At 65.8% G+C, this 112,669-nt stretch carries 102 protein-coding genes, 1 tRNA gene and 1 pseudogene (1 of these 104 cut by a window edge); 56 read left to right on the top strand and 48 right to left on the bottom strand.

The features are described 5' to 3' along the window. Positions 1-515: the 3' end of a DNA repair protein RecN gene (gene recN, locus AC1DVR_RS13990; protein ID WP_478001198.1), read on the top strand. The gene continues 1,129 nt to the left of window position 1, outside the view; the window shows 515 of its 1,644 coding nt (coding positions 1,130-1,644); its start codon lies off the left edge, out of view; it ends in the stop codon at positions 513-515. Here recN and AC1DVR_RS13985 read toward each other — a convergent pair. The 3 genes from AC1DVR_RS13985 to AC1DVR_RS13975 form a co-directional block, all read right to left on the bottom strand. Continuing rightward, positions 501-896 carry a DUF4440 domain-containing protein gene (locus tag AC1DVR_RS13985; RefSeq protein WP_478001197.1) on the bottom strand — a complete coding sequence of 132 codons (396 nt, stop codon included), beginning with the start codon at positions 894-896 and terminating at the stop codon, positions 501-503. The two genes, recN and AC1DVR_RS13985, sit on opposite strands and share 15 nt — an antisense overlap. Beyond that, complete coding sequence (locus AC1DVR_RS13980; RefSeq protein ID WP_478001196.1) at positions 893-1,564, bottom strand: DUF1638 domain-containing protein; 672 nt, start codon at positions 1,562-1,564, stop codon at positions 893-895. Before AC1DVR_RS13980 ends, AC1DVR_RS13985 begins: the two co-directional genes overlap by 4 nt. 105 nt (positions 1,565-1,669) lie before the next feature. Next, positions 1,670-2,368 carry a corrinoid protein gene (locus AC1DVR_RS13975; protein WP_478001195.1) on the bottom strand — a complete coding sequence of 233 codons (699 nt, stop codon included), beginning with the start codon at positions 2,366-2,368 and terminating at the stop codon, positions 1,670-1,672. Positions 2,369-2,560: 192 nt separating this feature from the next. On the opposite strand from AC1DVR_RS13975, the gene AC1DVR_RS13970 reads away from it, so the two are divergent. Together AC1DVR_RS13970 and AC1DVR_RS13965 are read left to right on the top strand one after the other, a co-directional pair. Then, a complete protein-coding gene (locus AC1DVR_RS13970; RefSeq protein WP_478001194.1) occupies positions 2,561-3,094 on the top strand; it encodes a hypothetical protein in 534 nt (177 codons plus the stop codon). A 40-nt stretch (positions 3,095-3,134) separates the two neighbouring features. Continuing rightward, entirely contained in the window at positions 3,135-4,238 is a 1,104-nt protein-coding gene (locus AC1DVR_RS13965) for a PA0069 family radical SAM protein (RefSeq protein WP_478001193.1), read from the top strand. A gap of 84 nt (positions 4,239-4,322) precedes the next feature. Here the strand turns inward: AC1DVR_RS13965 and bmt are convergent, their stop codons facing one another. Beyond that, complete coding sequence (gene bmt, locus AC1DVR_RS13960; protein ID WP_478001192.1) at positions 4,323-5,339, bottom strand: betaine--homocysteine S-methyltransferase; 1,017 nt, start codon at positions 5,337-5,339, stop codon at positions 4,323-4,325. Between the two features lie 47 nt (positions 5,340-5,386). Beyond that, entirely contained in the window at positions 5,387-5,701 is a 315-nt protein-coding gene (locus AC1DVR_RS13955; RefSeq protein WP_478001191.1) for a DUF1476 domain-containing protein, read from the bottom strand. A 250-nt stretch (positions 5,702-5,951) separates the two neighbouring features. Here AC1DVR_RS13955 and AC1DVR_RS13950 point away from each other — a divergent pair, with 250 nt between their 5' ends. The 4 genes from AC1DVR_RS13950 to AC1DVR_RS13935 all read left to right on the top strand — a co-directional run bounded on the left by AC1DVR_RS13950 (position 5,952) and on the right by AC1DVR_RS13935 (position 8,587). Continuing rightward, on the top strand, positions 5,952-6,713 hold the full coding sequence (locus AC1DVR_RS13950; RefSeq protein ID WP_478001190.1) for a phosphoribosylaminoimidazolesuccinocarboxamide synthase: 762 nt from the start codon (positions 5,952-5,954) through the stop codon (positions 6,711-6,713). A 26-nt stretch (positions 6,714-6,739) separates the two neighbouring features. Then, positions 6,740-7,150: a hypothetical protein gene (locus tag AC1DVR_RS13945; protein ID WP_478001189.1), complete on the top strand. Its 411-nt coding sequence runs from the start codon at positions 6,740-6,742 to the stop codon at positions 7,148-7,150. Positions 7,151-7,230: 80 nt separating this feature from the next. Then, complete coding sequence (gene purS / locus AC1DVR_RS13940) at positions 7,231-7,470, top strand: phosphoribosylformylglycinamidine synthase subunit PurS (RefSeq protein ID WP_478001188.1); 240 nt, start codon at positions 7,231-7,233, stop codon at positions 7,468-7,470. A gap of 79 nt (positions 7,471-7,549) precedes the next feature. Beyond that, entirely contained in the window at positions 7,550-8,587 is a 1,038-nt protein-coding gene (locus tag AC1DVR_RS13935; RefSeq protein WP_478001187.1) for a zinc-dependent alcohol dehydrogenase family protein, read from the top strand. A gap of 177 nt (positions 8,588-8,764) precedes the next feature. On the opposite strand, the gene AC1DVR_RS13930 is transcribed toward AC1DVR_RS13935, so the two are convergent. From AC1DVR_RS13930 to AC1DVR_RS13900, 7 genes are all read right to left on the bottom strand, one after another. After that, positions 8,765-10,402 carry a CRTAC1 family protein gene (locus AC1DVR_RS13930; RefSeq protein ID WP_478001186.1) on the bottom strand — a complete coding sequence of 546 codons (1,638 nt, stop codon included), beginning with the start codon at positions 10,400-10,402 and terminating at the stop codon, positions 8,765-8,767. Between the two features lie 2 nt (positions 10,403-10,404). After that, the gene (locus AC1DVR_RS13925; protein WP_478001185.1) at positions 10,405-11,727 is read right to left on the bottom strand and encodes a vanadium-dependent haloperoxidase; all 1,323 of its coding nucleotides are present in this window, start codon (positions 11,725-11,727) and stop codon (positions 10,405-10,407) included. 103 nt (positions 11,728-11,830) lie between these two features. Next, on the bottom strand, positions 11,831-13,132 hold the full coding sequence (gene xylA / locus AC1DVR_RS13920; RefSeq protein ID WP_478001184.1) for a xylose isomerase: 1,302 nt from the start codon (positions 13,130-13,132) through the stop codon (positions 11,831-11,833). A gap of 7 nt (positions 13,133-13,139) precedes the next feature. After that, complete coding sequence (gene xylB / locus AC1DVR_RS13915; protein WP_478001263.1) at positions 13,140-14,579, bottom strand: xylulokinase; 1,440 nt, start codon at positions 14,577-14,579, stop codon at positions 13,140-13,142. Further along, a complete protein-coding gene (locus AC1DVR_RS13910; RefSeq protein WP_478001183.1) occupies positions 14,579-15,343 on the bottom strand; it encodes an ATP-binding cassette domain-containing protein in 765 nt (254 codons plus the stop codon). Before AC1DVR_RS13910 ends, xylB begins: the two co-directional genes overlap by 1 nt. A gap of 10 nt (positions 15,344-15,353) precedes the next feature. Continuing rightward, the gene (locus tag AC1DVR_RS13905; RefSeq protein WP_478001182.1) at positions 15,354-16,682 is read right to left on the bottom strand and encodes a sugar ABC transporter permease; all 1,329 of its coding nucleotides are present in this window, start codon (positions 16,680-16,682) and stop codon (positions 15,354-15,356) included. A 175-nt stretch (positions 16,683-16,857) separates the two neighbouring features. Then, positions 16,858-17,883, bottom strand: coding sequence for a substrate-binding domain-containing protein (locus AC1DVR_RS13900; RefSeq protein ID WP_478001181.1), 1,026 nt, complete (start codon positions 17,881-17,883; stop codon positions 16,858-16,860). A gap of 213 nt (positions 17,884-18,096) precedes the next feature. On the opposite strand from AC1DVR_RS13900, the gene AC1DVR_RS13895 reads away from it, so the two are divergent. Next, on the top strand, positions 18,097-19,374 hold the full coding sequence (locus AC1DVR_RS13895; RefSeq protein ID WP_478001180.1) for an ROK family protein: 1,278 nt from the start codon (positions 18,097-18,099) through the stop codon (positions 19,372-19,374). Between the two features lie 86 nt (positions 19,375-19,460). On the opposite strand, the gene iolE is transcribed toward AC1DVR_RS13895, so the two are convergent. Next, the gene (gene iolE / locus AC1DVR_RS13890; protein WP_478001179.1) at positions 19,461-20,360 is read right to left on the bottom strand and encodes a myo-inosose-2 dehydratase; all 900 of its coding nucleotides are present in this window, start codon (positions 20,358-20,360) and stop codon (positions 19,461-19,463) included. Positions 20,361-20,562: 202 nt separating this feature from the next. On the opposite strand from iolE, the gene AC1DVR_RS13885 reads away from it, so the two are divergent. Next, positions 20,563-22,872, top strand: coding sequence for a Tex family protein (locus tag AC1DVR_RS13885; protein WP_478001178.1), 2,310 nt, complete (start codon positions 20,563-20,565; stop codon positions 22,870-22,872). Between the two features lie 141 nt (positions 22,873-23,013). Here AC1DVR_RS13885 and AC1DVR_RS13880 read toward each other — a convergent pair whose 3' ends face one another. The 4 genes from AC1DVR_RS13880 to AC1DVR_RS13865 all read right to left on the bottom strand — a co-directional run bounded on the left by AC1DVR_RS13880 (position 23,014) and on the right by AC1DVR_RS13865 (position 26,234). Next, positions 23,014-23,472 (bottom strand): hypothetical protein, encoded by a 459-nt coding sequence (locus tag AC1DVR_RS13880; RefSeq protein ID WP_478001177.1) that lies wholly within the window; start codon positions 23,470-23,472, stop codon positions 23,014-23,016. Further along, positions 23,465-23,788, bottom strand: coding sequence for a hypothetical protein (locus AC1DVR_RS13875; protein WP_478001176.1), 324 nt, complete (start codon positions 23,786-23,788; stop codon positions 23,465-23,467). Before AC1DVR_RS13875 ends, AC1DVR_RS13880 begins: the two co-directional genes overlap by 8 nt. A gap of 97 nt (positions 23,789-23,885) precedes the next feature. Further along, positions 23,886-25,307, bottom strand: a complete 1,422-nt coding sequence (gene tldD, locus AC1DVR_RS13870; RefSeq protein ID WP_478001175.1) for a metalloprotease TldD — start codon at positions 25,305-25,307, stop codon at positions 23,886-23,888. 102 nt (positions 25,308-25,409) lie between these two features. Next, entirely contained in the window at positions 25,410-26,234 is an 825-nt protein-coding gene (locus AC1DVR_RS13865; protein ID WP_478001174.1) for an alpha/beta hydrolase, read from the bottom strand. A 197-nt stretch (positions 26,235-26,431) separates the two neighbouring features. On the opposite strand from AC1DVR_RS13865, the gene coxB reads away from it, so the two are divergent. The 12 genes from coxB to AC1DVR_RS13805 all read left to right on the top strand — a co-directional run bounded on the left by coxB (position 26,432) and on the right by AC1DVR_RS13805 (position 36,976). Further along, positions 26,432-27,286: a cytochrome c oxidase subunit II gene (gene coxB / locus AC1DVR_RS13860; RefSeq protein WP_478001173.1), complete on the top strand. Its 855-nt coding sequence runs from the start codon at positions 26,432-26,434 to the stop codon at positions 27,284-27,286. Positions 27,287-27,377: 91 nt separating this feature from the next. After that, the gene (gene cyoE / locus AC1DVR_RS13855) at positions 27,378-28,340 is read left to right on the top strand and encodes a heme o synthase (RefSeq protein WP_478001172.1); all 963 of its coding nucleotides are present in this window, start codon (positions 27,378-27,380) and stop codon (positions 28,338-28,340) included. Continuing rightward, positions 28,340-28,558: a hypothetical protein gene (locus AC1DVR_RS13850; RefSeq protein ID WP_478001171.1), complete on the top strand. Its 219-nt coding sequence runs from the start codon at positions 28,340-28,342 to the stop codon at positions 28,556-28,558. The genes cyoE and AC1DVR_RS13850 overlap by 1 nt, the downstream gene beginning before the upstream one ends. Continuing rightward, positions 28,558-29,136, top strand: coding sequence for a cytochrome c oxidase assembly protein (locus AC1DVR_RS13845; protein ID WP_478001170.1), 579 nt, complete (start codon positions 28,558-28,560; stop codon positions 29,134-29,136). Before AC1DVR_RS13850 ends, AC1DVR_RS13845 begins: the two co-directional genes overlap by 1 nt. A gap of 27 nt (positions 29,137-29,163) precedes the next feature. Beyond that, positions 29,164-30,027 carry a cytochrome c oxidase subunit 3 gene (locus AC1DVR_RS13840; protein WP_478001169.1) on the top strand — a complete coding sequence of 288 codons (864 nt, stop codon included), beginning with the start codon at positions 29,164-29,166 and terminating at the stop codon, positions 30,025-30,027. A 135-nt stretch (positions 30,028-30,162) separates the two neighbouring features. Further along, complete coding sequence (locus tag AC1DVR_RS13835) at positions 30,163-30,831, top strand: SURF1 family protein (RefSeq protein ID WP_478001168.1); 669 nt, start codon at positions 30,163-30,165, stop codon at positions 30,829-30,831. Next, the gene (gene thrC, locus AC1DVR_RS13830) at positions 30,831-32,216 is read left to right on the top strand and encodes a threonine synthase (RefSeq protein ID WP_478001167.1); all 1,386 of its coding nucleotides are present in this window, start codon (positions 30,831-30,833) and stop codon (positions 32,214-32,216) included. The genes AC1DVR_RS13835 and thrC overlap by 1 nt, the downstream gene beginning before the upstream one ends. Beyond that, positions 32,213-33,472, top strand: a complete 1,260-nt coding sequence (locus AC1DVR_RS13825; RefSeq protein ID WP_478001166.1) for a M16 family metallopeptidase — start codon at positions 32,213-32,215, stop codon at positions 33,470-33,472. The genes thrC and AC1DVR_RS13825 overlap by 4 nt, the downstream gene beginning before the upstream one ends. Continuing rightward, on the top strand, positions 33,472-34,056 hold the full coding sequence (locus AC1DVR_RS13820; protein ID WP_478001165.1) for a GNAT family N-acetyltransferase: 585 nt from the start codon (positions 33,472-33,474) through the stop codon (positions 34,054-34,056). The genes AC1DVR_RS13825 and AC1DVR_RS13820 overlap by 1 nt, the downstream gene beginning before the upstream one ends. A gap of 58 nt (positions 34,057-34,114) precedes the next feature. Beyond that, complete coding sequence (locus tag AC1DVR_RS13815) at positions 34,115-34,672, top strand: DUF1697 domain-containing protein (RefSeq protein ID WP_478001164.1); 558 nt, start codon at positions 34,115-34,117, stop codon at positions 34,670-34,672. A 35-nt stretch (positions 34,673-34,707) separates the two neighbouring features. Continuing rightward, positions 34,708-35,508: an MBL fold metallo-hydrolase gene (locus tag AC1DVR_RS13810; RefSeq protein WP_478001163.1), complete on the top strand. Its 801-nt coding sequence runs from the start codon at positions 34,708-34,710 to the stop codon at positions 35,506-35,508. Between the two features lie 61 nt (positions 35,509-35,569). Beyond that, positions 35,570-36,976, top strand: a complete 1,407-nt coding sequence (locus AC1DVR_RS13805; protein WP_478001162.1) for an FAD-binding oxidoreductase — start codon at positions 35,570-35,572, stop codon at positions 36,974-36,976. Between the two features lie 294 nt (positions 36,977-37,270). Here AC1DVR_RS13805 and AC1DVR_RS13800 read toward each other — a convergent pair whose 3' ends face one another. The 5 genes from AC1DVR_RS13800 to AC1DVR_RS13780 all read right to left on the bottom strand — a co-directional run bounded on the left by AC1DVR_RS13800 (position 37,271) and on the right by AC1DVR_RS13780 (position 40,876). After that, complete coding sequence (locus AC1DVR_RS13800; protein WP_478001161.1) at positions 37,271-37,645, bottom strand: DoxX family protein; 375 nt, start codon at positions 37,643-37,645, stop codon at positions 37,271-37,273. Between the two features lie 84 nt (positions 37,646-37,729). Further along, the gene (locus tag AC1DVR_RS13795) at positions 37,730-38,278 is read right to left on the bottom strand and encodes an adenine phosphoribosyltransferase (protein WP_478001160.1); all 549 of its coding nucleotides are present in this window, start codon (positions 38,276-38,278) and stop codon (positions 37,730-37,732) included. A gap of 9 nt (positions 38,279-38,287) precedes the next feature. Beyond that, positions 38,288-38,758 (bottom strand): DUF2269 family protein, encoded by a 471-nt coding sequence (locus AC1DVR_RS13790; RefSeq protein WP_478001159.1) that lies wholly within the window; start codon positions 38,756-38,758, stop codon positions 38,288-38,290. After that, positions 38,758-39,996: an SDR family oxidoreductase gene (locus AC1DVR_RS13785; protein ID WP_478001158.1), complete on the bottom strand. Its 1,239-nt coding sequence runs from the start codon at positions 39,994-39,996 to the stop codon at positions 38,758-38,760. Before AC1DVR_RS13785 ends, AC1DVR_RS13790 begins: the two co-directional genes overlap by 1 nt. Before the next feature lies 1 nt (position 39,997). Next, on the bottom strand, positions 39,998-40,876 hold the full coding sequence (locus AC1DVR_RS13780) for an S-methyl-5'-thioadenosine phosphorylase (protein ID WP_478001157.1): 879 nt from the start codon (positions 40,874-40,876) through the stop codon (positions 39,998-40,000). A gap of 352 nt (positions 40,877-41,228) precedes the next feature. Here AC1DVR_RS13780 and AC1DVR_RS13775 point away from each other — a divergent pair, with 352 nt between their 5' ends. Both AC1DVR_RS13775 and AC1DVR_RS13770 read left to right on the top strand, forming a co-directional pair. Next, positions 41,229-41,399, top strand: a complete 171-nt coding sequence (locus tag AC1DVR_RS13775) for a hypothetical protein (protein WP_478001156.1) — start codon at positions 41,229-41,231, stop codon at positions 41,397-41,399. Between the two features lie 155 nt (positions 41,400-41,554). Further along, positions 41,555-42,136 (top strand): dimethylsulfonioproprionate lyase family protein, encoded by a 582-nt coding sequence (locus tag AC1DVR_RS13770; RefSeq protein ID WP_478001155.1) that lies wholly within the window; start codon positions 41,555-41,557, stop codon positions 42,134-42,136. 39 nt (positions 42,137-42,175) lie between these two features. Here the strand turns inward: AC1DVR_RS13770 and AC1DVR_RS13765 are convergent, their stop codons facing one another. Both AC1DVR_RS13765 and AC1DVR_RS13760 read right to left on the bottom strand, forming a co-directional pair. Then, positions 42,176-43,069: a calcium-binding protein gene (locus tag AC1DVR_RS13765; protein WP_478001154.1), complete on the bottom strand. Its 894-nt coding sequence runs from the start codon at positions 43,067-43,069 to the stop codon at positions 42,176-42,178. Between the two features lie 108 nt (positions 43,070-43,177). Further along, positions 43,178-43,753: a flavin reductase family protein gene (locus tag AC1DVR_RS13760; RefSeq protein WP_478001153.1), complete on the bottom strand. Its 576-nt coding sequence runs from the start codon at positions 43,751-43,753 to the stop codon at positions 43,178-43,180. 154 nt (positions 43,754-43,907) lie between these two features. Between AC1DVR_RS13760 and AC1DVR_RS13755 the strand changes: the two genes are divergently transcribed. The 7 genes from AC1DVR_RS13755 (at position 43,908) to AC1DVR_RS13725 (ending at position 50,529) form a co-directional block, all read left to right on the top strand. After that, positions 43,908-44,396, top strand: coding sequence for a GNAT family N-acetyltransferase (locus AC1DVR_RS13755; protein WP_478001152.1), 489 nt, complete (start codon positions 43,908-43,910; stop codon positions 44,394-44,396). Between the two features lie 299 nt (positions 44,397-44,695). Further along, positions 44,696-45,439, top strand: coding sequence for an EcsC family protein (locus tag AC1DVR_RS13750; RefSeq protein WP_478001151.1), 744 nt, complete (start codon positions 44,696-44,698; stop codon positions 45,437-45,439). A gap of 148 nt (positions 45,440-45,587) precedes the next feature. Next, positions 45,588-45,935 (top strand): ArsR/SmtB family transcription factor, encoded by a 348-nt coding sequence (locus tag AC1DVR_RS13745; RefSeq protein WP_478001150.1) that lies wholly within the window; start codon positions 45,588-45,590, stop codon positions 45,933-45,935. Beyond that, a complete protein-coding gene (locus tag AC1DVR_RS13740; protein WP_478001149.1) occupies positions 45,925-46,401 on the top strand; it encodes an SRPBCC domain-containing protein in 477 nt (158 codons plus the stop codon). Before AC1DVR_RS13745 ends, AC1DVR_RS13740 begins: the two co-directional genes overlap by 11 nt. Positions 46,402-46,434: 33 nt before the next feature. After that, positions 46,435-47,337, top strand: coding sequence for an SRPBCC domain-containing protein (locus AC1DVR_RS13735; protein ID WP_478001148.1), 903 nt, complete (start codon positions 46,435-46,437; stop codon positions 47,335-47,337). Between the two features lie 54 nt (positions 47,338-47,391). Next, on the top strand, positions 47,392-49,935 hold the full coding sequence (pepN, locus tag AC1DVR_RS13730) for an aminopeptidase N (protein ID WP_478001147.1): 2,544 nt from the start codon (positions 47,392-47,394) through the stop codon (positions 49,933-49,935). Positions 49,936-49,998: 63 nt separating this feature from the next. Further along, positions 49,999-50,529, top strand: coding sequence for a hypothetical protein (locus tag AC1DVR_RS13725; protein ID WP_478001146.1), 531 nt, complete (start codon positions 49,999-50,001; stop codon positions 50,527-50,529). Positions 50,530-50,559: 30 nt separating this feature from the next. Here the strand turns inward: AC1DVR_RS13725 and AC1DVR_RS13720 are convergent, their stop codons facing one another. Next, positions 50,560-51,150: a transglycosylase SLT domain-containing protein gene (locus AC1DVR_RS13720; RefSeq protein WP_478001145.1), complete on the bottom strand. Its 591-nt coding sequence runs from the start codon at positions 51,148-51,150 to the stop codon at positions 50,560-50,562. 187 nt (positions 51,151-51,337) lie between these two features. Here AC1DVR_RS13720 and gatB point away from each other — a divergent pair, with 187 nt between their 5' ends. After that, positions 51,338-52,849 (top strand): Asp-tRNA(Asn)/Glu-tRNA(Gln) amidotransferase subunit GatB, encoded by a 1,512-nt coding sequence (gatB, locus tag AC1DVR_RS13715; RefSeq protein ID WP_478001144.1) that lies wholly within the window; start codon positions 51,338-51,340, stop codon positions 52,847-52,849. Positions 52,850-52,884: 35 nt separating this feature from the next. On the opposite strand, the gene AC1DVR_RS13710 is transcribed toward gatB, so the two are convergent. From AC1DVR_RS13710 to AC1DVR_RS13700, 3 genes are all read right to left on the bottom strand, one after another. Next, positions 52,885-54,135 carry a calcium-binding protein gene (locus AC1DVR_RS13710; protein ID WP_478001143.1) on the bottom strand — a complete coding sequence of 417 codons (1,251 nt, stop codon included), beginning with the start codon at positions 54,133-54,135 and terminating at the stop codon, positions 52,885-52,887. Positions 54,136-54,218: 83 nt separating this feature from the next. Then, positions 54,219-55,094 carry an EamA family transporter RarD gene (gene rarD, locus AC1DVR_RS13705; RefSeq protein ID WP_478001142.1) on the bottom strand — a complete coding sequence of 292 codons (876 nt, stop codon included), beginning with the start codon at positions 55,092-55,094 and terminating at the stop codon, positions 54,219-54,221. A 61-nt stretch (positions 55,095-55,155) separates the two neighbouring features. After that, positions 55,156-56,046: a fatty acid desaturase gene (locus AC1DVR_RS13700; RefSeq protein WP_478001141.1), complete on the bottom strand. Its 891-nt coding sequence runs from the start codon at positions 56,044-56,046 to the stop codon at positions 55,156-55,158. Positions 56,047-56,212: 166 nt separating this feature from the next. Between AC1DVR_RS13700 and AC1DVR_RS13695 the strand changes: the two genes are divergently transcribed. Beyond that, positions 56,213-57,301 carry an NAD(P)/FAD-dependent oxidoreductase gene (locus AC1DVR_RS13695; protein ID WP_478001140.1) on the top strand — a complete coding sequence of 363 codons (1,089 nt, stop codon included), beginning with the start codon at positions 56,213-56,215 and terminating at the stop codon, positions 57,299-57,301. 213 nt (positions 57,302-57,514) lie between these two features. On the opposite strand, the gene eno is transcribed toward AC1DVR_RS13695, so the two are convergent. The 3 genes from eno to AC1DVR_RS13680 form a co-directional block, all read right to left on the bottom strand. After that, the gene (eno, locus tag AC1DVR_RS13690; protein WP_478001139.1) at positions 57,515-58,792 is read right to left on the bottom strand and encodes a phosphopyruvate hydratase; all 1,278 of its coding nucleotides are present in this window, start codon (positions 58,790-58,792) and stop codon (positions 57,515-57,517) included. 79 nt (positions 58,793-58,871) lie between these two features. Beyond that, positions 58,872-59,786, bottom strand: coding sequence for a DMT family transporter (locus AC1DVR_RS13685; RefSeq protein ID WP_478001138.1), 915 nt, complete (start codon positions 59,784-59,786; stop codon positions 58,872-58,874). Next, positions 59,783-60,205 (bottom strand): Fur family transcriptional regulator, encoded by a 423-nt coding sequence (locus AC1DVR_RS13680; protein ID WP_478001137.1) that lies wholly within the window; start codon positions 60,203-60,205, stop codon positions 59,783-59,785. The genes AC1DVR_RS13685 and AC1DVR_RS13680 overlap by 4 nt, the downstream gene beginning before the upstream one ends. A gap of 173 nt (positions 60,206-60,378) precedes the next feature. Between AC1DVR_RS13680 and AC1DVR_RS13675 the strand changes: the two genes are divergently transcribed. Together AC1DVR_RS13675 and AC1DVR_RS13670 are read left to right on the top strand one after the other, a co-directional pair. Further along, entirely contained in the window at positions 60,379-61,266 is an 888-nt protein-coding gene (locus tag AC1DVR_RS13675) for a DMT family transporter (RefSeq protein WP_478001136.1), read from the top strand. A 406-nt stretch (positions 61,267-61,672) separates the two neighbouring features. After that, complete coding sequence (locus AC1DVR_RS13670; protein WP_478001135.1) at positions 61,673-65,380, top strand: vitamin B12-dependent ribonucleotide reductase; 3,708 nt, start codon at positions 61,673-61,675, stop codon at positions 65,378-65,380. 100 nt (positions 65,381-65,480) lie between these two features. On the opposite strand, the gene AC1DVR_RS13665 is transcribed toward AC1DVR_RS13670, so the two are convergent. From AC1DVR_RS13665 to katG, 3 genes are all read right to left on the bottom strand, one after another. Further along, positions 65,481-68,012: an HWE histidine kinase domain-containing protein gene (locus AC1DVR_RS13665; RefSeq protein ID WP_478001134.1), complete on the bottom strand. Its 2,532-nt coding sequence runs from the start codon at positions 68,010-68,012 to the stop codon at positions 65,481-65,483. Further along, on the bottom strand, positions 67,993-68,544 hold the full coding sequence (locus AC1DVR_RS13660; RefSeq protein ID WP_478001133.1) for a biliverdin-producing heme oxygenase: 552 nt from the start codon (positions 68,542-68,544) through the stop codon (positions 67,993-67,995). The genes AC1DVR_RS13665 and AC1DVR_RS13660 overlap by 20 nt, the downstream gene beginning before the upstream one ends. Before the next feature lie 362 nt (positions 68,545-68,906). Next, positions 68,907-71,126, bottom strand: a complete 2,220-nt coding sequence (gene katG, locus AC1DVR_RS13655; RefSeq protein ID WP_478001132.1) for a catalase/peroxidase HPI — start codon at positions 71,124-71,126, stop codon at positions 68,907-68,909. A 202-nt stretch (positions 71,127-71,328) separates the two neighbouring features. On the opposite strand from katG, the gene AC1DVR_RS13650 reads away from it, so the two are divergent. The 4 genes from AC1DVR_RS13650 to AC1DVR_RS13635 all read left to right on the top strand — a co-directional run bounded on the left by AC1DVR_RS13650 (position 71,329) and on the right by AC1DVR_RS13635 (position 78,141). After that, on the top strand, positions 71,329-72,240 hold the full coding sequence (locus AC1DVR_RS13650; RefSeq protein ID WP_478001131.1) for a hydrogen peroxide-inducible genes activator: 912 nt from the start codon (positions 71,329-71,331) through the stop codon (positions 72,238-72,240). Positions 72,241-72,456: 216 nt separating this feature from the next. Then, positions 72,457-73,695 (top strand): efflux RND transporter periplasmic adaptor subunit, encoded by a 1,239-nt coding sequence (locus AC1DVR_RS13645; RefSeq protein WP_478001130.1) that lies wholly within the window; start codon positions 72,457-72,459, stop codon positions 73,693-73,695. 4 nt (positions 73,696-73,699) lie between these two features. Then, positions 73,700-76,804: an efflux RND transporter permease subunit gene (locus AC1DVR_RS13640; RefSeq protein ID WP_478001129.1), complete on the top strand. Its 3,105-nt coding sequence runs from the start codon at positions 73,700-73,702 to the stop codon at positions 76,802-76,804. After that, positions 76,801-78,141, top strand: a complete 1,341-nt coding sequence (locus tag AC1DVR_RS13635) for an efflux transporter outer membrane subunit (protein WP_478001128.1) — start codon at positions 76,801-76,803, stop codon at positions 78,139-78,141. Before AC1DVR_RS13640 ends, AC1DVR_RS13635 begins: the two co-directional genes overlap by 4 nt. 45 nt (positions 78,142-78,186) lie before the next feature. On the opposite strand, the gene AC1DVR_RS13630 is transcribed toward AC1DVR_RS13635, so the two are convergent. From AC1DVR_RS13630 to AC1DVR_RS13600, 7 genes are all read right to left on the bottom strand, one after another. Further along, positions 78,187-79,029 (bottom strand): NAD-dependent epimerase/dehydratase family protein, encoded by an 843-nt coding sequence (locus tag AC1DVR_RS13630; protein WP_478001127.1) that lies wholly within the window; start codon positions 79,027-79,029, stop codon positions 78,187-78,189. Beyond that, positions 79,026-80,222 carry a pyridoxal phosphate-dependent aminotransferase gene (locus tag AC1DVR_RS13625; RefSeq protein ID WP_478001126.1) on the bottom strand — a complete coding sequence of 399 codons (1,197 nt, stop codon included), beginning with the start codon at positions 80,220-80,222 and terminating at the stop codon, positions 79,026-79,028. The genes AC1DVR_RS13630 and AC1DVR_RS13625 overlap by 4 nt, the downstream gene beginning before the upstream one ends. Position 80,223: 1 nt before the next feature. After that, positions 80,224-80,988 (bottom strand): HpcH/HpaI aldolase family protein, encoded by a 765-nt coding sequence (locus tag AC1DVR_RS13620; protein ID WP_478001125.1) that lies wholly within the window; start codon positions 80,986-80,988, stop codon positions 80,224-80,226. Continuing rightward, positions 80,985-82,187, bottom strand: a complete 1,203-nt coding sequence (locus AC1DVR_RS13615; protein ID WP_478001124.1) for an NAD(P)/FAD-dependent oxidoreductase — start codon at positions 82,185-82,187, stop codon at positions 80,985-80,987. The genes AC1DVR_RS13620 and AC1DVR_RS13615 overlap by 4 nt, the downstream gene beginning before the upstream one ends. Then, positions 82,188-83,891, bottom strand: coding sequence for a hydantoinase B/oxoprolinase family protein (locus tag AC1DVR_RS13610; RefSeq protein ID WP_478001123.1), 1,704 nt, complete (start codon positions 83,889-83,891; stop codon positions 82,188-82,190). Position 83,892: 1 nt separating this feature from the next. Beyond that, the gene (locus AC1DVR_RS13605; protein WP_478001122.1) at positions 83,893-85,971 is read right to left on the bottom strand and encodes a hydantoinase/oxoprolinase family protein; all 2,079 of its coding nucleotides are present in this window, start codon (positions 85,969-85,971) and stop codon (positions 83,893-83,895) included. Positions 85,972-86,046: 75 nt separating this feature from the next. Continuing rightward, positions 86,047-86,943 (bottom strand): LysR family transcriptional regulator, encoded by an 897-nt coding sequence (locus AC1DVR_RS13600; RefSeq protein WP_478001121.1) that lies wholly within the window; start codon positions 86,941-86,943, stop codon positions 86,047-86,049. Between the two features lie 186 nt (positions 86,944-87,129). Here AC1DVR_RS13600 and AC1DVR_RS13595 point away from each other — a divergent pair, with 186 nt between their 5' ends. The 5 genes from AC1DVR_RS13595 to AC1DVR_RS13575 all read left to right on the top strand — a co-directional run bounded on the left by AC1DVR_RS13595 (position 87,130) and on the right by AC1DVR_RS13575 (position 95,760). Continuing rightward, positions 87,130-88,047 carry a DMT family transporter gene (locus AC1DVR_RS13595; protein WP_478001120.1) on the top strand — a complete coding sequence of 306 codons (918 nt, stop codon included), beginning with the start codon at positions 87,130-87,132 and terminating at the stop codon, positions 88,045-88,047. Positions 88,048-88,207: 160 nt separating this feature from the next. Next, complete coding sequence (locus AC1DVR_RS13590) at positions 88,208-91,546, top strand: transglutaminase family protein (protein ID WP_478001119.1); 3,339 nt, start codon at positions 88,208-88,210, stop codon at positions 91,544-91,546. Positions 91,547-91,996: 450 nt separating this feature from the next. Further along, complete coding sequence (locus AC1DVR_RS13585; RefSeq protein WP_478001262.1) at positions 91,997-94,306, top strand: circularly permuted type 2 ATP-grasp protein; 2,310 nt, start codon at positions 91,997-91,999, stop codon at positions 94,304-94,306. Then, complete coding sequence (locus AC1DVR_RS13580; protein WP_478001118.1) at positions 94,306-95,202, top strand: transglutaminase family protein; 897 nt, start codon at positions 94,306-94,308, stop codon at positions 95,200-95,202. The genes AC1DVR_RS13585 and AC1DVR_RS13580 overlap by 1 nt, the downstream gene beginning before the upstream one ends. A gap of 153 nt (positions 95,203-95,355) precedes the next feature. Continuing rightward, entirely contained in the window at positions 95,356-95,760 is a 405-nt protein-coding gene (locus AC1DVR_RS13575) for a DUF4177 domain-containing protein (protein ID WP_478001117.1), read from the top strand. Positions 95,761-95,767: 7 nt separating this feature from the next. On the opposite strand, the gene AC1DVR_RS13570 is transcribed toward AC1DVR_RS13575, so the two are convergent. Genes AC1DVR_RS13570 through fabI form a run of 5 tightly spaced genes read right to left on the bottom strand, consistent with a single transcriptional unit; the run spans position 95,768 to position 99,453 of the window. Next, complete coding sequence (locus AC1DVR_RS13570; protein WP_478001116.1) at positions 95,768-96,877, bottom strand: pyridoxal phosphate-dependent aminotransferase; 1,110 nt, start codon at positions 96,875-96,877, stop codon at positions 95,768-95,770. A gap of 40 nt (positions 96,878-96,917) precedes the next feature. Next, a complete protein-coding gene (locus tag AC1DVR_RS13565) occupies positions 96,918-97,424 on the bottom strand; it encodes a DUF2127 domain-containing protein (RefSeq protein ID WP_478001115.1) in 507 nt (168 codons plus the stop codon). Positions 97,425-97,431: 7 nt separating this feature from the next. Then, positions 97,432-97,950 (bottom strand): xanthine phosphoribosyltransferase, encoded by a 519-nt coding sequence (gene gpt, locus AC1DVR_RS13560; RefSeq protein ID WP_478001114.1) that lies wholly within the window; start codon positions 97,948-97,950, stop codon positions 97,432-97,434. Between the two features lie 24 nt (positions 97,951-97,974). Continuing rightward, positions 97,975-98,589, bottom strand: a complete 615-nt coding sequence (locus AC1DVR_RS13555) for a LysE family translocator (protein ID WP_478001113.1) — start codon at positions 98,587-98,589, stop codon at positions 97,975-97,977. 42 nt (positions 98,590-98,631) lie between these two features. Further along, the gene (fabI, locus tag AC1DVR_RS13550) at positions 98,632-99,453 is read right to left on the bottom strand and encodes an enoyl-ACP reductase FabI (protein WP_478001112.1); all 822 of its coding nucleotides are present in this window, start codon (positions 99,451-99,453) and stop codon (positions 98,632-98,634) included. Positions 99,454-99,547: 94 nt separating this feature from the next. Here fabI and pdxH point away from each other — a divergent pair, with 94 nt between their 5' ends. From pdxH to tdh, 8 genes are all read left to right on the top strand, one after another. Then, positions 99,548-100,150, top strand: coding sequence for a pyridoxamine 5'-phosphate oxidase (gene pdxH, locus AC1DVR_RS13545; RefSeq protein ID WP_478001111.1), 603 nt, complete (start codon positions 99,548-99,550; stop codon positions 100,148-100,150). A 134-nt stretch (positions 100,151-100,284) separates the two neighbouring features. Then, a complete protein-coding gene (locus AC1DVR_RS13540) occupies positions 100,285-100,812 on the top strand; it encodes a cold-shock protein (protein WP_478001110.1) in 528 nt (175 codons plus the stop codon). A gap of 2 nt (positions 100,813-100,814) precedes the next feature. Continuing rightward, positions 100,815-101,291, top strand: a complete 477-nt coding sequence (locus AC1DVR_RS13535) for a DUF192 domain-containing protein (protein ID WP_478001109.1) — start codon at positions 100,815-100,817, stop codon at positions 101,289-101,291. Positions 101,292-101,352: 61 nt separating this feature from the next. Next, positions 101,353-101,429, top strand: a tRNA-Pro gene (locus AC1DVR_RS13530). 201 nt (positions 101,430-101,630) lie between these two features. Continuing rightward, a complete protein-coding gene (locus AC1DVR_RS13525; RefSeq protein ID WP_478001108.1) occupies positions 101,631-103,058 on the top strand; it encodes a protein adenylyltransferase SelO in 1,428 nt (475 codons plus the stop codon). A 93-nt stretch (positions 103,059-103,151) separates the two neighbouring features. Then, the gene (locus AC1DVR_RS13520) at positions 103,152-103,712 is read left to right on the top strand and encodes a helix-turn-helix domain-containing protein (protein WP_478001107.1); all 561 of its coding nucleotides are present in this window, start codon (positions 103,152-103,154) and stop codon (positions 103,710-103,712) included. Between the two features lie 151 nt (positions 103,713-103,863). After that, positions 103,864-105,048: a glycine C-acetyltransferase gene (locus AC1DVR_RS13515; RefSeq protein WP_478001106.1), complete on the top strand. Its 1,185-nt coding sequence runs from the start codon at positions 103,864-103,866 to the stop codon at positions 105,046-105,048. Continuing rightward, the gene (tdh, locus tag AC1DVR_RS13510; protein ID WP_478001105.1) at positions 105,048-106,073 is read left to right on the top strand and encodes an L-threonine 3-dehydrogenase; all 1,026 of its coding nucleotides are present in this window, start codon (positions 105,048-105,050) and stop codon (positions 106,071-106,073) included. Before AC1DVR_RS13515 ends, tdh begins: the two co-directional genes overlap by 1 nt. A gap of 211 nt (positions 106,074-106,284) precedes the next feature. Here the strand turns inward: tdh and serS are convergent, their stop codons facing one another. Then, a complete protein-coding gene (serS, locus tag AC1DVR_RS13505; protein ID WP_478001104.1) occupies positions 106,285-107,577 on the bottom strand; it encodes a serine--tRNA ligase in 1,293 nt (430 codons plus the stop codon). Between the two features lie 249 nt (positions 107,578-107,826). Here serS and AC1DVR_RS13500 point away from each other — a divergent pair, with 249 nt between their 5' ends. The 5 genes from AC1DVR_RS13500 (at position 107,827) to AC1DVR_RS13480 (ending at position 112,267) form a co-directional block, all read left to right on the top strand. Then, positions 107,827-108,669, top strand: a complete 843-nt coding sequence (locus tag AC1DVR_RS13500) for a class I SAM-dependent methyltransferase (protein ID WP_478001103.1) — start codon at positions 107,827-107,829, stop codon at positions 108,667-108,669. A gap of 229 nt (positions 108,670-108,898) precedes the next feature. Continuing rightward, on the top strand, positions 108,899-109,228 hold the full coding sequence (yajC, locus tag AC1DVR_RS13495; protein ID WP_478001102.1) for a preprotein translocase subunit YajC: 330 nt from the start codon (positions 108,899-108,901) through the stop codon (positions 109,226-109,228). A gap of 7 nt (positions 109,229-109,235) precedes the next feature. After that, positions 109,236-110,906, top strand: coding sequence for a protein translocase subunit SecD (secD, locus tag AC1DVR_RS13490; RefSeq protein ID WP_478001101.1), 1,671 nt, complete (start codon positions 109,236-109,238; stop codon positions 110,904-110,906). 10 nt (positions 110,907-110,916) lie between these two features. Next, entirely contained in the window at positions 110,917-111,897 is a 981-nt protein-coding gene (gene secF / locus AC1DVR_RS13485) for a protein translocase subunit SecF (RefSeq protein ID WP_478001100.1), read from the top strand. Between the two features lie 16 nt (positions 111,898-111,913). Beyond that, the gene (locus tag AC1DVR_RS13480) at positions 111,914-112,267 is read left to right on the top strand and encodes an Mth938-like domain-containing protein (RefSeq protein ID WP_478001261.1); all 354 of its coding nucleotides are present in this window, start codon (positions 111,914-111,916) and stop codon (positions 112,265-112,267) included. A gap of 187 nt (positions 112,268-112,454) precedes the next feature. On the opposite strand, the pseudogene AC1DVR_RS13475 reads toward AC1DVR_RS13480, so the two are convergent. Beyond that, a pseudogene (locus tag AC1DVR_RS13475) lies at positions 112,455-112,669 on the bottom strand (hypothetical protein); the annotation flags it as partial.

The raw sequence follows: 112,669 nt of genomic DNA, 5'->3' as shown, positions 1-112,669 counted from the left end.
AACTGGCCCCCCTGAAGATGGAACGTGCCGTCTTCCGCACCGAATTTACCGAAAGCCTCCCCGGTCCGGAAGGCCAGGACGAGGTGACCTTCACCGTCGCCACCAACCCGGGCGCGCCGGCGGGGCCCTTGAACCGCATCGCCTCGGGCGGCGAGCTCAGCCGGTTCCTGCTGGCGCTGAAGGTCTGCCTGACCGGGCAGACCCCCGGCCTGACCCTGATCTTTGACGAGATCGACCGGGGCGTTGGCGGAGCCACCGCCGATGCCGTGGGCCGCAGGCTGGCGCAGCTGGCCTCCGGTGCGCAGGTGCTGGTCGTGACCCACTCGCCGCAAGTGGCGGCCCTTGGCGCGCATCACTGGCGGGTGGAAAAGCGGGTGGTGGAGGATATGACGCTTTCGACCGTCGTGCCCCTCGGCGATGACGCCCGGATCGAGGAGATCGCCCGCATGCTGGCCGGCGATACCATCACCGAGGCCGCCCGCGCCGCCGCCCGCGCCCTGCTAAGTGGTGGCTGAGAAAATCAGGTTGACCGCACGCCAGCCTTCCGAGCGGGCGATCAGCACGGCGGTCAGCTGAGCGCCAAAGCGCGGCAACTCGCGCCCCCGGTCGTCCAGCGCGCCGCTGACGACGAACCTTTGCGTCAGCACCGCCCCGCCCGGCCCAAGGGGGCGAATCCGCAGCTTGCCGGTCACCAAGCGGGCCGCGGCAAAGATCCCGGCGAATTCGCCGGCAAAGGCCGCCTGCGCCTCTTTCGCGCTTTCGACCATGGCGCCGGTCAGTGTCAGCACATCGGCATCCTCGACCAGCATGGCGGCCAGCGCCGGAGCATCCTGACGGCCAAAGGCGGCCGCGAAGGCCTTGGCGAAATCCTCGGGCGTCACCGGCGGCGGGCTCATGCCTTGGCCATCTGTCCCATGGCTCTGGCAAGGTCGCCATAGCCGGTAAAGCGCCGCTCATAGGCGAGGCCGAGCCGGCGGGCGCAGTCCTCGGCCTTGGCATCAAGCGCGGGGTCGTTGATCTGCGCCTGATAGACCAGCTTGGTGTAATTGCCGAAATACATGTCGCGCAGCTGCGGATGGCGGTCGAGGCCCATCGGTTTCCAGACGAAAGCATCGAACTGGCGGACCAGAAAATCGGTCAGATAGAAGGCGGTGAACTCGTCAGGATGGGCGGCGAAGGTCGCATTGCCTTCAAAAAACGAATAGCAATGCGGGCCCTCCAGCATCTCCACGCCAAGTTCCTTGCACTTTTGCTGCAATAGCCCGCCGGTGCCGCAATCGGCGTAAAGCACGAAGATCGTGGCATAGGCGCCCCGGCTTTCGGCCACCACGCGGGCGACCTCATCGGTGATTTTCTCGGGGTAGAGGTGGAGTTTCGCCGGCAGGCACTGCAGATCCATATGGCTCCAGCCATTGGCCTTGATCAGCGCCAGCACCTCATGCGCCAGCGCCCCGCAGGCGATCAGCAGGATGCGGCCCTGATGGCGGGCGGCGAGGCCAGCCTCGGTCAAGGTGCCATCATCGGGCAGGGTCACGTCATCGTTCTGGGGGGGCAGGTCGGCCATCGGATCCTCTTTGGCCCAAGATGGGGGCCGGGCCGCAAAAAGCCAAGCGGCAAAACAAAACCCCGGGCGCGAAGGCCCGGGGTCATGGCAGCCATTGCCGTCCGATCAGACGTTCGGGCGGTTGTGCTTGCGGGCGACATAGGCCTTGGCGGTTTCCACGGCCACGGCAGCGTCGCGGCAATAGGCGTCGGCGCCGATGGCCTTGGAGAATTCCTCGTTCAGGGGCGCGCCGCCGACCAGCACGATATAGTCATCGCGCATGCCCTTTTCCTTCATCGTGTCGATCACGACTTTCATGTAGGGCATCGTGGTCGTCAGCAGGGCCGACATGCCAAGGATATCAGGCTTTTCGGTTTCCAGCGCCTCGAGGTACTTCTCGACCGAGTTGTTGATGCCAAGGTCTTTGACCTCGAAACCAGCGCCTTCCATCATCATGCCGACAAGGTTCTTGCCGATGTCATGGATGTCGCCCTTGACGGTGCCGATGACCATCTTGCCCATGCGCGGGGCGCCGGTGGCGATCAGCAGCGGCTTCAGGATGGCCATGCCGCCCTTCATCGCATTGGCGGCCAGCAGCACTTCCGGCACGAAGAGAATGCCATCGCGGAAGTCGGCGCCGACGATGGTCATGCCGGCGACCAGCGCCTTGGTCAGGGCGTCATAGGGCGCCCACCCACGCGCGATGAGGATGTTGACACCCTCCTCGATCTCTTCCTTCAGCCCGTCATAGAGGTCGTCGTGCATCTGCAAGACAAGTTCATCATCGGACAGTTCAGACAGGATGATTTCGTCATCGTCGGCCATACTGAGGCTCCTCTGGGCGTTTAGACGTCAATGGGGCCAAAGCCGGCGCACCACTTTTCCTTTAGCGACATGCCCCGGATGAAAGCCGACAGCAAGAGCGCAGTTGCGACATTTATGTGCGTTGCCTTGACGCTGTGAGGGGGCAAAGTCTAGGCTCACCGGCGGTTTCAGGGTTGAGGGGTATAGGTCGTGATGAAGAAAAGATTGGCTTTGGGTCTTGCTGGTTCGGCCATTTTGGCCTGTTTGGCTGTGACAGGTGTGCAAGCGGATGTGATCCATCAGGGCGCTCCCCTGAAGTTCAAGGCCGGATTGTTTTGCAACTATCCGAATGACGGTAAAGAGCGCGCACCAGACACCAGTGACGGGGAAGTCGGGGTCCACGTTCGACCTTATGATTTCGTGCATCTAGGGGACACGGTCCCCTCTGCGCCCGATGTGTCGATCGGAATTATCGTTCAGCTCAAATCCTATGTCGCGGGTGAGAGGCTCACGCTGCAGCAAGCCCGCGTCGAGGATTTCATCGCGCCGGACCGCTGGCCTCTCATTGTCGCTCAGAACGGGCGTTTCTGGTTCGGCAGAAGGCCGGACCCCGGAAAGGGATTGCCGACCGGACATTATCAGATGTCGATCCTGAGGGGCCGCACGGTGATCCTTCTCTATGAGTTTCAGGTCGTGCCCGGCAGCAAGATGCCAGAACTGACACGGGTGTGTCGCCGCGCTCGGTGAGGGGCTGGAAAGTGTTCCTGTAATGTTCTATGGTTTTCGCATGGAGCGACCAAGCGACCCCAAGGACAGCAGCATTCTTCCCGGCCAAAGACTGCGCGCACGCGGGGCGGGCAGCAATGACACCGGGCGCTTTGAAGGCACCGCGCGGGTGGCCTATGACGACGGCTGGGATATCCCCGAAGAGCAGCATCTGGTGCGCACCGAAACCCGGGTGGAAAGCCCGCGGTCGGCGATCACCTACAACACCTCGCCCGATCTGCCCTTTGACCGCTCGATCAACCCCTACCGGGGCTGCGAACATGGCTGCATCTATTGCTTTGCCCGGCCGACCCACGCCTATCTGAACCTGTCGCCGGGTCTGGACTTTGAAACACGGCTGGTGGCGCGGCCCGGGATCGAAAAGGTGCTGGAGCGCGAGTTGCGCGCGAAGTCCTACAAGGTCGCCACCATCGCCCTGGGCACCAACACCGACCCCTATCAGCCGATCGAGGCCGAATACGGCGTGATGCGCGCGGTGCTGGAGGTGCTGCTGGCCTTCCGGCATCCGGTGGGGATCACCACCAAGGGCACGCTGATCGAACGCGACATCGACCTCTTGCGCCCGCTGGCCGAGGCTGGGCTTACGAGGGTCGGCATCTCGGTCACGACGCTCGATCCGGTTCTGTCGCGCAAGATGGAACCGCGCGCCGCCAGTCCGAAGCGCCGGCTGGAGGTGATCCGCAGGCTTTCGGATGCCGGGGTACCTGTGCGGGTCATGGTCTCGCCCCTGATCCCGGGCCTGTCTGACCACGAGATGGAGCCGATCCTGGAAGCCGCCGCCGAGGCCGGGGCGGTTGCCGCCAGCTACATCAGCCTGCGCCTGCCGTGCGAGGTCTCGCCGCTGTTTCAGGACTGGCTGGCCGCGCATTACCCGGACCGCGCGGCCAAGGTCATGGCGCGGGTGCGCGAATTGCATGGCGGCAAGGATTACGACGCTGAATGGGGGAAGAGGTTCAAGGGGCAGGGGATCTGGGCCGACCTGATGAAGCGCCGCTTCCACGTGGCGCTGGCGCGGCTGGGTCTGGACGCCCCGCAGCCGCCCCTGCGCACTGATCTCTTCAGATGCCCGGCGCGGACGGGGGACCAACTCGGTTTTGATTTGTAGGATGGGCAATTTGCCCATCTTCGGGAGGCCTGGAGGTCTGGAAGATGGGCAGATTGCCCATCCTACGTTTCCCCGCTTGAAAGCCTAACCGCGGCGCCCGCGGCGTTCGCGCTTGGGGTCGCCCGAGGTGTCGCCGGTGCCATCCGAAGCCGAGGAGAAGGCACCAAGCTTGGCCTGGATATCCTCCGGCCCGGGTTTCGGCCCCTTGGGCCGGCTCTCCAGCGCCTGGCGCATCGCCGAAAGATGCTCGGGCATCGTGCCGCAGCAGCCGCCGATGATCTTGACCCCGGAATCGCGGGCGAGGACGGCATATTCGGCCATCAGCTCCGGCGTGCCGTCGTAATGGATATGGCCCTCGTGATATTTCGGGATACCGGCATTGCCCTTGGCGATGATCGGGCGCGCGGTGCCGGTCGCCTCGAAGCCCAGGACGGTGCGCATCAGGTCGGAGGCGCCGACGCCGCAGTTCGCGCCAAACGCGATCGGCGGATGCGGCAGCTTTTCGACCATCGCGGCCAGCGCGGCCGAGGTGATGCCCATCATCGTCCGGCCTGCGGTATCAAAGCTCATCGTGCCGGCCCAGGGCATGCCCGCCCGCGTTGCGGCCTCGGCTGCGGCGGCATATTCTTCAAAGGCGGACATGGTCTCGATCCAGAGCACATCCGCGCCGCCTTCCTTCAGCGCCTCGGCCTGTTCCTGGAAAATCTCGACCGCCAGATCATGGGTCATGGTGCCCATCGGCTGGAAAATCTCGCCGGTCGGTCCCATCGAGCCTGCGACCACCACCGGGCGCCCGGCGGCATCGGCGATTTCGCGACCCAGCGCGGCCGCAACGCGGTTCAGCTCGCGCACTTGGCCCTGGGCATTGTGCAGCTTCAGACGCGCCGCATTGCCGCCAAAGGAGTTGGTGAGGAACAGATCCGACCCGGCATTGACCGCACCCCGGTACAGGGTGCGGATATTGTCGGGCTTTTCGATGTTCCAGAACTCGGGCGGTTCGCCCGAGGAGAGGCCCATGTTGAACAGATTTGTCCCCGTGGCGCCATCGGCCAGCAGCCAGTCACGCTCGGACAAAAGGCGGGACAGAAGATCCTGGGCCATGGCGGGGTTCCTTGTTCAGTGTTTGGACAGATGGTTCGGAGGAAAGATCAAAGCTCGTTCATCAGCTGCGCTTTGGCGACGGGCAGGAGGTCTGCCAGCTGCTTGCGCACCTCGTCCGCCGAGGCCTTGCCGGCCAGATCGCCCGCAACCTTGCGCACGACGTCTTCGGTGCCGGCCTCTTCGAAATCGGAATTCACGACTTCCATCGCATAGGCAGCGGCCTCGTCGCCGGATTTGCCCATCAGGCCCGCGGCCCAGAGGCCAAGGAGCTTGTTGCGGCGCGCTTCGGCGCGGAACTGCATTTCGGAATCATGGGCGAACTTGTTTTCAAAAGCATTGGCGCGGTCGTCGAATGTGGTCATGGTCTGGCCCTCGGCTGCACGTTTGGTTCCCCTTCCATATGCCTTTCGCGGGGCTTTACCGCAAGGGGAAGCCGGTGCTATTCCTGCCGCCACTGGCCTGTACTGGACTGCCATGGCCCGCTCTGCGGCCTTTGGGGCCGTTCCGCCTTGCCGGGGGCCGGGGCATGGCATATAGCGCGCAGTGAAGAGGGGCCGGCGCCTTTGGTGCCGCTCAGGGCAAGCGCGCGTCCCTCAAGGTTTCGGAGCGTTCATGGCACGGCGCAAGAAGATTTACGAGGGCAAGGCGAAGATCCTTTACGAAGGGCCGGAGCCGGGCACGCTCGTGCAGTATTTCAAGGACGAGGGCGCCGCAGGCCCGACCGCGACCGAGGGCGAGAACCTCGCCTCGGAAGGCAAGGGCGTGCTCAACAACCGCCTGTCGGAATTCTTCATGGCCGGGCTGAACTCGATCGGCGTGCCGACGCATTTCATCCGCCGCATCAACATGCGCGAACAGCTGGTCCGCGAGGCCGAGATCGTGCCGCTGGAAGTCGTCGTGCGCAACTTTGCCGCCGGCGATCTGTCCAACCGTCTGGGCATTCCCGAAGGCACCGCCCTGCCGCGCCCGATCGTCGAATATTACTACAAGGACCCGCGCCTGAACGCGCCTCTGGTCAGCGAAGAGCATATCATCGCCTTCGGCTGGGCCAGCCAGCAGGATCTGGACGATATCATCGCCCTGGCCTTGCGGGTGAATGACTTCCTCTCCGGCGTCATGCTGGGCGTGGGCATCCGCCTCGCCGATTTCCGCATCGAAGTGGGCCGGATCTGGGAGGGCGACTACATGCGCCTGATCGTGGCCGACGAGATCAGCCCCGACTCGTGCCGCCTCTGGGACCTGCGCCGCGCCGAAGGCTCGGCCGCCAGCCCCGAGCCCGGCCCCCTGGCCGATGTCTATACCGAACTCGCGCGGCGTCTGGGGGTTCTGCCCTCCAACGTCACCCATGCGCCGAAACCCACCCTGATCAACTGAAGGTGGCCATGAACCGGCGAGGCGCGATGTCGATCTGGCTCGGCGGGCTCGTTTCCTGGTGGTCAGGGCTCTATCCAGCCCGCGCGGAGAACGTCGGATTGACCCTTGATGACGAGATTGCCCGCAACGACGCGGTGCGCGCGGCTTTGTCGAAAGAGGGCGATGACGGCACGGTGCCGCGCCCCGTCGAACATTGGGCCTATCCGCGGGAGGACGGCGTCGCTGACCTGCAGGCTGCCACGGCGATATTCACCGCCAGGGGCATGGCTGTCAGGCCCGCGGATTCCAGAAACGGACTGATCGGGAGCGAGGAAACGTCGGTTGCCACCACGGCTTTCGACGAAGGAACTTTCGGCCTTCTGATCAGCTTCGACAGAATAGGCTGGGACTATGACGGCTGGGAAACGACAGTCGTCCGGCCTTTCAGTTCATCGTAAGCTTGTACCCGACGTGTCCCTGGCGTTAGGGAAGGTCACAACGTTTTGCAAACTTATCCTAGAATCGAGTGGAGATCACAATGAAAGCCCGAGTCACCGTCATGCTGAAAGCCGGGGTTCTGGATGTGCAGGGCGAGGCCGTGCGCTTTGCTCTGGGGACGCTCGGGTTTTCCGGGGTCAACGGGGTGCGGCAGGGCAAGGTGATCGAACTCGATCTGGCCGAAACCGACAGGGCCGCCGCCGAAGCCTCGGTCAAGACCATGTGCGAGAAGCTCTTGGCCAATACGGTGATCGAAGGCTACAAGGTCGAGATCCTGTAAACGACGCCGGCAGGTCGCCCGCGACCCTTGACCGCTCGGCCGCGCTGCGCCACCCCTTGGAGATCAAGGGGGAAACACCATGCGCGCCGCGGTCATCCGGAATTTTCAAGCCGATTTGAGTTTTGACACCGTCCCCGATCCGGTCTGCGAGCCGGATGGCGTCGTGGTCAAGGTGCTGGCCTGCGGCGTCTGCCGCAGCGACTGGCACGGCTGGATGGGCGAACATCCCAAGGTCAAGCCCGGCGCCATTCCCGGCCATGAATATTCCGGCGAAGTGGTCGCAGTCGGCCCGCTGGCGCGCTGGAAGGTCGGCGACAAGATCATCGCGCCCTTTATCCTCGCCTGCGGCGAATGCCCCGAATGCCGCTCCGGCCAGACCACGACCTGCCGGGCGCAGCGCGTCCCGGGCTTTGGCGAGCCCGGCGCCTGGGCGGAATATGTCTCGGTGCCGCATGCCCATAACCTGACCCGCCTGCCCGAGTTCCTGACGCCCGCGCTGGCCGCAGGCCTCGGCTGCCGGGTGACCACGGCCTATCACGCCCTGACCGGCCGCGCCGCCCTCCAGGCCGGTGAGTGGCTGGCCGTCCATGGCACGGGCGGCATTGGCCTCTCGGCCCTCTTGATCGGCAAGGCACTTGGCGCCCGGGTGGTGGCGGTGGATGTGGTGCCCGAACGCCTGGCCCATGCCAAGGCGCTGGGTGCCGAGGCGGTGATCAACGCCACCGAAGGCGACACCGCCGCCCGCATCATCGCGGCCACCGGCGGCGGCGCCCATGTCTCGATCGAGGCCCTGGGGATCGAGGCCACCGTCAACGCCTCCGTCGAATGCCTGCGCCCGCTCGGCCGCCATGTGCAGGTCGGCCTGCCGACCGGCCATACCGCGCGGATGACCGTCAACATGAACGCGGTCTACATGAAGCAGCTGGCGCTCTACGGCACCCGCGGCATGCCGGCCTGGCGCTACCCCTCGCTCCTGTCGCTGATAGAAACGGGCGCGGTCGATGTCCGCCCCATCGTCGCGCGCGAGGTCAAACTCTCCGACGCCACCACCGAACTACGCGCCTTCGGCGGCCCGATGCGCCCCGGCGTCGCGGTGATCACCGACCTTCTGGGCTGAACCCGCGCCAAAAAAGGTGAGTATTGGGGCAAAGCGCAAATTAGCGAAGCGCCCCAAACCCCTTTCACCTTGGTCCAAATATCCCACGGGTGGTCCGGAGGGTGTGAAACCCTCCGGGGGTCGGCCCAAGCGCAACGGGTCAGGACCGGGCCGGAATTTTCGCAGAAAATTCGGGGCTCAGTGCCGAGCCGGCGCCTGATCGCGCGTCAGGTCGTAAAACCCGTCCGCCGCCACCTTGGCCCAATCGCCGGCCGTGCCGTCGGGCCAAATCACCCGGACCTCGGCCTCGCTGGCTTCACCAAGGCCGAAGTGCCACCAACCGAGCTGACCGCCAGCATGGCCGCCACCGCTGGTGATCTCGCGCTGCTGGGTCGCTCCAGCGTCGCGCACCTCGATCCAGGCGCCGATCGCATCGCGGTTGGGGCCAAGCTCGTGCAGCGCCAGTTGCAGCCAATGGCCAAGCTTCTCGCCATTGGTCCCTACGCCCGCATTGCGCCAGATCTGCGCGCCCTCGTTGCGGTTGACCACGACCAGATCCATCAGCCCGTCGCCGTTCAGATCCACCACCGAGGCGCCGCGCGACTGCCGCATGCTCGCCACCCCGGCCTTGTCGCCCGCCTCGTAGAAACTGCCATCAGGCTGGGCCAGCATCAGGTTGTTGGGGTCTTTCATCGCGAAATCCGGCATCGCGGAGACATTGCCCTTGGCCACGAACAGATCCTGCCGCCCGTCGTTGTTCACATCCTGAAACTCGGCGTGCCAGCCGGTCGAGGGGTGCAGGTCGCCGCCGGTATAGGGGCGCTGTGCAATGGCGTGGCGGGCAAAGGCCACGTCCTTGAAGGTCGCCATGTCCGGCTTGCCCGCGATGACCTGCATCTTGCTGTCGGCCATCGAGGTCAGGAAGTAATCGGGATAGCCGTCGCCGTTCACATCGGAACTGGCGATCCCCATGCCCCAGATCTTCAGGGGCTTCCACCCCTCCGCCGCCGTGTAAAGCGCGGGCGGCTCTCCGGGGTTCACATGCCACATCTGCTCGGTGCCGCCCTTGTAATACTCGCGGTCGTTGGAGACCCGCAAGGACGGCGTGCCCGAGCGGTTCCAGTCGGTGAACAGCATCGACAGGCTGCAAAAGCTGGGCTTCAGGGCCAGCGGCGCAGCAAAGCCCGCGCCCTTGGGCCGGTAGAGCGCATTCTCGGTGCACGATCCCCAGGGGAAATCCTCCTGCAACCGGTCGATATAGGTGCCGATGGCCAGCGTCGGCCAGCTTTGCCCCTTCTCCCAGGTCGCGGCAAAGGCGGTCGACCACAGATCGCGCCCGTCAAAGCCCCAGGACTCATTGGCGCGGTGAAAGCGGCAATTGCCCTCGCCCTTCATCACCACATCCTCGCCCGAGCGCAGGACGATCAGATCCAGGATGCCATCGCCGTCGATGTCGAGCGGATAGGCCCCAGTCACCCGGTCCATCTCGGCGCCCGAGGGCAGCAGGGTGAACTTCAGGGCCCCGCCGATAGCACTGTCGTTGCGGTAAAGCTTCGACGGTTCGGTGCCACCGGCAAGGTAAAGCTCCGTCTTGCCATCGCCCGAACAGTCAAAGGCCGCGACGCCGCCGCCGGTCATGAACTGCCAGTCACCGGCGTAGGTGCTGGTGATACCAGCGGTCTCGGTCTCGTCGATGAAGCGGGGGATGACGGGTGGGGGCAGGGCGGGGGCTGCCGGTGTTGCGATCGCGTTGGCCGGGCCGGTGACGGGCGCAGCGGAAGTGTCGGCCAGGGCAGGGGCCGGCAGCAGGGCAAGGGCGAGGATCAGCTGGCGCATGGTCAGGCCCGGGTCTTGAGGGTGATGGCATAGGCCGCGATGCAGCGGCCCTGCACCTGACCCTGTTCGATGGCATGGCGGAAGTGGATGCCGCCATGAAGCCGCGAGATCGCCGCCTCGTTTGCCGCCGCCACAAAGCCGGTAAAATGCCGCAGGGGTGAGCCGTCGGGCGTCGGGCTCTCATCGGTGAAGTCGTAGTTCTCGCCGAACAGATGGGTCAGCAGCGCCGCCGCCGCCGCCGATTGCGTCGAATGACCCGAGGGATATTCCGGGAAGGGCGGCGTGGTCAGCATGGTCTCCCAGGCCGGGTCGATGACCTTCTTGATATAGGTCACCGGGCGGATCAGATCGTATTGCATCTTCGCGGCCCAGCAGCCGATGAAGGCATCCGCCATCGCAATCCCCATCCGGGCCAAGGCCTCGACATGGTCGGTCAGGCCCATCGCCTTCTCCGCCGCCGCCTGATTGAGGATCGCCGTCCAATGGCCGGGCGGCGTATAGGACAGCATCGCATCATCCGACCAGAAGCGCGCGATCGACTTCTGTTCGTCGGTCAGGGTCTTGGAGGTCTGATAGACCTCCAGCGCCTCGGCATAGAAGGGCGATCCTTTCTCCTCCGAATAGGGCAAGGGCGGGGGCAGGGAACAATCGGCCACGGCGGGCATGGCAAAGGGCCGGTTCTTGCCCCAGTCGGGCAGAAGCGGTGCCTGTTGCAGCACGATGGTCGAGGTCGGCCGCCAATGGCCCGGCGCAGGGTTAGGGGTGAAGCTGCGCGGAAAGCCCATGTTGTCGATGACAGCCCCGCCATCACTGCGGCTCCAGTCCAGCACCGCCTTGGCCAAAGCACTCCCATAAGCGCGGCTGGCTTCAACCGCCGCCGGCGCCACACCCGCCGCCGATTGTTCGGTCAACCGCTTGGTCAGGCTTTCCAGCGCATGCTGCCCGGTCGGCCCGGTGTTGGAGAAAAGGTCATGGATCAAGAGGTCCATCACCTGATTGAGGATCACCGCCGTATCATAGTCCTGCCCCGCCACGCGCGGCGGCACGGCGTCCAGCCCGTGCAACTGGCCGACGAGGCTGTGCAGCCCCGCGTCGCCGCTGGCCAAAGCCTCGAAATTCGCCACCCCCAGATAGGCCAGGGTCCGGCTTGCCACCGGCGGCGTATAGGTCGGCGTGTGACGCACCAGTTCCAGCGCCAGCTTGTACCAGGTCTCCAGCACCTTCTGCGCCACAGCGCCCCGGTCCGCCGCTTCGGCACGCACCGACCCCGTGCCGCCCAGCAAGGCCAAAGCCACACCAGCCCTCAGAAATTCGCGACGCAGCATCCCCCCGCACCCCCCATTTGCACTTTGCTCAAATACTCCGGGGTCCGGGGCAGAGCCCCGGGGCCTGCGACGGGCGCAGGTCCCCGGTCGAGTAGCCCCTGCCTCAGACGAAGCGGTTCCACAGGTTCTCCAGCCGCTCCTGACGGCCGGATTTCGGCTGCGGTTCCAGCCCTTCGGTGGTCACCCGGGCGGCGGCTTCGGCAAGCCCGCCTTTCAGCATGGCCTGTGCGGCCGGGGTCTGCCAGCCGGCGTAACGCTCGGCGCGGGCCTTCTCCAGGCTGCCATCCTCCAGAAGCGCAGCTGCGGCCTTCAGCGCGCGGGCGCAGGTATCCATGCCGCCGACGTGGCCGAGGATCAGATCTTCCGGGTCCAGCGACTGGCGGCGGATCTTGGAGTCAAAGTTGGTGCCGCCGGTGTGCAGGCCGCCGTTCTTCAGCACTTCGTAATAGGCCAGCGCCATTTCCGGGGTGTTGTTGGGGAACTGGTCGGTGTCCCAGCCGGACTGGTAATCGTTCCGGTTCATGTCGATCGAGCCGAGGATGCCAAGCGCCGAGGCCAGCGCCAGCTCATGCTCGAACGAATGCCCGGCCAGGATCGCATGGCCCTGTTCGATGTTCAGCTTCACTTCCTTTTCCAGCCCGAACTGGACGAGGAAGCCGTAAACCGTCGCCACGTCATAATCGTACTGGTGCTTGGAGGGCTCCTGCGGCTTCGGCTCGATCAGGATCGTGCCCTTGAAGCCGATCTTGTGCTTGTATTCGACGACCTGTTGCAGGAAGCGCCCGGCATGTTCGCGCTCGGCCTTCATGTCGGTGTTCAGCAGCGTCTCATAGCCCTCGCGCCCGCCCCAGAGGACGTAGTTCGCGCCACCCAACTTGTGGGTCGCATCGAGGTTCGCCTTCACGGTCGCTGCGGCATAGGCATAGACGTCCGGGTCGGGGTTGGTGGCCGCCCCCGACATCCAGCGCCGGTTGGAGAACATGTTGGCCGTGCCCCACAGAAGCTGCGTCTTGTGGGTCGCCTGCTTTTGCCCGAGGTAATCGACGATTTCCTCAAGGTTGCGGGTGCTTTCGGCATAGGTGGCGCCTTCCGGGCGCACATCGGCGTCATGGAAGCAGTAGAAGGGCGCGTTCAGGATGTCGAACATCTCGAAGGCCACATCGGCCTTCAGCTTGGCCAGTTCGATGGTTTCGCCGAACCAAGGGCGCAGCAGGGTCTGGCCGCCGAAGGGGTCGTGGCCCTGATAGGCGAAGGAGTGCCAGTAGGCGACGCCAAAGCGCAGGTGGTCCTCCATCCTTTTGCCCATGACGATCTCGTCGGGGTTGTAGTGGTGGAAGGCAAATTCATTGGTGGAATTCGGGCCCTCGTATTTGATGGCGGGGATGTTCTTGAAAAAATCGGTCATGGCGTCCTCAGTGGCTCAGTTTCTGGATCGCGGCTTGTGCCGCGCGGTAGCGGGCGTGACCGGCGTCGAAGGCGGCGGTCAGGCTGGTGTCGGGGTCGATGGTGCGGGCGATGGGGGGCATGGTGGCAATCTCTGCCCCGGCACCGGTGGCGGCCATCATGCCAAGGCGGGCAGCGCCGAGCGCGCCGCCAAAGTCGCCGGCGGCAGGCACCAGCACCGGGCAATCGAGAGCCGTGGCAATCGCCTGCAACCAATAGTCGGAACGTGAGCCGCCGCCGACGGCAAGCAGGGTTTCCAGCTTGGTCCCCGTGGCCGCCAAGGCATCGCGGCTGTCGCGGAAGGCGAAGGTGACGCCTTCCAGCACGGCGCGGGTGCCAGCGGCGCGGTCGGTCTGGTGTTCAAGGCCCAAGAGGGCGCCCCGGATGGCGCTGTCGTTCAAGGGCGTGCGCTCGCCGCCGAGATAGGGCAGGAACAAAGCCTTGCCCGGGGCTTGCAGGGGCCCGACCTCACCGGTCAGGGTGGCGGCATCCTGGCCGACCAGCTTGGCATACCAGTTCAGGGCATCGGTCGCGGCCAGGATCACGCCCATCTGGTGCCAGGTGTTGGGCAGGGCATGGCAGAAGGTGTGAACAGCCGTGGCCGGGTCGGGCTGATAGCCGTCATTGGCGGCAAAAAGCACGCCCGAGGTGCCGAGCGAGACGAAAGCCTGCCCGGCCTTGACCACACCGACGCCGACACCCGAGGCGGCATTGTCGCCGCCGCCGCCCGCCACGACCACGGTCTTGGGCAGGCCCCAGCGCCCGGCCAGTTCACCGCGCAGGGTGCCAGAGACTTCGGATCCCTCGACCAGCCGGGGCATCTGCCCGCGCGACAGGCCGGTGGCGGAAAGCAGATCCTCCGACCAGTCGCGCTTGCCGGTGTCGAGCCAGGCGGTGCCGGCGGCATCCGACATCTCGCCCACATGTTCCCCGGTCAGCCAGAGGCGGAGGTAATCTTTCGGCAAAAGGACCTTGGCCACCTTGTCCCAGATCGCCGGCTCATGCCGGCGCACCCAGACGAGTTTCGGCGCGGTAAAGCCCGGGAAGACGATATTGCCGGTCAGACGGCGGAACATCGGGTCGTCGTCCAGCTCCGCCGCCTCTTCATGGCTGCGGGTGTCGTTCCACAGGATGCAGGGACGCAGCACATCGTCGGCCGCATCCAGAAGGGTCGCGCCATGCATGTGGCCCGAAAGGCCGATGCCACGGACCGACCCCAGCCCGAAGGCCGACAGCTTGTCCATCACCGCCTCGGCGGCGGCGATCCAGCTGTCGGGGGCCTGCTCGCTCCAACCCTCATGCGGGCGCTGGACGGTCAGGGGGGCGGTGGCTTCCGCCAGCACCTTCTGATCGTCATTGATGAGAATGCCCTTGAGGCCCGAAGTGCCAAGGTCGAGTCCGATATACATCATGCAGCCTTTGCCGGTTTCTTGCCGAGGATGATCATCCCCAGAATGTCTTCGTCGGTCACCTCATCGACATTCACCGTGCCGACGAGCTGGCCATTCTTCATCACCGAGGCGCGGTCGCAGAGCTTCATGACGTTGTGGATGTCATGCTCGATCAGGAAAATCCCCAAGCCTTGCGCCTTCAGCTCTTCGATCAGGTCCGAGACCATCTGCGTCTCGTGCGGGCCGAGGGCGGCGGTCGGTTCGTCCATGATCAGGATCTTGGCGTTGAAATAGACCGCGCGGGCAATGGCGACCGACTGGCGCTGACCGCCCGACAGGGCCGAGACCGGCACGTTGAACTTGCGGAAGTTGGGGTTGAGACGCCCCATGATCTTGCGCGTCTCGGCCTCCATCGCGCTTTCATCGAGGAAACCGCGCGGCGTGACCAATTCCCGCCCGAGGAACAGGTTCGAGGCGGCGTCCAGATTGTCGGCAAGGGCGAGCGTCTGGTAGATCGTCTCGATGTTCTGGGCGCGGGCGTCGCGCGGGTTGTTGATCTCGACCTCCTGACCATTGATCAGGATCTTGCCGCTGTCGGCCTTGTAGGCGCCCGACAGGCATTTGATCAGGGTGGATTTGCCGGCGCCGTTGTGGCCCAGAAGGCCCACGACCTCGCCGGGGTGCAGGTCGATCGTGACGTGATCGACCGCCTTGATCCCGCCAAACGCGATCGAGATGTCGCGCATCTCGACCAGCGGGGTGCCTTTGACTGCTTGTGCCATGATCTGCCCCTTACTTGGTTTTGCTGCGGTAGATGTTGTCGACATAGACGGCCACGACGAGGACCGCGCCGACCACCATGCTCTGGATCGCGGTGTCAAAGCCGATCAGCACCATGCCGGTGCGCAAGCTCTCCATGACCAGGGCGCCGAGGATGGCGCCGTAGATCGTGCCGATGCCGCCGGCGAGCGAGGTGCCGCCGATGACCGCCGCCGCGATGACGTAAAGCTCGTCCGAAACACCCAGCGCGTTGGTGGCCGAGTTCAGGCGGGCCGAGGAGACGACCGCCGAAAGCCCGGTCAGCATCCCCATCAGCGCATAGATCCGCACCAGCATCCACTTGGTGTTGATCCCGGCCAGGGCCGCGGCTTCGGGGTTGCCGCCGATGGCAAAGACATAGCGGCCAAAGCGGGTGCGGGTCATGAGGAAGGTCATCGACAGCCCGACGAAGGCCAGAAGCAGCACCGGGATCGCATAACCGTGGCTGATGAACAGGCCTTCCGGCGGCACGGTGATGTTGTTGGCAGCGGCGTAGTTCTTCACGATGCCGACGGGCCAGGGGTAGGAGTTGACCAGAAGCGTCGCGCCCAGGATCAACCCGCAGCCGACCACGGCCATCAGCGTCTCGGCCCAGACCGGGCGCAGCGCGAACTGGTGCTTTTGCCGGTTGGCACGGCTCGACCGCATCATCAAGAGCACGCCGATACAGCCGACCACCCCGACCACCCAGCTGCCCCAGAAGCCGATGGCCCCATAGGGCCCGCCACCGAGCAGGGCGAAGTCCGCGTCGACCGGCGAGATCGTCTTGCCATTGGCAACAAGGAAGGCGGCGCCGCGGAAGAACATCAGCCCGCCGAGCGTGACGATGAAGGAGGGGATGCCGCGATAGGCGATCAGCCAGCCGTTGGCGGCACCGACCACAAGGCCCAAGAGCATCCCGACGATGACGGTGATCACCCAGATCAGCGGATGGCCAAGGCCCAGGTACTGCGGCAGGATATTGACCTGCAGCACGCCCATGATCATCGCGGTGAAGCCGAGGACCGAGCCGACCGACAGATCGATGTTGCGGGTGACGATGATCAGCACCATCCCGGTCGCCATGATCCCGATCGAGGAGGTCTGGACCGACAGGTTCCACAGGTTGCGCGGCGTCAGGAACGAGCCGCCGTCGCGGAAGATCACGCCGTAAAAGTGAAAGCCCAGCCAGATCACCAGAAGCGCCCCGGCCATGCCGAGCAGGCGGGTGTCGATCTCGGTGGCTTTCAGAAAGCGCTGGAACGGGTGGGCATGGGTATCGCTGGCACCCAGCGGGGTGGTCGGTCGGGTATGATCGCTCATGCGCTCATCCTCCTTATGGTCGGACCATTGAAACGAAGCGGTTTTGAGGTGGCAGGGCACGGAATTGCACCGCGGCGTCCTGCGTCGGCTGTCCTCCGGATCCCAAACCCGGAACAGCCCTGGAAAAGGCAGACCGGCGCCACCCGAAGATGGCGCCGGAGATCAGGCGAAAGCCTTACTTGCAGGCGGCCACGTCGGGCATCGCACCTTCGCAGGCCTCGGCCTTGGTGATGTAGCCCGCGTCGATGGCCAGGTTCAGCGTGTCCTTGGTCAGCGCGGTCGGCGTCAGCAGGATCGCGTTCATCTCGACCTTCTTCGGGCCGTCCGAGAACTTGGTCACGCCAGCGATCTTGTCCATCGTGGTGCCTTCACCCAGGGCAGCGGCGATCTCGCCAGCGGCCTTGCCAAGCGCACGGCTGTCTTTCCAGACCGAAACGGTCTGGGTGCCACGCGCCACGCGGTTGATGGCGGCCTTGTCGCCGTCCTGACCGCCCAGCGGAACCGTCAGGCCCTGGGCTGCGAGTGCTGCAGCAGCGCCACCGGCCATGCCGTCGTTCTCAGCCAGAACCGCATCGACCTTGTTGTCGTTGGCGGTCAGGATCTGCTCCATGTTCTTCTGGGCATTCTCCGGCTTCCAGCCGTCCGAGAACGACTCACCGACGATCTTGATCGTGCCGGCCTTCACGGCATCGCCGATGACCGACATCATGCCTTGCAGCAGGAAGCCGGCGTTCGGGTCGCCCGCGTCGCCCTTGATGATGGCATAGTTGCCCTCAGGCTTGGCCTTCATCACTTCGGTGGCGATGATCTTGCCGACGCCGATGTTGTCGAAGGTCAGATAGAAGGTGCGGTTGTCTTCGATCAGGCGGTCGTAGCCGATGACCGGGATGCCTTCAGCGGCGGCCTTTTCGATGGCCGGCCCGATGGCGTCCTTGTCCCAGGCGTTGATGACCAGAACATTGGCGCCCTGCGAAATCAGCGCGTCCACGTCATTCAGCTGCTTTTCCGACGAGGACTGTGCGTCAGCGGAAATGTAGGTGTCGCCGGCAGCTTCAATGGCGGCCTTGATGGCGGCTTCGTCGATCTTCCAGCGCTCTTCCTGGAACGAGGCCCAGGAAACGCCGATCTTCTTGCCACCGGCGTAAGCTGCGGTGGAAAGGCTCGTTGCGGCCAGAAGTGCGACCAAAAGTACTTTACGCATGTAAATCCTCCCATGGATGCGGCCAGCGTATGGCCGTCCCCGCAGATTCGCCGGGACTGAGCGGAAATTGCCGCGAATAAATTCAGTTGTCAAAATAAAATTGATGGGCCAATCTGGCCATGGCACGATTTCGGGCGAAATCGTTGCTGCATCGCGGCAATTATGGCAGGAAAGGTGACCGAAAGCGCTGGCTTTCGTTCGGATTGTGAATAAATGCGCAGGCCTGAGACCGGATCACCAGAGGAAGAGCTGCGGCAGGGCTGCGGTCCGCTCATTGCGGCCTGGTCCGAACAGATGCGCCCGCTGCGGCAGCAGATTTTCGACCGCGTGCGCGCCTCGGGGCTGATTGCGCGGGTGCAGCTGGCCAAGGACATCGGGGTCAGCCCGGCCACGGTGACCACGATCACCTCGGAGCTGATCGAGGCGGGCATGATCGAAGAGGTGGCCGCCCCGCGCGACAGCGACAGCGGCCGCGGCCGCCCGGCAGTGGCCCTGGGCGTGCGCGGGGCGGCGCATCATGTCGTGGGCATGAAGCTGTCGGACCGCGAACATACCGCCGTGGTGGTGGATTTTGCCGGCAACATGCTGGCCGATGACGTGATCGCGCGTGAGCCGGGGCCCGCCAGCCTGCCCGAGATGCTGGACGCGATCGAGCATCTCCTCGACCGGGTCTGCGCCAAGGCGGGGATCGGGCGGGCGTCGCTGTCCGGCCTCGGCGTCGGTGTGCCCGGCTTCATCGACCATGCCGAGGGGATGGTGCACTGGTCCTCCACCCTGATTGAGCGCGCGGTGCCGCTGGCCGCCGCGGCCCAGGCGCGCACCGGCCTGCCGGTCTTCATCGACAATGACGCCAATATGGTGGCCCTGGCGGAACTTTGGTTCGGCGCCGGCCGCAGCCTGCCCGATTTCGCCGTGGTGACGATCGAGCACGGCGTCGGCATGGGTTTCGTGATGAACCACCGGATCTATCGCGGCGCGCAGCGCCTCGGGCTGGAACTCGGCCACACCAAGGTGCAGCTCGACGGCGCGCTGTGCCGCTGCGGCCAGCGCGGCTGCCTCGAGGCCTATGTCGCCGACTACGCCTTGGCGCGCGAGGCGATGACGGCCCTGAACCTGAACCACCAGCAAAGCCCCTCGGTGCCGATCCTCCTCGAAAGCCTGTACCAGCATGCCAAGGCCGGCAATGCCACGGCACGCTCGATCTTCCGTCGGGCCGGGCGCTATCTGGCGCTGGGGCTGGCCAATGTGGTCAACCTGTTCGACCCGGCGCTGATCATCCTGTCGGGCGAGCGGATGAAATACGACTACCTCTATGCCGCCGAAACCCTGGCCGAGATGCGCGATCTGGTGATCAACTCCGGCCGCCCGCAGCCGCCGATCGAGATCCACGCCTGGGGTGATCTGCTCTGGGCCCATGGCGCGGCGGCGCTGGCCCTGTCGGCGGTGAGTGAACGCGCCCTGTCCGGTCAACGCGATATCGCGGCGCAATAAGGCAAGATGGGCAAATTGCCCATCCTACCGTTGACCGCAAGCGCAAGGCCTGCCTGTAGGATGGGCAATCTGCCCATCTTCCAGAGTCAGACCACCTGATAGCCCGCCGCCGCCATGACGCGGTGCAGCTCCTTGTTGCCTTTGGTCGACCATTCCAGCGGCGGGGCCTTTTTCGGGTCCTGCTCGGCCTCGACCACGAACCAGCCTTCGTAGCCATAGGAGGCCAGCCGCTTCACGATCGCCTCGAAATCCAGCGAGCCATCGCCGGGCACGGTGAAGGCGCCCTTGACCACGGCGTCGAGGAAGCTTTCCTTGGTCCGGTCCAGCTTGTTGATCACCTCCATCCGGACGTCCTTGGTATGGACATGGGTGATCCGCGCATGGTGGTTGTCGATGGCGCGCAGGCAGTCGCCGCCGGCAAAGGCCAGATGGCCCGCGTCAAACAGCAGGGGAATCCCCACGCCGGAGTGCTTCATGAAAAGGTCCAGTTCCGGCTCGGTCTCGATCACCGCGGCCATGTGGTGGTGGTAGGACAAGGGCATGCCCTGTTCGGCGCACCATTCGCCGAATTTGGTCATGTTGCGGGCATAGGTCCTGATCTGCTCTTCATCGAGCTTCGGCTTGGTCGAAAGCGGCTTGGAGCGGTCGCCCTGCACCGAGCGCGCCACTTCACCATAGACAATGCAAGGCGCCTTGGCGGCAATGAACAGATCCATCTGGGCGCGGATGCGGTCCTTGTTCTCTTCCAGATCGCCCTCGAGCACGGTGCCCGAGAACCAGCCACCGCAGACCGAGATGCCGTATTTGGCAAGGATCGGCCCTAGCTCGTTGATATTCATCGGAAACCGTCGTCCCGTCTCCATCCCCGTATAGCCCGCGACCGAGGCCTGGCGCAGGCATTCTTCGAGGCTCACATCATCGGAGAGTTCGACCAGATCGTCATTCCACCAGCAGATCGGGGAAATCCCCAGTTTGGCTTTCAGCATCGCATCACCTTCGGGTTTGGCTTTGCCCTTGGGGTAGCGAAAAGGGCGATTCTGAGCAAGGGGATTGGAATAAAAATTCCAAAACTGGCGAAAATCGTCTCAAACATGTCAGGGCAGCGGAATGGCGGGGGGCGGATCGCCGGGGGCTTGCATCGGCGGGGGAGGGACCTATGCTCGGCAATCCCACCTTCAGGAGACCACCATGACCGCACCGCTTCGCCCGATTGCCCAGATCATTGCCAGTGAAATCGGGGCGGCGCCGGGGCAGGTGCAGGCGGCGGTGGAGCTTCTGGACGGAGGGGCCACCGTGCCTTTCATCGCGCGCTACCGCAAGGAAGTGACCGGAGGGCTGGATGACACGCAGCTGCGTATGCTGGCGGAAAGACTGGTTTATCTGCGCGAGCTGCAGGCGCGGCGCGAGGCGATTGCATCGTCGATCACCGAGCAGGGCAAGATGACCGATGCGCTGGCCAAGGCGATTGCAGGCTCGGTCACCAAGGCCGAGCTTGAGGATCTGTACCTGCCCTACAAGCCCAAGCGCCGCACCAAGGCGATGATCGCGCGGGAACTGGGGTTGCAAGGCCTGTTTGATGCGATTGTGGCGGACCATGGCGCGGACCCTGCGGTTCTGGCTGTGGCTTACGTCAAGGAAGGCGTGGCCGATGTGAAGGCGGCGCTGGAAGGCGCGCGGGATATTCTGGCCGAGGGGCTGTCGGAGGATGCGGCTTTGCTCGGGCGGTTGCGCAGTCATATGAAACAGGTGGCGCGGCTGGTCTCCAAAGGGGTGGCGGGGAAAGAGGCCGAGGGGGCCAAATTCTCGGATTACTTCGCGCATTCCGAGGCTTGGGCGAGCGCACCCTCGCACCGGGTTCTGGCCATGCTGCGCGGCCAGAACGAAGGCTTCCTGTCCCTGGATATCGAGGTCGACCCCGACGCGCCCAAGGGCGAAAGCCCGAGTGAGCGGGCTTGTGGAGCTGCGGCCGGGGCCTCTGGCCGGGGTCCGGGCGATGCCTGGCTGCGCGAAGCTGCTGCCTGGGCCTGGCGGATCAAGCTGCGCACGTCTTTGACGCTCGACCTGATGAGCGAGATGCGCGAGCGGGCCGAGGCCGAGGCGATAAGGGTTTTTGCGCGGAATTTGAAGGATTTGCTGCTGGCGGCTCCTGCGGGCGGGAAAGCTACGATGGGTCTTGATCCCGGCATCCGGACCGGGGTGAAGGTAGCGGTGGTCGATGCGACGGGCAAGGTTCTGGCGACCGACACAGTCTACCCCTTCCAGCCTAAGAATGAGTTAAGAGCGGCGCAGGTTTCCTTGGCACGCCTGATCGGCGCGCATGGGGTGCGGCTGATCTCGATCGGCAATGGCACCGCGAGCCGCGAGACCGAGAAGCTGGTGGCTGACATGCTGGCGGTTCTGCCGGGTGAAAAGCCGACCAAGGTGATCGTCAGCGAGGCGGGAGCCTCGGTCTATTCGGCGTCGGAGCTGGCGGCCAAGGAATTTCCCGATCTCGATGTCAGTTTGCGCGGGGCCGTCAGCATTGCGCGACGCTTGCAGGACCCGCTGGCGGAACTGGTGAAGATCGAGCCCAAGGCGATTGGTGTTGGCCAATATCAACATGATGTGGACCAAAGCCGCCTGGGGCGCAGCCTTGGTGAGGTGGTGGAAGATGCCGTGAACGCGGTGGGGGTGGATCTCAACACCGCTTCGGCGCCCTTGCTGGCGCGGGTCTCGGGTCTGGGGGCGGGGCTCGCCGGGGCGATCGTGGCGCACCGCGATGCCAACGGGCCGTTCAAAAGCCGCAAGGACTTGCTGAAAGTGGCGCGTCTGGGGCCCAAGGCCTACGAACAGGCGGCGGGATTCCTGCGCATCCAGGGCGGGGCGGAGCCGCTGGATGCCTCGAGCGTCCACCCGGAAGCCTATGATGTGGCGAGGAAAATCGTCGCGGCCTGCGGACGCGACATCCGCGCCATCATGGGCGACAGCGCGGCCTTGGGCAGGCTCGATCCGCGGCAATTCGTCGATGCGCGCTTTGGCCTGCCCACCGTCAAGGACATCCTCGCCGAACTTGAAAAGCCCGGCCGCGACCCGCGGCCCGAGTTCCGCACCGCGACCTTTGCCGAAGGCGTCAATGAGATCAAGGACTTGAAGCCCGGGATGCTGTTGGAAGGCACGGTCACCAATGTGGCGGCCTTTGGCGCCTTCGTCGATATCGGGGTGCATCAGGATGGTCTCGTCCATGTCAGCCAGTTGGCGGACAAATTCGTGAAAGACCCGCATGAGGTGGTGAAAGCCGGCGATGTGGTGCAGGTGCGCGTGGTCGAGGTGGATGCGGCGCGCAAGCGCATCGCCTTGACAATGAAGAAGGATTCCGGCGAGGCGCGCGAGCAGCTGCGCGAACGGGGTGCGCCGCCGCCCAAGGGCAAGCCCGGCCCGATGCAGGCGGCGCCGAAAGCGGCGCCCGCGACAGGTGGGGCTTTTGCCGATGCGCTGCGGGGCAAGTTCAACAACCGGTGAGGGCTGTCTTGCTGGCGTCTTTCTTCTGTCTTCCTTCCGTCTCTACGCAGCGAGAGACGGAAGGTTGCTATGTCTTTGCGTCCAATCGAGCCAAGGTCGCATGAATTGCGGCAATTGGACTCATCACATACCGCGACAGCACTATTGTTTCTTGTTCTTGGACCAAGTCGCCGCCGATCTGGCTACGCAGTTCAAGGGTAAATCGGCCTGGGGACCCTTCACGTAGTCCAGCGATCGCATAAGTGCACCGACGATCTCGCCTGCGCGAACTGTCGAGTTGTCATGTGGTCCGTACTCTTGGTCCAGCCTGGCTTGGATGAGGGGGTCGACGTTGGCCATGGCGGCCAATCCGGCTTCGGTGGCGTCCAGCGCCGCGCGCCTTCCTTCCGATGAGAAGATGATTTCGATCAAAGCATGGCCAAGATCGTCCTCAGGTTTAAAGGCACGATCTTCTTTGAAGGGCAGTCCAATTTCTTCGATAAGGATCTTCAGCGCAAAGGCTTCCGGGGTCGATAGAGCGCAGGCGTTGGCGTACATTCTTGACCGCTTTTCCACGGTCAGCATCTTTATGTGTTCAGCGGTGACGATCTTCTTAGACATTGCGGACACCTGCAGCTTGGATCTGTCTGTAAGTGGTTGCGCGGGAAAACAGGTTCCCCTTGGCGACGCGCGCGCCCTTTGCGTCCGGGATCCAACCTTTCTCGGCCATGATCTCTTTGATCCAACGCCCAACCTGCTGTTTTTGGGTGTCGTCTAGAGTGCCAACGCGTCTTTGGATCTCGGCGCCGACAGCTTGTGCCGGTGTGAGGCCATGTTTGGCCAAGCAGACCATTTCGATCTGCCAGTCGCGGTGGTTCAGGATCTCGCCTACGGCTAGGCCATTTGGTGATGCTTTAAAATCGTCAAGAGATGCCATGTGCTCCACTCCTCGAACAAGAGGGCATCATACCCCCGTGTTCAAGAATATAGATGCCGCACGGACTCCTTTCAAGGGGCCATGTGCATGTCAGAAGTCACTTCTGCGAACCACCCACCGTCAGCCCGCCGATCATCAGCGTCGGCTGACCCACGCCGACCGGCACCCATTGTCCGGACTTGCCGCAATTGCCGATACCGGGATCGAGCTTCAGGTCGTTGCCGATGGCGCGGATATGCTTCAGCGCCGTGGCGCCGTCGCCGATCAGGGTGGCGCCCTTGACCGGTGCGCCGACGACGCCATTCTTCACCCGGTAGGCCTCGGTGCAGGAGAAGACGAACTTGCCGTTGGTGATATCGACCTGACCGCCGCCGAAGCCCACGGCATAGATCCCGTCCTTCAGGCTCGCCACGATGCTGTCGGGGCTGTCATTGCCTGCCAGCATATAGGTGTTGGTCATCCGCGGCATCGGGATATGGGCATAGCTTTCGCGCCGCCCGTTGCCGGTGGCGGCTACCCCCATCAGCCGGGCGTTCTGGCGGTCCTGCATGTAACCCACCAGCACGCCATCCTCGATCAGCACATTCTTCTGCGAGGGCGTGCCCTCGTCATCGACCGAGATCGAGCCACGCCGGTCGGGGATCGTGCCATCATCCAGCACCGTGACACCTTTGGCCGCGATCTGCTGGCCCATCAGGCCGGCGAAGGCCGAGGTCTGCTTGCGGTTGAAATCGCCCTCCAGCCCGTGGCCGATTGCCTCGTGCAGCAGGATGCCGGGCCAGCCCGGCCCGAGGACGACGTCCATCATGCCCGCGGGCGCCGGTTCGGCGTGCAGGTTGACCAGGGCGATCCGCAGGGCCTCGCGGATCTGGGCCTGCCAGTAGGCCGGCTCCAGAAGCTGGGCCAGACCGTGGCGCCCGCCGCCGCCGGTGCCGCCCTGTTCGCGCCGACCTGCCTCTTCGACCACGACCGAGACATTCATCCGCGCCATCGGGCGGATGTCGGACAGGCGCAGGCCTTCCGGGCGCAGGATCTCGACCTCCTGCAAGCCCGCCGCCAGCGTGGCCGAGACCTGGATCACCCGCGGGTCCAAAGCGCGGGCATAGGCGTCGATCTCTTTCAGGATGTCGATCTTGGCGGCAAAGACCGCGTCGGCCATCGGGTCGGCATCGCTGTAAAGCTTGACATTGGTGCCCTTGGGCGGCGGTGCCAGCACCCCGCCGCCATCGCCCACCGCCAGCCGCGTAGTCTCGGACGCGCGTTTCATGGCGCTTTCGGAGATTTCGGTGGCATGGGCATAGCCTGCGACCTCGCCCCGCACCGCGCGCAGGCCGAAGCCTTCGGAAGCGTCATAGCTCGCGGTCTTGATCCGGCGGTCGTCCAGCACGATGGCTTCCGAGCGGCGGCGTTCCAGAAACAGCTCGCCATCATCGGCGCCTGCCGTCGCATCGCGCAGAATGCGCAGGGCTGCGGCTTCGTCGAGGTGGGTCTCAAACGGGCGGAAAGGGGCGTCGGTCATGTCCGGGGGGCTTTCGATAGGGTTATGCAAACCTAGGCGCTGGCGGGCCAGGCTGCAAGGCGGGGGTTTTCACTTCGCCGAGCGGGGTGCCTCGGGGAGGGCTCACTTCACGGTGCGGGCGATGAACTGCGCCTCGCGTTGCCAGACATCGCGGGCAAAGATGATCTCGTGGCCGCGGCCGGGCAGGGGCACAAAGGTCTTGGGCTCCACCGCCGCGGCGAAGAGCCTCGCACCGGATGCATAAGGGACGACATCATCCGCGGTGCCGTGCTGGATGAAGAGGGGGGCGTGAATGGCCGCCACATGGTCGACTGACAGGAACTGGTCCTTCATCAAGAGGGCCACCGGAAGATAGGGAAAGCGCCCCTGCGCCACCTCCAGCGTCGAGGCATAGGGCGCGTCCAGCACCACGGCCCCGACCGATCCGGGCGGCAATTGGGCCGCGAGCTGCACCGCCACCCCGGTGCCGAGGGATTCGCCCACCAGCACGATCCGCCCCGGTGCTGTGCGCGCGGCGAGCCAGTCATAGGCGGTGCGGGCATCGGTGATCAGGCCCTTCTCGCTGATCTTTCCGCCGCTGCCGCCAAAGCCGCGATAGGACAGGAAGGCCGCGCCAAACCCGCGCGACTGGTAATAGGCCAGCCTGCCGGCGCGGTCGGCGATCGTGCCGGCATTGCCTTGAAAGAACAGAAGGCTCGGTTTGCCCGGGGCAGGGGCCGCGTACCACAGGACCAGCGGCACCCCGTCCGGCGCCGTCAGCCGCTCCACCGCGACGTGGCGCAGACCGACGCTGGCGGGGGAGGGGTTTTCATGGCCCGGCTGATACTGGATCTGCCTTTGGCAGGCATAAAGCCCGGCCAGCGAAAAGATGTAGAACAGCAGGATCATCCGCACCAGGCGGCGCAGAATTCGGCGCGCAAACCACATCACAAATACGGAGGCCAGGGGAAATTCCTTTCGGGGGGCTTGAAACCCGTGCGAAGACAGCATCTTCCCGCGCGGTTTCTCTTGTCGTAGCCCCTCTAATATGGTTTCAGAGGACGCAGAAACAACGGGATTCTGCCTGTCTTGCAGGCACGTCCGAAAAGGCGGCGGGACAGCCGCGCATGGAACGGGAATTGAACATGAGTCTTCTCACCCCCCTTCGCGGTCTTTCGTCTCTGGCGCTGGCTGCAGGTCTGGCCTCTGTGACGACCCTGACGCTGGCCGGTGCGGCCGCGGCTGAGGCTCTGCAGGAAATCGGCGTGCCGCATCCGGAAGGCATCGGCTTCCAGCCCGCCTCGACCCCCGTCGCGGTCGAAGCCCAGGCGCTGGAAGGCATGATCATGTGGATCATCGGCGCGATCACGATCTTCGTCTGCGCGCTGCTGCTTTACGTCATCCTGCGCTTCAATTCCAAATCCAACCCGACCCCGGCCAAGTTCACCCACAACACCCCGATCGAAGTGGCATGGACGCTGATCCCGGTGCTGGTTCTGGTCTTCATCGGCTCCTTCTCGCTGCCGGCGCTGTTCGACCAGATGGAAATTCCGAAGTCCGACCTGACCATCAAGGTCACCGGCAACCAGTGGTACTGGAACTACGCCTATCCGGAAGCCAACGTGACCTTCGACTCCGTCAAGCTGGAGAAGGATGAACTGGAAGCCGCCGGCTACAAGCCCTCGGACTACCTCTTGGCCGTCGACAACGCGCTGGTCGTGCCGGTCAACAAGGTCGTCAAGGTCGAGATGACCGGCGCCGACGTGATCCACGCCTGGGCCGTGCCGGCCTTCGCCGTCATGCACTCTGCCGTGCCGGGCCGTCTGGGCGAGACCTGGTTCAAGGCGACGCAGGAAGGCATCTACTTTGGCCAGTGCACCACGCTCTGCGGTCAGGGCCATGCCTATATGCCGATCGAAGTGAAGGTCGTGAGCCAGGAGGCTTATGACAAGTGGCTCGAAGGCGCCAAGGGCGGCAACTACCAGCTGGCCTCGAACTGAGGCTCTGGACCATGACGTTGGCGAGAGGCCCCCTTCTGACGAGAGATCGTCGTGCGGGGGCCTTCGTTCTTGCAGGCTCTGAGGTGAACGCATGACCGATATCCAGTCTTTTGGCGAACAGGCGGCCGGTGACCGGGTGGAAGCGGGCGCCGCAGAGCCGGGCTTTTCCGACTTCGTGCAGCTTCTGAAGCCGCGCGTGATGTCGCTGGTCGTCTTCACCGCCCTGGTGGGGATGATCGTCGCCCCGACCCATCTGCCGCCGGTGTCGGCCTTCACCGCGATCCTGTTCATCGCGCTTGGCGCTGGCGCTTCGGGCGCTTTGAACATGTGGTGGGACGCCGATATCGACGTGGTGATGAAGCGCACCTCCAAGCGCCCGATTCCGATGGGCCGCATCCAGCCGGGCGAGGCTTTGGGGCTGGGCGTGACCCTTTCTGTCGCTTCGGTCATCATGCTGTGGCTGGCGACCAATGCCGTCGCGGCCGGGCTCCTGGCCTTCACCATCTTCTTTTATGTCGTCGTCTACTCGATGTGGCTGAAACGTTCGACGCCGCAGAACATCGTGATCGGTGGCGCGGCAGGGGCCTTCCCGCCGATGATCGGCTGGGCGGCGGCGACGGGGTCGGTCTCGCTGGAAGCTTGTCTCATGTTCATGCTGATCTTCATGTGGACCCCGCCGCACTTCTGGGCCCTGGCCCTGTTCATGAAGGAAGATTACGCCAGCGCCGGGGTACCGATGCTGACCGTGACCCATGGCCGCAAGGCCACGCGCCGGCATATCATGGTCTATACGATCCTGCTCGCACCCTTCGCGCTGGCGCTGGGCTTCACCTCGATCGGCGGGCCGGTGTATCTGGCGACGGCGGTTCTGCTGAACCTTGGTTTCCTTTACGGTGCCTGGGCGATCCTGCGCCGGGATGAGGATGTGGCCGCGGCGGACAAGTACAAGGTCGAAAAGCAGGTCTTCACCTTCTCGCTGCTCTACCTCTTCCTGCATTTCGTCGCACTTTTCGCCGAGGCCGTCCTGCATGGTCTGGGACTGGGAGCCTGGTGATGTCCTTCAAACCTGACCATGAACTGCATGGCCGCCGCCTGTCGCGCAATGTCGGCGTCGGCGTGGCGCTGGCGGCCTTCGTGATCCTCTCCTTCTTCCTGACGGTCGAGAAGGTGACGCATGGCGACCCGATGCATGCCATTCAGGGCAAGGGCGCTGTCAACCCCGATGGCACGCCGATCGTGCCCTCGACCACGCCGGTGCAGGATCTGAACTGATGGCCGGGATGACGCCCCAGAAGCGGACCGCAGCCTGGCTGGCGCTGGTGGCGCTGGTTATGGTCAGCCTGTCCTTCGTGGCCGTGCCCTTCTATTCCTGGTTCTGCAAGACCACCGGTTTTGGCGGCACGACCTCGGTCGCCAAGCACGCCCCGGCCGAGCCGCTGGAGCAGACGGTGAAAGTGCGTTTCGACGCGTCGAAAGACCGCGACATGCCCTGGACCTTCAAGCCGCTGCAAACCTCGATGACCCTGCGGATCGGCGAGACCGGGCTGGCCTTTTACGAGGCCTCCAACCCGACCGATCATGCCGTGGCCGGGCAGGCCAGCTACAATGTCACGCCGGATGCGGCGGGTGGCTATTTCACCAAGATCGCCTGCTTCTGTTTCACCGCGCAGATCCTGAAGCCCGGCGAGACGGTGCAGATGCCGGTGACCTTCTACGTCGACCCCGCCATCGTGAAGGACCGCGAGGGCAAATATGTCAACGAGATCACGCTGTCTTACACTTTCCACCAAATACCGCTGGATGTGGCAGAGGCGGCTCTTGCCCCTGACGCCTCCAAGCCCGTAAACTGAACCAGAAGAAACGAGGGAGCCCAAGCGATGGCAGACCACGCCCACGCCAAGAACCACGACTACCACATTCTGCCGCCGTCGATCTGGCCCTTTGCGGGCGCCTTCTCGGCCTTCGTCATGCTGTTCGGCATGGTGATCTGGATGAACCACGGCTCGACGACCCGGGGCACGCCCTTCATCGGGCTGATCGGCCTGCTGGGGGTCTTGTACACCATGTATGGCTGGTGGTCCGCCGTGATCCACGAGGCCAATACCGGCGACCATACCCCGGTTGTCCGTATCGGCCTGCGCTATGGCTTCATCATGTTCATCATGTCGGAAGTCATGTTCTTTGCCGCCTGGTTCTGGACCTTCTTCAAGCACCGCATGTATCCGATGGTCCCGACCGTCGACGCGAGCGGCGCCACGGTCTGGCCGCAGTCGCCGATCGTCGATGGCGTCTGGCCGCCGGCCGGGATCGAGATGTTCGACCCCTGGCACCTGCCGATCATCAACACGCTGATCCTGCTCTGCTCAGGCGCGGCGGCCACTTGGGCGCACCATGCGCTGGTCCATGACAACAACAACCGCCGCGACATGAAACAGGGCCTGATCCTGGCCGTGATCCTCGGCGTGCTGTTCACCTTCTTCCAGGCTTACGAATATGCCCATGCCGGCTTCGGCTTCGCCGGCAACATCTATGGCGCCTCGTTCTTCATGGCGACCGGCTTCCATGGCGCCCACGTCATCATCGGCTCGATCTTCCTCCTGATCTGCCTGATCCGCACCTATCAGGGCGACTTCACCCCCGAGGCCCATATCGGCTTTGAGGCGGCGGCCTGGTACTGGCACTTCGTGGACGTGGTCTGGCTGTTCCTCTTTGCTGCCGTCTATGTCTGGGGCGCTGGCTGACCCAAGGGCGGTCTGCCTGAACGCGCCGGGAGGGTTTCACACCCTCCCGGACCCTCCCGTGGGATATTTGGGGACCAATGAAGGGGGGCGCGGTTTCGGGCGCCCCCCTTTGCTTTGGAGAAGATGATGCGGCGGATGATCGGACCATTGCTCGTGGGTGTGATCGGGGTGTTGATCCTGATCTCGCTCGGCATCTGGCAGCTGGAGCGGCTGAAGTGGAAAGAGGCCAAGATCGCGGCGATTGATGCGATGCTGGTGCAGGCGCCGGTGCCCCTGGCCCCCGTGGTGACGATGGAGGCCGACCGCTACCGGGGCGTCACCCTGTCCGGGCGCTATACCGGCGAGGCGGCCTTCAAGCTCGACAGCCTGACCGACCGCGGCCCGGGCAAACGGGTGATCGCGGTCTTTGCGACGCCGGACGGGCGGCGCGTGCTGGTGGATCGCGGCATCTGGCTTGATGGCACGATCGCCACGCCGGGGGCGGCGCATGAGGCGGTAGTGGCGGGCAACCTCGACTGGCCGCAGGAGGCCGACAGCTACACCCCGCCGCCCGATGCCAAGACCGGCCTCTGGTTCGCGCGGGATGTCACGGCGATGGCGGCCTCGCTGCGGACTGAGCCCACACTTATTGTCGCGCGTGAGCCGACGGGTGACGGGATCATACCGGTGCCTCTGGACACTTCCGCTATTCCCAATGACCACTGGCAATATGCGATGACATGGTTTTCCCTGGCCTGTGTCTGGTTCGTGATGACAGTCTTTCTGTTGTGGCGTATCAGACAGCAAAGTTCGAAGGCGGCATGATGCGATATATCTCTACCCGGGGGACCGCTCCGGTCCTGAATTTCGGCGAAGCGATGATGACGGGGCTGGCGCGGGACGGAGGGCTTTATGTGCCCCAGTCGGTGCCGGTGTTCTCCAAGGCGGCCTTTGCGGCGCTGGCGGGACGGCCTTATGAGGAAATCGCCTTTGCCGTGATGAAGCCCTTCATGGGCAACACCTTCAGCGATGACGAGTTTCGCGGGCTGATCGCCAAGGCCTATGCCGGCTTCGGCCATCCGGCGCGCGCACCCCTGAAGCAGCTGGCGCCGAACCATTTTCTGCTGGAGCTGTTCCACGGCCCGACGCTGGCCTTCAAGGACTTCGCCATGCAGCTCATCGGGCAGATGATGCAGGCGGCGCTGGCCCGCACCGGCGAGCGGATCACCATCGTGGGCGCGACGAGCGGCGATACCGGCTCGGCCGCGATCGAGGCCTTCCGGGGGCTGGCCAATGTCGATGTCTTCATCCTGTTCCCGCACGGGCGTGTCAGCGAAGTGCAGCGGCGCCAGATGACGACACCGAGCGAATCCAATGTCCATGCCCTGGCGATGGATGGCGATTTTGACGATTGCCAGGCCCGCGTGAAGGACATGTTCAACGACTTCGACTTCCGCGAGGATGTGCGGCTGGCCGGCGTGAACAGCATCAACTGGGCGCGGGTTCTGGCGCAGGTGGTCTATTACGTCTCTTCGGCCCTGTCGCTCGGCGCGCCGGAGCGGTCGGTGAGCTTCACCGTGCCGACCGGCAATTTCGGCGACATCTTCGCGGGCTATATCGCGCGCTCCATGGGCCTGCCGATCAAGCAACTGGTGATCGCCACCAACCAGAACGACATCCTCGACCGCGCCCTGCGCTCGGGCATCTATGAGACGAACGGGGTGAAACCCTCGATCTCGCCTTCGATGGATATTCAGGTCTCGTCCAACTTCGAACGCGCCCTCTTTGATGCCTATGGCCGCGACGGGGCGGCGGTGGCAGCCCTGATGGAAGAGCTGAAGCTGGGCGGTTTCCGCATCAGCCAGGGCGCCTTGCAGATGCTGCGCGCCACCTTCGCCTCGGGCCGTTGTTCCGAGGCCGAGACGGCTGCCACGATCAAATGGACCCATGCCGCAACGGGCGAGCTTTTGTGCCCTCACGGCGCGGTCGGCGTGAAGGTGGCCGAGGAACATCTGGGCGCCGCCCCGATGATCACCCTTGCCACCGCCCATCCCGCCAAGTTCCCTGATGCGGTCGAGGCGGCTTCGGGCATCCGTCCGGCCCTGCCGCCGCGGATGGCCGATCTGTTCCAGAAACCGGAGCGGGTCACACGGGTGCCCAACGACCTTGGCGCGCTGCAATCTCTGGTCCGCGAAAGGATCGCCCTGTGACTCAACGCCTGACGACGCTGGACAATGGCCTGAGGATCGTGACCGAGGATATGCCGGGGCTGAAATCCGCCTCGGCGGGGATCTGGGTCATGGCGGGCGGCAGGCATGAGCGGCCCGAACAGAACGGCATCGCGCATTTTCTGGAGCACATGGCCTTCAAGGGCACCGAGCGGCGCACCTCCTTGCAGATTGCCGAAGAGATCGAGGATGTGGGCGGCTATATCAACGCCTATACCTCGCGCGAGATGACGGCCTATTACGCCCGGGTTCTGCAGAACGACGTCGGGCTGGCGCTGGATGTGATCGGCGATATCGTCTTGAACCCGGTCTTTCACGAGGCCGATATCGAGACCGAGCGCCATGTGATCCTGCAGGAAATCGGCCAGGCGCTGGATACGCCCGATGACATCGTCTTCGACTGGCTGCAGGAGGCCTCCTATCCCGGGCAAAGCTTTGGCCGCACCATCCTCGGGCCGGAGGAGCGGGTCAGCGCCTTTGGCCGCAAGGATCTGCAGGGCTTCGTGGCCGAGCGTTATGCGCCGGGCCAGATGATCCTGTCGGCTGCGGGGGCGGTGGACCATGACGCGATCGTGGCGCAGGCGCGCGCCATGTTCGGCGGCATCGCGGCCCGCTCTGAACTGGGCTTTGAAGCCGCCCGTTTTGCCGGGACCGAACGGCGCGAGGTCAAGGATCTGGAGCAGGTGCATTTCGCCCTGGCTTTGGATGCCCCGGGCTATCGCCACCCGGATGTCCACACCGCCCAGGTCTATGCCACCGCGATGGGCGGCGGCATGTCGAGCCGGCTGTTCCAGAAGATCCGGGAAGAACGCGGCCTCTGCTATTCGATCTTCGCCCAGGCCGGCGCTTACGAGGATGCCGGCCAGATGACGATCTATGCCGGCACCTCGGCGGATGAGATCGGCGACCTTGCGGCGCTGACCATCGACGAGATGAAGCGCGCCGCCGAGGATATGTCGGATGCCGAGGTGGCCCGCGCCCGCGCCCAGATCAAGGCGGGCATGCTGATGGGGCTGGAAAGCCCCTCGTCGCGCGCCGAACGCATCGCGCGGCTTCTGGCGATTTACGGCAGGGTGCCGGATGTGGATGAGGTCGTGGCCAAGATCGACGCGGTGACCACCGCCGATGTGCGCCGCTTTGGCGAGGGTCTGCTGCAGGCCGGCACCGCCCTGGCGCTCTATGGCCCGGTCGAGGCCGCGCCCGGGTTGGAGGCCTTGCAGGAAAGGCTGCGCGCCTGATGTTCGGCCTGCACAAGAAGCCAAGGATCGAGACCGAGCGGATGACGCTGCGCCTGCCGGCGCATCAGGATTACCGGCAATGGGCGGCGCTGCGTTCGATCTCCAATGACCACCTGTTGCAATGGGAGCCGGTGCGCGCCCCCGACCATCTGACCCGCAAGGCGTTTACCAACCGGGTCTATTGGGCCGGACGGGCCGAAGTGCAGGGCACCGCACTGGCGCTGATGCTGATCCGGCGCAGCGACAACCTGCTGATCGGGGCGATCACGCTGGACAATATCCGCCGCGGCCCGGTGCAGGCGGGGACGCTCGGCTACTGGATCGGCGCGCCCTTTGCCCGTCAGGGCTATATGCGCGAGGCGATCCAGGCGCTGGTCCACCACGCCTTCCAGGTCATGGACCTGAGCCGGATCGAGGCCGCCTGCCTGCCGGAAAACGCCCCCTCGCGCGGGGTGCTGGAAAAGACCGGCTTCAAATACGAGGGCGTGGCGCAAAGCTACCTGCAGATCAACGGACGCTGGCGCAACCATGTGCTTTACTCCAACCTGCGGCATGACCGGCGCGGCAAGACCGAGACGGGTTGAGGATATCGGCTGGTAGCCGGGGGCTTTGCCCCCGGACCCCCAGGATATTTGTGTCTGAATGAAGGGGGCTTGGGTGGAGCCTGTGATCCTGATGCTGCGCGGGGTGAATGTGGGCGGGGCCAACCGCCTGCCGATGGCTGCGTTTGCCGGGATGCTGGAGGGCTTGGGCCTGTCGCAGGTCAAGACCTACATTCAAAGCGGCAATGCGGTGGCTTTGGCGGACCCGAGGGGGCTTGAGGCGCGGGTGGCGGAAGCGCTGGCGGCCCGGGGCATCGTGACACCGGTGTTCGTGCTGGGGCTGGCCGAAATGGCCGCGGTTCTGGACGGCAACCCTTTTGCGGCGGACGGGGCGGCGGATGGGGCCAAGGTGCATATCCTGTTCCTGAAACCCGGCACGGTGCTGCGGCCGGGCCTTGGCGACCTGGCCACGGCGGGCGAGAGGTTCCATCTGACCGCGGGCGCGCTTTACCTCCATACGCCGCAGGGCTTTGGAAAATCGGCCCTGGCGGGCAAGCTTGCGCGCTACCTCAAGGGCGACTGGACCGCGCGCAACCAGCGTTCGGCCGAGGCTATACTGGTTCTTGCCCGGGGTCTGGCCCCGCTGACGGCAACGTGACCGCCGCGCGCGCGCCTTTCATGGCAGGCTGGGCCATGCGGTGGCTTCTGGCGCTGATCCTCCTTTTGCCGATCATGGCGCGGGCCGACGCGAGCCTGCGCTCGGACTGCGTGGCCCTGGCCGACAGCGGGCAGGTGACCTTTGTGCGCTATGGCGCGCCTTTGCCCGAGGGCGAGGTGCGCATCCGCTATGTCGGGCATGCGATGTTCGCGATCCGCACGCCGGGCGGGCTGATGGCCATCACCGATTACAACGGCAAGACCGGCAACCGGGATGTGGTGCCCGACATCGTCACGATGAACAACTACCACGACACCCATTTCACCGATCACCCCGACCCGCGCATCCCCCTGGTCATCCGCGGCTGGGGTCCGCCCGGCCAGCCCGCGGCCATCGACCTTGATCTGGGCGAGTTGCGGATCCGCAACGTCACCTCCGACCTGCGCGGCCCTTTTGGCGAGGGGGCGCGGCAGGATGGCAACTCGATCTTCATCTTCGAGGTGGCGGGGCTTTGCATTGTCCATCTCGGGCATCTGCACCAGATTCTCAGCCCGCGTCAGCTGGCAGCCATCGGCAGGGTCGATGTGCTGATGGTGCCGGTCGACGGCGAATACACCATGTCGCAGGCCGCGATTGCCGGGGTGACGCGGTCCTTGCACCCGCGCCTTGTGCTGCCGATGCATTGGTTCACGCCGCAGGTTCTGGCCCAGTATCTGGCCGATCTGCAGCCCGGCTATCCGACCCGCCGGCAGGACACCTCCGAAATCGCCGTTTCGCGCGCCAGCCTGCCCGCCCAGCCTGAAGTGGTGGTGCTCGCCCCCGAACCCTTCCCGTGATCCTCCCCCGATCCTTTCACTCCGCCCGAACTGCGGCTAAGACTTGGGCAGGAGACACACCATGCTCAATCCCGCCGACCCCGCCTTTCTGAACAGCCTTGAGGGCCAGCTGCCACCCGGCACCCTACGCCCGGCCGAGCCGCGCTATCTGGAAGAGCCGCGCGGCAAGTGGAAGGGCCAGGCGGGCGCCGTGGCTTGCCCCGCCTCTAGCGAGGAGGTCGCCGTGATCCTGCGCGCCTGCACCGCGGCGCGGGTCGGCGTGGTGCCCTGGGGCGGCGGCACCGGGCTGGTCGGCGCGCAGGTGATGACCGAGGGCCCGCTGCCGCTCCTCCTGTCGCTGGAGCGGATGAACCGGGTGCGCGGGGTCTACCCGCAGGAGAATGTCCTGCTGGCCGAGGCCGGGGTGATCCTGGCCGATGTCCAGAAGGCGGCCGAGGCGGAGGGCCGGCTGTTCCCGCTGACCCTGGCGAGCCAGGGCTCGTGCCGGATCGGCGGCAACCTGGCCACCAATGCCGGGGGGGTGAATGTGCTGCGCTACGGCAATGCGCGCGACCTTTGCCTGGGGCTGGAGGCGGTGCTGCCCGATGGCAGCCTCTGGCACGGGCTGAAACGCCTGCGCAAGGACAACACCGGCTACGATCTGCGCGGGTTGCTGATCGGGGCCGAGGGCACCTTGGGTGTGATCACCGCGGCCAGCCTGCGGCTGTTCCCGATCCCGAAGGCCGAGGGCGCGGCCCTGATGGTGGTGCGTGACCCCGCCGCCGCCCTGACGCTTCTGGCCCTGGCGCAGGCGCGGCTTGGCCCTGCCGTTTCCGCCTTCGAGCTGATCGCGGGCATGGGGCTGACCTTCCTGGCCGAGACCTTGCCGCAGATCCGCCAGCCCTTTGCCGAAGTGCCGGAGTGGATGGTGCTGGTTGATGTCGGCCTCGCCGAGGGCGACCCGCAGGAGGCGCTGACCGCGCTCTTTGCCGAAGGGCTGGAGGCGGGGCTCGTCTCCGACGGCATCATCGCGCAGTCGGGCGCGCAGCGCGCCGCCCTGTGGGAACTGCGCGAGACGATCCCTCTGGCAAACCGGGCGGTGGGTTCAATCTCGAGCCACGACATCTCGCTTCCCTTGAGCGAGATCGCCGATTTCATCCGCGACGCGGGGCCGGCGCTGGCGGCCCTCGGCGACTGGCGGATCAATTGCTTCGGCCACCTCGGCGACGGCAACCTGCATTACAACGTCTTCCCGCCCAAGGGCCAGAAACCCGCCGCCTTCAAGGCGATGGTCGGCCCGGTGCAGGATCTGGTTCATGGCATGGTCGTGGCGCGCGGCGGCTCGTTCAGCGCCGAACATGGCATCGGGCGGCTGAAGGTGGCCGATCTGGAGCGCTATGGCGACCGGGCGAAGCTGGCCGCGATGCGGGCGATCAAGGCGGCGCTCGACCCGCTTGGCATCATGAACCCCGGTGCCGTGTTGCGCTGACCTTTTGCCCTTCATCCCGACGAAAATATCCCCGGGAGGGTCCGGCAGGGCCAGTTTTTCATCCAGGAGGGCGGCCCTCCCGGTCTGAATGAAGCAGGAAACCCTGTCAGAAAACCGTACGCCCTGCCGGACAATCCGACAGGGCGCTGGGGTGGGGTAGGTGGGTCACGTGTTGCAAGCAGCGCCCATCCGGTCGGGTGAACCGGACAAGACTGGTTTATGCCGATTCGGGTTAGCAAATGGTAAATGGGCCTTGGCAAAGTTCCGCAGCCCGCCTTTGCGGAGCCCAACCAATCAGCCGCGCGGCCAGCGCAGGGCGTAGCGGCCCGGGCCTTGGGCTGCGAGGATCAGCAGGCCGCCCGCGACCGACCAGTTCTTCACCATGATCGTCACCTGCCAGGGGTCGGCGCGCAGCTGCCAATGAAAATAGCTGGTGAACAGGCAATAGCCCGCCATGACCAGCGCCCAAAGCGGCACGAGGGGCCCGAAGATCAGCGCCAACCCGGCGATCAGGTCAAAGACCGCCACCGGCCAGACCAGGGCCTCGGGCAGGCCGATGCCTGCGATCATCTGCATCACCGGCGCCGGATCGGTGAATTTCTGCACCGCCCCGCCGAGGAAGAGGAGCGCGATCAGCAGCCGGCCGGCAAGGTTGCACAGGTCTTTCATGGCATCACGCTGACAGGTCGCCAGAGGGCCCGCAACCAAAGCCCCCGCCACCGCCTTCACTTCCCCGTGTGGCCGGGCGCCGGGTCAGATTCCGTCAAAGGTGCAAAGGGCGTGCACCTCCATCCCCATCGCTTCCAGCCGCTTGCGGCCGCCAAGCTCGGGCAGGTCGACCACGAAGGCGCAGCCGACCACCTTGGCCCCCAGCCTTTCGATCAGGCGGATCCCGGCCTCGGCGGTGCCGCCGGTGGCCAGGAGGTCATCGACCAGCAGGACCCGCTCGCCCGGGCTCATCGCGTCTTCATGGACCTCGACCACCGCCTCGCCATATTCCAGCTTGTAGGCCTGAGAGATGGTCTGCCCCGGCAGCTTGCCCTTCTTGCGGATCGGCACGAAGCCGGTCGAAAGCTGATGCGCCACGGCGCCGCCGATGATGAAACCGCGTGCTTCAAGCCCGGCCACCTTGTCGATCGCCATGCCGGCATAGGGCGCCAGCAGCTGGTCGACGCACATCCTGAAGCCGCGCGGGTCGGCGAAAAGCGTGGTGACATCGCGGAACAGGATGCCCTCATGCGGGAAATCCACGATGGTGCGGATGTAGTCTTTCACGCTTTTGGAGGGAAAGGGCTTTTGCATGGGCGGTCCTCAGATGAATGCGGGTTTCGATACCATGAGCCAGAAGATCGCCACAAGCGCCGCAAAGGCGGGAACCCCGAGGGCGCACCAGATCCGGAAAAGCCGCCGTGCGGCCTCGGGCACCGGGCCATCGGCGGGGGCGGCGCGGCAGAGGTCGCGGATCCGCAGTTGCAGGTGGACGACCGGCGCCCAGGCGGCAAAGGCCATAAGGTAAAGACCATAGGCGGCCAGAAGCCAGGGCTCGGCCAGCGAAAACCCGGTCAGATGGATGAGCCAAAGCCCGGTCAGCGGCTGGATCACACCGGCGGGCGTGGTGAAAAGCCAGTCGGCCACCACCACCCCGGCGGCCGTTTGCACCGCCTGTCCCGCCGTGCCCTTCTGCATCACCCAGACCATCTGGAACGCGGTCCCGATCCCGGTGCCGAACAGCACGGTCGAGGACAGGATATGCAGCCATTTGGCAACCTCGTAGCTGTCCATCAGCGCTCCTCGATCAGGGCCAGATGGGTCAGGATCAGGGCAAGGATGGGCAGGTTCTTCAACAGCCCGCCGAAAGGGTCGAGCCAGAGGCCGGGGGCAAGCAAGGTCAACCCGATTGTATAGCTGCTGACCAGGGCAAGCTGGGCAGCAGCTATACGTCGCGGCTTCATGTCGCGCAGCAGGGCATAGGCCAGCGCCAGATCGACCAGACCAAAGACCTTGGCGATCCATGGCGGCGCCTGAACCTCGGGGAAGGCCTCGGGCGCAGCGAAAAGGCCGAGGAGACCCGAGGCGCACCAGAGGAGCGCCAGGGTCAGCCGGATCAGAGGCTTCAGCAGGTAAAGCCGCGCCTGCCACAGGTCCTGCGTGCCCGCGGGCCGGTCCATCACGAAGTCCGACACCCCGCGCGCCGGGTTGAGCGGGGCGGGATGGGTCAGCACGCCGGCACTCAGCTGGTCGATCGCGGTGGCCGACAAAGGCCCGAGCTGCAAGAGATCGCCCACCTGCCCCAGAACCCGGGCGAGGGTCAGCGGCAGGTGGATCACGCGCTGCTCGCCCAGCCCCAGCCAGCGGCGGACCAGAAGGGTCAGCTCGGTCAGGCTCAGCACCTCGGGCCCGCCGACCTCGATCAGGCCGGGGGTGCCCAGATGCGAGAGGGCAAGGGACGCCAGATCCGCGGCATGGATCGGGTTGAACAGCTGGCGGCCATCGCCCACCACCGGCGTGACAAAGGGCAGGGCAGCAAAGGCGCGGAGCGCGCTGGAGCCGCCATAGGACGTGTCGGCCAGCACGAGGCCGGGGCGCAGGATGGTGTGGCTGGCAAAAAGCGCCTCGGTCGTGCGGCGCCAGCGGGCAAAGGGCGTGTCGGCCCCGATCCCGATGGACGAGATCAAGAGGCCATGCGCTCCCGGACCAAGCGCTGCAAGCGCAGCCTTGGGGGCGTCGAGATGGACGGCACGAAACTGCGCCTCGGTTCCGGTGAGCAGCCCCGCGCAGCTGATCAGATGGGTGACGGCGGGGCCATGCTCCGCCAGATGCGGGCGCCAGAAGTCGGGGTCATGCGTGGCGGGGTCGGTCAGATCGGCGCGCAGCGTGGCAAAGCCCATCCGCGCCAGCCGGTCCGGCCTGCGGGCCTGGGCCAGAACCTCGACCCCGCGGGCGCGCAAGGAAAAGGCCATGTGGCGGCCGATGAAGCCATCGGCGCCGAGGAGCAGGACCCTGGCGACCCCGCGCGTCACCCTAGAGAACCCGTCCCGCCACGGCGTCGAGCCGGGCCAGGGCCTCGGGGTCGCGCTGGGCGGGGGCGGTCATCAGGGCAAAGCTCAGCGCGCGGTCGCAACCGCAGGGGCAGGGGTCGGGACGATGGGCCAGGTGGTCGGGCAGGGCCGCCACAAGGCCCCGGGCCTTGTCGGCATTGGCGGTCAGGGTCGCGATCACCTGGGCCACATCGACGGCGCCATGGTCGTCATGCCAGCAGTCGTAATCGGTGACCATCGCGACCGAGGCATAGCAGATCTCGGCCTCGCGGGCGAGTTTCGCCTCGGGCATCCCGGTCATCCCGATCACATCGGCGCCCCATTGCCGGTAAAGCCGGCTTTCGGCGCGGGTGGAAAACTGCGGCCCCTCCATCGCAAGGTAGGTCGCCCCCTGGTGAAGGGGAATGCCCGCGGCCGCCGCGGCCCCGGCCACCGCGGCGCCCAGCCGGGCGCAGGTCGGATCGGCCAGCGAGACATGAGCGACGCAGCCCGGCCCGAAGAAGCTTTTCTCCCGCGCGAAGGTGCGGTCGATGAACTGGTCGACCAGCACGAAATCCCCCGGCTTGTAGTCGATCCTGAGGCTCCCCACCGCCGAGACCGCGATGATATCGGTGCAGCCCAGGCGTTTCAGGGCGTCGATATTGGCCCGGTAGGGCACCGAGCCCGGCGCATGGACATGGCCGCGCCCGTGGCGGGGCAGGAAGGCCATGGCGGTGCCCCGGATCCGGCCGGTCAGAACCTCGTCCGAGGGGGCGCCCCAGGGGGTGGTGACGGCGACCCATTGCGGCGCCTCGATCTCGGCCAGCTGATAGACGCCCGAGCCGCCGATCACGCCGATCCGGCGCGGGATTTCGTTGGACATCGCGGTCTCCTCCCGGTTGTTCGGCCCGAGGGTAGGAGAGGGCGAAGCGAGAGTCTATCGCCGCAGCCCGGGCGAGGGCGGGATTTTGCGGTGCGGGGTGAAGTTTTGGGCGAAGGGGTGTGAAAGGAGGGGGATTGCACGCGTGCAAGGTCTGGTAAGCCTTTGTTATGTGACGTTTTTGCGATTTCTGTTCAGGTCTCGTTAACTTTTGCCCCGGCCCCCGATCACGGGGCGGTGGCGGGCGCACACTCCAGGGCCGCGTTCAGGCACGGCGCGAAACCCAAGGTTTGCAGCAGGGGCGCAGAAGTCGTCCAAGACGATCAGCAGGGCGCGGAGGTCCGGACCGTGCAGCGTGACCGTGACACGGCGCGACATGTCGGAGCCGGGATCGGCCCGGCAGTCCTTGCGGCGGGCCGTTGATCTGCAGGGCAGTGGCATCCGTGCCGGGCAGGCGCGGCAGGGCGGCGAAAGCGGGGGCGCGCGGGCTGTGGGCAATCCGGGCGGACGCAGCCTCACCCCGTAGGGGCGGCGCACTGGTGAAGGCCCGCGTGGCACAGATGAGGGGAATGGCGGCCCGCGCCCTGTGTCGGCGCGGGTGCATCAAAGCTTTGGCAGAAACCACGGCATGGGCTAAGTCTGACCAAGGCAGGCCACGACAGGCCAGGGAGGCAGGGCAGAATGGACATGATGCTGGCGCAGGTGCGGGCGGCTTTTGCCGGGGTGGCGCAGGCGGAGCCCTTTCTGGCGGAATGGCCCGATATTGGTCCGCGGCGCGACTGTGTGCCGGCGCGGTTGCCGGTCTGCCGCTGGCTGGAGGATATGACGGGGGAAGGGGCCGGCGCGGCGGTTGCTTCGGCGCTGGCGGCGATCCGGGCGGAGGCGCCGCGGCTGCGCTGGCAGCAGACCTATGGGGCGGCGGATTTCGGTGCCGATTTCCTCGACGGTTATGGCTGGAGCGAGTTCATCGGCCTGCGCGGCCCCCTGGCCAGCGAGCGGATCGCCTGCGGGGTGCTGCTGCTCGCCCCCGGCGTCACCTATCCCGCCCATGCCCATGCCGCCGAAGAGGTCTATCTGCCGATTCACGGGGTCGCGGAGTGGCAGCAGGGCGATGGCGATTTCACTCCGGTGCCGGTGGGGCAGGCGATCCACCACGCGCCCTGGGTGCCCCATGCGATGCGGGTGGGGGCAGAGCCTCTGGCGGCGCTGTACCTCTGGCGCGGCGGCGATCTGGCGGCGAAATCGGTGATTTTGGGGAAATAGGGGGCGCGCGGGCGTCTGATGCCGCCTGCGCGCCGGGTCTCAGATGAAGGTGATCAGGCTGGCATGGGCGGCGTCGATCCCGACCAGCAGGATCGTGTCGGTGCCGGGGCCGTAGTGGATGGTGGTGTCATGACCAACCGTGGTGACCGAATGGGCTGTGCCGGGGGCAAGCTCGATCCTGTCTTGCGCCGTGTTGAACCCGGTGATGCGGTCATGCCCGTCGCCGGCCTTGAAGAGGAAAGTGTCAGAGCCGAGGCCGCCGATCAGCGTATCGCTGCCCTTGCCGCCATTCAGCCGGTCCGCACCGGAACCGCCGAAGAGATGGTCCGCCCCGCCGCCGCCCAGAAGCCTGTCATTGCCCTTGCCACCCTCCAGCGTATCGAGGCCGATGCCGCCATCGACGTAGTCGTTGCCATCGCCGAGGAAGACATGATCGTCGCCGCCCATGGTCAGGAAACGGTCGTTGCCCTTGAGGTTCATCAGGATGCCATCGGCTGATTTTGTGGTGGACAGCAGGATGTCCTCAGCGTCATTGCCATAATAGTGCCAGCCGAGGCCGTAGAAGAGATGCTCCAGCGCGGCCGGATTGGTGTGGGTCAGTTCGGCCTGGGCCGCATCGCGCAGGGTGACCGCGTCGATGTGAAAGTCGGTGATGGAGGCGATCCCGGTGAAGACGTTGGGCTCGATGGATTTGCTGCCCGCATAGAGCTCGCTCAGGGTGCCGCCGGTCAGCTGGATCTCGCCCGAAATCGTCGTGGTGGTGATCCCGGTGCCGCGCATGTAGTAGGCGTACGCGCTGTCGGAGGAGAGCCATACCTCGCCGTAGTCGACATAGACATAGGCAATGGTGGTCCGCAGCATCGCCTCGTCGACAAAGCTGAAGGCCTGCGCAATGCTGCTGGGAAAATCGGATTGAAAGTTGATGTAGGGCATGAAAGGGTCCTGAACGCCGCGCAAATGGTTTTGTGCGAGCCTAGCGGCAGATCTGCGGTTTGGCCAGAGAACTAGCCCAGAGAATTCATCCGCAGATTGCGCGACCGGTCAGCGCGGCCGGTCGAGCGGCAGAAGTTCGGTGATGACGGCGTAGTCCTTGTAGCCGAGACGGGTCATCGGGCGGACCTTGGTCAGATCGAAGCGGCCGTTGGTCAGGAACTCGTCACGGATATGGACGCCGGTGACGGTGCCGATGATCAGGAAATCCGCGCCGCCCTCCAGCGTGACGACCCGCTGCAGGCGGCATTCCAGCGTCGCGGGCGACAGGGTGACGCGCGGGCAGTCGATCGTGGTGCATTCGGATTTCTCGACCCCGGCATGGGCGAATTCATCCGTGCCGCGCGGCAGATGTGCGGAGGTCGCGTTCATCTGGTGCCAGAGCGGCTCGCTCACCATGTTGGTGGCGAAGACGCCGGTGTCCTCGATGTTGCGCAAGCTGTCCTTGCGGTCGCAGGCGAAGATGACCTGCGGCGGGGTATAGGCGACCGCGTTGAAGAAGGAATAGGGCGCGAGGTTGTCGCCGAAGGGGCCGCGGGTGGCGATCCAGCCGATGGGGCGGGGGGCCACGATGGCGTTGAAGGGCGAATGCGGCAGGCCGTGACCTTCGGAGGGGCGGTAAAACATGGGAGCCTTTCAGGAGTTTGGCACGAGCTTAGGCGGTGGTGCGGCAAAGCGGAAGGGGCCTCCGGCCGCGGCGGGCGGAACCGATTTGATCCTGACATGTCGCCATGTTACCCGCGTTTCCAGATGATTCTGTCGAAAGCCCCGCGGAGGCGCCTTGTACCAGCTGGAAGAAGAGACCGAGGCCGACTGGTGGGAGGTGGAGGCGCTCTATGACCTGTGCTTTTCGCCGGGTCGGACGGCGCTGTCCTCCTACCGGCTGCGCGACGGGGTGCCGACGGTGGCGGCGCTTTGCCTGATCCTGCGGGAGGATGGCGTGCTGGTGGCGGCGATCCGCTACTGGCCGGTGGAAGTGGGCGGCGAGGATGCCTTGCTCCTCGGCCCGGTCGCGGTGCACCCGACCCATCAGGGCGAGGGGCTGGGCGGGCTCCTGATGAACGAAAGCCTGACCGAGGCGCGCCGTCTGGGGTGGGAGCGGGTGATGCTGGTGGGCGACGAGCCCTACTACCGCCGCTTCGGCTTCAAGAAGCTGGAAGGGGTGGAGATGCCACCGCCGACCAACCCCGACCGGGTGCTGGGCCTGGCCCTGAAGGCGGGCGCCTGGGACCGGGTGCGCGGCCAGGTCACCAAGGCCACCGGCGCCTGACACCGCACCCAGCGGAGCGCGCAAGCGCGCAAGCCTTTTGGGTCGCCTGCGCGGCCAAGCCGCTTGTCTCCGCAGAGCCTCCGGCGGGGATATTTGGGGACGGTGAATGGGGGCAGAATGAATGCAGCACTTGCCCTTGCGCTTTGCCCAAATACTCCCGCCGGAGGCGCGCCTGAGCCGGTTGGCCGCTGGCCAGAGGCGAGGATAAGTCTTGCGCCGCAGGCGCGCTTTTGGGTTCGGGAAGGGGCAGGGCGCGCGCGGGGCTTTGTCTTTGGCGCGCCGCACCCCATATTGAGGGAATGACCCAGCTTCCCGCCGTTCCGACCCATGACCTTGACCTTGAAGTCTCTGCCCTGGCCTTCGATCAGGCGCGGCTGGAGCGCTCGCTTGTGGCCCGCAGCCGCAACCTCGGCGCCGGGATCGAGGCGCATTGGGCGCGTTTGCCACAGCGTCTGCGCACCGAGGTCGAGGCGCAGGTGGCGCAGGCCTTGCGGGTCGGTCTCGGGATTGCCGGCAAGGTGCCGCAGTTCGGCGCGCGGGGGCATCGCTGGGTGGTGATGGCCTCGGGTGCGGCTGGCGGTGCGGTGGGGCTTGCCGGGGCCCTGGCCGAGATGCCGGTGGCCTTGATCCTGTTCCTGCAGGCGATCCGGCAGGAGGCGCGGGCGGCGGGGTTGGACCCTGACCGCGAGGGCGTGCGTCTGGCCACGCTCGACATCCTCTCACGCGGCAAGGCGGTCGGGGCGGAGGCGGCGCTGGACCCGGCTTTCATCTCGGCGCGGCTCGCCTTGGCCGGGCCCTCGCTGTCGGGCTGGATTGCGCGGGCGGTGCCACGTCTGGTGCCGCTGTTGGGCCAGCGGCTTGCCGCCTCGGCGGTGCCGGTGGTCGGCGCGCTGGGTGGGGCGGTGATGAACGCGGCCTGGCTTGACCACTACCGCAAGCTGGCGCGGATCCGGTTTCGCCTGATGGTCCTGGCCGAGCATCACGGCTCCGAGGCGGTTCTGGCGGCTTTTGCCCGGGCGCAGGGGCTGCCCAGCACCGGCTAGGGTCGGGTTTGCGGCTCCAAGGCTGGGAGGGCTGGCGGCCCTCCCAGACCCTCCCGCGGATATTTTCGTCTGGATGAAGGGGGGCGGTTTTTGGCGGGCTTGTGGCCAGGGGGCTTTGCAGGCGCCGCCGGATGTGATACTTAGCATTATGGCTAAGCATGAACCGGACCTCTCCTTGATCTTTCAGGCCCTTTCGGACCCGACGCGGCGTGGCATGCTGGCGCGGATCGGGGGCGGGGCGGTGCCGGTGGGGGATCTGGCGCGGCCGACCGGGCTCGCCTTGCCCACGGTGATGCGGCATCTGGCGGTGCTGGAGGCGGCGGCGCTGATCACGACGGAGAAGACCGGGCGGGTGCGGTATTGCAAGGCGGTGCCCGAGACCCTGTCCGGGGCGCTGGACTGGCTGGCCGAGCAGCGCGCCCTTTGGGAGGCGCGGACCGACCGGCTGGAGGATTATGTGGCGCGATTGATGGCGGAGGAAAAGCATGAGTTCTGAGATCGACCCTGACCGCGATCTGCGTGTCGAGCGGCTGATCAAGGCACCGGTGGCCTTGGTCTGGCGCTGCCTGGTAGAGGCGGAGCTGTTGCGGCGCTGGTGGGTCCCGGCGCCGGTGGTCGTGGCGGATCTGGTGATCGAACCCTTGCCCGGCGGGCGGTTCTTCACCCATATGATCCTGCCCGAGGGCGGCGAACATCGGGTCGAGATGATGGTCCTGCGCGCCGACCCCGGCCAGCGGCTGGTCTTCACCGATCTGATGACCGCGGGCTTTCGCCCGGTCGCCGAACCGATGTTCGGCTTTGCCGCCGAGATCGCCCTGACCGAGGCCGAGGGCGGCACCGCCTATGCCGCCACCGCCCGCCATGCCCGCGCCCCCGATGCGGCGCGGCACCGCGAGATGGGCTTTCACGACGGCTGGGGCACCGTGGCCGATCAGCTGGCCGCCTTGGCCCCCACCCTTTGAATTTGCGTTTCAGACATCAGGACGGATGCCATGATGACCCAACTTGAACTCGACCCCGAACTCGATCTGGAATTGGTCCGCGACATCAAGGCGCCGCGCGCCTTGCTCTGGACCTGCTGGACTGACCCCAGGCATCTGCCGCACTGGTTTGTGCCGAAGCCGCACAAGGTGGTGGCCTGCAGTCTGGACCTGCGGCCCGGCGGTGCCTGCAACACGACCTTCGACGTCGACGGCACCCTGATGGAGAACAACGGCGTCTATCTGGAGGTGGTCCCGGGCGAAAAGCTCGTCTTCACCGACACCTATCAGGCCGGCTGGAAGCCGATGCCCGAGCCTTTCATGACCGCCATCATTACCTTCGAGGACCGCGACCCCGGCGTGACCCGCTACCGCGCCGTGGTGCGCCATCGCACGAAGGAGGCGGCGGCCACCCATGCCAAGATGGGCTTCTTCGACGGCTGGGGCACGGTCGCGGGTCAGCTCGAGGCCTATGCGCAGGAACTGGAGGCGCGGCAGATGACGATCTCTCGCGTCATCAAGGCGCCGGCGGCCACGATCCTGCGCTGCTGGACCGATCCCGCGATTCTGCCCAAGTGGTTCGGACCGCAGGGCTATACCTGCACCACCAAGGAGATCGACCTGCGCGAGGGCGGCCTCTGGCGCTTTGACATGACGGGCGAGGGGAAGACCTGGCCCAACCGGCACCGCTATCAGGTGATGCGGGCCGACCGGATCGAGTTCCTGATGGACGCCGATGCCGAGGGCGCCCCGATGGAGGTCGTCGTCACGCTGACCCCCGAGGAGGGGGGCACGCGGATCACCCAGACCATCACCTTCCCCGACGCGGCAGGGCGCGCGGCGGCGAAAGGCTACGGGGCCGAGGCGAAGGGGCTGGAGACTTTGGCTAAATTGGCCGCGATGGCCGAGCGGCTTTGACTTTCCAATCCCGCGTTGCGGGGCTAGCTTTGCGGCCAACAAAGGATGGCCGCGATGAATGCCGAGAACCCCAAGACCATATATCTCAAAGACTATCTGCCCTTCAGCCATATCGTGAAGGGCGTCGACCTGACCTTCCGGCTGGCGCCCAAGGCGACGCGGGTGCTGGCACGACTGGACTTCGCGCCCAACCCGGCGCGGGGGGCCGGGCTTGATCTGCGGCTGGATGGCGAGGGGCTGACGCTGATCTCCGCCTCCATCGCGGGCCGCGTGCTGGAGGTGACGCCGGACGAGACCGGGCTGACGGTGCCGGCCGCCCTGCTGCCTGCGGGCGATTTCACGCTGGAAACCGAGGTCGAGATCGCCCCCGAGGGCAACTTCGCGTTGGAGGGGCTTTACATGTCGAACGGCATGTATTGCACGCAATGCGAGGCGCAGGGCTTTCGCCATATCACCTTCTACCCCGACCGCCCCGATGTGATGGCGCCCTTCAAGGTGCGGATCGAGGCGGATCTGCCGGTGCTTTTGTCGAATGGCAACCCGGTAGCGAGCGGTAGGGGTTGGGCGGAATGGGACGATCCCTGGCCGAAGCCGGCTTATCTCTTCGCGCTGGTCGCGGGCGATCTGGTGGCGCATCCAGACCGCTTCACCACGATGTCGGGCCGCGATGTCGCGTTGAACATCTATGTCCGCAAGGGCGACGAGACGCGCTGCGCCTATGCGATGGACAGCCTGATCCGCTCGATGAAGTGGGATGAGGAGGTTTACGGGCGCGAATACGACTTGGACATTTTCAACATTGTCGCGGTAGATGACTTCAACATGGGCGCGATGGAGAACAAGGGGTTGAACATTTTCAACTCCAAGCTGGTTCTGGCCAGTCCGGAGACCGCGACGGACGACGATTACAACCGCATCGAAGGCGTGATCGCGCATGAGTATTTCCACAACTGGACCGGCAACCGGATCACCTGCCGCGACTGGTTCCAGCTGTGCCTGAAGGAAGGCCTGACGGTGTTCCGCGACCAGCAGTTCACCGGCGATATGCGCAGCCAGCCGGTCAAGCGGATCGAGGATGTGCTGACCCTGCGCGCCCGCCAATTCCGCGAGGATGGCGGGCCCCTGGCCCATGCGGTGCGGCCCGAAAGCTTTGTCGAAATCAACAATTTCTACACGGCGACGGTTTACGAGAAGGGCTCGGAAGTCATCGGCATGCTGAAGCGGCTGGTCGGGGATGAAGGCTACGCCAAGGCGCTGGACCTCTACTTCGCCCGCCATGACGGCCATGCGGCGACGATCGAGGACTGGTTGAAGGTCTTCGAGGATGCCACGGGGCGCGATCTGACCCAGTTCAAGCGCTGGTATAGCCAGGCCGGGACGCCGCGGGTTGCGGTGGCCGAGGAGTGGCTGGCCGACAGCGGCACCTTCCGGCTGACGCTGAGCCAGACCAACCCGCCGACCCCGGGCCAGCCGGAGAAGGACCCCAAGGTGATTCCGGTGGCGGTGGGGCTTCTCAACCCCAATGGCGACGAGGTGGTGCCGACCACGGTGCTGGAACTGACAAAGCCGTCGCAAAGCTTTGACTTTACAGGGTTGGCAAGCCGACCCACGGCCTCGGTCCTGCGCGGGTTTTCGGCGCCGGTGGTCTTGGAACGCGAGGTGGCGGCTGAGGAGCGGGCCTTCCTTCTGGCGCATGACACCGACAGCTTCAACCGCTGGGAGGCCGGGCGCGCTTTGGCCAAGGATGTGCTGATGGGCAAGGCCGCGCCGGGGCTTCTGCTGGATGGGCTGGCGCGTGTGGCGCTGGACGTGAGCCTCGATCCGGCCTTCCGGGCGCTGAGCCTCAGGATGCCGACCGATGACGACATGGCGGCGACGCTGGCGGCTGCGGGTGCGGTGCCCGACCCCGAGGCGATCCGCGCCGCGCGGCGGGGATTGCACAAGGCGTTGGCCGAGAAGCTGGCGCCGGGCCTCGCCGCGCTGGCGGCCCCTGTCGAGGGCGCCTTCAACCCGGATGCGGCGCAGGCCGGGGCGCGGGCTCTGCGGCTGGCGGCCCTGGGGCTGCAGGCGCGGCTGGATCTGGCGCCTGTGGTGGCGGCCAACAGGGCAGCCACCAACATGACCGAGGAGATCGGGACGCTGGCCATCCTGCTCGACAACGGCGCGGGGCAGGCGGAAGTGGCGGGCTTCGAGGCGCGCTGGAAGGCCGAGCGGCTGGTGATGGACAAGTGGTTCGGCCTGCAGATCCTCTGCGCCGCGCCCGATCAGGCGGCGGCCGTCACCGAAAAGCTGACGCAGCACAGGCTTTTTGACTGGAAGAACCCCAACCGCTTCCGCTCGGTGATCGGCGCGCTGTCCGGCAACCATGCGGGCTTCCACCATGCCTCCGGTGCGGGCTACCGCTTGCTGGCCGACTGGCTGATCAAGCTGGACCCTCTGAACCCGCAGACGGCGGCGCGGATGTCCACGGCCTTCGAGACCTGGGTCCGTTACGACGCGGGCCGTCAGGCCCTGATCAAGGCGGAACTTGCGCGGATCGCCGCTACGCCGGGCCTCAGCCGCGATCTGGGCGAGATGGTGGGGCGGATGCTGGGATAAACCTGCGGTTGACCGAATGGCCCGGCCCTGACTAGGCTGGGCCAAAGATCCATGGAGATTTCGGTGCCGTTCATTTTGGGTGTGTTGGCTGCTGCTGCGGCCGTGTATTTCTGGCTCAACCGGGCGCGCAATGCGGCCTATATGGCCGATGATCTGGCCAATATGGCGCAGGATGTCATGGGCGCCGCCCGTAGATTTGGCTTTCGCCGCAGGGCCAATGTGCATCCGGTCGACTCGCTCGACGATGCCAATGTCGCGGTGGCGGCGCTTGGCATCGGCTTTCTGGAACTGGGCGGCCTGCCGCGCGCCGAACAGCTGGACGCGCTGACCATCAGCCTGCAGGCGCGGCTGGGGCAAAGCCATGATCAGGCCAAAGAGGCGCTGGTTCTGGGCCGCTGGCTGGTGGGCGAGTGCGGCGGGCCGCAGCCTGCGATTGACCGTCTGGCGCGGCGCCTGTGGCGGATGAAGGCGATGGATGCCTTCGAGCCTTTGATTCTGGTCTGGAAGGATGTGATGGCCGATGGCGACGGCAGCTGGAGCCCGCGTCAGAAAGAGGCTCTGGAGGCCATCAAGCGGGTTTTTCGCGTCACCTGACCGCAGGGCCCATCGCCGGCGTGCCGCGGATCACGGCTGGCAATAGGCTTGGCTGCTGGTCCAGGAGGCGATGGCGGCGCGGTTGCGGGCCGAGGACCAGGGGCCCCAGTCGCGCGCGATGCCGCGGTTCCCCTTTCCGGCGACCATGTTGTCGCGCGCCACATGCGGGGCCACGATATCGACGGCACAGGACAGGTTGGCCGAGCCGTCCTTCAGCCCGGCGGCCGAATTCGCCTCGCAGCCGTAAAGCCGGGCGGTCGGGACCGAGATCTGCATCAGGCCGACATAGCGGCCCTTGCCGCCGACCGCTGCCTGGTTGAAGCCGCTTTCGTACTTGGCCGTCGCCGACAAAAGACCGACCCAGAAGGCGCGGCGCTCGTCCTGCGAGGCGCTTTCGTAGCCCGGGCAATAGACCTCGATATCGGCGGGGACGGTGCCCGTCAGTTCGGAATCGTGTGCCGCCACCTGAACGAGTGCGTCCTTGGTCCAGTCGGATGCCGCGGGAAGGTGATCCCAGCGCATCGCGGGCAAGGGGGCGAGAGTCTTCTTGGCTTTCGCCTCGACAGGTGCCGAGAAGAAGGCCAGGGAAAGCGCCAGCAGGGTCAGGGAAATGCGTCTCATCGGTCCGTTGGGCAGCCGTCGCGGTGCGTGCGACCCGTGGCTTTTGCAGGCGCGAATCGGATTCGCCAACCTTTGGGTTCCCGCACCCCCTGAGTCTCGGCGAGTTTCCGCCGCCATTGGCCCTTGAACCGCTGGCCGCCCAACCCTAAAAGGTGGCCTCAACCGCGCCGGATTTCTGGAGGCTTCCATGCTCGACCTGACCTATACCACCCCCGCGCCCAAGGTGATTGCCGGGGCGAAATCGGATTGGGAGCTGGTGATCGGGATGGAAATCCACGCACAGGTGGCCAGCAATTCCAAGCTGTTTTCCGGCGCCTCGACCCAGGTGGGCGCCGAGCCCAACGCCAACGTGGCCTTCGTGGATGCCGCGATGCCGGGCATGCTGCCGGTGATCAACGAGTTCTGCGTGGAGCAGGCGGTGCGTTCGGGTCTGGGTCTGAAGGCGCAGATCAACCTGCGTTCGGCCTTTGACCGGAAGAACTATTTCTACCCCGACCTGCCGCAGGGCTATCAGATTTCCCAGCTGTACCACCCCATCGTGGGCGAGGGTGAAGTGCTGGTCGAGATGGGGCCGGGGGTCGCGCGTCTGGTGCGGATCGAGCGGATCCATCTGGAGCAGGACGCCGGCAAGAGCATCCATGACATGGACCCGGCGATGTCCTTTGTCGATTTCAACCGGACCGGCGTGGCGCTGATGGAGATCGTCAGCCGCCCCGACATTCGCGGGCCGGAGGAGGCTGCGGCCTATGTCTCGAAACTGCGGCAGATCCTGCGCTACTTGGGCACCTGCGATGGCAACATGCAGAACGGCAACCTGCGGGCGGACGTGAACGTGTCGATCTGCAAGCCCGGCCAGTATGAGAAATATCAGGCGACGCAGGATTTCTCGCATCTGGGCACGCGCTGCGAGATCAAGAACATGAACTCCCTGCGCTTCATCCAGCAGGCCATCGACTACGAGGCCCGCCGTCAGATCGCGATTGTCGAGGATGGCGGCACAGTCCTGCAGGAGACCCGGCTCTACGACCCCGACAAGGGCGAGACGCGCTCGATGCGGTCCAAGGAAGAGGCGCATGATTACCGCTACTTCCCGTGCCCCGACCTTCTGCCGCTGGAGATCGAGCAGGCCTGGGTCGACGATATCGCGGCCACCATGCCCGAACTGCCCGATGCCAAGAAGGCGCGCTTCATGGCCGACTTCGGCCTGACCGATTACGACGCCAATGTGCTGACGGCCGAGCTTGACTCGGGCAGCTTCTTTGAAGCGGTGGCGCAGGGGCGTGATGGCAAGATCGCTGCGAACTGGGTGATCAACGAGCTGTTCGGCCGCCTCAACAAGGAAGGCAAGAGCATCGCGGAAACCCCTGTTTCGGCAGGGCAATTGGGCGGTGTGCTGGACCTGATCGCCAAGGGCGAAATCTCGGGCAAGATGGCCAAGGACCTGTTCGAGATCCTGTGGACCGAGGGCGGCGACCCGGTGGAGCAAGCTGCCAAGCATGGCATGAAGCAGGTCACCGACATGGGGGCCATCGAGGCGGCGCTGGATGCGCTGATCGCGGGCAACCCCGATCAGGTCGCGAAAGCCAAGGTCAATGCCAAGCTTGCGGGCTGGTTCACGGGCCAAGTGCTGAAGGCCACCGGCGGCAAGGCCAATCCGGCGGCGGTCAATGCCCTGGTGGCGCAGAAGCTGGGGCTGTAAGGCGCGACTTCGGCCCCGACCTCGGCCTGACAGGCTCAGATGATCCCGAAATCGGAGGCCGCCAGCGCCGTCCCCGGCACCAGCTGCGCAAAAAGCTGGGCTGCGGCGCTGCCATTGCCATCCGGGTCAAACCAGATCCGGCCGGTCGCCGCATCATAGATGATCCGGTCATCGGCCTCGCTCGCGGCGGTGCCATGGGCAAAGCCGGCCTCGGACAGCACGGCAATCGGGGTTCCTTCGATCCCGGCGCGGTCAAGCAGGAACCGGTCCTCGCCCGAGGTGAAATCGGTGATCTTGTCGGCCACGGTGACCTGATAGCTGGGCCGGAAGGCAAAAATGAAGCGGTCGGCCCCCGAACCGCCGGTCAGCACATCGACCGCGTTTTCCTGCCGCCCGACCCACAGGCTCTGGCAAAAGAACGTGTCGCGCCCCACGCCGCCATAGATCGTGTCGCGGCCAATACCGCCCACCAGCAGGTCGTCGCCGACATTGCCGTACAGCACATCGTGGAAGCTGCCGCCGTACAGCGTGTCATTGCCAAAGCCGCCGATCAGCGTGTCGTTCCACACCCCGCCGCTGAGCCGGTCATTGCCGCCACCGCCGCTGAGTTTATCCTCGCCACCATTGCCGCCCAGATTGTCCTCCAGCGCGCCCCCGGTGATCACATCGCCGAAATTCCCGCCAAAGAGGGCGAGCTGCGATATCGCCAGCAGCCGGATACCCTCGACTGTGCCTGACAGGACATTCGGGTCGGCAATCGAGACATTGACATGGAAGTTCATGCCTTTGAGGTCCAGCGTCAGGCTGTTGGTGCCGATGCCGCCGTCAAAGTACGAGCCGTGCACGTCGCCATAGGCAATGAACGTGTCGTCTCCCGCCCCGCCATAGACCTGCTTGACGCCGTCCCCGACCCGCAGCCAGTCATTGCCTGCCCCGCCATAAAGCAGGTCGTTCCCGACGTCGTCCGACACAATGTCATTGCCCGCCCCGCCGAGAAGCGTGTCATCGCCGTCTGCGCCGATCACGCCGTCGCCACCGCTGCCGCCGCTAAGACTGTCGTTGCCCGCGCCACCAAAAAGAACGTCCATTCCGGTGCCGCCCAAAAGCAGGTCTGCGCCATCGCCGCCTTCCAGAAGATCATTGCCGCCCGCACCGTCCAACGTATCGGCGTCGGTCACCGGCCCCTGATAGCCGCCGGAATTGGTGGCCAGCCAGCCGATCAGATGATCATCCCCCGCGCCGCCCAGAATGGAATCGGCGGAATTGGTGCTTTTGGCAATCGTCATCGCGAACCCCCGGTCCTGAATGCGGGCATTAGGGGCAGGAATGTGGCAAAGTGCAATCCGGCACCTTGGAAACAATCGCCGGTCTAGGCCCTTTTGAAAAAGGCCGAGGTGTAAAGCGCCAGCGCCGCCCAGATCATCGGGAAGGCGATCATCTGGGCCAGACCGAAGCTTTCGTGAAAGACCAGAATGGCGATCAGCAGGATCATCGTCGGGGCGATATATTGCATGATGCCGATGGTCGAGAGCTTCAAGCCCTTGGCGCCATTGGCATAAAGCATCAGCGGCACCGCGGTGACCACGCCGCTGCAGGCCAGAAGCACGGTGTCGGGCATCGTGGCGCCAAAGTGGTTCTGCCCGGTCATTGCCAGCCAGACCATATAGCTCAGCGCGATGGGCGACAGGATCAGGATCTCCAGCAGGAAGCCCTCGTTGGCGCCGATCGGCAGGCGGCGCTTGAGATAGGCGTAAAAGCCCCAGGTCACGGTGAGGGTGAGGGAGATCAGCGGCAGCTTGCCCGCCTCGATGGTCAGAAGCGCCACGGCGGCGGCGGCAAGGCCCACGGCAACCCATTGCCGCGTCGTCATTTTCTCTCCGAGGAAGGCCGCGCCGAGGAAAACGGAAAACAGGGGGTTGATGTAATAGCCAAGGGCGGTGTCCAGCGCGTGGCCGGCCCCGATGGCCCAGACATAGATCCCCCAGTTGACCGAGATCAGCGCCGCGGTCGTGGCCCCCATGGCGAGCATCCTCGGCTGCCGCAACAAGGAAGCGATGCCGCCCAGCTCGCCCCGGACCCAAAGCACCAGGGCCGCGATCGGCAGGCTCCAGAGCACGCGGTGGGCGATGACCTCGGTCGGCAGGATATGTGCCGCGGCCTTCATGTAGAAGGGCAGGAAGCCCCATAGAAGATAGGCCGAAAGGGCAAAGGCGAAACCGCGGGGGGTGTCGGAGTTCTGGGTCATGCCGGCGGTCTAGCGGAAGGCGCGCAGGGGCACCAATCCAATCTTGTAAGCATACACAGGGTCAGCGCAGGCGGCGGGCCAGATAGTGCCGGGTGAAGCTGGCGTAGCCGTCTGCCGTCACCCGCAGATGGCCGCGGATCTGCGCATGGAGCGCGGGCAGCTTGTGGAAGGGCACGGCGGGGTAGCTGTGATGCTCGACATGGTAGGGCATGTTCCAGGCCACGAAACGCACGATCCGGTTGGTGAAGGTGGTGCGGGTGTTTTCCAGCATATTGGCGATGAAGGGGCAGTCGCCATGCTCGGCCAGAAGATAGAGCCGCAGGAAGGGCTGGCCGAGGAGGACCGGCAGGACCCAGAGCCAGAGGAGCACTGGGGAGAAGACCAGGCTCAGCGCGGCCAGAGCGTAAAGCGCCAGCATGAGGCGCGCCTCGCGCTGCATCCGGGGCATTGCATTGGCAGGCAGGTAGGGCGCTGTCACGCGGCCAAGGGCCAGGCCCCAGGTCAGCTTCGCCTCGGCGATCCAATAGGGCAGGCCGGAGACATGGCGGACCCAGGGCCAAAGGCCTTGCGGCTTTTCACCCTCCAGCTCCGGGTCCTGGCCGGGCAGGTTGGTGAAGCGGTGATGCGCAAGGTGGAAGTAGCGGAACCATTCGAAGGGCAGGACCAGCACCAGCCCGCAGGCGCGGCCGACCCAGTCGTTGAGGCTTCCATTGGCAAAGGGGGTGCGGTGGGTCGCCTCATGTTCCAGCGTGAAGAGAAAGACCAGGAGGATGCCCTGCGCCACAAGGGCCAGCGGCCAGAGCGGCGTCCACAGGATCAGTGCCGAGGTTGCGGCGATGGCGGCCAGATGGCCTGCCAGATGCCAGAGGCCGCGCGCGGTCGAGGCGCGGGTCAGGCTCTCGCGCAGATCGGGCGGCAGGCTGGCGATCAGGGTCTTGTGGTCATGCTCCATGCGGCAAGGTTAGCCAGCCCTGTGCTGGGCGCGCAAGGCCTGTCGCGGGAAAGCGGCGATGCGTTGGGTTTTATGCAAATGCAATGGATTGTGCGGCGAGGTTGATCTGCTATCTCAAGACGGACGCGCCCGGGCGGGCGTCATCCTCATGCGGGGCACAGGGTCTATGGAACATTGTCTGATCATCGGCGCCGGACTGAACGGCGCGGCGCTGGCCTATCAGTTGAGCCTCGGCGGGGCGCGGGTCACGGTGCTGGAGGCGGGGATGCAGGCGGCGGCGCAAGCCTCGGGGCGCTCGTTTGGCTGGATCAACGCCAGCTTTTCGCTGAACGACGCGCATCACCGGCTGCGGGTGGCGGGGATCGCGGCGCATCACCGGCTGGAGACGCGGCTGGCGAGCCAGATGCCGGAGCCTTTGTGGGATTGGCCCGGCTGCATCTGGTGGGAGAAGGAGGGCGCGGCGCTAGATGCGATGGCCGCGGGGCTGCTGGCGCAGGGCTATGAGACGGAGGTTCTGACGCAGGAGGCGGTGGCCCTGCGCGAGCCGGCGCTGGCGGCGCCGCCGGAGCGGGCGCTGTTCTTTCCGCAGGAGGGCGCGGTCGATCCGGCGGGGCTGACGCGGGTCCTGCTCGCAGCGGCGGCGGCGCGCGGGGCGGAGGTTTACTTTGGGCTCGGCGCCAGCGCGCTGGTCGAAAAGGGTGGCGTGGTCTGCGGTGCTGTGACGGCGGGGGGAGAGATTGCGGCGGATCAGGTGATCGTGGCGGCGGGCACCGGGGCTGCGGCCTTGCTGGAAGGTTTGGGCCGGGTGCTGCCCATGCTGCCGCGCCCGGGGATGATCCTGACCACGCAACCGGTGCCGCGCATCCTGCATCATGTGCTGGGCATGCCGGGGCAGGATCTGCGGCAGGACCGCATGGGGCGCCTGATCATGCCCCTGGCGACCAACCACCAGGCCGACGCGACCGAGACCGCGCCCGCCGACCCGCAGGCCGTGGTTGCGGCGGGGCTGGCGCAGGTGAACGCGCTCTTCACCGACAAGAACCTTGCCGCCGAGCAGGTGGCCCTGGCCTGGCGCCCGGTGCCGGGCGATGGCCTGCCCGCCGTGGGCAAGGTCTCGCCCGGGCTCTGGCTGGCCGTCATGCATTCCGGCGTCACTCTGGCCCCGATCGTGGCCGAGCTTCTGGCGGCGGAGATCCTGGGGGGGGAGGGTGACCCCCTGCTTTCCAGCTTTGCGCCCGGGCGGTTCTGGGCCTGAGCCGGCGCGCCTCTGCCCGGCGCCGGGGGGCTTCGCGCCCCCCGGACCCCCCGCGGAGTATTTCGGCAGAGGGCAAAGGGAAGAGGGGGCCTTCATTTGCGCTTTGCTCAAATACTCCCGCCGGAGGCTCCCGCAGGGTCAACCCGCGCTGGCCCCAAAGAAAAACGGCGCGCCTTGCGGGGCGCGCCGTTTGGGTCTGTCAAGGCGTGTGGATCAGGCCTTCAGGATCGAGCGGCCGGCATAGGTGCCGATGTCGCCCAGCATTTCGTCGATGCGGATCAGCTGGTTGTACTTGGCCAGACGGTCCGAGCGCGACAGCGAGCCGGTCTTGATCTGGCCGCAGTTGGTGGCCACCGCGAGGTCGGCGATGGTGCTGTCCTCGGTCTCGCCCGAACGGTGGCTCATCACGTTGGTGTAGCCCGCGCGGTGCGCCATATCGACGGCGGCGAGGGTTTCGGTCAGCGAGCCGATCTGGTTGACCTTGACCAGCATCGAGTTGGCGCAGCCCGACTTGATGCCCATCTCCAGACGCTTGGGGTTGGTCACGAAGAGGTCGTCGCCGACCAGTTGGACCTTTTTGCCCAAGGTGTCGGTCAAGAGCTTCCAGCCCTGCCAGTCATCTTCCGAGCAGCCATCCTCGATCGAGATGATCGGGTAGTCGGCGGCGAGGCTGGCGAGGAAGGCCACGTTCTCTTCGATGGAGAGCGACTTGCCTTCGCCCTTCATCTCGTACCGGCCGCCTTTGAAATATTCGGTCGCAGCACAGTCGAGGGCCAGGTAGATGTCCTCGCCCGGGCGATAGCCGGCCTTTTCGATGGATTTCAGAATGAAATCAAGCGCCACGCGGGCGGAGCTCAGGTTCGGTGCGAAGCCGCCCTCGTCGCCGATCCCGGTGTTGTGGCCGGCGGCCTGCAGTTCTTTCTTCAGGGTGTGGAAGACTTCCGAGCCCATGCGGATCGCCTCGCGGACATTGTCCGCGCCGACCGGCATGATCATGAATTCCTGGATGTCGATCGGGTTGTCGGCATGTTCGCCGCCGTTGATGATGTTCATCATCGGCACCGGCAACACGCGGGCCGAGGTGCCGCCGATGTAGCGGTACAGCGGCTGGCCGGTGAATTCGGCGGCGGCTTTCGCCACGGCGAGCGAGACGCCGAGGATGGCGTTGGCGCCAAGCCGGCCCTTGTTGGGGGTGCCGTCGAGTTCGATCATGGTCAGGTCGATGCCGACCTGTTCGGTCGCGTCAAAGCCGATGATGGCTTCGGCCAGTTCGCCATTGACGGCCTCGACCGCCTCCAGCACGCCCTTGCCCATGTAGCGGGTCTTGTCGCCATCGCGGCGCTCCACGGCCTCATGCGCGCCGGTCGAGGCGCCCGAGGGGACGGCCGCGCGGCCCATCGCGCCGCTTTCAAGGATCACATCCACCTCGACGGTGGGGTTGCCGCGGCTGTCAAGGATCTCGCGGGCGTGAATGTCGACGATCGTGCTCATGGATATCTCCGATGGCGAAAGGGTGCTCTCCCGCCCTCCTTTAGCCGGGCTTTGTGATCAGGGAAAGTCTTCTGGCGCCTCAAGCCGCATTTCGCCGCTGCTGGGCGGCGCGGGCGCGCTCGCGGGCGAAGGAGTAGAGGCCGGAGCCGATGATGACGGCGGCGCCCACCAGGGTCAGCAGGTCGGGCACCTCGGCGAAGACCAGGAGGCCGATGGCGATGCCGAAGACGAGGCGGGTGTAGCGGAAGGGGGCCACGACCGAGACCTCGCCGGTGCGGCTGGCCGAGGTGATCGCCCAATAGCCCGTCGTGCCGAAGACCACGGTGCCGAGCAGCATCAGGGCTTGCGCCGGCTCGGGCAGGACCGGGGTTTCAAAGGCCATCATGCCCAGACCCATCAGCGTGACCGAGGCCACGCCCCAGGCCGAAACCTGCGTCGTCGACACCTCTGCCGGGATGGCGCGCGAGGCGAGGTCGCGCAGGCCAAGGCCCGCCACGGTGACCAGAACCCACAGAGCCTCGGGGCGGAAGCCGTCTAGGCCGGGTTTGATCACCAGAAGCACGCCGACAAAGCCTACCAGAATGGCCGTCCAGCGCCGCCAGCCGACTTTTTCGCCCATGAAAAGCGCCGCCCCCATCGTCACCGCGAGCGGCATGGCCTGCAGGACGGCAGAGACGGTGGCCAGGGGAATGGCGGCCAGCGCCGAGATGAAGGCATAGGTGCCGACCATCTCGCCCAGATTGCGCGCCACGACCCAGGGGTGAAGGGCGGCGCGGGTGACGGTGCGCTTGCCTTCGGCGCGGGCGAGGGTGCTGAAGAAGATCCAGGCGAAGATGCAGGTCACAAACAGGATCTCGCCGGTCGGGATACCGCGGGCGGCGAGTTTGAGGAACATGTCCTCCATCGAGAACAGCGCCATCGAGCCGGCCATCAGGCAGATGCCGCGCAAGTTGTGCTTGGAGCCGGCAGAACTGTTGGCGGTGGCGGCGGTCATGCGGGGTCGGCGTCCTTGCGGACCGGCACGCCCAGAAGCTCCAGCCGATGGCCGATCAGCCGATAGCCGAGGCGGGCGGCGATCTTTTCCTGCAGGGCCTCGATCTCGGGGTCGACGAATTCGATGACCTGACCGGAGTTCACGTCGATCAGGTGGTCGTGGTGGTCGCGCTCGGCATCTTCATAGCGGGCGCGGCCGTCGCCGAACTCCAGCCGGTCAAGGATGCCAGCCTCTTCGAACAGCTTCACCGTGCGGTAGACGGTGGCCAGCGAAATGCGCGGGTCGAGCCTGGCCGCGCGGATGTGCAGCTCTTCGACATCGGGGTGATCCTCGGCCTCGCCCACCACGCGGGCGACGACGCGGCGCTGTTCGGTCATGCGCAGGCCGCGGGCTTCACAACGGGCGATGATGTCGGCCATGACGCTGCCTTTCCGGAGGGCTTGGGGTTGGCGCGGCTTTAGTGGAAAGCGGCCCCGCGTGCCAGAGGATAGATGGCGCAGGGCGCAGACCCGGCATGTTTGCCCCCGGTGGATTGGCAGTTGACCCCGGCGCGGGGCACGGAAAGGGTGGCGCCGAACAGCAGGAGAGAGCGATGCGCAAGGACAGGATGGATGGAATCGGCATCGCGGCGCTTCTGGGGGTGGCCATGGTGCTGGCGCTCAACCAGATCGTGATCAAGCTGGTGAACCATGGCTTGCAGCCGGTCTTCATGGCGGGGATGCGGTCGGCCCTCGCGGTGGTCTTTGTCGGTGCCTGGCTGTGGTATCGCGGGCTGCTGGGGCGGGTCAGGCTGTCGGATCTGGGGCCGGGCCTCCTGATCGGGGTGATCTTCGCGGTGGAGTTTCTGGGCCTGTTCGTGGCCCTGGATCTGACGACGGTCGGCCATGCCTCGCTCATCATGTATTCGATGCCGCTGTGGATGGGGATTCTGGGGCACTTCTTCCTGCCGGGCGAGCGGGCGACGCGGGTCAAGGCCCTGGGTCTGGCGCTGGCCTTTTGTGGCACCGGCTGGGCGATTTCGGCGCGGGGCGGGGCCAATGCTGGGCAGGTGAGCTGGCTGGGGGATTTCTGTGCGCTGCTGGGCGCCTGGGGCTGGGCCGGCACGGCCTTTGTGGCGCGCAAATCGCGGCTGAGCGCGGCGGGGCCCGAGGCGCAGCTGTTCTGGATGGTGCTGGTCTCCGCCCCCGTCCTCTTGCTGGCGGCGCCCTTCTTCGGCCCCCTGATCCGCGAGGTGACGCCTATGGACTGGGTCTGGCTGGTCTTGCAGGCGCTTGTGGTCGTCTCGGGCGGGTTTGTCACATGGCTGTGGCTTTTGTCGGTCTATCCTGCCTCGACCGTGGCTTCGTTTTCCTTCCTGACGCCGATCCTCGCCATCCTGCTGGGGCATCTGGTCTTTGGCGAGTCGCTGTCGCTGACGCTTCTGGCCTCGGCCGTCCTTGTGTCCGTGGGGATCTTTTTGATCAACCGCAGGGTGGGGTGACGGGCAAGAATCAACGCGGCCTTGAGACGGGCGCGCGGGACGGCAAACTTGTCCCCGCCGCCAAACGCAGCGCCTGTTTGGGAAATAGCACCCCTGTCCCCAGTGCCCGGAATTTCATCCACCGGCTTGTCCACAGGCAGGGCGCTTTGGGTAAAAGCGCCACAGTTAGACGGGTCCTTGCCGTCAAGCACAAAATCTAGGGCAAATGTGCAATAAATCCGTTGCCGCCTCCCAGATCTTGCGGCAATTTGAAGAGGTCGGGGCCAAGCCGGGAAACAGGGCGTGCCGTGACGGGGACAGACAATAACACCGAAAACCCTCTGCTGAGGAACGCGCCCGGATTGGGGCGTGACCGGTTTTGTGCGCCTGCCCTTTGGTTTTGAAAAAACAAGGAGTGATGGGGCAGATGAAGATCGAGCGGAAATTTACTTCGGCAGACACCGGCGCCTATGGCGCCATGTCCTTCCAGCTGACCACATCGGAAATCCGCAATCCCGATGGCAAGATCGTCTTCCGCAACGAAGCGGTCGAGGTTCCCGAGGGTTGGAGCCAGGTTGCGGCCGACGTGCTCGCCCAGAAGTATTTCCGCAAGGCCGGCATTCCCGCCATCACCAAGCGCGTGCCCGAAAAGGGCGTGCCGCGTTTCCTTGAACGCCATGTCCCGGATCAGGAGGCGCTGGAGCAGCTGCCCGCCGAAAAACGTTTTGTTGGCGAGACCTCGGCCAAGCAGGTCTTCGACCGTCTGGTCGGCGCCTGGACCTATTGGGGCTGGAAGGGCGGCTATTTCTCGACCGAGGCCGACGCCAAGGCCTATTACGACGAGATGCGCTTCATGCTGGCACGGCAGATGGGCGCGCCGAACTCGCCCCAGTGGTTCAACACCGGCCTGCATTGGGCCTACGGAATTGATGGCCCGTCGCAGGGTCATTACTACGTCGACTACAAATCCAAGGTGCTGACGAAATCGGAAAGCGCCTATGAACATCCCCAGCCGCATGCCTGCTTCATCCAGTCGGTGCGCGACGATCTGGTGGGCGACGGCGGCATCATGGACCTGTGGGTGCGTGAGGCGCGCCTCTTCAAATACGGTTCGGGCACCGGGACCAACTTCTCCTCGCTGCGGGGGGAGGGGGAGAAGCTTTCGGGCGGCGGCAAGTCTTCCGGCCTGATGGGGTTCCTCAAGATCGGCGACCGCGCTGCCGGGGCGATCAAGTCGGGCGGCACCACGCGGCGGGCGGCCAAGATGGTGATCTGCGACATGGATCACCCCGATGTCGAGGCTTTCATCAACTGGAAAGTGATCGAGGAGCAGAAGGTTGCTTCCCTCGTCGCCGGTTCCAAGGCGCATGAAGCGCGGTTGAACGAGATCTTCGCGGCGATCCGTCAGTGGGATGGTTCCTCGGAAGACAGCGTTGATCCGGTCAAGAACCCAGCCCTGAAGGCGGCGATCAAGGCGGCCAAGAAGGCGATGATCCCGGACACCTATACCTTCCGCATCCTGCAGTATGCGAAGCAGGGTTTCACCAGCATCGAATTCCCGACCTATGACACCGACTGGGATTCCGAAGCCTATATGACGGTCTCGGGCCAGAACTCGAACAACTCGGTCCGCGTCACCGACGCCTTCCTGAAAGCGGTCAAAGAGGACAAGCCCTGGGAGCTGATCCGCCGCACCGACGGCAAGGTCGCCAAGACCATCTCGGCGCGCGAGCTTTGGGACCAGATCGGCCATGCCGCCTGGGCCTGCGCCGACCCCGGCATCCAGTTCCACGACACGGTCAACGCCTGGCACACCTGCCCGGAGGACGGCCCGATCCGGGGTTCCAACCCCTGCTCGGAATACATGTTCCTTGACGATACGGCCTGCAACCTGGCCTCGATGAACCTGCTGACCTTCCAGAAGAACGCCAAGTTCGACGCGGAAGCCTATGTCCATGCCTGCCGTCTGTGGACGATCACGCTGGAAATCTCGGTGATGATGGCGCAGTTCCCGTCCAAGGAAATCGCCCAACTCTCCTATGATTTCCGCACGCTGGGCCTCGGCTATGCCAATATCGGCGGGCTGTTGATGAACATGGGGCTGGGCTATGACAGCAAGGAAGGCCGGGCGCTCTGCGGGGCCTTGACCGCGCTGATGACCGGGATCGCCTATGCCACCTCGGCCGAGATGGCCAAGGAACTGGGCGCCTTCCCGAGCTACAAGCGCAACGCCGCCCATATGCTCCGCGTGATCCGCAACCACCGCGCCGCAGCGCATGGGACCGGGGCTTATGAGGGACTGAACGTCGATCCGGTGACGCTGGACCACCGCAACTGCCCGGATCAGACGCTGGTCGCCCTGGCGAAATCCGCCTGGGACGAGGCTTTGGCCCTGGGTGAAGTCAACGGCTTCCGCAACGCGCAGACCACGGTCATCGCGCCGACCGGCACCATCGGTCTGGTGATGGACTGCGACACGACCGGGATCGAGCCCGACTTCGCGCTGGTGAAGTTCAAGAAGCTGGCCGGCGGCGGCTACTTCAAGATCATCAACCAGTCGGTCCCCGGCGCTTTGGAAACCCTCGGCTATCCGAGCCACCAGATTGCCGAAATGGTGGCCTATGCCGTGGGCCATGGCTCCATCGCCCAGGCTCCGGCGATCAACACCACCTCGCTGATCGGCCATGGTTTCGGCGCGCGCGAGCTGGAGAAGATCGAAGCCGCCCTGCCGACCGCCTTCGACATCCGCTTTGTCTTCAACCAGTGGACGCTGGGCGAGGATTTCTGCAAGGGCAACCTGGGCATCCCGGCCGACAAGCTTCTGGACCCCGGCTTTGACCTTCTGCGCCACCTTGGCTTCACCAAGGCCCAGATCGACGCCTGCAACGACCATGTTTGCGGCACGATGACGCTGGAAGGCGCGCCGTTCCTCAAGCCGCACCATTATTCGGTGTTCGACTGCGCCAATCCCTGCGGCAAGAAGGGCAAGCGGTATCTGTCGGTTGACAGCCATATCTACATGATGGCCGCAGCGCAGAGCTTCATCTCGGGGGCGATTTCCAAGACGATCAACATGCCCAATTCGGCCTCGATCGCCGAAACGCTGGCGGCTTACGAGCTGTCGCATTCGCTGGGGATCAAGGCCAACGCGCTCTACCGCGACGGGTCGAAGCTGTCGCAGCCTTTGGCTTCGGCGCTGATCGAGGATGATGAAGAGGCGGAGGAAATCCTGGCCTCGGGTTCGGCGCAGGAAAAGGCCGCGGTTCTGGCCGAGAAGATCGTCGAGAAGATCATCATCAAGGAAGTCATCCGCACCAACCGCGAGAAGCTTCCCGAACGTCGCAAGGGCTATACCCAGAAGGCCATCGTCGGCGGCCACAAGGTCTATCTGCGGACCGGCGAATATGGCGACGGGCGGCTGGGCGAGATCTTCATCGACATGCACAAGGAAGGTGCGGGCTTCCGCGCCATGATGAACAACTTCGCCATCGCGATCTCGGTCGGGCTGCAATACGGCGTGCCCTTGGAAGAATATGTCGAGGCCTTCACCTTCACCCGGTTCGAACCGGCGGGCATGGTGCAGGGCAATGACAGCGTCAAGAACGCCACCTCGATCCTGGACTATATCTTCCGGGAACTGGCGATTTCCTACCTCGACCGCACCGATCTGGCACATGTCAAACCGACCGGCCACAGCTTCGACGATCTCGGCCGTGGCGATGACGAGGGCAAGCGCAACATCGCCGAAGTCAGCGATGCGGCGGCCAATCGCGGGCTGGAGGTGATCAAGCAGATCTCCTCGACCGGGTATCTGAGGAAGCGCGTGCCGCAGGAACTGGTGGTGCTGCAGGGCGGCATGGGGATGACCGGCTTCTCCGGCATGGGGCTTGATGTGGGCCTGGCCGACAGTGCCGCCGCGCTGAACCTGCTGGTCCCCGAAACCGCCCGGATGGCGGCGGGCGGCGGGTCCAGCACGGCGCTGGCCTCGGGCACGGTGGGCATCGACCAGCGGGTCAAGGCCAAGATGCAGGGCTACGAGGGCGATCCTTGCGGCGAGTGCGGCAACTACACGCTGGTGCGCAACGGCACCTGCATGAAGTGCAACACCTGCGGCGGGACGAGCGGGTGTAGCTGAGGCATCGCCTCAGGAGGCCGAGGACGGATAGGAATGGCCGGCGCAGATGATCCTGCGCCGGCCTTTTGCTGTCTGACGCCGGGGGCGGTGCGGTCCGGGCTCAGGCGCTAATCAGTTGGGTCAGGGCGGTTTGCAGGGCTTCGGCGGAATAGGGTTTGCGCACCACGGGGACTTTGCGCAGCGGTTCGGGGATCATCACGCTGTCGCCGTAGCCGGTGGCGAAGACGAAAGGCACCTCGCGGCGCATCAGCTCTTGTGCCACCTCCAGCGAGGTCGTGCCCGAGCCGAGGTTGAAGTCGAGCACCGCCAGATCCGGGGTCTTGACCGAGATCCGTTTCAGGGCCTCGGCCGCCGTCGCAACCGTGGTCAGATCCTGCGCGCCGAGGCTGCGCAGCATGTCCTCGGCATCGAGCGCGATCACCAGCTGATCTTCGACCAGCAGGATCGACTTGGTTTCGAAGTCGACGGGCGGAATGGGAGAGGCGGTCATGGCGGGGCTCACCTTGCGTTTGGCAACATGGGGGCTGATGAACTTGGCGGGAATGGTGATATGGGCCTGCACGCCTTCGGGCGCGTAGATGACCTCGCTGGTGCCCTGAAGATCATAGGGCACGCTGCGGGTCAGCAGGATCGAGCCGAAGCCGGAGCGTTCGGGGATCTTGACCTTCGGGCCCTTGCTCTCGCGCCAGATCAGGGCGCAATCGCCGTTGGCCGCGCGCTGGAAGGACAGGTTCAGCTGGCCTGTGTGGGTCGAAAGGCTGCCATATTTCGCCGCATTGGTCGCCAGTTCGTGGATCACCAGCGCCATGACGGAATAGGCCTGCGCATCCAGCCCGATATCCTCGCCCTCCAGCACGATCTGCGCGCCGGGGTAGGGCGACAGTTCCGCCGACAGAAGCTGCAGCAGGCTGCCGCCGCCATCGGCGCGCACGATCTGGTCATGGGCATGCGACAGGGCCTGAATCCGCCCCTTGAGCACCTGGACATAGGCCTCCAGCGTCTCGCCCTCGGCGGTGGGGTGGCCGATCAGCGACTTGATCAGGGCCAGGATATTCTTGACCCGATGGTTGAGCTCGTCATGCAGGACGCGCTGGCGCACCTCGGCCTTCTTGCGCTCGCTGGCCAGCACTTCGTTGTGGCGCAGGATCACTTCGCGCAGGCCCAGAAGGATCGCCTCGGCCACGATGCGCTGATCCTCGGTCCATTCCTCGGACCGGCCTTCGACGGTCTCTTTCCAGATCGCGAAGCTTTTGCGCGGGGTCAGCCGGTCGCCCATCGGGCCGGCTTCATAGGTCTTGGTCGGATCGCCGCCCCATTCGAGCGTCTGGACCTTTTCCTTGCGGAAGAAGAACAGGAAGTCCTTCGGCACCACCGACAAGGGGATCGAGAGCATCCCCGCAGCCGCGGCGGCATAGGCCGCGGCCTCGGGGATCTGCTCTGCGAGGGAATGGGCCGCAAGGACCTTGGGCGTGCTGCCGGCGGAGGCGAGGGTGGTCAGCGCGGGAATGGCGCCGGGTGGCGGAGCGGACCCGACCGCCGACCAGCCGCCGTTCATCCAGAGGCCGACCCCGTCGCATTCGATCAGGCCGGCCAGATCGGCGAGATGGTCGCGCAGGAAGCCTTCGGCATCGGACTGCGACGACATGTTGGCCAGAAGCGAATCCAGCGCGCTGCGCGTCCGCAGCGTCGCCTCGGCGCGGCGGCGGTGGTGCAGGGCGGTCAAGTGCAGCGAGAGGAAATCGGTGTAGATCTCTGCCGCGACGCGCTGCACCTGCGACAGGGCCTTCGGGCCGTAATGGTGGCAGGCCACCATGCCCCAAAGCTCGCCGCCGACAATCACCGACAGCGACATCGAGGCGCCGACGCCCATGTTGCGCAGGTATTCCAGATGGATGGGCGAGACGCTGCGCAGATGGGCATAGGAGAGGTCGAGCCTGGCGCCGGAGGCATCAATCTCGGGCACGATGGCGCTGTAGGGCCCGTTCGCATCGGCGATCACCCGGATCGTGTTTCGCAGGTAAAGGGCGCGGGCCTGTTTGGGGATGTCGGCCGCCGGGAAATGCTGCCCCAGAAAGGATTCGAGTTCCGGGCGCTTGGCCTCGCCGATCACCTTGCCCGAACCGTCGGGGGCGAATTGATACAGCATCACCCGGTCGTAGCCGAACAGGCTTTGCATGTAGAGCGGCATGCGTTTGGCCAGGGTAGCGACATCGGACAGGGCCACGGTGCGCGCGATCAGGGCGCGCACGATGTCGAGCGCGGAGCTCGTCTCGGCCGGATCGACCGGCTCGAACTCCATGATGCGGTTGTCCTGATGCAGGTGCACGGCCACGTCGAAGGGGCCCCTGCCATTGATCTGGGCAATGCGAAGCAGGCCCGGGCGGCGCGCATCGGTGGATTTGGCCAGGGCGTTCATCAGGTCATGCGCCACATTGCCGCCCAGCACCTCCTGCAAGGGGCGGTCCTGTGGCGCGTCGGTCAGGCCCAGCATGGCTTGCGCATTGGCCGAAGCGCGCAGGACAAGGCGGCCGTCGCGGCCTGATACCAGCATGCAGCCATGGTCCTGAATCCGACCCGGCGTGTGGATCGGTTCGCGGTCGCAGTTGGTCAGGTCAACACTCGTATTCGGCACAGGCGGCCTCCGCGGCAAGGATGGCGAGGTCAAAGATATGGTTGGCACCGCTGATGGCCGCGCCCGGATCGAAGGCTTCTATCTCGTCCAGGACCGCCAGAAAAGCCGCCCATCGCCCGGGCGCGCCGATCTGGAGCGAAAAGTGCCGTCCGCCGAAGCCGGCATCATAGCCGAGCGCCTGGGCATCGCGGCGCAAGACCGCCGCACCCAGCGCCGAACCCTCCAGAACGTAAAGCGCGCCGATGGTGGCTGACAGGTCGTGTAGGGCGACAGGGGGCAGCGGCGCGGGGTCCGGCACCACGCCCAGATCGCCGCAATCAAGGATCAAGGGCGCCACCAGATCAACCGGTGCTATGCCAAGGGTCCGCGCCCCGGCCCCGGAAAGGGCCGGTTCCGCCGCAGCCCGAAAGCTCAAGCTGCTGCGCAGATAGGTCTGGTAGCCGCGGCGATCCGCGAAACGCCCGATCAGGGCGTCAAGATGGCGGTGTTTTTCGCTCGTGGCGGCCCGAAGGCCGCGCCGTCTGTCGTTCAAGTTTCACCACCCAATACCGTTGCCCAATCCCGTTGCCGGGGATCTGCCCCCGCGCAGGTGGTGGCAAAGCAGGCGTCTGTTGCTGTTCCGTCCCGGTCGCGGCACCGGAGGCTGAAGTCGCACGAAGATCATAACCTGGATCGGGGGTGACGGTTCCCACGGCCCGAAAAGATAGATCGGACTGTGGGGCGGGATACACAAGTCGATAATCTCCGCTCGGCCGGGAAATGCAGGACGGCGGGGCCGGCGGCAGGGGCGGGGCGCCCCCGGAACGGAATGCGGGCGCGGCTGTTGACAGCCGCGCCCGCTTTTTTCGGGGTCACGAGGGCCCGTCAGGCCCTGTCACGCCTGATCACAGGCGCTCAGACCAGATCGGTCCGGCCCGCGTTCATCACTTTGGTCCAGGCGGCGACGAAGTCACCGACAAAGCGGCCTTGCGCGTCGTCGCAGGCATAGACCTCGGCAATCGCGCGCAGTTGCGAGTTCGACCCGAAGACGAGGTCGGCACGGGTGCCAGTCCATTTCACTGCACCGGTGGCGCGGTCGCGGCCCTCGAACAGCTGGGTGGAACCATCGACCGGGGCCCATTCGGTGCCCATGTCGACCAGGTTGACGAAGAAGTCGTTCGTCAAAGTGCCCGGGCGGTTGGTCAAGACGCCATGCTTGGTCTGGCCATGGTTGGTGTCCAGCACGCGCAGGCCGCCGATCAGCGCGGTCATCTCGGGTGCGCTCAGCGTCAGCAGCTGGGCGCGGTCGATCAGAAGCTCCTCGGCGGAGACCGAGTATTCCTTCTTCAGATAGTTGCGGAAGCCATCGGCCACCGGTTCCATCGCGGCGAAGGAATGCGCGTCGGTCTGGTCCTGCGTCGCATCGGTGCGGCCCGGCACGAAGGGCACCACCACGTCATGGCCGGCGGCCTTGGCAGCCGCCTCGATCGCGGCGGAGCCACCCAGCACGATCAGATCGGCCAGCGAGACCTTCTTGACCCCGGCGGCATTGAAGCCGCCCTGGATCGCCTCCAGCACGGCCAGAACCTTGGCCAGCTGGGCGGGCTGGTTGGCCTCCCAATCCTTTTGCGGTGCCAGACGGATGCGGGCGCCATTGGCCCCGCCGCGCTTGTCCGAACCGCGGAAGGTCGAGGCCGAAGCCCAGGCGGTCGAGACCAGTTCCGCCGTGGTCAGACCCGAGGCGAGGATCGAGGCCTTGAGAGCCGCGATATCGGCGGCCTCCACCAGCGGGGCATCGACCGGCGGCACCGGATCTTGCCAGATCAGATCTTCCGCCGGGACCAGCGGGCCGAGATACAGGGCTTTCGGCCCCATGTCGCGGTGGGTCAGCTTGAACCATGCGCGGGCGAAAGCGTCGGCGAAGGCCGCCGGGTCATTCAGGAAGCGGCGGGCGATCGGGCCGTAGTTCGGGTCGAACTTCATCGCCATATCCGCCGTCGTCATCATCGGCGGATGCTTCAGCGAGGGGTCATGCGCGTCGACGACCATGTCTTCCGGCTCGCAGTTGACGGGGTGCCATTGCTTGGCGCCCGCCGGGCTGCGGCCCAGAGCCCAGTCGTATTTGAAGAGAACCTTGAGATAGCCCATGTCCCAGGTGGTGGGATTGGGTTTCCAGGCGCCTTCGATGCCCGAGCCGGTGGTGTGGATGCCCATGCCGGTGCCAAAGGCATTCTTCCAGCCAAGGCCCATCTGTTCGATGCCCGCCGCTTCCGGCTCGCGCCCGACCAGCGCCGGATCACCCGCGCCATGCGCCTTGCCGAAGGTATGGCCACCGGCAGTCAGCGCCACAGTCTCTTCATCGTTCATCGCCATCCGGGCAAAGGTTTCACGGATGTCGCGGCCCGACGCGACCGGGTCGGGGTTGCCGTCCGGACCTTCGGGGTTGACGTAGATCAGGCCCATCTGGACGGCGGCCAAGGGGTCTTCCAGCACGCGGTCGCCGGTGTAGCGGCTTTCCGGCTTGTCCGAGGTCGCAAGCCATTCAGTCTCGCCGCCCCAGTAGATATCCTCTTCCGGCTCCCAGACGTCGGTGCGTCCGCCGCCAAAGCCGAAGGTCTTGAAGCCCATCGATTCCATCGCGGCATTGCCGGCGAGGATGATCAGGTCGGCCCAGGACAAAGCCGCGCCATACTTGCGCTTGATCGGCCACAGCAGGCGGCGCGCCTTGTCGAGGTTGACGTTATCCGGCCAGGAGTTCAGCGGCGCGAAACGCTGGGTGCCATGGCCCGCGCCGCCACGGCCGTCGCCGGTGCGGTAGGTGCCGGCCGAGTGCCAGGCCATGCGGACGAAGAAGGGGCCGTAATGGCCCCAGTCCGCCGGCCACCAGGGCTGCGACTGGGTCATCAGGGCGTAGAGATCCTGACGGACCGCCTCCAGATCCAGTGTCTTGAAGGCTTCGGCATAGTCGAACTCTTCGCCCATCGGATTGCCGCGGACGTTATTCTGATGCAAAACCTTGAGGTTAAGCTGGTTCGGCCACCAATCGCGGTTGGAGCGCGCCGCAAAGGTCGCCTGTTTGGCTGTGCCATGCAGAACCGGGCATTTCGTGCCGCCTGAAGTGTCGTTTCCGTCCATTCTAGTCTCCCATCATGCTGGATCATGCCAGTAACCCGGCTTGCACCGGGGCTGGCTTTTCGTTGCCGGGCCCAAAGCGGGCCCCTGCGGTCGGGGAATCTGGCGTTCAAACCCTGCCTCTCCGACCGCGTTGCCAAGACCCTATCAAACCCCGGCGATTGGTATAAGTTGTATTTTCTGATTGTAACGATAAGGTACAGTTATGAACAACCTGACGCTGAAACACCTGCGTTACTTCGAGGCTTTGGCGGCGCAGGGTCATTTCGGGCGGGCGGCGGAGACCTGCGCCATCTCGCAACCCGCCCTGTCGATGCAGATCAAGGAGCTGGAGGAGACGCTGGGCACCGAGCTTTTCGAGCGTGGCGCGCGGCAGGTCCGACTCACCGGCTTTGGCGAGGCCTTTGCCAGCCGCGCCCGCGGCATCCTGCGCGCGGTGGACGAGCTGGAGGATCTGGCCCGCGCCTCGCAGGATCAATTGGTCGGGCGGCTCAGGATCGGGGTCATCCCGACGATCGCGCCCTATTTGCTGCCGACGATCATCGCCAACCTGACCCGCAGCCATGCCGAACTCGACATCCATATCCGCGAATCGCTGACCTCGCGCCTGCTGCAGGAACTGGCGGCGGGGCGGCTGGATACTGCCATCGTGGCGCTGCCGGTCTCGGAACCCTCGCTGACCGAGGTGCCGCTGTTTTCGGAGGATTTCGTGCTGGTCCGCCCGGCGGAGGATGCGTTGAAGCCGGTGCCCAACCGCGAGATGCTGCGCGAGATGCGGCTTTTGCTGTTGGAGGAAGGGCACTGCTTCCGCGATCAGGCCCTGTCCTTTTGCAGCATGAGCAATGCCCACCCGCGCGAGATGATGGACGGCTCGTCGTTGACCACGCTGGTGCAGATGGTGGGGGCGGGGATCGGCGTGACCCTGATCCCCGAGATGGCGGTGGCGGTGGAAACCCGCTCGGCCACGGTTTCGGTCGCGCGGTTCAAGGGCACCCAGCCCTCGCGCAGCATCGGGATGATCTGGCGCAAGACCAGCCCCCTGGTCAAACAGCTGACCCAGATCGCCGAGGTGGTGCGCAGCTCTGCCGAGGGCTTGCGCCTCGTGCAGGGGCTTTAGCCCGCGCTGGACGGCTTGCGGCTTTTTTTCCATACTCCGCTCGAAAAGCGCGACGGAAGCCTCAGGTCCGGGCGTAGAATGCTGCAAGTGCAGAGGCTTGCCCGCTGAAATCTGCGCCCGACTGCCGTGGCCGGACCCCGATGTGGGGTGCGTTGCCGGCAGGGCCGGTAAGTGATCGTGGCGGGGCGGGTTCAAATCGGGAAGGTATTGAATGTGATGACGGATCTTTGGCGCGCGGCGCGGGTGACCGGTCTGGTGGCGGTTCTGATGGCGGGGACCCCGGTCGTGGCGCAGCAGATGCCGGGAGGGGCAGGCGGTCCGGCCAAGGTCGGCGTGCTGGCCATGCATCCGCAGAAAGTGCCGCAGGTCTTCACCCTGCCGGGCCGGGCCATTGCTTACGAGCAAGTGGGCATCCGGCCGCGCGTTAGCGGCGTGATCACCAAGATCCTTTACGAGCCGGGCAAGAAGCTTGCGGTGGGCACGCCCCTGTTCCAGCTGGATGACGCAAGCTACCGCGCCGCCGTCCTGTCGGCGCAGGCGGCGCTGGCCAAGGCGCAGGCGGCATTGCCGGTGGCGCAGGCCGCCAATGACCGCGCGATCAAGCTTCTGGGCTCGGGCTACAGCCAGGCCGAGGTCGAGGGCTATGCCGCGGCCCTCGCCGAGGCGCAGGCCGATGTGCAGGCGGCGCAATCGACGCTGGACTATGCCCGTACCGAATTGTCCTGGACCACCGTCGCCAGCCCGATCGAGGGCGTGGCCGAGGTGGCCAGCGTTTCGGTCGGCGATCTGGTTTCGGCGGGGCAGGCCGATGCCCTGACCACCATCACAAGGCTCGACCCGATTGACGTCGTGATGCTGGAGACAAGCGCCCGTATGCTGACCATCCGGGGCGAGATCCGCGACGGCACGATCAGCCGCAACCAGGAGCTGACCGCCAACCTGACGCTGGAAAACGGCGAGACCTACAAGGGCAAGGGCACGCTCGTGGCCCCCAGCGCCTCGGTCTCCACCACCACCGGCAGCGTCGACATCCGCTTCCGCTTCGAGAATCCGTTGAACGAAATCCTGCCCGGCATGTTCGTGCGCGGCTCGGTCGAGCTCGGCACCATCGAGGCCTATCTCGTCCCGCAGCGCGCCGCGACCCGGGCGCCGAATGGCAGCCTGACCGCCTTTGTGGTGGGGCCTGACAACAAGGCGACGCAGGTCACCCTGACCGGAACCGGCAGCTATCAGAACGCCTGGATCGTGACCGCCGGCCTGAAGGACGGCGATCAGCTGGTGCTGGACGGGCTGAAGACCATGCGCGCCGGCGCCGCACTGCAGCCCGTGCCCGCGACGCTGGATGAGAACGGGCTGGTGAAGGACGATGCCGCCCCGGCGAGTACCGCCCCAGCTGCGCCCGCCGGGGCTGCGACACCTCCCGCCGATCCGGCCGCCAAGAAAGCGGCGGATTGATCGGATGGCACATTTTTTCATTCACCGCCCGGTCTTTGCCTGGGTTCTGGCCATCGTCGTCATGCTGGGCGGGGCCTTCGGGCTGACCAGCCTGCCCATCTCGCAATATCCCAACATCGCGCCGACCACGGTGCGGGTTTCGGCCACCTATACCGGGGCCTCGGCCGAGACGGTCGAAAACTCGGTCACGACGATTCTTGAAAACGGGCTGACCGGGCTCGACGGGCTGACCTATATGACCTCGACCTCGTCCGAGGGCAGTTCGAGCATTTCGCTGACCTTTGACGATACGGTGCAGGCCGATCTGGCGCAGGTGCAGGTGCAGAACAAGCTGCAGCTGGTGCAGTCGGCGCTGCCGCAGACGGTGCAGACGGCGGGGATCCGGGTGACGCGCTCGACCTCATCGATCCTGATGGTCGGCGCGGTGATTGCTGATGATCCGTCCTATACCTCGGTACAGCTGGGTGACATCCTGTCCAACACCATCCAGGACCCGGTGACCCGGACCGAGGGCGTCGGCTCGATCAACAGTTTCGGCACGGTTTACGCGATGCGGGTCTGGCTCGATCCGGTCAAGCTGATGAAATACCAGCTGACCGCGAGCGATGTGACCACGGCGGTGGCCGCGCAGAACACCAATGTGACGGTGGGTTCGCTCGGCGCCTTGCCCGCCACCCAGGGCCAGCAGCTGAACGTGACGCTGAGCGCGCAGTCGCAGCTGTCGAGCGTGGCCGAGTTCGAGAAGATCCTCCTGAAGACCAACGTCGATGGCTCGGCGGTGTTTCTGGGCGATGTGGCCCGGGTCGAGATTGCCGAGAAGGATTTCGGCACCGTGTCGCGCTACAACGGCCAGCCTGCGGCGGGCTTTGGCGTCAACCTCGCCACCGGGGCCAATGCGGTCGACACCGCCGCCGCCGTGCGTGCGACGGTGGCCAAACTGAGCGCCTCGCTGCCCGAGGGCGTCAGCGTGGTCTTCCCCTATGACACCTCGCCCTTCGTCGAGGAATCGATCACCCAAGTCTACCACACCCTGGCCGAGGCCATCGCCCTGGTGTTCCTTGTCCTTCTGGTCTTTCTGCAAAGCTGGCGCGCGACGCTGATCCCGACCATCGCGGTGCCGATCGTGCTTTTGGGCACCTTCGGCATCCTGTCGCTGTTCGGCATGTCGATCAACACGCTGACCATGTTCGCCCTGGTGCTGGCGATTGGCCTTCTGGTCGATGACGCCATCGTCGTGGTCGAAAACGTCGAGCGGGTGATGAAGGAAGAGGGGCTCGGCCCGGTCGAGGCGACCGAGAAGAGCATGCGCGAGATTTCCAGTGCGCTGGTCGGCATCGTGCTGGTCCTGTCGGCGGTGTTCCTGCCGATGGCGGTGATGAGCGGGTCGACCGGGGTGATCTACCGGCAATTCTCGGTCACGATCATTTCGGCCATGGGCCTGTCCTTGCTGGTCGCCCTGATCCTGACCCCGGCCATGTGCGCCTCCTTGCTGAAACCCGGCGGGCACGAGACGCGCTTTGCCCCGGCGCGCTGGTTCAACAGCGGGTTGAGCCGGCTGACCTCGGGCTATGTCGGCACGGTGGGGCGGTTCGTGAAGCGGCCCTTGCGGATGCTGGTGGTTCTGGGCGCTGTGATCGTCGGCCTCGCATGGGTCTATGACCGGCTGCCGACCTCCTTCCTGCCGCAGGAGGATCAGGGCGTCCTGATGGTCATGGTCCAGCTGCCCGAGGGTGCCACCCAGCCGCAGACCAAGGAGGCGGTGTCCGCCATCGAGCAGTATTTCCTGAAGGACGAGGCCAAGACCGTCAAGTCGGTCTTCGGGGTCCTGGGCTTCAGCTTTGGCGGCAGCGGGCAGAACAGCGCCATGCTGTTCATCCGGCTGAAGGAATACAGTCAGCGCCCGGGTCTGGATGCCGCCAGCCTTGCCCTGCGCGCCAACATGCATTTTGCCGGCAACCGGATGGGGCAGGTCTTCATCCTGCAACCGCCGGCTATTCAGGGCATGGGCACCTCCTCGGGCTTCACGATGGAGCTGATCGACCAGTCGGGCGGCGGCACGCAGGCCTTGATCGACGCGGCAAATACGCTGGTCGCCAATGCCAAGACCGACGGACGGGTCACGGGCCTGCGCGGCAATGACGATGCGAAGAAACCGGCGCTGAAGCTGAACATCGACGCGCAGAAGGCCGAGGCTTTCGGGCTTACGCTGTCGGATGTGAACTCTATGCTTTCGACCATCTTTTCAGGGCGTTACGTCAATGACTTCACCTTGAACAGCAAGTTGCGCAACGTGATCGTGCAAGGCGACGCGCCCTACCGGATGCAGCCGCAGGACGTGGGCGACTGGTATGCCCGCAATGCCAGCGGCGAGATGGTGCCCTTCGATGCCTTCATGTCGCAAAGCTGGGAACAGGTCTCGCCGCAGCTTCTGCGCTATGGCGGCACGCGGGCGCTGGAGATTTCCGGCTCGCCGGCCCCCGGGGTCAGTTCGGGCACGGCGATGGATGCGATGGAGGAGATGGTGGCGGCCCTGCCGGGCGGCTATGGCGCGGCCTGGACCGGGCTGTCCTATCAGGAAAGGCTTGCGGGCAATCAGGAGCCCTTGCTCTACAGCCTTTCGGCGATCATCGTGTTCCTGTGCCTCGCCGCACTTTACGAAAGCTGGGCTGTGCCCTTTGCCGTCATGTTGGCGGTGCCGGTGGGGGTTCTGGGCGCGCTGGTGGCGGCCAAGGTGTTTGGCCAGTCGAATGACGTCTATTTCAAGGTGGGACTGCTGACGACCATCGGCCTTGCGGCGCGCAACGCCATCCTGATCGTCGAATTCGCGCAGGAGCAGCACAAGAAGGGCATGGACCTGGCCGAGGCGATCAAGATCGCCGCCCGCCAGCGCTTGCGGCCGATCCTGATGACCACGCTCGCCTTCATGCTGGGCATCCTGCCCTTGGCGATTGCCACCGGGGCCGGGGCTGCGGCGCAACGTTCGATCGGGATCGGGATGCTCGGGGGGATCATCTTCTCGGCCCTCTTCGGGCTTCTGATGATCCCGTCTTTCTACGTCGCCGTCCTACGGCTGACCCAATTCAAGAAACAGCCGAAGGCCAATACATGAAGCCGATCCTCCTGACAGCTCTTTGCGCGCTGGGCGCCTGTGCCGAAGTCGGGCCGCAGTATCAAAGCCCGCAGATTGCCCTGCCGGGGCAGTTCGTCGGCGCTAGTGCGGCGGCCAATCCGCTGCAGGGCCAGAGCCAGTGGTGGCAGGCCTATCACGACGCGACCCTCTCCGCGCTGATCGAGCGCGGCCTGCGGCAAAGCCTGGATGTGCAGCTGGCGATGGAGCGGGTCCGCGCGGCCCGGGCCACCCTGCGCACCACCGGGGTCAATGCGGCGCTGGACGGCAGCTATGCGGTGACGGCGGAGCGCACCCTGTCGGAGGGTGGCGCGACGCAGAACAGCAGCCCGCAGGCCCTGAACGCCTCGCTTGTGCTGGACCTGTTCGGCGGTTTGCGCCGCGAGAGCGAGGGGGCCAAGGCCGGGATCTCGGCGGCCGAGGCCGATCTGGGCACCGCGCGGCTGGCCTGGCTGGCCGATCTGATCTCCACCTATGGCACGGCGCGCTTTGACCAGACGGCGCTGGCCCTGACGCGGCAGACCATCGCGACGCGGCAAAAGACGGTCGAGATCACCCGCCACCAGTTCGAGGCCGGTTCGGCCACCGATTACCAGATGGCGCAGGCGCAGGCGCTTCTGGACACCGCGCGTGCCGACCTGCCGAATTACGAGGCCCGCTTCAACGCCAATGTCTTTGCGCTGGCGACCCTGCTGGATGAACCCGCGGCCCCCCTGATGGCGCAGATGCAGAAGGGCGCGCGCCAGTTGCGCACCCCCGGCACCAGCACCACCGGCGTTCCCGCCGATCTGTTGCGCAACCGCCCCGACATTCGCAGCGCCGAGGCGTCCCTGCGCCAGGCGGTGGCGGCGGTGGGTGTGGCCGAGGCTGACCTTTACCCCTCGATCACGCTGAGCGGCACTTTCAACCGCACCGGCGGCAATGCCAGCTGGTCCTTCGGGCCGAAGCTCACGCTGCCGATCCTGAACCGCGGGGTCCTGACGGCGGCGCGCGATGCCAAGGTGTCCGCCGCGAAACAGTCCGAACTGTCGTGGCGCAGTGCGGTGATGAACGCGGTCGAACAGGTGCAGGTCGCCAAATCCAACCTCGGCAATTATGGCCGCCGGCAGGCCGCCCTGGCGCAGGCCGCGAGCAACTATGAAAGGGCGCTGGCGCTGGCCCAGCAGAACTACGAGGCGGGGGCGATCTCGCTGCTGGATCTGCTGGACACCGACCGTTCCGCCGCGGCGGCCCGGCTGTCGGCCGCCTCGGCCGCCAATGACACGGCGCTGGAATGGGCGGTGCTGCAGATTGCGCTTGGGTCAGGCATCCAGCCCTGAGCCGGGCGGCTTAACCTGCGGCCCGGAAGGGCGGCAGCGCGTGGGTCAGGTCTTTTTGGCGTCGTTGACGATGTTCATCTGCGCCAGACCGCTTTCCCCAAGGTCGACCGCCGCATAGGCGCCACCGTGCCGCATTTGCGCCAGATCGGTGGTGTCGGGGCGGGGTGCCTCGGCCAGGATCTTTTCGGCAAAGACCTCGGCATTGTCGCGCGGGCGGTAGCCGAGGAAGCTGGCCTTGGCATTGTCCACCGGCACACGGTCGTTGTTCGATACACCGTAAACCACGCTGAAGCCGGTGGTGGGCGTGTCGATGGCCCGCGTGACCAGCTGAATGAGGTCGTCATAGCTGAGCCAGGTCCCCAAAGCCCGCGCCGAGGTGACCTGCGCGCAGGAGAGTATCCGCAGATGCACCGATTCCAACCCGCGCTTTTCCCAGTACATCCGGCCCAGATCCTCGGCAAAGCACTTGGCGAGGCCATAGAACGTGTCGGGCCGGTGCGGCACATCGGTGCCGATGAATTCGGCCCTTGGATACATGCCGACCGCGTGGATCGAGGAGGCATAGACCACCCGGCGCAATTTATGCTGATGGGCCGCCTCCCAGACGTTGTAGGCGCCGATGAAATTGGGGCCGAGCAGGGTCTCGAACGGGGCCTCGTCGGCGATGGCGCCGAAATGCACCACCATGTCGGCGCCCTCCAGCAGGGCGTGGATTGCAGCCTTGTCGGCGAGGTCGGCGCTGACATAGCGCTCGCCGGGGTAAAGCTTGCCGATGTCCTCGGCGAGGTCGGAGGAGACCAGTTCGTCGGCCATCGCCGCCAGCGGCTCGCGCAGGTAGGATCCCAGACGGCCCGCCGCCCCGGTCAGCACCAGTCGTTTCAGTTTCATGCCTTGTCCTTTGGAAGGGCCGCCACCGTCGCGGAAAGCCGGCCCATGGCGCGGGCCAGGGTGGCGTCTGCGGTGGCGGTGGAGATGCGGAAGAAGCCCGGCGTGTCGTAGACCGAGCCGGGCACGGTGGCGAGACCGGCCTGTTGCAAAAGATGGCCGGTGAAAGCCACGTCATCGGGGATCGCCGCGCCGAGCAGGGCTGTGCAATCGATCAGCGCGTAAAAGGCGCCGCCGGGCCGGCGCAGGCGCAGCCCGGGGATCTGTGCCACCGCTGCCATGACCAGATCGCGCCGCCGCTGATAGGCGGCGCGAAAGGTGGCGATGCAGTCCTGCGGCCCGGTCAGCGCCGCAAGCGCCGCGGCCTGGGCGATGGAGCAGGCCCCGGAGGAGATCTGCGATTGCACCGTAGTCATCGCCGCGATCAGCGCCTTGGGACCTGCGCCATAGCCGATGCGCCAACCCGTCATCGCATAGGCCTTGGAGACGCCGTTCACCGTCAGCACGCGATCCGCCAGTTCGGGGCAGACGGCGGCGAAAGAGACGAAGGGCACGTCATCGAAGATGATCTTCTCGTAGATCTCGTCCGACAGGATCAGCACCTGGGGGTGCCGCGCCAGCACCTCGGCCAGGGCGCGGAAATCTTCCGGCCCATAGACCGCCCCCGCCGGGTTCGAGGGCGAGTTCAGAAACACCCAGCGCGTTTGCGGGGTGATCGCCGCCTCCAGCGCGGCTGGCGTCAGGCAGAAGTTGTCCGCGGCCTGGCAGACCACGCTGCGGACCTTGCCGCCGATCAGGCCGATGATGTTGCGGTAGCTGTCGAAATAGGGCGCGGGCAGGATGACCTCTGCCCCCGGCTCCAGCGTCGCCATCATGGCGTCGAAGATCACCTGCTTGGCCCCGTTGGAGACGATCACCTGATCGGGCGAATGGGTCAGGCCATTGTCGGCGCGGAACTTTTCCGCCACGGCGGCGCGCAGGGCGGCGGTGCCTTGCGTGTTCGGGTATCGCGTCTCGCCGCGCAGGGCGGCCTGATGCGCCGCCTCCACGATATGGGCCGGCGTGTCGAAATCCGGCTCGCCGAGGCCGAGGTCGATCACATCCTGCCCCGCCTCGGCCATCGCCTTGGCCCGGGTCGAAATGGCCGCCGAGGCCGAGGGTTTGACCCTCTGCAGCCGGGAGGTCGCGAAATCCACCTCAGGCCTTCATCGTCTGCAAAAGCGCATCGACACCGCGCGACAGGATCGAGGCGTCGATGCCGCAGGCGACGAAGGTGAAGCCCTCGTCGAGCAGGCGGCGGGCGAGCGTGGTATCGGCGACCAGGGTGCCGACCGGGATGCCCGCGGCCATCAGCTTCTTGGCCACCGGCATGATGAACTCCCAGATGTCGGGATGGGTCGGCTGGCCGAGGATGCCCATGTCGGCGCCGATGTCTGCGGGGCCGAAGAAGACGCCATCGCAGCCCTCGACCGCGCCGATCTGCGAGGCGAGCGCCACGGCGGCGCGGGTTTCGACCTGCAAGAGGATGGCCAGCTCGTCCTCGGATTTGGTGAAGTAATCCTTCACGCGGCCGAACTTGTTGGCCCTTGTCGAATAGGACACGCCCCGGATGCCCTTGGGTGGGTAAAGGCAGGCCGCGACGGCCTTTTGCGCCTCGGCCACCGATTGGACCATGGGGAACAGCAGACCCTGCGCGCCGATGTCCAACAGGCGCTTGACCAGCACCGGATCGTTCCATTCCGGCCGCACCATGGCCGTGGTCGGATAGGCCGCGAAGGCCTGCAACTGGCCGAGGACGGTGTTCAGATCGTTGGGCGAATGCTCCATGTCGATCATCGCCCAGTCAAAGCCGGCGCCGGCCACGATCTCGGCCGCGAAGGGCGAGCAGAGGCCGACCCAGACGCCAAGCTGGGGCCTGCCGGCGCGGATCGCGGCGAGGAAGGGGTTGGGGGCGACGTTCATATGATGGCACCTTCGATGAGGGGACGGTTTTCCGCGATGCGTTCAAAGCGGAAGGGCGAGAGGTCGAGGCTGCGGAATTCGCCGTAGGTCAGCCATTCCGCCGTGCCGCGCCCCATGGCGGGGGATTGCTGCAGGCCGTGGCCGGAAAAGCCGTTGAGGAACAGGAAGTTGGTGACCTCCGGATGCGGTCCCACGATGGCATTCTGGTCAAGCGTGTTGTAATCGTAATGCCCCGCCCATTCGCGCAGGACCTTGATCGCCTCGAACTGCGGGATGCGGGTGGCGAGGATCGGCCAGACATGGTCCTGCCACAGGCTGTGGTCCATGGTGAAGTCATCGAAGGCCACCGCCGGGTCATGCTCGGCATGGGCGCCGACCAGATAGGTCGTGTCGCTGTCGGTGCGGAAGTGGACGCCCGAGGGGTCGATGGTCAAAGGCAGGTCGCGGTCGAGCGGCTTTTCCGCCGAGAAGATCCAGGAATAACGCTTGCGCGGCTCGATCGGGATGGCGATCCCCGCCATGGCGGCCATCTTGGCCCCCCGCGTGCCGGAGGAATTGACCACCTGCCCGCAAGAGACGACCTCGCCGGTCGCCAGCGTCACGCTTTCGACGCGGTTGCCCTTGCGGGTGATATCCACCACTTCGTTGGTGATATATTCGATGCCGCGCGCCCGGGCCTGACGGCGGAACCAGTCGAACATGGTGTAGCCGTCGAAATAGCCCTCGTCCTTGGTGTTGATCGAGCCCAGAACCAGATCGCCGACCTCGTAGAAGGGATAGGCTTCCTTGATCTGATCCGGGGTCAGGATCCGGGTTTCCGCCCCTTCGGCGACCTGCACCTTCTGTTGGGCGCGCAAGACGGCGGCAAAGCCCTCGTCGGCGGCCATGTACATGTAGCCGAAGTTGCGGATCTTCAGCTTCGGGGCCTCGCCGCCCATGTATTTCGGCAGGTTCTGCGAGAACTCCGCCCCGAACTGCGAGATGCGGACGTTGAGGGCTGTGGAATATTGCTGCCGGATCGAGGAGTTCGACAGCGAGGTGGCGGCGAACTCATAGCTCTGGTCGCGTTCGACCACCAGAACCCGGCCGGCGAAGTCCTTGTTTTCGGTCAGAAACCACGCGGTGGCGGAGCCGGTGATGGCCCCCCCGATGATCACCACGTCATAGGTGGCGTGTTTGGGCGCATCCTTGGCCGCCATTCAGAAAGTCTCCCCTTTGCGCGCGGCTGTAATGACCTCGGCAATCGCCGCTTCGGTCATGGCGTAGGTCTCGCGCGCTGTCTTCTCGGTGATGTAACCCAAGGCCAGATCGCGGCGGACCGAAGCCGTGTCGCGCTCTGCCACCGCACCGTAGCCAGCGCCGCCGGGGAATTCCATCAGGACCTTGACGCCATGGGGGACGAATTGCCGACCCTTGCCCTGCATCGCCGTGCCATCGTCCTGCGCGATGGTGGTGGGCGCCCCGGCCAGCCCGCCGCGCCGCCCCCGTGCCGGGTGATGCACGCGGTCGAACATGGCGGAGATGTCGAATTCATGCCCCTCCCGCGCGCCGACCTCCATGAACTGGCCCAGACCGCCACGGTATTTGCCAGCACCTCCCGAGTCGGGGCGGAGTTCCTTCCGCCAGATGATCACCGGGCCGGTCTGTTCGGTGGCCTCGACCGGCATGGTCATCACACCCGAAGGGAAGGCCGTGGCGCTCATTCCGTCCAGCGTGGGCCTTGCGCCTGAACCACCGGAGTTGAAGGTCAGCACCTCGGCCCGGACCGCATCAGGGGGCGCGGGTCGGTCGGTGCGGGGGCGGAGGGAGACCTGGAAGTTGCACAGACACCCCGCACCCTCGGCCGGGACGGTGTTGGGCAGGATCTTGTCGAGCGCGTCATAGATCGTGTCGGGGACCATGTGGCCGATGACATGGCGCAGCGCCACCGGGGCGGGGTGTTGGGCGTTGACGATGGAGTTGACGGGCGCGGTGATGCGGAAGGGTTCGAGCGAGGCCGCGTTGTTTGGAATCTCCGGCGCAATCGCGCATTTCAGGGCGTAGCAGGCATAGGCCTTGGTATAAACGAGGGGGACGTTGATGCCCTTTTTATCCAGGCCCGAGGTCCCCTCCCAATCGCACATCACATGGTCGCCGTTGAAGGAGACCTTGACCTTCAGGTCAATCGGGCGGTCGTAGCCATCGATCGTCATTGCCCCCTCGGCGGAGGTCCGGGGCAGGGCGGCGATGCGGGCGAGGGTCGCCTCGCGCGAATTGGTCAGGATGAAATCGGAAATGCCGTCGAGGTCGTCCAGCGCAAATTCCGCCATCATGTCGGTGAGGCGGCGGTGGCCGATGCCGTTGCAGGTGGCAAGCGCGTAGATGTCGCCGACCAGCTGATCCGGCTCGCGCACGTTGGCGCGGATCAGGCGGATCAGGGTGGCATCCACCGTGCCTTGGTCCATCAGCTTCATCGCCGGAATATGGATGCCCTCTTCATAAACCGAATTGGCATCGGCGCCAAAGCCGCGCCCGCCGACATCGACGACATGGGCGGTGCAGGCGAAGAAACCGGCCAGCTGGCCCTTGTGGAACGACGGCGTGCAGACGGTGAAGTCGTGGAGGTGGCCCGTCCCCTCCCACGGGTTGTTGGTGATATAGACATCGCCGTCATGGATATTCTCTGGCGCGATGCGGCGGATGAAATGCGGGACGGCGTCGGCCATCGCGTTCACATGGCCCGGGGTGCCGGTGACGGCCTGGGCCAGCATCTCGCCGCGCGCATTGTAGACTCCGGCGGAGAGGTCGCCCGCCTCGCGGACCGAGGTGGAAAAGGCCGTGCGGACCAGGGCTTGCGCCTGTTCCTCCACGACCGAGATCAGGCGGTTCCACATGACCTGATAGACGACTTTGGAACGCTGCATCTCAGGCCTCCTTCACGGTGATGTCGATGGTGCGATCCGACAGCATCCGCGCCTGACGCGAGGCAGGCAGGATCACGGTGGTTTCCGCTTCGGTGATGATGGCGGGGCCTGCGACGTGATCCCCAAGGCCGAAGGCAGCGCGGTCATGAATGCCCGCGCTGTGGCTGCGCCCCAGGGCGGCGTCGAACAGCGGGCGCTGGCCGGTCTGGGGCGGGGTGGTGCCTGCGGGCGGCGGCAGAGCCTTGGTCACAGGGGCGCTTTCGGTGGAGGCGTTGACCGACCAGACGGTGATTTCCACCTCCATCCCCTCGACCGTGCGGCCGAAAAGGGCGGCGTAGTCGGCTTCGAACCTTGCAAGGAAGGTGGCGGGATCGGCCTCGCGCGCCTCCTCAGGGGTCAGGGGGACGGGGATTTCCCAGCCCTGGCCCTTGTAGCGCATATAGACCTTGTGGTCGGCCCTGATGGGGGCCGTCGCATCGCAGGAGCGCACGAAGCGGGTGGCTTCCTGCTCCATGTCCGCAAAGAGGGCGCGGACCTCTGCGGGGTCGAAGCTGCCGGCCTTCATGAAGACCGAGCGGTTGGCCTCGAAGCTGAAAGGCGCGCGCAGGAAGCCGATGGCGGAGCCGACCCCGGCGCCTTCGGGGACGAGGCAGCGGGTGACGCCCAGTTTCTCGCACAGGCGCGCGGCGTGAAGGGGGGCGGCACCGCCGAAGGCGATCATCGTGTAATCGGCCAGATCCTCGCCATTTTCCACGGCATGGACGCGCGCGGCATTGGCCATGTTTTCATCGACGACTTCGGCGAGGCCCCAGGCGGCCTCCAGCGTGGGCATCTGCAGGCGCTGGGCCAGAACGGAATCCAGCGCGGCTTTGGAGGCTTCGGGGTCGAGCGGGATCGTGCCGCCAGCGAAGTTCTTGGGGTCGAGCTTGCCGAGGATCAAGTCGGCATCGGTAACGGCGGGCTGAGTGCCGCCGCGGCCATAACAGGCGGGGCCGGGTTCGGAGCCGGCACTTTCCGGCCCGACGCGGATCTGGTTCATCGCATCGACCCTTGCCAGCGAACCGCCGCCCGCGCCGATCTCCACCATGTCGATCACCGGGATCGAGATCGGCATGCCGGAGCCTTTCTTGAAGCGGTAGGTGCGGGCGACCTCGAAGACCCTTGCGGTCTTGGGGGTCTGGTTGCGGATCAGGCAGATCTTGGCGGTGGTGCCGCCCATGTCGAAGGACAGGACCTTGTCGAGCCCATGCCGTGCCGCGATGTCGGCGGCAAAGACGGCGCCGCCCGCCGGGCCGCTTTCCACCAGACGCACCGGGAACTCGGCAGCACTTTCCAGCGAGATGATGCCGCCGCCGGAATGCATGAGAAACACCGGGCAATCGGCCCCCTCGGCCTTCAGGCGCTGGGCGAGGCGGTCGAGATAGCTTTTCATCAAGGGCTTGATATAGGCGTTGGCAATCGTGGTGTTGAAACGCTCGTATTCCCGCATCTGCGGCGAGACCTCGGACGAGAGCGAGACCATGACGCCGGGCAGGCGTTCGGCCAGAACCTCGGCCACTAGCCGCTCGTGCGCGTCGTTGACGTAGGAATGCAGCAGGCCCACCGCGATGCTGTCATAGGCGGCCGCGCGCAACGTGTCGGCCAGCGCCTCCACCTCGGCGCGGTCCAGCGGGGTCAGCACATCGCCGCGGGCGCCCATGCGTTCGGAGACGACATAGCGGCGGTTCCTCGGCAGAAGCGGCTCGGGCAGGGTCAGGTTCAGGTCGTATTGTTCAAAGCGGCTTTCGGTCCGCATCTCGATCACGTCGCGGAAGCCTTGGGTTGTGATGAGCGCGGTTTTCGCCCCGCGCCGCTCGATCAGGGCGTTGGTGGCAAGCGTGGTGCCGTGGATGATTTGCGTGATCACCCCGGGTGAGACCCCGGCCTTGGCGCAGACGCGGTGCATGCCTTCGACGATGGCATCCTCGGGTGCTGCATAGGTGGTCAGGACCTTGGTCGAATGCCTTTCGGGGCCAAGCTCCAGCACCACGTCGGTGAAAGTGCCGCCGATATCCACGCCAAGCCGGGCCAGATGCGCCATGAGTGATCTCCTGTTTCGGGGTCAGGCTAGACCAGCGCGGGCATCAGGAAAAATCGTTTTATTGTATCGGAAGGATCAGGATTTCGCATCCTCTGGCGGGAAAAGCTGGCGGGCGATCTGGGCGGCCTCGCGGACATGGGTCGCGGTGCTGTCGTGGCGGGCGTAAAAGCGCAGGGCGTCGGGCTGCCACGCGTAGTCGAGCACCCGGAGTGTGCCGGCGCTCAGCGCGCTGTCCACCATGGCGCGCGGCAGGCAGGCGACGCCGAGCCCGTCGAGCGCCATCTGCAGGCAGACCGACATGTTCGACCCGGGCACCAGACGCGCGCGGCCGGGCAGCGCGGGGTTCAGCGCGCGGAAGTGGTCCTCGAGCTGGCGGAAGGGCACGGTGCCGCGGGCATGGGTCAGGATCGGGTGGCGGATCAGCTCCTGCGCGGTCAGGGGGCCGGGAAGCGGTGTCTCGGGTGGGGCGACCCAGACATAGGGCGATTGGCCAAGGGTGACGCTCTGCGCCGTGCGGCGGTCGAAGGGGCCGTTCTGGAAGGCGAGGTCGAGGTCATGGTCAAAGAGCGCCCGCGACAGGTTGGCCGACAGGTCCACCGTCAGTTCGACCGAAATGTTCGGGAAACGCGCCTTCATCGCGACCAGAAAGCCGCGCAGCCAAGTATGGGCGACCATCTCGGTCACGCCAAGGCGCAGCGTGTCGCGAAACAGGGTCGCGTCATCCGCCGCCGCCACGAAGCCATCAAGGGCGGTCAGAACCGCACGCCCCGGGCCTAGCAGCGCCTTGCCCTTGGGCGTCAGCCGGACCGAGCCCGCATCGCGCTCCATCAACACGACGCCAAGCTGCGCCTCCAACTGGGCGATCCGGTTCGAGATATTGGGCTGGGTGGTGTTCAGCCGCTCTGCCGCGCGGCGAAAGCTGCCGAGGTCGGCCACCGTCACGAAGGCTTCGACATGTTTGAGGTTGAGCATCGGCCGCCTCCCTTTGCCTCTTCCATAGGGCGAAAGGGCTGGCTGCGGAAGCTGGCAGAAACGGGTGGCAGGTTGGGCTTGCGCTGCGCGCAAGGCGGCTTGCCGGTCTTGGAGGTTTCACCTGCCTGACATTCGGACGATATGACAGGCAGGGATCGCAGAGCCGCATCCTGTCAAGGAAGCGACATGCCCCAAGTCACCTATTCCGCCGCCCAAAGCCGCCCCACCCAAGGCGCGCTCCTGATGGCCGTTGCCGTGCTGGTCTTTGCCTGCATGGATGCGACGAACAAGCATCTGGGCATGGCCTACAGCGCGGTTCTGGTGGTGGCGGTGCGCTATATCGGCAATCTTCTGTGGATGCTGGCGGTCTTCGGGCCGAGGCAGGGCCGGGCCCTGTGGCGGGTGCAGCGGCGCGGGCTGGTCCTGTTGCGCGGGGCTTGTCTTGCGGCGGCCTCGATCTTCGGTGTGCTGGCCTTTCAGCGCCTGCCGGTGGCCGAGGCGATTGCGGTGATCTTCCTTGCCCCGTTCTGCGTGATGCTGCTGGCCGGGCCCTTGCTGCATGAAAAGATCGGCCCGGTGCATTGGCTGGCGGCCTTGGCGGGCTTTGTCGGTGTCCTGCTGATCGTGCGGCCGGGCAGCGGGCTGGACCCGGTGGGCGTGCTGTTTGCCATGCTGACGGCGGGGGTGAGTGTCGGCTACAACATGCTGTCGCGCTCGCTCGCCCGCAGCGAGACGACGCTGGCCCTGATGTTCTGGACCGCCTTTGTCGGCGCCTTTGCCTTTGGCGCGGCCTTGCCCTTCTTCTGGCCGAAGTCCTTGCCGGGTGGGCTGGATCTGGGGCTGTTTCTGATTCTGGGCGGGCTGTCGACGGTGGGGCATCTGTTGTTCACCCAGGCCTGCCGGATCGCCCCGGCTTCGGTGATTGCGCCGGTGAACTATCTGCAGCTGTTCTGGGCCGGCATCCTCGGCTGGCTGGTCTTTGACCATGTGCCCGATCCGATCGGTCTGGTCGGCATGGCGCTGATCGCGCTTGGCGGGGTCTCGGCCACGATCTGGCCGATGATCGCCCCCCGCCCCCTGGTGCGGCCCGAGGTGCAGGCTTGAGCCGTTCAGGCCTGATTGTCGCCTGTTTCCCGGGCGATATCCCCGCATTTGCTCAATATAGGGGCGAAACTGGATTTGCTACCCCGCAAGCTTAACGCTTCCCCATGCTGCCGTCCGGTGCCATGGTAGGAGGATGCCGATTGGTTCCGGCGGAGGTTACATGTCGATCAAGGCGTCCATCTATCACCTGACCCACTACAAGTATGACCGACCGGTCATTCTCGGGCCGCAAGTCATCCGTCTGCGGCCGGCGCCGCACAGCCGGACCAAGGTGATTTCGCACAGCCTCAAGGTCTCGCCCAGCCAGCATTTCGTGAACCACCAGCAGGACCCGTTCGGCAACTGGATGGCGCGCTTCGTGTTTCCCGAGCCGGTGACCGAGTTCAAAATCGAGGTCGATCTTGTCGCCGACATGACGGTCTACAACCCCTTCGACTTTTTCGTCGAGGATTACGCCGAATACTGGCCCTTCGAATATGCCAGCGACCTGACCGAGGATCTGGCGATCTACCGCAAGGGCGAGCCGGTCGGTCCGGCGCTGGAAGGGTTCCTCAAGACCGTGCCGCGCGGCAAGATGCGGACCACGGATTTCGTCGTGATGCTGAATGCCGCCGTGTCGGGCAAGGTCGCCTATACGATCCGGATGGAGCCGGGCGTCCAGACCCCGGAAGAGACGCTTACCATCGGCAGCGGGTCGTGCCGCGACAGCTCCTGGCTTCTGGTCCAGGCCTTGCGCCACTTCGGTTTTGCCGCGCGCTTCGTCTCGGGCTACCTGATCCAGCTGAAACCGGATCTGAAGGCGCTGGATGGCCCCTCGGGGACCGAGGTCGATTTCACCGACCTGCATGCCTGGGTCGAGGTCTATATCCCCGGCGCGGGCTGGATCGGGCTTGACCCGACCTCGGGCCTGCTGGCCGGCGAAAGCCATATCCCGCTGGCTGCGACGCCGCATTACCGCTCTGCCGCCCCGATCTCGGGCCTTGCGAGCTTTGCCGAGGTCGATTTCGCCTTTGACATGAAAGTGTCCCGGGTCGCCGAACACCCGCGCATCACCAAGCCCTTCTCGGACGAAAGCTGGACCGCGCTGGACGCGCTCGGCAAGAAGGTCGATGCGGCGCTGGCGGCGGCGGACGTGCGGCTGACCATGGGCGGCGAGCCGACCTTCGTGTCGATCGACGATTACCAGGGGGCCGAGTGGAACACCGCCGCCGTGGGCCCGACCAAGCGCAGCCTGGCGGATCAGCTGATCCGCCGCCTGCGCACCCGCTTCGCGCCGGGCGGTTTCCTGCACTACGGGCAGGGCAAGTGGTATCCGGGCGAGACTTTGCCGCGCTGGACCTTCTCGCTCTACTGGCGCAACGACGGCCAGCCGATCTGGCAGAACCCCGATCTGATCGCCGAAGAGGGCGCCAAGACCGGGGTCACGCCCTTGGATGCGCAGGAACTGCTGCGCGAGATTGCGACCGAACTTGAGGTCGGCGAAGAACATATCATTGCCGCCTATGAGGACACCGCCGAATGGCTGGTCAAGGAGGCGAACCTGCCCGCCAACGTGACCCCGGCCAATTCCGAACTGAAAGACCCCGAGGCGCGCCACCGCCTGTCCACCGTCTTTGCCCGTGGCCTGACCGAGCCTTCCGGCTTCATCCTGCCGATCCAAAGCTGGCAGGGCAGGGCTTACGGACGGCGCTGGCGGTCCGAAAAGTGGCGTCTGCGGCGCGGTTACATGTTCCTGGTGCCCGGTGACAGCCCGGTCGGCTACCGATTGCCGCTCGACAGCCTGCCGTGGATTCCGGCCTCCTCCTATCCTTACATCAACCCGATGGACCCCACGATCGAGCGTGCGCCTTTGCCGCCGGTCGCGCCCCTCGACCCCAACCGCAAAAGCGCGCCCGCCGACAATCTGGTGGCCAGTTTTGTCGCCAATTCCCCGCAGGCCGGCCAGGTCCAGCAGGGCAGCCCGGTGATGGAGGTTGACGGCTATATCCGCACCGCCCTGTCCGTCGAACCGCGCGATGGCCGGCTCTGCGTCTTCATGCCGCCGGTGGTCAGCCTTGAAGACTACCTCGACCTTCTCCACGCCGCCGAGGCTGCGGCCAAGCGGCTCGGTCTACCGGTCCATATCGAAGGTTATGCCCCGCCGCAGGACCCGCGCCTGAACGTGATCCGCGTCGCCCCCGATCCGGGTGTGATCGAGGTCAACATCCACCCGGCCAAGACCTGGGAGGAATGCGTTTCCATCACCACCGGGGTTTATGAGGATGCCCGCCAGACCCGTCTGGGCGCCGACAAGTTCATGATCGACGGCAAACATGCCGGGACCGGTGGCGGCAACCATGTTGTGGTCGGCGGCTCGACCACCAATGACAGCCCCTTCCTGCGCCGGCCCGATGTGCTGGCCAGCCTGATCCTGCACTGGAACCGCCACCCCTCGCTGTCCTACCTCTTCTCCGGCCTCTTCATCGGGCCGACCTCGCAAGCGCCACGCATGGACGAGGCGCGCCATGATGCGCTGTATGAGATGGAGATTGCCCTCAGCCAGATCCCGGCGCCGGGCATGGGGATTCAGCCCTTGCCCTGGCTTGTGGACCGTCTTCTGCGCAACATGCTGACGGACTCGACCGGCAACACCCACCGGTCAGAGATCTGCATCGACAAGCTCTACTCCCCCGATGGTCCGACCGGCCGGTTGGGTCTGGTCGAGTTCCGCGGATTCGAGATGCCGCCGGATGCGCGGATGAGCCTGGCGCAGCAGCTTCTCCTCCGCGCCCTGATCGCCCGGTTCTGGAACGCGCCGATCACCGGCGAGATGACCCGCTGGGGCACGGCGCTGCACGACCGCTTCATGCTGCCGCATTACGTCTGGCAGGATTTCCGCGACGTGCTGGCCGATCTGCGCACCCATGGTTACCCGATGCAGGAAGACTGGTTCGAAGCCCAGGCCGAGTTCCGCTTCCCCTTCTGCGGCGAGGTCACCTACGAAGGCGTCAAGCTGGAGCTGAAACAGGCGCTGGAGCCCTGGCATGTGCTGGGCGAAACCGGGGCGGTGGGCGGCACGGTGCGCTATACCGACAGCTCGACCGAGCGGTTGCAGGTCAAACTGACCGGCGGCAATCCGGGGCGCTATACCGTCACCTGCAATGGTCGCGCCTTGCCCATGGCACATGTCGGCGGTGGCGAGGCGGTGGCGGGGCTGCGCTACAAGGCCTGGCAACCGGCGACGGCGATGCATCCGGTCTTGCGCGTCGATGCGCCGCTGACCTTTGACATCTACGACACCTGGACGCAAAGGGCGCTCGGCGGTTGCACCTATCACGTCGCCCACCCGGGCGGGCGCAACTACGACACTTTCCCGATCAACGGCAACGAGGCCGAGGCGCGGCGCCTGTCGCGCTTCCAGCCCTTCGGGCATACGGCGGGTTTCTATACACCACCCACCGAACGCATCTCGCCCGAGTTCCCGATGACGCTTGACCTCCGCCGCCCCATCGGGCTCTAACCGATGAGCCCCGAGGAACGCGATCTGCCTTCCAGCTCTGCCGAGCCCGCTTTGTGCCCGGCAGAGGCAGAGATCGCCTTGGGGCCGGAAGATCAGGCCGAAGAACAGGCTGAGCAGGAGGCTGGGGGCAGGGCGGTGGACAAGGCAAGCGAAGCGGAAGCCCGCGCCGATGAGGCCGAGGCCGAACTGGCCCAGGCAGAGCTGGTGCGGGCCGAACAGGTGCAGGCCGAACAGGCGGGCGGCGATCGCAGCGCCGATCCGGCCACAGCTGATCCTGCCCACTCCGATCCTGCTACAGCCGAGGCTTTGACCGCAGCGCAAGCCCCCGCCGCAACGCCCGAATCCGGCGCCGAGGTCAAGGCGGCCAAGGCACCATCCAAGGCCGCAGCGCCCGCGCGCCCCGAACCCGATGCGCCGCCCTATGCCCCCTTGCCCGCCGTGCCCGACGAGATGGTCGGCCCGGGCGGCGAACTGCGCCCGCTCTGGCGCGATTTCGCCACCGCCTTTGCCGCCCTCACGCCCGAGGATATCGTGCGCCGCACCACGCGGGCCGAGCAATATCTGCGCGACAGCGGCGTGTTCTACCGCCAGTACGGCGGCGGCGAATCGGTGGAACGGCCCTGGCCGCTGTCGCCGATCCCGGTGCTGATCGCGGAATCCGACTGGGCGGAGCTTGGCCCCGGCCTGATCCAGCGCGCCGAACTGCTCGAAGCGCTGATGGAGGACCTTTACGGCGAAAACCGCATGGTCGAGGGGGGGCACCTGCCGCCCTCGCTGGTGGCGGCCAACCCGGAATGGCTGCGGCCGATGGTGGGCATCCGCCCGCAATCGGGGCATTACCTGCATTTCCTGGCCTTCGAGATCGGGCGCGGCCCGGATGGCAAATGGTGGGTGCTGGCCGACCGCACGCAGGCGCCCTCCGGCGCGGGCTATGCGTTGGAAAACCGGGTGGCCACCTCGCGCGCCTTCAACGAGCTTTACGCCCAGGGCCATGTCCACCGCGTCGCGGGCTTCTTCCGCGACTTCCGCGACGCTTTGCTGGGCCTGCGCCAGGACCGCGACGCCCGTGCCGCGATCCTGACCCCGGGTCCCCTGAACGAGACCTATTACGAACACGCCTATATCGCGCGCTATCTGGGCATCACGCTGGTGCAGGGCGAGGATCTGGTGGTCTCGGAGGGCCGGCTGATGGTGCGCACCGTCTCGGGGCTGCGCCCGATCGACGTGCTGTGGCGCAGGCTCGACGGCGATTATGCCGACCCGGTGGAGCTGAACGCCGCCTCGCGGCTCGGGACGCCGGGCATGGTCTCGGCCCTGCGCGCGGGGGGGTTGACCATGGTCAACGCGCTTGGCTCGGGCATTCTGGAGACGCGGGCCATGATGGCCTTCCTGCCGAAGCTCGCGCCGCGCCTGATCGGCGAGGGGCTGCTTCTGCCCAATATCGCGACCTGGTGGTGCGGCGGGGCCGCCGAACGCGCCGCGGTGCGCGCCGCGCCGCGCCGGATGGTGCTGAGCCCGGCGCTGGCCACCGGCCTGCCCTTCGATCTGCATGAAGACATCACCCGCGCCGCCGATCTGAGCGCCAAGGAGCTGGCCGCGCTGCTTGACGCGCAGGGCCGCGACCTCGTGGCGCAGGAGGCGGTGACCCTGTCGACCACGCCGACGCTGGTCGCAGGCAAGCTCGCGCCGCGCCCGATGACCCTGCGGGTCTTTCTGGCCCGCACGCCCGAGGGTTGGCAGGTCATGCCCGGCGGTTTCGCCCGCATCGGGGCCACGCCCGACCCCACCGCCATCGCGATGCAGCGCGGCGGTTCGGCAGCCGACGTCTGGATCGTCTCGCCCAGCGAGGTGCCCTCGGTCTCGATGGTGCCGGCGAGTTCCGCGCCCTTCAAGCGGATGGGGCCGGGCGCCTTGCCCTCGCGGGCGGCGGACAACCTGTTCTGGCTCGGCCGGTATATCGAGCGGACCGAGGTTCTGGTGCGCCTGCTTCGCGCGCGCAACGTCCGTCTGGCCGAGGTCGGGGCCGGGGCTGGCCCGGTGCTGGCGGCCATGGCGCCCCTGTTCAAATCGCGCGGTGTCGATCCGACGCCGGGCATTCCGCCCGGCCTTCTGGATGCGCTGTCGGCGGCCATTGGCAGCGCGGGGCAAGTGCGCGACCGCTTCTCGCCCGATGCCTGGCAGGCGCTGGTCGACATCAACAAGACGGCCCGGCGGATGACCCTGCAGGTGACGGCGGGGGATGATGCGGCGCGGGCGCTGTCGGCGCTGCTGCGCAAGCTGGCCGGGATCACCGGGCTTGTGCATGAAAACATGTACCGCTTCATGGGCTGGCGCTTCCTGACCATCGGGCGCCTGCATGAACGCGCGATGAGTATGACCGAGATCCTCGCCATCCTCGCCGATGAAAAGGCGGTGCCGGGGGCATTGGACGTCGCGATCGAGCTGGGCGATTCGGTTCTGACCCACCGCCGCCGTTTCACCATGGCCTCAAGCCGGGTGACGGTGATCGACCTGCTGGCGCTCGACCCGCAGAACCCGCGTTCGGTGCGCCACCAGATCGAGGCTTTGGACGAACAGATCCGCATGCTGCCCGATGCGGTGGAAAACGGCGTCCTGTCGCCCCTGGCCCGCGCCATCCTGCGCTGCCAGACCGATCTGGCCACCCAGGCGCCCGAGACGATGACGACCTCGGCGCTGTGGTCCTTCCGGGGCCAGGTCGCGGCGCTGTCCAACCTGATCACAGAGGCCTATCTGCGCTGATGCAATATGACCTGCGCCTGGTGATCCGCTACGAATTCGACCGCCCGACCGGGGCGGGCCGCCAGCTGTTGCGCATCCAGCCCGCCGAGATGCCGGGCCTGCAAAGCCTTCTGGCCTGCGACACGGTGATCAAGCCCGAACCCTCGGAACGCCGCGAATTCACCGACTTTTTCGGCACCAAGGTGCTGGAGGTCGTCATGGCGCCCGGGCTCAAATCCTGCGAGATCGCGATGAAGGCGCGGGTGGTTCGCCTCCCTCTGGGCGAAGAGCTGGACATGTCGCCCCCCCTCGACCGCCTGCCCGAGGAGCTTGAGGAGGTCACCGATCTTGGCCCCGCCTCGCCGCACCACTTCCTGCGCGACTCGCCGCGCATCACGCTGGACCCCGCCATCGCCGCCTTCGCGCGCGCGGCGGTGGCGGAGGCCGAAACCGCCCGCGCCGCCATCGCGGCCTTCGGCAAGGCGATCCACGACCATATGACCTTCGATTCGCGCGCGACCGAGGTCGACACCCCGCCGGCCGAGGCTTTTGCCCTGAAACGCGGGGTCTGTCAGGATTTCGCGCAGATCATGATCTCGGGCTTGCGCAGTCTGGGGATTCCGGCGGCCTATGTCGGCGGCTTCCTGCGCACCCTGCCGCCGCCGGGCAAGCCAAGGCTGGAAGGGGCGGATGCGATGCATGCCTGGGTCCGCGCCTGGGCCGGGGCCGAGGCGGGCTGGCTTGACCATGATCCGACCAACGACTGCTTTGCCGACACTGATCACATTGCCGTGGGCCATGGCCGCGATTACGGCGATGTGGCGCCGGTCACCGGGGCTTTGCGGATGGATGGCGGCCAAAAGGGCAGCCATGCCGTCGATCTGATCGAACGTCCGGTCACAAGGGCCCGGAAGTGACGGGTTTTGCCCCATAGGCCCGGGATAGGCGGGCTTTGACGCATCTGCGCCGCGGCCCGGCACAGAAGACGCGGCCTCCCCTTGGCCTTGGCCCCCGAATCTCTCTATTATGACAGCAATTGCCCGCAAGGCGGGTCTGGTTTCGAGGATTTCATGCAAAGTTACGAATACCGGGTCGTGCCCGCGCCGCGTAAGGGCGAAAAGGCGCGTGGCCTCAAGACGGTTGAAGAGCGGTTTGCCTTCGTGCTGACCGGGCTGATGAACAAGATGGGGCTTGAGGGCTGGGAGTATCAACGCTCTGACGCGCTGCCTTGTGAGGAACGGGTCGGGCTGACCGGCTCGAAAACCACCTTCCAGAACATGCTGGTCTTCCGCCGCCCGCTGCCCGAGACGCTGTGCGAGGAGGTGGCGACCACCGCGCTGAACCAGCAACAGCGCCTGCTGACGGCAGATCCCGCGCCGATGCCGGCAACCGCGCCGGTTCTGGGGGCGGCGAGCCATCCGGTCGGCGCGGCCCCGGCGCTCGGGCCGGCCAATCCGGATTTGGTGGCAGACTAGCAGCCCCTCAGCGCTGGCCCAGATCGGCCAGCGCCAGCGGCAGGGCGCTTTCCAGCGCCGCAAAGCCCGCCGCATCGCCGAGGCTGATCCGGATGCAGCGGTCAAGCGGGGCAATCCCCGGCATCCGCACGAAGATGTCCCGCGCCAGCAGGGCCGCCATCACCGCGCGGGCATGGGCGCCGTCGCGCCCGCAATCCAGTGTGACGAAATTGGTGGCCGAGGGCAGGGGGCGAAGCCCGTTCGCCCTTGCGATCCGCCCCAAAGTCTCGCGCCCGGCCACGGCCCAGGCCCGCACCGCCTCCAGATGCGTCGGATCGGAGAGCGCCGCGATGCCGCCCGCCTGTGCTAACCGTCCCACGCCGAAATGGTTGCGCACCTTGTCGAAGGCCTGCGCCAGCCCGGGTGCGGCCAGCGCATAGCCCAGACGCAGCCCGGCCATGCCATGCGCCTTGGAAAAGGTGCGAAAGCGGATCACGCGTGGGTCGTCGGGTGCCACCTCCAGCGCCGTGCCGGGGGGCGCGAGTTCGACATAGGCCTCGTCCAGCGCCAGAAGACAGCCCTCGGGCAGAGCCTCGATCATCGCGGCGATGGCGGCGGCGGGGTGGTGGCTGCCCATCGGGTTGTCGGGGTTCGCAAGATAGATCAGCCGCGCCCCGGTCTGCCGGGCGAGGGCCAGAAGCGCCTCCGGGTCCTCGAAATCGCCCTTGTACGGCGCGCGGTGCAGTGTGCCGCCAAAGCCCGCGACATGGAAATTGAAGGTCGGGTAGGCCCCGGCAGAGGTGACCACCGCATCGCCCGGCCCGATCATCAGCCGGACCAGAAGGCCGAGCAGCCCGTCGATGCCTTCGCCCACCACGACATGGGCCGGTGTCACGCCATGGTGCTGTGCAATGGCGGCCTTGAGGTCGTGGCATTCGGGGTCGCCATACATCCAGACCTCGGCAGCCGCCTCGCGCATCGCCTGCACGGCGCGGGGCGAGGGGCCGAAGAGGCTTTCATTGGCGCCGAGCCGCGCCACGAAGGGGCGACCGCGCTGACGCTCCTGCGTCTCGGGTCCGACGAAGGGGACGGTGGCGGGCAGGCTTTCTGCCAGAGGGGTCAGGATCGGGCTTTTCATGCGCCCGAATTGACCCGCTTTGCCGGGCCAGATCAAGGGCTCAGCCGGGGTKGGCCTGACTTTTGAGAAGTTTCAGCACGCCCCATTCGCGGTAGACCAGCACGATCATGATCGTGTCGAGACAGGACAGCGCCAGGAAGGCCAGCGAGCCATGGCTCAGGAACTCGGTCATCTGATAGACCACGAAGCCTGCCAGCAGCACCATGGCGCCGGGATAGGCCCAGAGGATGCGCCGCGCCAGCATGATCACCATGGCAAACTTGATCGCGCCATGCGCCAGAAGGTAGAAGGCGTAGAAATGCTGGACCTGGATCGGAAAGGCCTGGGTCAGGTGCTGCACCCATTGCGCCATGTCGGCATCGGGTTGCTGGGTCAGGTTGTGGCGGGTCAGCCAGCCGACGAAATTGATGATCGTCATGTTCGGCGTCAGCAGCAGCCCAAGGCCGCCAAGGCTTTCACCAGCGGCAAAAAGGCCTTTCAGCACCAGACTGGCCTCGAACAGCCAATGCAGCCACTTGCCCAGCCGACTGGCCGGATTGATCAGCATGTCATCCTCAGTCCTGACCGCGGTAGGGCTGGACATATTGCAAGGCCATGTCCCAAGGGAAGAATATCCAGGTATCCTGTGACACTTCCGTGATATAGCTGTCCACCATCGGCTTGCCCTTGGGCTTGGCATAGACCGTGGCGAAATGCGCCTTGGGGTAAAGCGTGCGCACCAGTTCCAGCGTCTTGCCGCTGTCCACCAGGTCATCGACGATCAGGATGCCGGTGCCGTCGCCCATGAGGTCAGCCTGCGGGGCCTTGGTCACCACCGCCTCGCTGCGCTGATCGGCGGCTCCGCCACCGGAGTGATAGGACTTGACCGAGATCGTATCGACCACGCGGATATCCAGCTCGCGGCTGACGATCATCGCGGGCACAAGCCCGCCGCGGGTGATGCCAACCACGGCGCGCCAGGCGCCGCCATCCGGCCCCTTGCCATCCAGACGCCAGGCCAGCGCCCGCGCATCGCGGTGGATCTGGTCCCAGCTGACGTGGAAGCCCTTTTCATGCGGCAGACGGTCGGTCATGGCGAAATCTCTCGAATTTGGCTCTCAGGTCGCGGCCACCTTGAGCCCGAAGAGGAAGAGCATCCCTCCGAACAGGCGGTCCAGAACAGTCTTCAGGCTGATATACCGCGCCCGCGTCCGGTCAAGCGAGAAGATACGGGCAACTGACATGTTCCAGACAGTTTCGTTCACGAAGATGACAGCGATCAGCGCGAGATACTGCCAGAAGGGTGTCGTCGGCGGCACGGTGCCCAGAAATATGGCGGACATCACCACCACCGGCTTGGGGTTGGTCAGCTGCGTCACGATGCCAAGCCACAGGGCGGAACCCGCGCCGCGCGGGGTGGCGCGAGCGTCGCCGTCCGACAGCGGTTCGCGCGCGTGGAGCCAGAGCTTGATGCCGGTCCAGATCAGAAAGGCGCCGCCGCCCAGCTTCAGCGCGGTCAGCGCCCAGGGTGCCCAGGCAAAGACCAGCCCCAGCCCCGACATGGCGCAGACCGCCCAGAAACAGGCGCCGAGCCCGATGCCCATGGCGAGGAAGGTGCCGACCCGGAACCCCTCGGTCAGCCCGGTGCGGGCCGACATCAGCACCGCCGGCCCCGGAGAGATCGCCCCCAGCAGCGTCAGAAAACAAAAGCCCAGGAAAGCTGCCAGCGACATCCGATCCTCCTCACCCCCGACCGACCCGAAACCGAGCCCGGCTCAGTCCTTGCGCCCGTTCGCGGCGTCAATATCGGGCGCATCGACCGCCTTCATGCCGACGACATGATAACCCGCATCGACATGCAGGTTCTCGCCCGTGGTGCCGCTGCCCAGGTCGGACAAGAGGAACAGCGCCGCCTTGCCGACCTCTTCCTGATCGACGTTGCGGCGCAAGGGGGAGTTCAGCTCGTTCCACTTCATGATGTAGCGGAAATCGCCGATGCCCGAGGCGGCGAGGGTCTTGATCGGCCCGGCCGAGATTGCATTGACCCGGATGCCGTCCTTGCCGAGATCCTCGGCCAGATACTTCACCGAAGCCTCCAGCGCCGCCTTGGCCACGCCCATCACGTTGTAATGCGGCATGACCTTTTCGGCGCCGTAATAGGTCAGGGTCAGAAGGCTGCCGCCATCCGCCATCATCGCCGCCGCACGCCGCGACACCGAGGTGAAGGAATAGACCGAGATGTCCATCGTCATGGCGAAATTCGCCTTCGACGTATCGACATAGCGCCCGCGCAGCTCGTTCTTGTCGGAGAAGCCGATGGCATGGACCAGAAAGTCCAGCTTGCCCCACTTTTCGCCCAGCCGCGCGAACAGCGCGTCGATCGATGCCTCGTCCGAGACATCGCATTCCACCATCTCGGACATGCCGATCGAGGCGATCAGCGGATCGACCCGTTTTTTCAAAGCCTCGCCCTGATACGAGAACGCCATTTCCGCGCCGTGATCGGCCAGAGTCTTGGCGATGCCCCAGGCAATGGATTTGTCGTTGGCAAGGCCCATGATAAGGCCCCGCTTACCTGCCATAAGTCCAGTTGACATTCGGTCTTCCCCAGCCACCTATCCGCTGGGGCCCGGTGTAGGCGAAAGGTGCGGCTGCATCAAGGGCGGGGCTGGCGTTACAGGAGGGTGGAAGATGGACAGAACGGGCATTTTCGCGGGGGACGACCCCTTTGTTCTCGCAAAAGCCTGGTTGGCCGAGGCGGAAGCCACCGAAACCAACGATCCCAACGCGATTGCGCTGGCCACGGTCGATGCGGCGGGCCTGCCCAATGTGCGGATGGTCCTCTTGAAGGACATCGAGGACGCGGCCTTTGTCTTTTACACCAACTACGGCTCGAAGAAGGCGCAGGAGATCGCGGGCTCGGGCACGGCGGCTTTCGTGATGCACTGGAAGTCGCTGCGCCGGCAGATCCGGGTGCGCGGCACCGTCACCCGCGAGGAGGGGCCGCAGGCCGATGCCTATTACGCCTCGCGCAGCCTGAAATCCCGGCTCGGCGCCTGGGCCAGCGACCAGTCCCAGCCGCTGTCGTCGCGCGGCGCCCTGATGGCCGAGGTGGCCAAGGTCACCCTGGCCCAGGGTCCGAACCCGAAACGCCCGCCGTTCTGGGGCGGCTTCCGCATCACCCCGGTCGAGATCGAGTTCTGGGCCGATGGCGCCTTCCGCCTGCACGACCGGTTTCGCTGGACCCGGCAGAGTGCAACCGCGGATTGGGTGATCGAAAGGCTGAACCCCTGACCGGCGTTTTGATGAGCGCGGGGGTGACGTTAACGTAAGAGATGCCTGTTTTCTCATCTTTGCCTCTTGCATGTTCGTTTTTGTTCGTTGCATGCATTTGCGTGCGAGACTTACACCGGAAAATACCGTGGCCCATGGAAGACGATGACAAGACGCCCCTGATCCTTCAAGGGCACGTAAAGTGGTTCGATCCCGGCAAGGGTTTTGGCTTCATCGTCGCCGGTGAGGGCGGCAGTGATATTCTGCTGCACGCCAATGTGCTGCGGAATTTCGGGCAAAGCTCGGTCTCGGACGGCTCCTCGATCACGGTCCGGGTGCAGAAGACCGCGCGCGGCCAGCAGGCGGTCGAGGTGCTGGAAATCGCCCCGCCGCCCGGGCTGCAGCTCAACCTGAGCGAGCAGGAAGGCACCGTCGCCGAGGATTACGCCGACTTGCCGCTTGAACCGGCCCGCGTGAAGTGGTTCGACAAGGACAAGGGATTCGGCTTCGCCAATGTCTTTGGCCGGCCCGAGGATGTTTTCGTCCATGTCGAGGTGCTGCGCGTCTCGGGCTTTGCCGATCTTCAGGCGGGCGAGGCGGTCTGCCTCAGGATCGTCGAGGGCAAGAGGGGCCGGATGGCCGTACAGGTGGTGTCATGGGAAGGCTCTGCGCGACGCGAGTGAGGATGGCCCTGCTGGCCCTGGCCGCGGCTGCCCTGACGGGTCAGGCCCTTGCCGGCCAAGCCTTGGCTGCCTGTGCCCCCGATGCGGTGGAACTGCGCTGGAAGGGCGGTCAGGCCCGCTTCACCGTCGATGTGGCCGATACCGAGGCCGAGCGCGCCAAGGGCCTGATGTTTCGCGATCACATGTCCGCCTCGGCCGGGATGCTCTTCGTCTATGACCTGCCGGAGCATGCCTTCTACTGGATGAAGAACACGCTGATCCCGCTGGACATGGTGTTTGCCGATGCCACGGGCCGGGTGACACGGGTGCATGCCAACGCGGTGCCGGGCGACCTCACGCCGATTGATGGCGGCGAGGGCGTGACCTATGTCCTTGAAATCAACGCGGGGCTGGCCGCCCGGATGGGCATCGTCCCGGGGGCGGAGATGCGGGCCGCGCAGATCGACCCCTCGATGGCCAGCTGGTCTTGTGCAAACTAGGGCGTGATCTGCACCGGGTGCTTTTCAATCCCGCAAAACCGGGCTAGGAAGCCTGAAGGTACGGAGTGTAGCGCAGTCAGGTAGCGCGCCTGCTTTGGGAGCAGGATGTCGGGGGTTCGAATCCCTTCACTCCGACCAATTTCCCTCTCCTGCGGGTTGCCCGGTGCCATGGCCGCGATAAATCGCGGCCATGGCACCGGGCGGAGGCAGCCGCGATAAATCGCGGCTGTGGGGGGCGCGCCTTTGGCCGGCACCTGCGCCAGGCCGGGCCACGGCGCCGGTTGGCCGGACTTGCAGCCCGCCCCGCTTGCGCCCATATCTGGCGCCAAGGAGACCCACATGGCCCTGACCTTCGACCATTCCTATGCCCGCGACTTGCCCGGCACCTATCTGCGCGAGGTGCCCTCCGTGGCGCCGGCACCCGAGATTCTGGTGCTGAACGAAGGCCTGGCCCGCAGCCTCGGCCTTGATCCGCAGGAGCTTGCGGCGCATCCGTCCTGGCTGGCCGGCGGGGCCCTGCCGCCGGGGGCTGATCCTATCACCCAAGCCTATGCCGGCCACCAGTTCGGCGGTTTCTCGCCGCAGCTGGGCGACGGGCGCGCGCATCTCCTCGGCGAGTTGACCGCTGCGGGCGGCCGGTTCGACCTGCAGCTGAAGGGCTCCGGCCGCACCTCCTTTTCGCGCGGCGGCGATGGCAAGGCGGCGCTCGGGCCGATGCTGCGCGAATATCTGATCTCCGAGGCGATGGCGGCGCTAGGCGTGCCCACCACCCGGTCGCTGGCGGTCACCGCCACGGGCGAGCGGATCCGCCGCGACACCGGCCTCGTGCCCGGCGCGGTGCTGGCCCGGATTGCTGCCAGCCACATCCGCGTCGGCACCTTCCAGTTCTTCGCCGCGCGCGAGGATATGCCGAAGCTGAAGGCGCTGACCGCCTATACCATCGCCCGCCACTATCCCCACCTCGCCCCCGACGACGCGCTCGGCCTTTTCGATGCGGTCACCGCCCGGCAGGTCGCGCTCATCGCGCAATGGATGGGGCTCGGCTTCATCCATGGGGTGATGAACACCGACAATATGGCGCTCTCGGGCGAGACGATCGACTACGGCCCTTGTGCCTTCATGGAGGCCTATGCGCCGGGCACCGTCTTCTCCTCGATCGACCGGCAGGGGCGATATGCCTATGCCAACCAGCCGCAGATCATGGCCTGGAACATCTCACGCCTGGCCGAGGCCCTGCTGCCCCTGATCGACGCGGATGAGGCGCGGGCTGTCGAGATCGCCAACCAGCGGCTTGACGCCATCGCCCCGGCCTATCGCCAAGCCTGGGAAGCCGTCATGCGCGTGAAGCTCGGCCTTGACGGCATAGACCCCGGCGACGGCGCCCTGGCCGACGCCTTCCTGCAGGCGATCACCGCGGCCGACTGGACGCTCAGCTTCCGTCGCCTCGCCGATGCCGCCGAAGGACGCGAGGCGCCGCTTCTGTCGCTTCTCCCTGATCCGGCGCCAATGATCGCCTGGCTGCCGCAATGGCGCGCCCGCCTCGCCCCCGGCGCGCCCGCGGCCCTGCGCGCCGCCAACCCCGCCGTCATCCCGCGCAACCACAAGGTGGAAGAGGCCCTGGCCGCCGCCACCGACGGTGACATGGCCCCCTTCCGCGCCCTGCTGCAGGCCATCCAATCCCCCTTCGCCCCCGACACCGGCCGCGAAGCCTACAGCTTGCCCGCCCCCTCGGGCTTCGGCCCCTATGTCACCTTCTGCGGCACCTGAGGTTTTCATCCAGACGAAAATATCCCCGCCGGAGGCTTCACCGCCCCCTGCAGGGCGTTGACGGCGGGGCAGGGCCTGGCGTCATATGCCGCCATGAACCCGCGCTCCGACATCCACGACCGTTTGGCCGCCTCCCTGCGTGAGGCGCGCAAGGCGCGTGGCCTCAGCCTTGATGCGGTGGCCAAGCTTTCGGGCGTCAGCCGCTCGATGGTCAGCCAGATCGAGCGGGGCGAATCCTCGCCCACTGTGGCGACCCTCTGGAACCTGACCCAGGCGCTGCAAGTCGATTTCGCGGGTCTCCTCGAAGGCCGCCCCTCGCCCGGCATCGAGGTGATCCGCGCCGAGGCCGCCCCGGTGATCGGCGGCCGTGGCCGTGATCTCGTCATCCGCATCCTGTCGCCCGCCGAGGCGGTCGGCGAGCATGAGGTCTATGACCTGACCTTCGGCCCCGGCGGCGACCTCGTCAGCGACCCGCATTCCCCCGGCTGCCGTGAACATTTGACCGTGATCGAGGGCCATCTGCGGGTGCTCAGCGGCGACGACGAAAGCCGCCTCGGCCCCGGCGACACCGCCCGCTACCCCGCTGACCGCCCCCATGCCATCCATGCGCTGGACGGGGCGGCGCGCGCCATTCTGATCGTGCAGGACAGCTGACCCCGCCGGGGGATTTTGCATCCCCCGGACCCCCTGCAGGATATTTGTATCTGGATGAAGCAGGGAGTCCGCTGTGGCGGATATGATTCCGTTATATTGACACACTCTGCTTTATCCGCGATTATTCCGCTAAACCGGAGGAGATTCCGCAATGCCAGACGCCTTCCTGACCCACCTGAAAGCGACCCTCGCGGGGATCGAGGCCGAGGGCCTGATGAAACGCGAGCGGCTGATCGAAGGGCCGCAAGGCGCCCGCGTTCGGATCGCCGGGCGCGAGATGCTGAACCTTTGTGCCAACAATTACCTGGGGTTGGCCGACGATCCTCGCCTGATTTCGGCAGCCAAGGCGGCGATGGACAGCCATGGCTACGGCATGGCCTCGGTCCGTTTCATCTGCGGCACGCAGGATCTGCACCGGCAGCTGGAAACCCGGTTGGCAGGCTTCCTCGGCGCTGAGGATTCGATCCTCTTCGCCGCCTGTTTCGACGCCAATGGCGCGGTCTTCGAGCCGCTCTTGGGCGAGGCCGATGCGATCATCTCGGACAGCCTCAACCATGCCTCGATCATCGACGGGATCCGCCTCTCCAAGGCGAAGCGGTTCCGCTTCCAGAACAACGACATGGAGGATCTGGAGCGCCAGCTGCAGGCCGCCCGCGACGGCGGTGCGCGCTTCATTCTGGTGGCAACGGACGGGGTCTTTTCGATGGACGGTACCTTTGCCGATCTGGGGGAGGTGACCCGGCTTGCGGCGAAATATGACGCGCTGACCATGGTGGACGATTGCCACGCGACCGGCTTTGTCGGCCCGCAGGGCAGGGGCACCCCGGCGCGGGCCGGGGTCAAGGTGGATATCCTGACCGGCACCTTCGGCAAGGCCTTGGGGGGCGCGCTCGGCGGCTATATCGCCGGACCGCAGCCGGTGATCGACCTGTTGCGCCAGCGGGCGCGACCCTATCTCTTCTCCAACGCCCTGCCGCCCGCGGTGGTGGCGGCGGCGCTGGCGGCGCTGGATATCGTCGAGGGCGCTGATGATCTTCGCGCCCGCCTGACCGAGAACGCGCAGTACTGGCGCGCGGGGCTGGAGGCTGCCGGCTTCCGCCTGCTGCCGGGCAGCCATCCGATCGTGCCGGTGATGATCGGCGAGGCGCCCTTGGCGCAGGACTTCGCCAAGGCGCTGGATGCACGCGGGGTCATGGTCTCGGCCTTCTTCTTCCCGGTGGTGCCGCGTGGCCTCGCGCGGATCAGGACGCAGATGAACGCCGCGCTGACGCGGGCGGATCTGGATTTCGGCTTGGATGCTTTTGCGGCAGCGGGCCGCGCTGTGGGGGTGCTGTGATGAAGGCTCTGGTCAAATCCAAGGCAGAGGTGGGGCTTTGGGCGGAAGATCGCCCGGTTCCGGATATCGGGCCGGAGGATGTGCTGATCAAGGTGAAGAAAACCGGGATCTGCGGCACTGATATCCATATCTGGAACTGGGACGAATGGGCGGCCAAGACGGTGCCGGTGGGTCTGGTCACCGGGCACGAATTCGCCGGCGAGATCGTGGCCAAGGGCGCCTTGGTCGAGGGGCTGGAGATCGGCCAGCGCTGCTCGGGCGAGGGGCACCTGATCGGCAAGCTCTCGCGCCAATCGCGGGCCGGGCGCTTCCACCTTGACCCCGCGACGCGCGGCATCGGGGTGAACGAACCCGGCGCCTTCGCGGAATATCTGCGCCTGCCCGCCTTCAACGTCGTGCCCTTGCCCGATGCGATTGACGACGACATCGGCGCGATCCTCGACCCGTTGGGCAATGCGGTCCACACCGCGCTGTCCTTCGATCTGGTGGGCGAGGATGTCCTGATCACCGGGGCAGGCCCCATCGGCATCATGGCGGCGGCGGTAGCGCGGCATGTCGGCGCCCGGCATGTGGTGATCACCGACGTGAACCCGGCCCGGCTGGAACTGGCGGCGCAAGTGGCCGACGTGACCCCGGTGAACGTCGCGAAGGAAGACCTGCGCGAGGTGCAAGGCCGCCTCAAGATGGCGCAGGGCTTTGACATCGGGATGGAGATGTCGGGCAACCAGCAGGCGCTGGACCAGATGATCGAAAGCCTGGTGATGGGCGGCAAGATCGCGATGCTGGGGATTCCGCCCGGCAAATCGCCGGTGGACTGGAGCCGGATCGTCTTCAAGGCGATCACGATCAAGGGCGTCTATGGCCGCGAGATTTTCGAGACCTGGTACAAGATGATCGCGATGCTGGAAAACGGCCTCGACGTGCGTAAGGTGATCACCCACCGCTTCAAGGCGGCCGATTTTGTCACCGGGTTCGAGACGATGCGTTCGGGTCTTTCCGGCAAGGTCGTGCTGGACTGGACCTGATCCAAAGGCGCGCCTGCGGCGCAAGACTTATCCTCGCCTCTGGCCTGCGGCCAACCGGCTTCAGGTCAAGGGCCTCCGGCAGGAGTATTGGGGCAAAGCGCAAGGGGGGCGGGACTCTTGGGCCCAGACCTTTTGCCCTTGCCCTCTGTACAAATACTCTCGGGGGGTGAGCGCGTCAGCGCGAGGGGGGCAGACAGCCCCCCTTTTGGGCTCAGGACAGGGCGCCTTCGGCGGTGATCCGGGTCTTGCCGCCGAGGTAGGGGTGGAGCGCTGCGGGCAGGTCGACCGAGCCATCGGCCTGCTGGCCGTTCTCCAGCACCGCGATCAGGCAGCGGCCGACGGCAAGGCCGGAGCCGTTGAGCGTGGCCAGATATTCCGGCTTGCCGCCGGCGGTCGGGCGGAAGCGGGCGTTCATCCGGCGCGCCTGGAAGGCGCCGCAGGTCGAGACCGAGGAAATCTCGCGGTATTTCTGTTGGCCGGGCAGCCAGACCTCAAGGTCATGGGTCTTTTGCGCGCCGAAGCCCATGTCGCCGGTGCAAAGCACGATGGTGCGGTAGGGCAGGCCGAGCTTTTCGAGGATGGCTTGCGCGCAATTGGTCATCCGGTCGTGTTCGGCCAGCGCGGTTTCCGGGGTGCAGATCGTCACCATTTCGACCTTTTCGAACTGGTGTTGGCGCAGCATGCCCGTGGTGTCCTTGCCCGAGGAGCCGGCTTCGGAGCGGAAGCACTGGGTATGGGCGGTCATCCGGATCGGCAGTTGCGCCTCTTCGACGATCTCGCCCGAGACGGTGTTGGTGAGGGTGACTTCCGCGGTCGGGATCAGCCACCAGCCATTGGTGGTCTGGTAGCTGTCCTCGGCGAATTTCGGCAGCTGGTTGGTGCCGTACATTGCCTCTTCCTTGACCAGAACCGGGGTCCAGGTTTCCTGCAGCCCGTGTTCTTCGACATGGGTGTCGAGCATCATCTGGGCCAGCGCCCGGTGGACGCGGGTCACGGCGCCCTTCAGGACCACGAAGCGGCTGCCGGAGAGTTTGGCGGCGGTCTCAAAATCCATGCCGGGCTTCACGCCGGGGATGTCGAAATGTTCCTTCGGGGTGAAGTCGAAGTTGCGGGGGTTGCCCCAGCGGTGGATTTCGACATTGTCGGCCTCGTCGCGGCCCTCGGGCACTTCGTCCAGGGGCAGGTTGGGGATGCCCATCAGCATGTCGCGCAGGCGGGTGTCCTCGGCGGCGGCCTCTTCGGTCAGGCGCTGGATCTCGGCCTTCTTCTCGGCGACGAGGGCGCGCAGGCGTTCGAATTCGGCGTTGTCGCCGCGGGCCTTGGCGGCGCCGACCTCTTTGGAGGCGCGGTTCTGCTCGGCGGTGGCGGTTTCGGCGGCGAGGATCTTGGCGCGGCGGGCCTCGTCAAGGGCCAGGATCTCGGACGAGAGGCCGGACAGTCCGCGACGCGACAGGGCCGCGTCGAAAGCGGCGGGGTTTTCACGGATGGCGCGGATGTCGTGCATTTTGGGGCCTCTGGGTTCAAGTCGTGGGCGCGGTTATGCCTGATTTGCGCTTTCAGGGAAAGGGTGTGAAATCGCGGGATTGCACGCGTGCAATCTGAGATAAACATATGATAAATAACGACAATATTAAATATGTTAATCTTTGATTAGGTTTTGCGTCCCGGTTGCCGCTCAAGGAGACTTGGCGAATTTGCTTGGTGGCCGGTTGTTGCAGGCGCATGATGCGGCCTTGCCATCGGGGAGGGCGTCATGGTGGAAGCTGGGGTGGGTCGGGCGACGGATACGGTCTTTGCCGGGGCGATCCCCGAGCTTTACAACACGCTGATGGTGCCGATGCTCTTCACCCCCTATGCCGAGGAGGTGGCGCGGCGGGTGGCGGCGCTGCACCCCTCGGCGGTCTTGGAGACGGCGGCGGGCAGCGGGGTGGTGCCGCGGGCGCTTGCCCCCCTTCTGGGGCCGGAGGCGCGCTATCTGGTCACCGACCTCAACCCCGCGATGCTGGAGGTGGCGCGCAGTCTGCAGCCGGCCGACCGCCGGCTGGTCTGGCAGGCGGCCGATGCGCTGGCGCTTGCCGAACCCGATGCGGCCTTTGACGTGGTGATCTGCCAGTTTGGCGCCATGTTCTTTCCCGACAAGGTCAGGGGCTTTGCCGAGGCCCTGCGGGTCCTGCACCCGGGCGGCAGCTTCGTGATGACGGTCTGGGGGCCGCTCTCGCACAATATCATCACCGAGGCGGTGCTGACCGCCCTGGCCGAGATCTTTCCGGCAAGCCCGCCGGATTTCATCGCACGCATCCCGCATGGCTACCACGACGCGGCCCGGATCGGCGACGATCTGCGGGCGGCGGGCTTCGATGCGATCGAGGTCGAGACGGTGGACCGCATCTCGACCGCGCCAGACGCGATGGCGGCGGCCACGGCGATCTGTCAGGGCACGCCGATGCGCCCCGAGATCGAGGCCCGTGCGCCGGGCCGGTTGGGAGAGGTGACGGCAGAGGTCGCGGAGGCTTTGGTGCGCCGCTTTGGCCCCGGACCGCTGGCCCGGCCGATGCAGGCGCTGATCGTGACGGCGCGGCGGCCTGCGGCGGGGTGAAGGACCCTTCAGGCGCCGGTAATGGCGGCGCGGGGTTGAAACCCGCCAGTCGGGTGCCGAATTAGCATTGGATGCAGTGATCACGGGTCTGCGCGCTGACCTGTGGCTTGCCTTGCGCATCCGCCCCCCCGTCTGTAGGGTGCGGCGAAATTCCGGGGTGGGCCTCTGCCTCGGACCAATTCCCTTGGCCAGCTGACTGGCCCTGATGGCCTGACCGAAAGGACGACCGATGTTCGTGACTGCCGCTTATGCTCAGACTGCGGGTGCCGCTGGCGCCGGCTCTGCGATTACCTCTTTCCTGCCCCTCGTCCTGATCTTCGGGATCATGTATTTTCTGCTGATCCGTCCGCAGCAAAAGAAGATGAAGGACCTCAAGGCGATGATCGAGGGCGTGCGGCGCGGCGATCAGGTGCTGACCGGTGGCGGCATCATCGGCAAGGTCACCAAGGTGGGTGACGATGGCGTGCTGGAGGTCGAGATCGCCGATGGCGTCAAGGTCAAGGTGGCCAAGCACACGATCACGCAAGTGATGTCCAAGACCGAACCCGCGACCTCCTGAGAGCGACATGCAACTGACCACTCCCCTCTGGAAGCGCCTGCTGATCTGGGCGGTCGTTCTGATCGGCCTGATCATGGCGGCGCCGAACCTGTTTTACAGCCGGGTTGAAACCCATAACGACGCGCTGACCGCGATTGCGAAAGCGGGCGGGACTGCCACGGCAGAGCAGCAGGCGGCGGTGGATCAGTGGCCCTCCTGGGCGCCCTCGGCCTTGGTCAACCTTGGCCTCGATCTGCGCGGCGGCGCGCATCTTCTGGCCGAGGTCAAGCTGGCCGATGTCTATAAACAGCGCCTGGATGCCTTCTGGCCCGACGCCCGCGATGCCCTGAAGGACATCCGCGACGCGACCGGCCCGGTCAAGCGCCAGCCGTCGCCGGATGGCACCCTGCGCATTGCGATCACCAATGCCGATGGCGTGCAGGCGGCGGTGGCCAAGATTCAGGGCCTGACCTCCAACGTGGTCAGCCTGACCGGGGCCGGGCAGAAGGACATGAATGTCACGGCCGATGGCCAGGACATCGTCATCACCCTGTCGGATGCCGAAAAGGCCGCGACCGACAACCGGACCATGCAGCAAAGCCTTGAGATCATCCGGCGCCGGGTTGATGCGGCGGGGACGCGGGAACCCTCGATCCAGCGGCAGGGCGCGGACCGCATCCTGATCGAAGTGCCGGGCGTCGGCTCGGCCGAGGAGCTGAAGGCGATCATCGGCACCACGGCCAAGCTGACCTTCAACACGGTGATCGGCCAGACGGCGGACAAGACCGCCAATCCGGGCCCGGGTAACCTGCTTTTGCCGGCGTCCGACCGGCCGGGGCTTTATTACACGGTCGAGGAATTGCCGGTCGTGACCGGGGATAACCTTGTCGATGCGCAGCCCTCCTTCGACCAGAACGGCCGGCCCGCCGTCAGCTTCCGCTTTGACACTTCAGGCGCGCGCAAGTTCGGCGAATATACCGGGGCGCATGTCGGCCAACCCTTCGCTATCGTGCTGGACAAGCAGGTGATTTCGGCGCCGACCATCCAGACCGCGATCACCGGCGGTTCCGGCATCATCACCGGCAATTTCACGGTCGAGAATGCGACGAGCCTTGCGGTCCTGTTGCGCGCCGGCGCCCTGCCGGCCGAGATGTCCTTCCTGGAAGAGCGCACCGTTGGCCCGGAACTCGGTCAGGATTCGATCGACGCCGGCAAGATCGCCGCGATTGTCGGGATGTGCGCTGTCGGCCTCTTCATGCTGGCGAGCTATGGCATCTTCGGGCTTTTCGCCAATATCGCGCTGGTGCTGAACATGGGCGTGATCTTCGGCATCCTGTCGATGATCGGCGGTACGCTGACCCTGCCGGGGATCGCCGGTCTGGTGCTGACCATCGGCACGGCGGTTGACGCCAACGTGCTGGTCTACGAGCGGATCCGCGAGGAACTGCGCCACGCCAAGACCGCCGCCCGCGCCATCGAGATCGGTTATGAGCGGGCAATGTCGGCCATCGTGGACGCCAACGTCACCACGTTGATCACCGCGATCGTGCTCTATTTCTTCGGCGCAGGTCCGGTGCGCGGCTTTGCCGTGGCGTTGGGCATCGGCATCGTGACCTCGGTCTTCACCGCGCTTTTCGTGACGCGGCTGATCATCCAGGCCTGGTATAACTGGCGCAAGCCCAAGACCCTGATCGTGTGAGGATATAACCATGGCATGGCGTCTGAGACTGGCTGCCGAACATACGACGTTCGACTTCTTCAAACACCAATGGCTGACTTTTGGCGGCTCGATGCTGCTGATGGTGCTGTCCTTTGTCGCCTGGGGCGTCATGGGGCTGAACTTCGGCATCGACTTCAAGGGCGGCACCACGCTGCGCACGGATTCGACCACGGTGATCGACACGGCGCTCTACCGCTCGACCCTCGACAAGCTGGGGCTGGGGGATGTGGCGATCAACGAGGTCTTCGACCCCTCGTTCCGCGCCGATCAGCATGTGGCCGCGATCCGGCTTTCGGCCCCCAAGGGTCAGGAGCAGATCAGCGACGAGGGGCTGAAATCGGTGCAGACCGCGCTGACCGCGATGGACCCGAATCTGAAGATCGTCTCGATGGAGACGGTGGGGCCGAAAGTGTCGTCCGAACTGGTCTGGTCCTCGATCAAGGCGCTGGCGGCCACCTCCTTCGGGATCCTGGCCTATATCTGGCTGCGCTTCGAATGGCAGTTCGCCCTGGGCGGAGTCTTGGCGCTGTTGCATGACGTCTTCATCACGGTGGGGATTTTCGCGGTGTTCCAGATCAAGTTCGATCTGACCATCGTGGCGGCCTTGCTGACCATCCTCGGCTATTCGATCAACGACACCGTGGTGGTGTTTGACCGGTTGCGCGAAAACCTGATCAAGTACAAGACGATGCCCCTGAAAGAGGTGATGAACCTGTCGGTCAACGAGACGCTGACCCGGACGCTTGCCACCTCGCTGACCACGCTTCTGGCGGTGGGGTCGATGCTGGCACTGGGTGGCGACGTGATCCGCGGCTTCTCCTTCGCGATTTTCATCGGTATTCTGTTGGGGACCTATTCCTCGGTCTTCGTGGCCAAGAACCTGGTGCTGTTCCTCGGTCTGGACCGCTCGGACAAGCCCAAGAACACCGGCAAGGGTGCGGACCACGAATTCGCCAATATCGACGCCTGAGGCAGCCATGGTTGACATCCGCTTCACCGAGATCAGCTATGGCACGGCCCTGGCCATCGAGGGTTATGGGCCGGGTTTCTTCCGGGTCGGCACCCATCTGATCCGCGGCGCTTGCCTCGTGACGCCCTGGGACACGCGGCCCTGGGACGGGCTGACGGATTGGGCGACGCCCTTGACGCTGAAGGACAAGATCGACGTGCTGATCCTCGGCACCGGGGCCGAGATTGCCCATGCGCCGGCGGATTTTCGCAACGCGCTGGAAGAGGCGGGGATCGGGGTCGAGGTGATGAACTCCCCCGCCGCGGCGCGGACTTATAATGTGTTGCTGGGCGAGGGGCGGCGGGTGGCTGTCTGTCTGATCCCGGTCTGAGGGGTTTGGGCGGGGGTCAGGGTGGCCCGCTTCTCAGGCTCCCTTTGGGAGCCATCGGCTCGGGCCGGGAGGGGCCAGCCCCTCCTCGCCACCCCGCCGGACGGGCGTTCCGCCCTTCCGGACCTTCCCGAGGATATTTCTGTCTGGATGAAGACGCAAAGCGCGGCTGGCCGGTAGCAACTGTCTTTCAGGCTTTGGTTTGGTTGTAGTCTTTGCCTGTTTTGACCATTGCGTTGAGAATTGTCAGGAGTTTTCTTGCGCAGGCGATGATGGCGACTTTTGTCGGTTTTCCGGCGGCGGCGAGTCGTGCTCTGAAGGCTTTGATGTTCGGATCGTGGCGTGAGGCGATGAGGCCGGCCAGGTAGAGGCTGCGTCTGATGGCGGGTCGCCCGCCCCAGATGG

Source organism: Rhodobacter sp. P2_H5, from assembly GCF_056403335.1.
The sequence above is the reverse complement of the archived record's forward strand: the minus strand, read 5'-3'. Positions and strand labels throughout refer to the sequence as shown.

Excerpts from the sequence above, each read along its gene's own strand:
- AC1DVR_RS13745 (WP_478001150.1), top strand. The coding sequence starts at position 45,588 with ATGGCTAAGCATGAACCGGACCTCTCCTTGATCTTTCAGGCCCTTTCG.
- AC1DVR_RS13540 (WP_478001110.1), top strand. The coding sequence starts at position 100,285 with ATGGAAGACGATGACAAGACGCCCCTGATCCTTCAAGGGCACGTAAAG.
- AC1DVR_RS13875 (WP_478001176.1), bottom strand. The coding sequence starts at position 23,788 with ATGGCATCTCTTGACGATTTTAAAGCATCACCAAATGGCCTAGCCGTA.
- AC1DVR_RS13670 (WP_478001135.1), top strand. The coding sequence starts at position 61,673 with ATGAAGATCGAGCGGAAATTTACTTCGGCAGACACCGGCGCCTATGGC.
- AC1DVR_RS13795 (WP_478001160.1), bottom strand. The coding sequence starts at position 38,278 with ATGCAAAAGCCCTTTCCCTCCAAAAGCGTGAAAGACTACATCCGCACC.
- AC1DVR_RS13840 (WP_478001169.1), top strand. The coding sequence starts at position 29,164 with ATGGCAGACCACGCCCACGCCAAGAACCACGACTACCACATTCTGCCG.
- AC1DVR_RS13710 (WP_478001143.1), bottom strand. The coding sequence starts at position 54,135 with ATGACGATTGCCAAAAGCACCAATTCCGCCGATTCCATTCTGGGCGGC.
- AC1DVR_RS13925 (WP_478001185.1), bottom strand. The coding sequence starts at position 11,727 with ATGCTGCGTCGCGAATTTCTGAGGGCTGGTGTGGCTTTGGCCTTGCTG.
- AC1DVR_RS13790 (WP_478001159.1), bottom strand. The coding sequence starts at position 38,758 with ATGGACAGCTACGAGGTTGCCAAATGGCTGCATATCCTGTCCTCGACC.
- AC1DVR_RS13945 (WP_478001189.1), top strand. The coding sequence starts at position 6,740 with ATGTCGATCTGGCTCGGCGGGCTCGTTTCCTGGTGGTCAGGGCTCTAT.
- AC1DVR_RS13975 (WP_478001195.1), bottom strand. The coding sequence starts at position 2,368 with ATGGCCGACGATGACGAAATCATCCTGTCTGAACTGTCCGATGATGAA.
- xylB (WP_478001263.1), bottom strand. The coding sequence starts at position 14,579 with ATGTATATCGGACTCGACCTTGGCACTTCGGGCCTCAAGGGCATTCTC.
- tdh (WP_478001105.1), top strand. The coding sequence starts at position 105,048 with ATGAAGGCTCTGGTCAAATCCAAGGCAGAGGTGGGGCTTTGGGCGGAA.
- AC1DVR_RS13865 (WP_478001174.1), bottom strand. The coding sequence starts at position 26,234 with ATGTGGTTTGCGCGCCGAATTCTGCGCCGCCTGGTGCGGATGATCCTG.
- AC1DVR_RS13605 (WP_478001122.1), bottom strand. The coding sequence starts at position 85,971 with ATGGCGCATCTGGCCCGGCTTGGCGTGGATATCGGCGGCACTTTCACC.
- AC1DVR_RS13610 (WP_478001123.1), bottom strand. The coding sequence starts at position 83,891 with ATGCAGCGTTCCAAAGTCGTCTATCAGGTCATGTGGAACCGCCTGATC.
- secD (WP_478001101.1), top strand. The coding sequence starts at position 109,236 with ATGCAACTGACCACTCCCCTCTGGAAGCGCCTGCTGATCTGGGCGGTC.
- AC1DVR_RS13970 (WP_478001194.1), top strand. The coding sequence starts at position 2,561 with ATGAAGAAAAGATTGGCTTTGGGTCTTGCTGGTTCGGCCATTTTGGCC.
- AC1DVR_RS13735 (WP_478001148.1), top strand. The coding sequence starts at position 46,435 with ATGACCCAACTTGAACTCGACCCCGAACTCGATCTGGAATTGGTCCGC.
- AC1DVR_RS13630 (WP_478001127.1), bottom strand. The coding sequence starts at position 79,029 with ATGAAACTGAAACGACTGGTGCTGACCGGGGCGGCGGGCCGTCTGGGA.
- AC1DVR_RS13720 (WP_478001145.1), bottom strand. The coding sequence starts at position 51,150 with ATGAGACGCATTTCCCTGACCCTGCTGGCGCTTTCCCTGGCCTTCTTC.
- gatB (WP_478001144.1), top strand. The coding sequence starts at position 51,338 with ATGCTCGACCTGACCTATACCACCCCCGCGCCCAAGGTGATTGCCGGG.
- AC1DVR_RS13575 (WP_478001117.1), top strand. The coding sequence starts at position 95,356 with ATGCAAAGTTACGAATACCGGGTCGTGCCCGCGCCGCGTAAGGGCGAA.
- AC1DVR_RS13955 (WP_478001191.1), bottom strand. The coding sequence starts at position 5,701 with ATGACCACATTCGACGACCGCGCCAATGCTTTTGAAAACAAGTTCGCC.
- AC1DVR_RS13895 (WP_478001180.1), top strand. The coding sequence starts at position 18,097 with ATGCGCAGGCCTGAGACCGGATCACCAGAGGAAGAGCTGCGGCAGGGC.
- coxB (WP_478001173.1), top strand. The coding sequence starts at position 26,432 with ATGAGTCTTCTCACCCCCCTTCGCGGTCTTTCGTCTCTGGCGCTGGCT.
- AC1DVR_RS13595 (WP_478001120.1), top strand. The coding sequence starts at position 87,130 with ATGCCCCAAGTCACCTATTCCGCCGCCCAAAGCCGCCCCACCCAAGGC.
- thrC (WP_478001167.1), top strand. The coding sequence starts at position 30,831 with ATGCGATATATCTCTACCCGGGGGACCGCTCCGGTCCTGAATTTCGGC.
- AC1DVR_RS13740 (WP_478001149.1), top strand. The coding sequence starts at position 45,925 with ATGAGTTCTGAGATCGACCCTGACCGCGATCTGCGTGTCGAGCGGCTG.
- AC1DVR_RS13905 (WP_478001182.1), bottom strand. The coding sequence starts at position 16,682 with ATGAGCGATCATACCCGACCGACCACCCCGCTGGGTGCCAGCGATACC.
- eno (WP_478001139.1), bottom strand. The coding sequence starts at position 58,792 with ATGAGCACGATCGTCGACATTCACGCCCGCGAGATCCTTGACAGCCGC.
- AC1DVR_RS13580 (WP_478001118.1), top strand. The coding sequence starts at position 94,306 with ATGCAATATGACCTGCGCCTGGTGATCCGCTACGAATTCGACCGCCCG.
- AC1DVR_RS13900 (WP_478001181.1), bottom strand. The coding sequence starts at position 17,883 with ATGCGTAAAGTACTTTTGGTCGCACTTCTGGCCGCAACGAGCCTTTCC.
- AC1DVR_RS13930 (WP_478001186.1), bottom strand. The coding sequence starts at position 10,402 with ATGCGCCAGCTGATCCTCGCCCTTGCCCTGCTGCCGGCCCCTGCCCTG.
- rarD (WP_478001142.1), bottom strand. The coding sequence starts at position 55,094 with ATGACCCAGAACTCCGACACCCCCCGCGGTTTCGCCTTTGCCCTTTCG.
- AC1DVR_RS13520 (WP_478001107.1), top strand. The coding sequence starts at position 103,152 with ATGAACCCGCGCTCCGACATCCACGACCGTTTGGCCGCCTCCCTGCGT.
- AC1DVR_RS13885 (WP_478001178.1), top strand. The coding sequence starts at position 20,563 with ATGACCGCACCGCTTCGCCCGATTGCCCAGATCATTGCCAGTGAAATC.
- AC1DVR_RS13570 (WP_478001116.1), bottom strand. The coding sequence starts at position 96,877 with ATGAAAAGCCCGATCCTGACCCCTCTGGCAGAAAGCCTGCCCGCCACC.
- AC1DVR_RS13635 (WP_478001128.1), top strand. The coding sequence starts at position 76,801 with ATGAAGCCGATCCTCCTGACAGCTCTTTGCGCGCTGGGCGCCTGTGCC.
- AC1DVR_RS13810 (WP_478001163.1), top strand. The coding sequence starts at position 34,708 with ATGCGGTGGCTTCTGGCGCTGATCCTCCTTTTGCCGATCATGGCGCGG.
- AC1DVR_RS13760 (WP_478001153.1), bottom strand. The coding sequence starts at position 43,753 with ATGTTTTACCGCCCCTCCGAAGGTCACGGCCTGCCGCATTCGCCCTTC.
- AC1DVR_RS13525 (WP_478001108.1), top strand. The coding sequence starts at position 101,631 with ATGGCCCTGACCTTCGACCATTCCTATGCCCGCGACTTGCCCGGCACC.
- iolE (WP_478001179.1), bottom strand. The coding sequence starts at position 20,360 with ATGCTGAAAGCCAAACTGGGGATTTCCCCGATCTGCTGGTGGAATGAC.
- AC1DVR_RS13805 (WP_478001162.1), top strand. The coding sequence starts at position 35,570 with ATGCTCAATCCCGCCGACCCCGCCTTTCTGAACAGCCTTGAGGGCCAG.
- AC1DVR_RS13950 (WP_478001190.1), top strand. The coding sequence starts at position 5,952 with ATGGCACGGCGCAAGAAGATTTACGAGGGCAAGGCGAAGATCCTTTAC.
- AC1DVR_RS13910 (WP_478001183.1), bottom strand. The coding sequence starts at position 15,343 with ATGGCACAAGCAGTCAAAGGCACCCCGCTGGTCGAGATGCGCGACATC.
- AC1DVR_RS13620 (WP_478001125.1), bottom strand. The coding sequence starts at position 80,988 with ATGAACGTCGCCCCCAACCCCTTCCTCGCCGCGATCCGCGCCGGCAGG.
- AC1DVR_RS13535 (WP_478001109.1), top strand. The coding sequence starts at position 100,815 with ATGGCCCTGCTGGCCCTGGCCGCGGCTGCCCTGACGGGTCAGGCCCTT.
- AC1DVR_RS13815 (WP_478001164.1), top strand. The coding sequence starts at position 34,115 with ATGAAGGGGGCTTGGGTGGAGCCTGTGATCCTGATGCTGCGCGGGGTG.
- AC1DVR_RS13935 (WP_478001187.1), top strand. The coding sequence starts at position 7,550 with ATGCGCGCCGCGGTCATCCGGAATTTTCAAGCCGATTTGAGTTTTGAC.
- AC1DVR_RS13835 (WP_478001168.1), top strand. The coding sequence starts at position 30,163 with ATGATCGGACCATTGCTCGTGGGTGTGATCGGGGTGTTGATCCTGATC.
- AC1DVR_RS13820 (WP_478001165.1), top strand. The coding sequence starts at position 33,472 with ATGTTCGGCCTGCACAAGAAGCCAAGGATCGAGACCGAGCGGATGACG.
- AC1DVR_RS13765 (WP_478001154.1), bottom strand. The coding sequence starts at position 43,069 with ATGCCCTACATCAACTTTCAATCCGATTTTCCCAGCAGCATTGCGCAG.
- AC1DVR_RS13555 (WP_478001113.1), bottom strand. The coding sequence starts at position 98,589 with ATGTCGCTGGCAGCTTTCCTGGGCTTTTGTTTTCTGACGCTGCTGGGG.
- cyoE (WP_478001172.1), top strand. The coding sequence starts at position 27,378 with ATGACCGATATCCAGTCTTTTGGCGAACAGGCGGCCGGTGACCGGGTG.
- AC1DVR_RS13585 (WP_478001262.1), top strand. The coding sequence starts at position 91,997 with ATGGTCGGCCCGGGCGGCGAACTGCGCCCGCTCTGGCGCGATTTCGCC.
- AC1DVR_RS13800 (WP_478001161.1), bottom strand. The coding sequence starts at position 37,645 with ATGAAAGACCTGTGCAACCTTGCCGGCCGGCTGCTGATCGCGCTCCTC.
- AC1DVR_RS13680 (WP_478001137.1), bottom strand. The coding sequence starts at position 60,205 with ATGGCCGACATCATCGCCCGTTGTGAAGCCCGCGGCCTGCGCATGACC.
- AC1DVR_RS13880 (WP_478001177.1), bottom strand. The coding sequence starts at position 23,472 with ATGTCTAAGAAGATCGTCACCGCTGAACACATAAAGATGCTGACCGTG.
- AC1DVR_RS13515 (WP_478001106.1), top strand. The coding sequence starts at position 103,864 with ATGCCAGACGCCTTCCTGACCCACCTGAAAGCGACCCTCGCGGGGATC.
- AC1DVR_RS13685 (WP_478001138.1), bottom strand. The coding sequence starts at position 59,786 with ATGACCGCCGCCACCGCCAACAGTTCTGCCGGCTCCAAGCACAACTTG.
- AC1DVR_RS13770 (WP_478001155.1), top strand. The coding sequence starts at position 41,555 with ATGGACATGATGCTGGCGCAGGTGCGGGCGGCTTTTGCCGGGGTGGCG.
- tldD (WP_478001175.1), bottom strand. The coding sequence starts at position 25,307 with ATGACCGACGCCCCTTTCCGCCCGTTTGAGACCCACCTCGACGAAGCC.
- AC1DVR_RS13750 (WP_478001151.1), top strand. The coding sequence starts at position 44,696 with ATGACCCAGCTTCCCGCCGTTCCGACCCATGACCTTGACCTTGAAGTC.
- bmt (WP_478001192.1), bottom strand. The coding sequence starts at position 5,339 with ATGGCCCAGGATCTTCTGTCCCGCCTTTTGTCCGAGCGTGACTGGCTG.
- AC1DVR_RS13590 (WP_478001119.1), top strand. The coding sequence starts at position 88,208 with ATGTCGATCAAGGCGTCCATCTATCACCTGACCCACTACAAGTATGAC.
- yajC (WP_478001102.1), top strand. The coding sequence starts at position 108,899 with ATGTTCGTGACTGCCGCTTATGCTCAGACTGCGGGTGCCGCTGGCGCC.
- gpt (WP_478001114.1), bottom strand. The coding sequence starts at position 97,950 with ATGACCGACCGTCTGCCGCATGAAAAGGGCTTCCACGTCAGCTGGGAC.
- AC1DVR_RS13965 (WP_478001193.1), top strand. The coding sequence starts at position 3,135 with ATGGAGCGACCAAGCGACCCCAAGGACAGCAGCATTCTTCCCGGCCAA.
- AC1DVR_RS13645 (WP_478001130.1), top strand. The coding sequence starts at position 72,457 with ATGACGGATCTTTGGCGCGCGGCGCGGGTGACCGGTCTGGTGGCGGTT.
- AC1DVR_RS13985 (WP_478001197.1), bottom strand. The coding sequence starts at position 896 with ATGAGCCCGCCGCCGGTGACGCCCGAGGATTTCGCCAAGGCCTTCGCG.
- AC1DVR_RS13675 (WP_478001136.1), top strand. The coding sequence starts at position 60,379 with ATGCGCAAGGACAGGATGGATGGAATCGGCATCGCGGCGCTTCTGGGG.
- AC1DVR_RS13850 (WP_478001171.1), top strand. The coding sequence starts at position 28,340 with ATGTCCTTCAAACCTGACCATGAACTGCATGGCCGCCGCCTGTCGCGC.
- katG (WP_478001132.1), bottom strand. The coding sequence starts at position 71,126 with ATGGACGGAAACGACACTTCAGGCGGCACGAAATGCCCGGTTCTGCAT.
- AC1DVR_RS13845 (WP_478001170.1), top strand. The coding sequence starts at position 28,558 with ATGGCCGGGATGACGCCCCAGAAGCGGACCGCAGCCTGGCTGGCGCTG.
- AC1DVR_RS13780 (WP_478001157.1), bottom strand. The coding sequence starts at position 40,876 with ATGTCCAACGAAATCCCGCGCCGGATCGGCGTGATCGGCGGCTCGGGC.
- AC1DVR_RS13615 (WP_478001124.1), bottom strand. The coding sequence starts at position 82,187 with ATGGCGGCCAAGGATGCGCCCAAACACGCCACCTATGACGTGGTGATC.
- serS (WP_478001104.1), bottom strand. The coding sequence starts at position 107,577 with ATGCACGACATCCGCGCCATCCGTGAAAACCCCGCCGCTTTCGACGCG.
- fabI (WP_478001112.1), bottom strand. The coding sequence starts at position 99,453 with ATGTCAACTGGACTTATGGCAGGTAAGCGGGGCCTTATCATGGGCCTT.
- AC1DVR_RS13650 (WP_478001131.1), top strand. The coding sequence starts at position 71,329 with ATGAACAACCTGACGCTGAAACACCTGCGTTACTTCGAGGCTTTGGCG.
- AC1DVR_RS13500 (WP_478001103.1), top strand. The coding sequence starts at position 107,827 with ATGGTGGAAGCTGGGGTGGGTCGGGCGACGGATACGGTCTTTGCCGGG.
- xylA (WP_478001184.1), bottom strand. The coding sequence starts at position 13,132 with ATGACCGATTTTTTCAAGAACATCCCCGCCATCAAATACGAGGGCCCG.
- AC1DVR_RS13700 (WP_478001141.1), bottom strand. The coding sequence starts at position 56,046 with ATGGAGCATGACCACAAGACCCTGATCGCCAGCCTGCCGCCCGATCTG.
- AC1DVR_RS13640 (WP_478001129.1), top strand. The coding sequence starts at position 73,700 with ATGGCACATTTTTTCATTCACCGCCCGGTCTTTGCCTGGGTTCTGGCC.
- pepN (WP_478001147.1), top strand. The coding sequence starts at position 47,392 with ATGAATGCCGAGAACCCCAAGACCATATATCTCAAAGACTATCTGCCC.
- secF (WP_478001100.1), top strand. The coding sequence starts at position 110,917 with ATGGCATGGCGTCTGAGACTGGCTGCCGAACATACGACGTTCGACTTC.
- AC1DVR_RS13695 (WP_478001140.1), top strand. The coding sequence starts at position 56,213 with ATGGAACATTGTCTGATCATCGGCGCCGGACTGAACGGCGCGGCGCTG.
- AC1DVR_RS13600 (WP_478001121.1), bottom strand. The coding sequence starts at position 86,943 with ATGCTCAACCTCAAACATGTCGAAGCCTTCGTGACGGTGGCCGACCTC.
- pdxH (WP_478001111.1), top strand. The coding sequence starts at position 99,548 with ATGGACAGAACGGGCATTTTCGCGGGGGACGACCCCTTTGTTCTCGCA.
- purS (WP_478001188.1), top strand. The coding sequence starts at position 7,231 with ATGAAAGCCCGAGTCACCGTCATGCTGAAAGCCGGGGTTCTGGATGTG.
- AC1DVR_RS13980 (WP_478001196.1), bottom strand. The coding sequence starts at position 1,564 with ATGGCCGACCTGCCCCCCCAGAACGATGACGTGACCCTGCCCGATGAT.